General features: G+C 71.3%; 94 protein-coding genes, 2 rRNA genes, 1 other RNA gene, 1 pseudogene and 1 riboswitch (2 of these 99 cut by a window edge). Of the genes and pseudogenes, 30 read left to right on the top strand and 68 right to left on the bottom strand.

Annotation, left to right across the window (positions count from 1 at the left end):
* Positions 1–226, top strand: partial view of a type II toxin-antitoxin system PemK/MazF family toxin gene (locus FDM97_RS05340; protein ID WP_137989103.1) — the 3' portion only. It extends 248 nt beyond the left edge of the window; 226 of the gene's 474 nt are visible here — the last part of the coding sequence; its start codon lies beyond the left edge, outside the window; its stop codon occupies positions 224–226.
* Between the two features lie 43 nt (positions 227–269).
* On the opposite strand, the gene FDM97_RS05335 is transcribed toward FDM97_RS05340, so the two are convergent.
* The 10 genes from FDM97_RS05335 to clpS form a co-directional block, all read right to left on the bottom strand.
* Positions 270–1,220 (bottom strand): PLP-dependent cysteine synthase family protein, encoded by a 951-nt coding sequence (locus FDM97_RS05335; RefSeq protein ID WP_137989102.1) that lies wholly within the window; start codon positions 1,218–1,220, stop codon positions 270–272.
* 1 nt (position 1,221) lies between these two features.
* Positions 1,222–1,554 (bottom strand): MoaD/ThiS family protein, encoded by a 333-nt coding sequence (locus FDM97_RS05330; RefSeq protein WP_137989101.1) that lies wholly within the window; start codon positions 1,552–1,554, stop codon positions 1,222–1,224.
* Positions 1,555–1,647: 93 nt separating this feature from the next.
* Positions 1,648–1,746 (bottom strand): putative leader peptide, encoded by a 99-nt coding sequence (locus FDM97_RS36985; RefSeq protein ID WP_349775376.1) that lies wholly within the window; start codon positions 1,744–1,746, stop codon positions 1,648–1,650.
* Between the two features lie 60 nt (positions 1,747–1,806).
* The gene (locus FDM97_RS05320; protein ID WP_137994671.1) at positions 1,807–2,601 is read right to left on the bottom strand and encodes an ABC transporter ATP-binding protein; all 795 of its coding nucleotides are present in this window, start codon (positions 2,599–2,601) and stop codon (positions 1,807–1,809) included.
* Between the two features lie 41 nt (positions 2,602–2,642).
* Positions 2,643–3,698, bottom strand: a complete 1,056-nt coding sequence (locus FDM97_RS05315) for a FecCD family ABC transporter permease (protein ID WP_137989099.1) — start codon at positions 3,696–3,698, stop codon at positions 2,643–2,645.
* Positions 3,695–4,675 (bottom strand): ABC transporter substrate-binding protein, encoded by a 981-nt coding sequence (locus tag FDM97_RS05310; RefSeq protein ID WP_137994670.1) that lies wholly within the window; start codon positions 4,673–4,675, stop codon positions 3,695–3,697. Before FDM97_RS05310 ends, FDM97_RS05315 begins: the two co-directional genes overlap by 4 nt.
* Before the next feature lie 7 nt (positions 4,676–4,682).
* Positions 4,683–4,833: riboswitch (adenosylcobalamin (AdoCbl) riboswitch) on the bottom strand.
* Positions 4,834–4,842: 9 nt separating this feature from the next.
* Entirely contained in the window at positions 4,843–5,268 is a 426-nt protein-coding gene (locus tag FDM97_RS05305) for a M67 family metallopeptidase (protein ID WP_137989098.1), read from the bottom strand.
* Between the two features lie 77 nt (positions 5,269–5,345).
* On the bottom strand, positions 5,346–6,800 hold the full coding sequence (locus FDM97_RS05300) for an amino acid permease (RefSeq protein ID WP_137989097.1): 1,455 nt from the start codon (positions 6,798–6,800) through the stop codon (positions 5,346–5,348).
* 305 nt (positions 6,801–7,105) lie between these two features.
* Positions 7,106–7,690, bottom strand: coding sequence for a DUF2017 domain-containing protein (locus tag FDM97_RS05295; RefSeq protein ID WP_137989096.1), 585 nt, complete (start codon positions 7,688–7,690; stop codon positions 7,106–7,108).
* Entirely contained in the window at positions 7,690–7,995 is a 306-nt protein-coding gene (clpS, locus tag FDM97_RS05290; protein WP_137989095.1) for an ATP-dependent Clp protease adapter ClpS, read from the bottom strand. The genes FDM97_RS05295 and clpS overlap by 1 nt, the downstream gene beginning before the upstream one ends.
* 100 nt (positions 7,996–8,095) lie before the next feature.
* On the opposite strand from clpS, the gene FDM97_RS05285 reads away from it, so the two are divergent.
* Positions 8,096–9,475, top strand: coding sequence for a nicotinate phosphoribosyltransferase (locus FDM97_RS05285; protein ID WP_432816193.1), 1,380 nt, complete (start codon positions 8,096–8,098; stop codon positions 9,473–9,475).
* Between the two features lie 85 nt (positions 9,476–9,560).
* On the top strand, positions 9,561–10,157 hold the full coding sequence (locus tag FDM97_RS05280; RefSeq protein WP_137989094.1) for an isochorismatase family protein: 597 nt from the start codon (positions 9,561–9,563) through the stop codon (positions 10,155–10,157).
* A gap of 359 nt (positions 10,158–10,516) precedes the next feature.
* Here FDM97_RS05280 and FDM97_RS05275 read toward each other — a convergent pair.
* A pseudogene (locus FDM97_RS05275) lies at positions 10,517–10,810 on the bottom strand (hypothetical protein); the annotation flags it as partial.
* Positions 10,811–10,934: 124 nt separating this feature from the next.
* Positions 10,935–13,373, bottom strand: coding sequence for an immune inhibitor A domain-containing protein (locus FDM97_RS05270; protein ID WP_137989093.1), 2,439 nt, complete (start codon positions 13,371–13,373; stop codon positions 10,935–10,937).
* 343 nt (positions 13,374–13,716) lie between these two features.
* Here FDM97_RS05270 and FDM97_RS05265 point away from each other — a divergent pair, with 343 nt between their 5' ends.
* The gene (locus FDM97_RS05265; protein WP_137989092.1) at positions 13,717–13,992 is read left to right on the top strand and encodes a hypothetical protein; all 276 of its coding nucleotides are present in this window, start codon (positions 13,717–13,719) and stop codon (positions 13,990–13,992) included.
* A 28-nt stretch (positions 13,993–14,020) separates the two neighbouring features.
* Here the strand turns inward: FDM97_RS05265 and FDM97_RS05260 are convergent, their stop codons facing one another.
* Positions 14,021–14,806: an RDD family protein gene (locus tag FDM97_RS05260; RefSeq protein ID WP_137989091.1), complete on the bottom strand. Its 786-nt coding sequence runs from the start codon at positions 14,804–14,806 to the stop codon at positions 14,021–14,023.
* A gap of 75 nt (positions 14,807–14,881) precedes the next feature.
* A complete protein-coding gene (locus tag FDM97_RS05255; RefSeq protein ID WP_137989090.1) occupies positions 14,882–16,369 on the bottom strand; it encodes an RDD family protein in 1,488 nt (495 codons plus the stop codon).
* A 265-nt stretch (positions 16,370–16,634) separates the two neighbouring features.
* Between FDM97_RS05255 and FDM97_RS05250 the strand changes: the two genes are divergently transcribed.
* Positions 16,635–17,126, top strand: coding sequence for an SsgA family sporulation/cell division regulator (locus FDM97_RS05250; RefSeq protein ID WP_137989089.1), 492 nt, complete (start codon positions 16,635–16,637; stop codon positions 17,124–17,126).
* 17 nt (positions 17,127–17,143) lie between these two features.
* Here the strand turns inward: FDM97_RS05250 and FDM97_RS05245 are convergent, their stop codons facing one another.
* A complete protein-coding gene (locus FDM97_RS05245) occupies positions 17,144–18,523 on the bottom strand; it encodes an FAD-binding oxidoreductase (protein ID WP_137989088.1) in 1,380 nt (459 codons plus the stop codon).
* 88 nt (positions 18,524–18,611) lie between these two features.
* Between FDM97_RS05245 and FDM97_RS05240 the strand changes: the two genes are divergently transcribed.
* Positions 18,612–20,060 (top strand): tetratricopeptide repeat protein, encoded by a 1,449-nt coding sequence (locus FDM97_RS05240; protein ID WP_254705510.1) that lies wholly within the window; start codon positions 18,612–18,614, stop codon positions 20,058–20,060.
* Between the two features lie 285 nt (positions 20,061–20,345).
* Here FDM97_RS05240 and hppD read toward each other — a convergent pair whose 3' ends face one another.
* Entirely contained in the window at positions 20,346–21,485 is a 1,140-nt protein-coding gene (gene hppD / locus FDM97_RS05235; RefSeq protein WP_137989087.1) for a 4-hydroxyphenylpyruvate dioxygenase, read from the bottom strand.
* Between the two features lie 136 nt (positions 21,486–21,621).
* On the opposite strand from hppD, the gene FDM97_RS05230 reads away from it, so the two are divergent.
* The 4 genes from FDM97_RS05230 (at position 21,622) to FDM97_RS05215 (ending at position 24,324) form a co-directional block, all read left to right on the top strand.
* Positions 21,622–22,095, top strand: a complete 474-nt coding sequence (locus tag FDM97_RS05230) for an Lrp/AsnC family transcriptional regulator (RefSeq protein ID WP_137989086.1) — start codon at positions 21,622–21,624, stop codon at positions 22,093–22,095.
* Between the two features lie 129 nt (positions 22,096–22,224).
* Entirely contained in the window at positions 22,225–22,806 is a 582-nt protein-coding gene (locus FDM97_RS05225) for an ArsR/SmtB family transcription factor (protein WP_137989085.1), read from the top strand.
* Between the two features lie 19 nt (positions 22,807–22,825).
* The gene (locus FDM97_RS05220) at positions 22,826–23,011 is read left to right on the top strand and encodes a hypothetical protein (RefSeq protein ID WP_137989084.1); all 186 of its coding nucleotides are present in this window, start codon (positions 22,826–22,828) and stop codon (positions 23,009–23,011) included.
* On the top strand, positions 23,008–24,324 hold the full coding sequence (locus FDM97_RS05215; protein ID WP_137989083.1) for an MFS transporter: 1,317 nt from the start codon (positions 23,008–23,010) through the stop codon (positions 24,322–24,324). The genes FDM97_RS05220 and FDM97_RS05215 overlap by 4 nt, the downstream gene beginning before the upstream one ends.
* On the opposite strand, the gene FDM97_RS05210 is transcribed toward FDM97_RS05215, so the two are convergent.
* Together FDM97_RS05210 and FDM97_RS05205 are read right to left on the bottom strand one after the other, a co-directional pair.
* Positions 24,257–25,060 (bottom strand): S16 family serine protease, encoded by an 804-nt coding sequence (locus tag FDM97_RS05210; protein ID WP_137989082.1) that lies wholly within the window; start codon positions 25,058–25,060, stop codon positions 24,257–24,259. The two genes, FDM97_RS05215 and FDM97_RS05210, sit on opposite strands and share 68 nt — an antisense overlap.
* 9 nt (positions 25,061–25,069) lie before the next feature.
* Complete coding sequence (locus FDM97_RS05205; protein ID WP_254705509.1) at positions 25,070–26,218, bottom strand: alpha/beta hydrolase family protein; 1,149 nt, start codon at positions 26,216–26,218, stop codon at positions 25,070–25,072.
* Positions 26,219–26,307: 89 nt separating this feature from the next.
* Between FDM97_RS05205 and FDM97_RS05200 the strand changes: the two genes are divergently transcribed.
* On the top strand, positions 26,308–27,267 hold the full coding sequence (locus tag FDM97_RS05200) for an ArsR/SmtB family transcription factor (RefSeq protein ID WP_137989080.1): 960 nt from the start codon (positions 26,308–26,310) through the stop codon (positions 27,265–27,267).
* 90 nt (positions 27,268–27,357) lie between these two features.
* On the opposite strand, the gene FDM97_RS05195 is transcribed toward FDM97_RS05200, so the two are convergent.
* The 17 genes from FDM97_RS05195 to FDM97_RS05115 form a co-directional block, all read right to left on the bottom strand.
* Positions 27,358–27,999, bottom strand: coding sequence for an IclR family transcriptional regulator (locus FDM97_RS05195; protein WP_137989079.1), 642 nt, complete (start codon positions 27,997–27,999; stop codon positions 27,358–27,360).
* A 360-nt stretch (positions 28,000–28,359) separates the two neighbouring features.
* Positions 28,360–30,150, bottom strand: a complete 1,791-nt coding sequence (locus FDM97_RS05190; RefSeq protein ID WP_137989078.1) for a DEAD/DEAH box helicase — start codon at positions 30,148–30,150, stop codon at positions 28,360–28,362.
* A gap of 108 nt (positions 30,151–30,258) precedes the next feature.
* Entirely contained in the window at positions 30,259–30,654 is a 396-nt protein-coding gene (locus FDM97_RS05185) for a type II toxin-antitoxin system death-on-curing family toxin (protein ID WP_137989077.1), read from the bottom strand.
* Positions 30,651–30,845: a hypothetical protein gene (locus tag FDM97_RS05180; RefSeq protein WP_137989076.1), complete on the bottom strand. Its 195-nt coding sequence runs from the start codon at positions 30,843–30,845 to the stop codon at positions 30,651–30,653. Before FDM97_RS05180 ends, FDM97_RS05185 begins: the two co-directional genes overlap by 4 nt.
* Before the next feature lie 65 nt (positions 30,846–30,910).
* A complete protein-coding gene (locus FDM97_RS05175; RefSeq protein WP_137989075.1) occupies positions 30,911–32,356 on the bottom strand; it encodes an MFS transporter in 1,446 nt (481 codons plus the stop codon).
* A gap of 544 nt (positions 32,357–32,900) precedes the next feature.
* Positions 32,901–33,542, bottom strand: a complete 642-nt coding sequence (locus FDM97_RS05170; protein WP_137989074.1) for a hypothetical protein — start codon at positions 33,540–33,542, stop codon at positions 32,901–32,903.
* A gap of 35 nt (positions 33,543–33,577) precedes the next feature.
* Positions 33,578–35,920, bottom strand: a complete 2,343-nt coding sequence (locus tag FDM97_RS05165; RefSeq protein ID WP_137989073.1) for a DUF6571 family protein — start codon at positions 35,918–35,920, stop codon at positions 33,578–33,580.
* A gap of 14 nt (positions 35,921–35,934) precedes the next feature.
* Entirely contained in the window at positions 35,935–36,366 is a 432-nt protein-coding gene (locus FDM97_RS05160) for a hypothetical protein (RefSeq protein ID WP_137989072.1), read from the bottom strand.
* 106 nt (positions 36,367–36,472) lie between these two features.
* Entirely contained in the window at positions 36,473–38,797 is a 2,325-nt protein-coding gene (locus FDM97_RS05155; protein WP_137989071.1) for a xanthine dehydrogenase family protein molybdopterin-binding subunit, read from the bottom strand.
* On the bottom strand, positions 38,794–39,999 hold the full coding sequence (locus FDM97_RS05150) for a (2Fe-2S)-binding protein (protein WP_254705508.1): 1,206 nt from the start codon (positions 39,997–39,999) through the stop codon (positions 38,794–38,796). Before FDM97_RS05150 ends, FDM97_RS05155 begins: the two co-directional genes overlap by 4 nt.
* Positions 39,996–40,871, bottom strand: coding sequence for an FAD binding domain-containing protein (locus FDM97_RS05145; RefSeq protein WP_137989070.1), 876 nt, complete (start codon positions 40,869–40,871; stop codon positions 39,996–39,998). The genes FDM97_RS05150 and FDM97_RS05145 overlap by 4 nt, the downstream gene beginning before the upstream one ends.
* Before the next feature lie 224 nt (positions 40,872–41,095).
* Complete coding sequence (locus FDM97_RS05140) at positions 41,096–42,796, bottom strand: beta-N-acetylhexosaminidase (RefSeq protein ID WP_137989069.1); 1,701 nt, start codon at positions 42,794–42,796, stop codon at positions 41,096–41,098.
* A 4-nt stretch (positions 42,797–42,800) separates the two neighbouring features.
* Positions 42,801–43,649: a carbohydrate ABC transporter permease gene (locus tag FDM97_RS05135; protein ID WP_137989068.1), complete on the bottom strand. Its 849-nt coding sequence runs from the start codon at positions 43,647–43,649 to the stop codon at positions 42,801–42,803.
* A complete protein-coding gene (locus FDM97_RS05130) occupies positions 43,646–44,599 on the bottom strand; it encodes a carbohydrate ABC transporter permease (RefSeq protein WP_137989067.1) in 954 nt (317 codons plus the stop codon). The genes FDM97_RS05135 and FDM97_RS05130 overlap by 4 nt, the downstream gene beginning before the upstream one ends.
* A 5-nt stretch (positions 44,600–44,604) precedes the next feature.
* A complete protein-coding gene (locus FDM97_RS05125) occupies positions 44,605–45,954 on the bottom strand; it encodes an extracellular solute-binding protein (protein WP_137989066.1) in 1,350 nt (449 codons plus the stop codon).
* A 207-nt stretch (positions 45,955–46,161) separates the two neighbouring features.
* A complete protein-coding gene (locus tag FDM97_RS05120) occupies positions 46,162–46,449 on the bottom strand; it encodes a DUF3039 domain-containing protein (RefSeq protein WP_137989065.1) in 288 nt (95 codons plus the stop codon).
* 52 nt (positions 46,450–46,501) lie between these two features.
* Positions 46,502–47,062 (bottom strand): YqgE/AlgH family protein, encoded by a 561-nt coding sequence (locus FDM97_RS05115; RefSeq protein ID WP_175439040.1) that lies wholly within the window; start codon positions 47,060–47,062, stop codon positions 46,502–46,504.
* A gap of 265 nt (positions 47,063–47,327) precedes the next feature.
* Here FDM97_RS05115 and murA point away from each other — a divergent pair, with 265 nt between their 5' ends.
* Entirely contained in the window at positions 47,328–48,668 is a 1,341-nt protein-coding gene (gene murA, locus FDM97_RS05110; RefSeq protein WP_137989063.1) for a UDP-N-acetylglucosamine 1-carboxyvinyltransferase, read from the top strand.
* A gap of 502 nt (positions 48,669–49,170) precedes the next feature.
* Here murA and FDM97_RS05105 read toward each other — a convergent pair.
* The 10 genes from FDM97_RS05105 to FDM97_RS05055 form a co-directional block, all read right to left on the bottom strand.
* A complete protein-coding gene (locus tag FDM97_RS05105; RefSeq protein WP_017237029.1) occupies positions 49,171–49,452 on the bottom strand; it encodes an HU family DNA-binding protein in 282 nt (93 codons plus the stop codon).
* Between the two features lie 373 nt (positions 49,453–49,825).
* Positions 49,826–51,262: an NAD-dependent malic enzyme gene (locus tag FDM97_RS05100; protein WP_137989062.1), complete on the bottom strand. Its 1,437-nt coding sequence runs from the start codon at positions 51,260–51,262 to the stop codon at positions 49,826–49,828.
* Positions 51,263–51,628: 366 nt separating this feature from the next.
* The gene (locus FDM97_RS05095; protein ID WP_175439039.1) at positions 51,629–53,986 is read right to left on the bottom strand and encodes a HelD family protein; all 2,358 of its coding nucleotides are present in this window, start codon (positions 53,984–53,986) and stop codon (positions 51,629–51,631) included.
* Between the two features lie 62 nt (positions 53,987–54,048).
* A complete protein-coding gene (locus tag FDM97_RS05090; RefSeq protein ID WP_137989061.1) occupies positions 54,049–54,903 on the bottom strand; it encodes a zf-HC2 domain-containing protein in 855 nt (284 codons plus the stop codon).
* The gene (locus FDM97_RS05085; protein ID WP_137989060.1) at positions 54,900–55,487 is read right to left on the bottom strand and encodes a sigma-70 family RNA polymerase sigma factor; all 588 of its coding nucleotides are present in this window, start codon (positions 55,485–55,487) and stop codon (positions 54,900–54,902) included. The genes FDM97_RS05090 and FDM97_RS05085 overlap by 4 nt, the downstream gene beginning before the upstream one ends.
* An 82-nt stretch (positions 55,488–55,569) precedes the next feature.
* Complete coding sequence (locus FDM97_RS05080; RefSeq protein ID WP_137989059.1) at positions 55,570–56,121, bottom strand: CGNR zinc finger domain-containing protein; 552 nt, start codon at positions 56,119–56,121, stop codon at positions 55,570–55,572.
* A gap of 73 nt (positions 56,122–56,194) precedes the next feature.
* Complete coding sequence (locus FDM97_RS05075; RefSeq protein ID WP_137989058.1) at positions 56,195–56,704, bottom strand: GNAT family N-acetyltransferase; 510 nt, start codon at positions 56,702–56,704, stop codon at positions 56,195–56,197.
* 156 nt (positions 56,705–56,860) lie between these two features.
* Complete coding sequence (locus FDM97_RS05065) at positions 56,861–58,000, bottom strand: uroporphyrinogen-III synthase (RefSeq protein WP_137989057.1); 1,140 nt, start codon at positions 57,998–58,000, stop codon at positions 56,861–56,863.
* A gap of 75 nt (positions 58,001–58,075) precedes the next feature.
* Complete coding sequence (locus tag FDM97_RS05060; protein WP_137989056.1) at positions 58,076–59,431, bottom strand: nitrate/nitrite transporter; 1,356 nt, start codon at positions 59,429–59,431, stop codon at positions 58,076–58,078.
* A 436-nt stretch (positions 59,432–59,867) separates the two neighbouring features.
* Positions 59,868–60,833 (bottom strand): LysR family transcriptional regulator, encoded by a 966-nt coding sequence (locus FDM97_RS05055; protein WP_254705507.1) that lies wholly within the window; start codon positions 60,831–60,833, stop codon positions 59,868–59,870.
* 103 nt (positions 60,834–60,936) lie between these two features.
* Between FDM97_RS05055 and FDM97_RS05050 the strand changes: the two genes are divergently transcribed.
* Entirely contained in the window at positions 60,937–62,196 is a 1,260-nt protein-coding gene (locus FDM97_RS05050) for an MFS transporter (protein WP_432816276.1), read from the top strand.
* On the opposite strand, the gene FDM97_RS05045 is transcribed toward FDM97_RS05050, so the two are convergent.
* From FDM97_RS05045 to ftsE, 6 genes are all read right to left on the bottom strand, one after another.
* On the bottom strand, positions 62,193–63,269 hold the full coding sequence (locus FDM97_RS05045; RefSeq protein ID WP_217510224.1) for a glycoside hydrolase family 18 protein: 1,077 nt from the start codon (positions 63,267–63,269) through the stop codon (positions 62,193–62,195). The genes FDM97_RS05050 and FDM97_RS05045 overlap by 4 nt on opposite strands.
* A gap of 154 nt (positions 63,270–63,423) precedes the next feature.
* Positions 63,424–63,815, bottom strand: a transfer-messenger RNA (tmRNA) gene (ssrA, locus tag FDM97_RS05040).
* Between the two features lie 80 nt (positions 63,816–63,895).
* The gene (smpB, locus tag FDM97_RS05035; RefSeq protein ID WP_254705506.1) at positions 63,896–64,435 is read right to left on the bottom strand and encodes an SsrA-binding protein SmpB; all 540 of its coding nucleotides are present in this window, start codon (positions 64,433–64,435) and stop codon (positions 63,896–63,898) included.
* A gap of 18 nt (positions 64,436–64,453) precedes the next feature.
* Positions 64,454–65,647: a S41 family peptidase gene (locus tag FDM97_RS05030; RefSeq protein WP_137989053.1), complete on the bottom strand. Its 1,194-nt coding sequence runs from the start codon at positions 65,645–65,647 to the stop codon at positions 64,454–64,456.
* Between the two features lie 78 nt (positions 65,648–65,725).
* On the bottom strand, positions 65,726–66,643 hold the full coding sequence (ftsX, locus tag FDM97_RS05025; RefSeq protein ID WP_137989052.1) for a permease-like cell division protein FtsX: 918 nt from the start codon (positions 66,641–66,643) through the stop codon (positions 65,726–65,728).
* Positions 66,644–66,664: 21 nt separating this feature from the next.
* Positions 66,665–67,354, bottom strand: a complete 690-nt coding sequence (ftsE, locus tag FDM97_RS05020; protein WP_137989051.1) for a cell division ATP-binding protein FtsE — start codon at positions 67,352–67,354, stop codon at positions 66,665–66,667.
* A gap of 237 nt (positions 67,355–67,591) precedes the next feature.
* Between ftsE and FDM97_RS05015 the strand changes: the two genes are divergently transcribed.
* Entirely contained in the window at positions 67,592–67,777 is a 186-nt protein-coding gene (locus FDM97_RS05015; RefSeq protein ID WP_137989050.1) for a hypothetical protein, read from the top strand.
* A gap of 118 nt (positions 67,778–67,895) precedes the next feature.
* Here FDM97_RS05015 and FDM97_RS05010 read toward each other — a convergent pair whose 3' ends face one another.
* From FDM97_RS05010 to FDM97_RS04995, 4 genes are all read right to left on the bottom strand, one after another.
* Positions 67,896–68,819 (bottom strand): hypothetical protein, encoded by a 924-nt coding sequence (locus FDM97_RS05010; RefSeq protein ID WP_137989049.1) that lies wholly within the window; start codon positions 68,817–68,819, stop codon positions 67,896–67,898.
* A gap of 385 nt (positions 68,820–69,204) precedes the next feature.
* On the bottom strand, positions 69,205–70,311 hold the full coding sequence (gene prfB / locus FDM97_RS05005) for a peptide chain release factor 2 (RefSeq protein ID WP_137989048.1): 1,107 nt from the start codon (positions 70,309–70,311) through the stop codon (positions 69,205–69,207).
* A 93-nt stretch (positions 70,312–70,404) separates the two neighbouring features.
* Positions 70,405–71,658, bottom strand: a complete 1,254-nt coding sequence (locus tag FDM97_RS05000) for a serine/threonine-protein kinase (RefSeq protein ID WP_137989047.1) — start codon at positions 71,656–71,658, stop codon at positions 70,405–70,407.
* Between the two features lie 117 nt (positions 71,659–71,775).
* On the bottom strand, positions 71,776–73,458 hold the full coding sequence (locus tag FDM97_RS04995) for a serine/threonine-protein kinase (RefSeq protein ID WP_137989046.1): 1,683 nt from the start codon (positions 73,456–73,458) through the stop codon (positions 71,776–71,778).
* Between the two features lie 434 nt (positions 73,459–73,892).
* Between FDM97_RS04995 and FDM97_RS04990 the strand changes: the two genes are divergently transcribed.
* The 4 genes from FDM97_RS04990 to FDM97_RS04975 all read left to right on the top strand — a co-directional run bounded on the left by FDM97_RS04990 (position 73,893) and on the right by FDM97_RS04975 (position 81,428).
* The gene (locus FDM97_RS04990) at positions 73,893–77,699 is read left to right on the top strand and encodes an FHA domain-containing protein (protein WP_137989045.1); all 3,807 of its coding nucleotides are present in this window, start codon (positions 73,893–73,895) and stop codon (positions 77,697–77,699) included.
* 135 nt (positions 77,700–77,834) lie between these two features.
* On the top strand, positions 77,835–79,193 hold the full coding sequence (locus tag FDM97_RS04985; RefSeq protein WP_137989044.1) for an ABC transporter substrate-binding protein: 1,359 nt from the start codon (positions 77,835–77,837) through the stop codon (positions 79,191–79,193).
* Positions 79,194–79,197: 4 nt separating this feature from the next.
* Positions 79,198–80,502 carry a carbohydrate ABC transporter permease gene (locus tag FDM97_RS04980; protein WP_137989043.1) on the top strand — a complete coding sequence of 435 codons (1,305 nt, stop codon included), beginning with the start codon at positions 79,198–79,200 and terminating at the stop codon, positions 80,500–80,502.
* On the top strand, positions 80,499–81,428 hold the full coding sequence (locus FDM97_RS04975) for a carbohydrate ABC transporter permease (RefSeq protein ID WP_254705505.1): 930 nt from the start codon (positions 80,499–80,501) through the stop codon (positions 81,426–81,428). Before FDM97_RS04980 ends, FDM97_RS04975 begins: the two co-directional genes overlap by 4 nt.
* 135 nt (positions 81,429–81,563) lie before the next feature.
* On the opposite strand, the gene FDM97_RS04970 is transcribed toward FDM97_RS04975, so the two are convergent.
* Positions 81,564–82,169, bottom strand: a complete 606-nt coding sequence (locus FDM97_RS04970; RefSeq protein WP_137989042.1) for a TetR/AcrR family transcriptional regulator — start codon at positions 82,167–82,169, stop codon at positions 81,564–81,566.
* A gap of 116 nt (positions 82,170–82,285) precedes the next feature.
* On the opposite strand from FDM97_RS04970, the gene FDM97_RS04965 reads away from it, so the two are divergent.
* The 3 genes from FDM97_RS04965 (at position 82,286) to FDM97_RS04955 (ending at position 85,426) form a co-directional block, all read left to right on the top strand.
* Positions 82,286–83,224, top strand: a complete 939-nt coding sequence (locus FDM97_RS04965; protein WP_137989041.1) for an ABC transporter permease — start codon at positions 82,286–82,288, stop codon at positions 83,222–83,224.
* Positions 83,217–83,987: an ABC transporter ATP-binding protein gene (locus FDM97_RS04960; protein ID WP_137989040.1), complete on the top strand. Its 771-nt coding sequence runs from the start codon at positions 83,217–83,219 to the stop codon at positions 83,985–83,987. Before FDM97_RS04965 ends, FDM97_RS04960 begins: the two co-directional genes overlap by 8 nt.
* A 308-nt stretch (positions 83,988–84,295) precedes the next feature.
* Positions 84,296–85,426, top strand: a complete 1,131-nt coding sequence (locus FDM97_RS04955) for a glycosyltransferase family 87 protein (protein WP_137994663.1) — start codon at positions 84,296–84,298, stop codon at positions 85,424–85,426.
* A 67-nt stretch (positions 85,427–85,493) separates the two neighbouring features.
* Here FDM97_RS04955 and FDM97_RS04950 read toward each other — a convergent pair whose 3' ends face one another.
* Entirely contained in the window at positions 85,494–90,485 is a 4,992-nt protein-coding gene (locus tag FDM97_RS04950) for an NAD-glutamate dehydrogenase (protein ID WP_137989039.1), read from the bottom strand.
* Between the two features lie 408 nt (positions 90,486–90,893).
* Here FDM97_RS04950 and FDM97_RS04945 point away from each other — a divergent pair, with 408 nt between their 5' ends.
* On the top strand, positions 90,894–91,448 hold the full coding sequence (locus FDM97_RS04945) for a DJ-1/PfpI family protein (RefSeq protein WP_137989038.1): 555 nt from the start codon (positions 90,894–90,896) through the stop codon (positions 91,446–91,448).
* Between the two features lie 372 nt (positions 91,449–91,820).
* Here the strand turns inward: FDM97_RS04945 and FDM97_RS04940 are convergent, their stop codons facing one another.
* The gene (locus FDM97_RS04940; protein WP_137989037.1) at positions 91,821–92,525 is read right to left on the bottom strand and encodes an HAD family hydrolase; all 705 of its coding nucleotides are present in this window, start codon (positions 92,523–92,525) and stop codon (positions 91,821–91,823) included.
* Positions 92,526–92,561: 36 nt separating this feature from the next.
* On the bottom strand, positions 92,562–93,068 hold the full coding sequence (locus FDM97_RS04935) for a DUF6912 family protein (RefSeq protein ID WP_137989036.1): 507 nt from the start codon (positions 93,066–93,068) through the stop codon (positions 92,562–92,564).
* A 276-nt stretch (positions 93,069–93,344) separates the two neighbouring features.
* On the opposite strand from FDM97_RS04935, the gene FDM97_RS36980 reads away from it, so the two are divergent.
* Positions 93,345–93,911, top strand: coding sequence for an Rv3235 family protein (locus FDM97_RS36980; protein ID WP_349775375.1), 567 nt, complete (start codon positions 93,345–93,347; stop codon positions 93,909–93,911).
* Positions 93,912–93,966: 55 nt separating this feature from the next.
* On the opposite strand, the gene secA is transcribed toward FDM97_RS36980, so the two are convergent.
* The gene (gene secA / locus FDM97_RS04920; protein WP_137989034.1) at positions 93,967–96,777 is read right to left on the bottom strand and encodes a preprotein translocase subunit SecA; all 2,811 of its coding nucleotides are present in this window, start codon (positions 96,775–96,777) and stop codon (positions 93,967–93,969) included.
* A 237-nt stretch (positions 96,778–97,014) separates the two neighbouring features.
* Between secA and FDM97_RS04915 the strand changes: the two genes are divergently transcribed.
* Positions 97,015–97,608, top strand: a complete 594-nt coding sequence (locus FDM97_RS04915; protein WP_137989033.1) for a GNAT family N-acetyltransferase — start codon at positions 97,015–97,017, stop codon at positions 97,606–97,608.
* Between the two features lie 51 nt (positions 97,609–97,659).
* A complete protein-coding gene (locus tag FDM97_RS04910) occupies positions 97,660–98,835 on the top strand; it encodes a winged helix-turn-helix domain-containing protein (protein WP_175439038.1) in 1,176 nt (391 codons plus the stop codon).
* A gap of 80 nt (positions 98,836–98,915) precedes the next feature.
* On the opposite strand, the gene FDM97_RS04905 is transcribed toward FDM97_RS04910, so the two are convergent.
* The 6 genes from FDM97_RS04905 to mtrA all read right to left on the bottom strand — a co-directional run bounded on the left by FDM97_RS04905 (position 98,916) and on the right by mtrA (position 106,347).
* Positions 98,916–99,671, bottom strand: a complete 756-nt coding sequence (locus tag FDM97_RS04905; protein WP_137989031.1) for a response regulator — start codon at positions 99,669–99,671, stop codon at positions 98,916–98,918.
* A gap of 208 nt (positions 99,672–99,879) precedes the next feature.
* Complete coding sequence (hpf, locus tag FDM97_RS04900; protein ID WP_432816192.1) at positions 99,880–100,560, bottom strand: ribosome hibernation-promoting factor, HPF/YfiA family; 681 nt, start codon at positions 100,558–100,560, stop codon at positions 99,880–99,882.
* A 294-nt stretch (positions 100,561–100,854) separates the two neighbouring features.
* A complete protein-coding gene (locus FDM97_RS04895) occupies positions 100,855–101,670 on the bottom strand; it encodes a ComF family protein (RefSeq protein ID WP_137994662.1) in 816 nt (271 codons plus the stop codon).
* A 61-nt stretch (positions 101,671–101,731) separates the two neighbouring features.
* Positions 101,732–103,501 carry an LpqB family beta-propeller domain-containing protein gene (locus FDM97_RS04890; RefSeq protein ID WP_137994661.1) on the bottom strand — a complete coding sequence of 590 codons (1,770 nt, stop codon included), beginning with the start codon at positions 103,499–103,501 and terminating at the stop codon, positions 101,732–101,734.
* A 157-nt stretch (positions 103,502–103,658) separates the two neighbouring features.
* A complete protein-coding gene (mtrB, locus tag FDM97_RS04885; protein WP_137989029.1) occupies positions 103,659–105,668 on the bottom strand; it encodes an MtrAB system histidine kinase MtrB in 2,010 nt (669 codons plus the stop codon).
* A 1-nt stretch (position 105,669) separates the two neighbouring features.
* The gene (gene mtrA / locus FDM97_RS04880; RefSeq protein ID WP_010356958.1) at positions 105,670–106,347 is read right to left on the bottom strand and encodes a two-component system response regulator MtrA; all 678 of its coding nucleotides are present in this window, start codon (positions 106,345–106,347) and stop codon (positions 105,670–105,672) included.
* Between the two features lie 493 nt (positions 106,348–106,840).
* On the opposite strand from mtrA, the gene FDM97_RS04875 reads away from it, so the two are divergent.
* Genes FDM97_RS04875 through FDM97_RS04855 form a run of 5 tightly spaced genes read left to right on the top strand, consistent with a single transcriptional unit; the run spans position 106,841 to position 112,266 of the window.
* The gene (locus tag FDM97_RS04875) at positions 106,841–108,061 is read left to right on the top strand and encodes a DUF7544 domain-containing protein (protein WP_137989028.1); all 1,221 of its coding nucleotides are present in this window, start codon (positions 106,841–106,843) and stop codon (positions 108,059–108,061) included.
* A 4-nt stretch (positions 108,062–108,065) separates the two neighbouring features.
* Positions 108,066–108,755 (top strand): DUF4129 domain-containing protein, encoded by a 690-nt coding sequence (locus tag FDM97_RS04870; RefSeq protein WP_137989027.1) that lies wholly within the window; start codon positions 108,066–108,068, stop codon positions 108,753–108,755.
* On the top strand, positions 108,752–109,963 hold the full coding sequence (locus tag FDM97_RS04865; RefSeq protein WP_137989026.1) for a DUF4350 domain-containing protein: 1,212 nt from the start codon (positions 108,752–108,754) through the stop codon (positions 109,961–109,963). Before FDM97_RS04870 ends, FDM97_RS04865 begins: the two co-directional genes overlap by 4 nt.
* The gene (locus FDM97_RS04860; RefSeq protein WP_137989025.1) at positions 109,960–110,943 is read left to right on the top strand and encodes an AAA family ATPase; all 984 of its coding nucleotides are present in this window, start codon (positions 109,960–109,962) and stop codon (positions 110,941–110,943) included. The genes FDM97_RS04865 and FDM97_RS04860 overlap by 4 nt, the downstream gene beginning before the upstream one ends.
* A 12-nt stretch (positions 110,944–110,955) precedes the next feature.
* On the top strand, positions 110,956–112,266 hold the full coding sequence (locus tag FDM97_RS04855; RefSeq protein WP_137989024.1) for a DUF58 domain-containing protein: 1,311 nt from the start codon (positions 110,956–110,958) through the stop codon (positions 112,264–112,266).
* Between the two features lie 85 nt (positions 112,267–112,351).
* On the opposite strand, the gene rrf is transcribed toward FDM97_RS04855, so the two are convergent.
* A 5S ribosomal RNA gene (rrf, locus tag FDM97_RS04850) occupies positions 112,352–112,468 on the bottom strand.
* A gap of 79 nt (positions 112,469–112,547) precedes the next feature.
* Positions 112,548–114,806: ribosomal RNA gene (locus FDM97_RS04845) — 23S ribosomal RNA — on the bottom strand; it runs 862 nt beyond the window's last position.

Here is a 114,806-nt window from a genome sequence, read left to right as displayed (position 1 = left end):
GACGCTGCGGGGCGACAACGCGCTGGTCGCCAAGATCACCAGCAAGTACCACGACGAGCGGCCCGGTGTGATCGCGTTGCCGCCGGGCGCGGTCGGGGACGCGCGGGGGCGGCCGAGTTTTCTGGAGACGGACGAGTTGCGGGAGGTCCCGGTGTGGGAGTTCCGCCGCAGAGTGGGAACGGCGGACCCGGTCGTCTGGGACCAGGTCCGCCATCTGGCGCCCTAGGAGCGCCGGGGCCGTACGGGTGGCGCCGTGAGAGCTGCCGGGCCTACGCCCAGAGCTGGCCCTGCAGGGTCTCGATCGCCTCTTCCGTCGTCGCCGCCGTGTAGACGCCCGTCGACAGGTACTTCCAGCCGCCGTCCGCGACGACGAAGACGATGTCCGCGCTCTCGCCCGCCTTCACCGCCTTGTTGCCGACGCCGATCGCCGCGTGCAGCGCCGCGCCCGTCGAGACGCCGGCGAAGATGCCCTCCTGCTGGAGGAGTTCCCGGGTGCGGGTGACCGCGTCGGCCGAGCCGACCGAGAAGCGGGTGGTGAGGACGGAGGCGTCGTACAGCTCGGGCACGAAGCCCTCGTCCAGGTTCCGCAGCCCGTAGACCAGGTCGTCGTACCGCGGCTCGGCGGCGACGATCCGGACGTCCGGCTTGTTCTCGCGCAGATAGCGGCCGACGCCCATCAGGGTGCCGGTCGTGCCCAGGCCCGCGACGAAGTGGGTGATCGAGGGCAGGTCGGCGAGGATCTCGGGGCCGGTGGTGGCGTAGTGGGCGCCCGCGTTGTCCGGGTTTCCGTACTGGTAGAGCATCACCCAGGACGGGTTCTCGGCCGCGAGCTCCTTGGCGAGCCGTACCGCGGTGTTCGACCCGCCCGCCGCCGGGGACGGGATGATCTCCGCGCCCCACATCGCGAGCAGCTGGCGGCGCTCCTCGCTGGTGTTCTCCGGCATGACGCAGACGATGCGGTAGCCCTTGAGCCGGGCCGCCATCGCCAGCGAGATGCCGGTGTTGCCGCTGGTCGGCTCCAGGATGGTGCAGCCGGGGGTGAGCCGGCCGTCCTTCTCCGCCTGCTCGATCATGTGGAGCGCGGGGCGGTCCTTGACCGAGCCGGTGGGGTTGCGGTCCTCCAGCTTGGCCCAGATACGGACGTCGTCCGACGGGGAGAGCCGCGGCAGGCGCACGAGGGGCGTGTTGCCGACGGCCGCGAGCGGGGAGTCGTACCGCATGTCAGACCATTCCCGCCCGTCGCCCGGCCGCCACCCCGGTCGGACGCGGCTCCGCCGCGGCAGAACCTCCTGCGACAGCCGGAAGGATCGTGACGTTGTCGCCGTCGGCCAGCTTGGTGTCGATGCCGTCGAGGAAGCGGACGTCCTCGTCGTTGAGGTAGACGTTGACGAAGCGGCGCAGCTTGCCGTCGTCGACGATGCGGGCCTCGATCCCGGCGTGGCGGGTCTCCAGGTCGGCGAAGAGCTCGGCGAGCGTGTCACCGCTGCCCGAGACAGCCTTCTCGCCGTCGGTGTAGGTGCGGAGGATGGTCGGGATGCGGACCTCGATGGCCATGACGTGGGGCTCCTGTCGGGAGTGGCGTGAAAGGCGCGCGGCTCTGTGCCCCCGCGCGGGGTTGTGCTCCTGGGTGCGCTCGTGCGCCCCCGCTCACATCGCGCTGGCGAGGCGACACAGGTCGACGTGCAGCCGCGCGACGAGCAGCGCGCTGCCCGGCGTCGTCTTTTCGCTCACGTCGTGGGGAACCATGCGGTCATCGTATCGATTCCCGGTCCGGGTTCCGGAATGTGATCTCACATGACGGACAGTTCATGCTCGACTGGCGGACTCGGCGGTCTTCGGGAGGTACAGGACGGTCGGGGCGCCCGTCCTCGGATGCGGGATGACCTCGGCCTCCACCCCGTACACGGTCGCCAGCAGCCCCGGTGTGAGGACCTCGGCGGGCGGGCCCTCGGCCACGACCCGGCCCCCGGCCAGGACGTAGAGCCGGTCGCAGTAGAGGGCCGCGAGGTTGAGGTCGTGCAGGGCGAGGAGGTTGGTGGTGCCCAAGTCGCGGACGAGGCCCAGGATTTCGAGCTGGTAGCGGATGTCCAGGTGGTTGGTGGGCTCGTCCAGGACGAGCAGGGCCGGGTCCTGGACGAGGGCGCGGGCGACGAGGGCGCGCTGGCGTTCACCGCCGGAGAGGCTGGGGTACGGACGGTCGGCGAGCTCCGCGATGCCGACGCGGGCCAGGGCGCTCTCGGCCCGCGCGACGTCCTCGCCGGTGTCGCCCTCCCAGAAGCGCTTGTGCGGGGAGCGGCCGAGGGCGACCAGCTCGCGGACGGTCAGCTCGACGTCGCCTCCGCTGTCCTGCGGGACGGTGGCGATCCGCCGCGCCCGGGCCTTGGGCCCGAGGGCGTGCAGGTCCTCGCCGTCGAGGAGGGCCCGGCCGGAGGTGGGGGCGAGGGTCCCGTAGACACAGCGCAGGAGGGTGGTCTTGCCGCTGCCGTTGGGGCCGACGAGTCCGACGGTCTCGCCGGGGTGGGCGATCAGGTCGACGCCGTGCAGCCGTGTCCCGTACGAGAGGGCGTGGGTGCGCAGCTCGGTCGTACCGGTCTCGGTCATACCGGTCTCGGTCATACCGGTCTCGGTCATACCGGTCTCGGTCATACCGGGCTCCCTTCCGCGCGGCGGCGCATGAGCCAGAGGAAGAACGGGCCGCCGGTCAGGGCGGTGAGGACGCCGACGGGGATGTCCTGGGGCGCGGCCACGGTACGGGCGGCGAGGTCGGCGAGGACCAGGGCGAGCGCTCCGCCGAGCGCGGCGACCGGCAGGAGGCGGCGGTGCGGGGCGCCGACGGCCATGCGGGCGGCGTGCGGGACCATCAGGCCGACGAAGCCGACGGCTCCGGCGGCCGCGACCATGACGGCGGTGACGAGCGAGGCCAGGACGAAGACGGCGGCGCGGAAGCGGGCCGTGTCCAGGCCGAGGACGGCCGCGCCCTCCTCGCCCGCGAGGAGCAGGTCGAGGGGGCGGGCGAGGGTGAGCAGGGCGGCGACGCCGAGGACGAGGACGGCGGCCGGCAGGGCGAGGGTGTCCCAGCGGGCGCTGCCGAGGCCGCCGAGGGACCAGAACATCGCCTCCTGGAAGTGCTCGGGGCGTCCGGCGAGGACGAGGAGCAGGGTGGTGAGGGCGGACAGGATGTACGAGACGGCGACACCGGCGAGGACGAGCCGGGAGCCGGTCATGGTCCCGCCGCGCCGCGCGAGCCCGTACACGAGGACGAGGGCGAGCAGCGCGCCGGCGAAGGCGCCGGTGGGCATCGCGACGGTGGTCGTGAGCCCGCCTCCGATGCCGAGGACGAGCACGAGGACCGCGCCCGTGGAGGCCCCGGAGGAGATCCCGAGAAGGAAGGGGTCGGCGAGGCGGTTGCGGACCAGGGCCTGCAGGACGGTGCCGACGACGGCGAGCCCGGCGCCGACGACCGCGCCGAGCAGGACGCGGGGCAGCCGGACGTCGAGGACGATGGTGCGGTACGGGGAGGGGGCGGCGCGGCCGGTGAGGATCTCGGCGACGTCGCCCACGGGTATCCGTACGGACCCGAGCGCGACCCCGGCGACGACGGCGAGCGCGAGGGCGGCGAGGAGGCCGCCGACGACGAGGGTGTACGGGACGGGGCCGCTCGTGGTCTTCGGTGCCGTCCCCGGCGTGGCGGCCGTCACCGTGCCGGGTGGAGCTGGGCGGCCAGCTTCTGGACGGCTTCCGGGACTCGGACGCCGAGGACGGCGTCCGAGAGGGGCATGACGGCGAAGCGCCGGTTCCTGATCGCCGGGACGTCCTTGAGGGCCGGGTCCTCCAGGAGGCGCTTCTTCTTCTGCTCGACGGTCGTGGAGCCGTAGTCGTAGATGACGATGACGTCCGGCCTGCGGGCGACGACCTGTTCCCAGGTGGCGTCGCCGAAGGTCTTGTCGAGGTCGGCGAAGACGTTGCGTCCGCCGGCGCGGGTGATCAGCTCGTTGCCGATGCCCTTGCCTCCGGCGGTGAACGCCGTTTTGTCGCCGCTGTCGTAGACGAAGACCGACACCGGGGCGACCCCGCTCAGGTTCTTCTCGGTCGCCGCGACGGTCTTCCTCGCCCCGGCCGTCCACGCCGCGCCGCGCTCGGGGACGCCGAAGGTCCTGGCCACCTCGTCGACCTCGCGGTAGAGGTCGGCGAGGGAGGAGGCGCCCGAGGGGCAGTACTCCATGTTCAGGCGGCTGCTGATGCCCGCCGCCTTCAGGTCGTCGCGGCCGCGGCCGGCCTTGGCGTCGAAGGCGGAGGCGTACCCGCCGTAGACGAAGTCGGGGTTCGCGGCGAGCAGCGCCTCCTTGGAGGGGTACTCCTTGGCGAGCACCGGCACCGCGTCGTACGCCTTCTTGTACGCGGGCAGGATCCGGTCGTCCAGGTAGGCGGTGCCGACGAGGGACTTCTCCAGGCCGAGGGCGAGCATGACCTCGGTGACGTGCTGGTTCATGGTCACGGCCCGCTTCGGCGGGGCCTGGTAGGTGGTGGTCACCCCGCAGTTGGCGACGGTGTACGGGAATCCCGGTGCGGGCTTCGCCGAGGGGGCCTGGTCCGAGGGCGCCGAGCAGGCGGCGAGCAGCGGGACGAGGGCGGCGGCGGGCAGCAGGGTACGCGGGGTACGGCGGCGCCAGGTCATGACGGACATGCCTCCTCCGGGGATTTCCACGTCCCCAGTCGGTGGTGAGAGGCGGCAGGTCAGTTCCTGGCTTCCGCCCCCTGGGGAGGCGGTCACAGTGGCGGGACCGTGCCGGATTCGCACCGGCTTCCTGGGTCCTGCCGCCCTGATGTCCGGTCAGTCTCTCACTACTCGTAGGCCTCGACGATCTTCACGTCCTCCTCGGTCACGACGCTCTCGACGATGGTGAAGGAGCGGAACTGGAAGGGGCCCGCGCCGTCGGTGTCGGCAGTGGAGACCAGGACGTAGTGGGCGCCGGGCTCGTTCGCGTAGGAGATGTCGGTGCGGGAGGGGTAGGCCTCGGTCGCGGTGTGCGAGTGGTAGATGATCACGGGCTCTTCGTCCCGGTCGTCCAGCTCGCGGTAGAGCTTCAGCAGGTCGGCGGAGTCGAACTCGTAGAACGTGGGCGAGCGCGCGGCGTTCAGCATCGGGATGAACCGCTCGGGGCGGCCGCTGCCGACGGGACCCGCGACCACGCCGCAGGCCTCGTCGGGGTGGTCCTCGCGGGAGTGCGCCACGATCTGGTCGTACAGGGCCCGGGTGATGGTCAGCATGTCCAGCAGGATAAGCACACGAGCCGTCCTGTACCGAGGAGTGGTACGGGACGGCCCGAATACTGGACAGGCAGGCTCTACGAGCGCTTGGCGAAGGCCGCGCCCTGCGGGTCGCGGGCCTTCAGGACCAGGTACGCGACGGCCAGGAGCAGGCCCCACAGCGGAGCGCAGTACAGCGAGACCCGGGCGTCCTTGTCGATGCCCATCATCACGACGACCATGCCGATGAAGGCGAGGGCGAAGAGGCTGGCCCAGATGCCGCCCGGCGCCTTGAACGTCGACTGGGGCAGCTCGCCGCGGTCGGCCTTGAGGCGGTAGCGGATCTGGCAGATCAGGATGACGATCCAGGCCCACATGCCCGATATGGTCGCGAAGGAGACGACGTAGTCGAAGGCGTCGCCGGGCCACTGGTAGTTGATCCAGACGCCGACGAGCATCAGCGCGGCGGAGAAGGTGGTGCCGACCAGCGGGGTGCCGTTCTTCGTGAGCCGGGTGAAGAGCCGCGGCCCCTGGCCGTTGAGCGCGAGGTCGCGCAGCATGCGGCCGGTGGAGTACATGCCCGAGTTGCAGGACGAGAGCGCGGCCGTCAGGACGACGAAGTTGACGATGGCGGCGCCGATGCCCAGGCCCATCTTCTCGAAGGCGGCGACGAACGGGGAGACGCCCGGCTGGAACTCGGTCCACGGGACGACCGAGAGGATCATGATCAGCGCGCCGACGTAGAAGACGGCGATGCGCCACGGCACGGTGTTGATCGCCTTGGGCAGGACGGTCTCGGGGTCCTTGGACTCGCCGGCGGTGACGCCGACCAGCTCGACGGCGAGGAAGGCGAACATGACGAGCTGAAGGCTCATCAGGGTGCTGCCGATGCCGTGCTCCCCGGCGAAGAAGCCGCCGTCGCTCCACAGGTGGGTGACGGAGGCGGTGTCGCCGGCGTCGGAGAAGCCGAGCGTGAGGATGCCGGCGCAGATCAGGATCATGCCGACGATGGCGGTGACCTTGACCATGGAGAACCAGAACTCCAGCTCACCGAAGAGCTTCACGGAGATCAGGTTGGCCCCGTACAGGATGATCGTGAAGACCAGCGCGGAGAGCCACTGCGGTATGTCCCACCAGTACGTCATGTAGGTGGCCGCGGCCGTGACCTCGGTGATGCCGGTGACGACCCAGAAGAGCCAGTACGTCCAGCCGGTCGCGAAGCCCGCGAAGGGGCCGATGAACTCGCGCGCGTACTCCGAGAAGGAGCCGGACACGGGGCGGTACATGAGGAGTTCGCCCAGCGCCCGCATGATGAAGAAGATGACGAGGCCCGCGATCGCGTACGCGAGGATCAGGCTGGGTCCCGCCTTGGAGATGCCCTTGCCGGCGCCGAGGAAGAGGCCGGTGCCGATGGCGCCGCCGATCGCGATCATCTGGATCTGCCGGGCGCCGAGTGCCCGGTGGTAACCCTCCCCCGAGCCGGCTTCCCCGGCTGCCCCGGGGTCCGCGGCCTGATTGCCGTCGTGCTGCTGGTCGACCTGCGCTGAGGTCATGGATGGTGCGCCCTTTCTCCATGCTGATCCGCGCCGACGTCTGTCTGGCCGCGGATCAGGTCCTGATCCCCCCGGATGTGGATGGAGTGCTACCGGCGGTCAGCCGGCCCAAGCGCCCCCGGGCACAGGGATGGCGTCCCCGGGTGGTGGTCACGATTTAACAGGGACGAAACAGAGGCCGACCGCGGCCGTAGTGGCGCAGGCCACAAGAAAAAGGGGGCAAAGGCCACTCAAGAGGACCAGCCAGAACCCTTTGGTGACGTTTTCGTTATCCGGATTTGAGCGTCCGCTGAGCGAACGGCGTCTCAGTCGCCGGGCATCAGCGTCTCGACCAGTGATTCCTGGAGCGCGCCGAGCCAGAGGTACGCCATCACCATCGGCTTGCGCGGATCGGAGTCCGGCAGCCGGTACAGCTCCCCGCTCTCGTCCTCGTCGGTGACCTCCAGACGGGTCCCGATGGTCAGCCGCAGGTCGTTGAGCGCGCCGAGCCAGGAGCGCGACTCGTCGGCGGTGAGCTTGAGGACCGCCCCGCCCTCGCCGGTCGGGGAGAGCGCGTCGAGGCTGCGGATCACCGCGAGGGCGTCCTCGCGCTTACGGGCCCGCAGGTCGTTCTCGGTGTAGCGGCGGAAGTCGGCCGCCGCGGCCCGCAGCTCCTCGTCCTCGTCGCCGTACGCGTCGGGGAAGAGCCGCTTGAGGGCGGGATCGGCCGGAGGCTCGCTCGGGCCCTCGGCGAAGAGGGCGGCCAGCGGGTCCTCGCCCTCCACGGGCTCGTCGCCCGGCCCGATCAGCTCCAGGAGCTGTACGGCCAGGGAACGGAGGATGGAGATCTCGACCTCGTCGAGCGCGACGGCCGCGCCGCCGCCGGGCAGCGGCTCGAAACGGCCCGCCATCAGCCGCGGTCCTGGGTGAGGGTCGCCCACAGACCGTAGCCGTGCATCGCCTGCACGTCCCGTTCCATCTCCTCGCGCGTGCCGCTGGAGACCACCGCGCGGCCCTTGTGGTGCACGTCGAGCATCAGCTTGTGCGCCTTGTCCTTGGAGTAACCGAAGTACGCCTGGAAGACGTAGGTCACATAGCTCATCAGATTGACCGGATCGTTGTGGACGAGAGTCACCCACGGCACGTCCGGCTCGACGACCGCGTGGATCTCCTCGGCCGATTCCGTGCGTTCGATCTCAATAGGCGCGACGCTCACTTACCCCATGCTGCCACCTAGGGAGGGGGCTCGCATAAACGGGCCACCCCCCTGGCCGAGAAATCGTCAGAGTGACGATTTCTCGTGTAGCATCGCTGACATGAACGCTGCGGACCTTGGGCTCCAGGAAGAAGGGGCGCGCGAAGCGCTTCGAAACAAGGGTGGCGGCGGGCGACGGGTGGGCGTGCCGTCGACCGCGCTCTTCACCGACCAGTACGAGCTGACCATGCTCCAGGCGGCCCTCAGGGGCGGCACCGCCGACCGGCGCTCCGTCTTCGAGGTGTTCACCCGGCGGCTGCCCGAGGGGCGGCGCTACGGCGTCGTGGCCGGCATCGGCCGCGTCCTCGACGCGGTCGAGAACTTCCGCTTCGAGGCGGGCGTGCTCGGCTTCCTGCGCGAGCAGGGCATCGTCGACGAGCCGACGCTGGAGTGGCTGGCCGCCTACCGCTTCTCCGGGGACATCTGGGGCTACCCCGAGGGCGAGGTGTACTTCCCCGGCTCCCCGATCCTGCGGGTCGAGGGCTCCTTCGCCGAGTGCGTGCTCCTGGAGACCGTGATCCTGTCGATCCTCAACCACGACTCCGCCATCGCGGCGGCCGCCTCCCGGATGTCGGCCGCGGCCGGCGGGCGGCGGCTGATCGAGATGGGCGCCCGGCGCACCCACGAGCTGGCCGCCGTCGCCTGCGCGCGGGCCGCGTACGTCGGCGGCTTCGACTCCACCTCGGACCTCGCGGCCGGCTTCCGCTACGCCATCCCGACCGTCGGCACCTCCGCGCACGCCTTCACCCTGCTGCACGACAGCGAGCGGGACGCGTTCCGGGCCCAGGTGGAGACGCTCGGCCGCGGTACGACGCTGCTCGTCGACACCTACGACGTGGCCGAGGCCGTCCGTACCGCCGTCGAGGTGGCGGGACCGGAGCTCGGGGCCGTACGGATCGACTCCGGGGACCTGCTGCTCGTGGCGCACCGGGTGCGCGCGCAGCTCGACGAGCTGGGCGCGAAGGACACCAAGATCGTGGTCACCTCCGACCTGGACGAGTACGCCATCGCCTCGCTGGCGGCGGCGCCGGTCGACGCGTACGGGGTGGGCACGCAGCTGGTCACCGGCAGCGGGCACCCGACCTGCTCGATGGTCTACAAGCTGGTCGCCCGCGCCCAGTCGGCCGACCCGAAGGCGCCGCTGACGGCGGTCGCCAAGAAGTCGCTCGGCGGCAAGGCCTCGGTCGGCGGCCGCAAGTGGGCGGCACGGCGGACGGACGCGGACGGCGTCGCGGAGGCGGAGGTCGTCGGCACGGGCCCGGTCCCGGCCGAGCTCGCCGGCCGGCAGCTGCTCGTCGAGCTGGTCAAGGGCGGCGACGTGGTGGCCCGGGAGCCCCTGGAGGCGGCCAGGTCGCGGCACATCGCGGCGCGGGCCGGGCTGCCGATGTCGGCGATCCAGCTGTCGCGGGGCGAGCCGGTCCTGCCCACGGAGTACGTGTAACGCCCCGGAACGCCCCCTCCCGAAGGGAGGGGGAAGTCTCTAGGCTCGAAGCCATTCCCCTTCCGACCCGCTAAGGACACCCGCCATGCACCGCGCATTGATCGTCGTGGACGTTCAGAACGACTTCTGCGAGGGCGGCAGCCTCGCCGTGGCGGGGGGAGCGGACGTCGCCGCCGCCATCACCGACCTGGTCGGCGAGGCGGCGGGCGCCGCGTACCAGCACGTGGTGGCCACCCGTGACCACCACATCGCCCCGGGCGCCCACTTCGCGCCCGCGGGCGAGGAGCCGGACTACGTCACCTCCTGGCCGGTGCACTGCGTCGCCGGTACGGAGGGCGTCGGCTTCCACCCGAACTTCGCGCCGGCCGTCGCCTCGGGGGCGATCGACGCGGTCTTCGACAAGGGCTCCTACGAGGCGGCGTACAGCGGCTTCGAGGGGCGCAACGAGAACGGGGTGCCCCTCGCCGAGTGGCTGCGGGAGCGGGACGTGAGCGAGGTCGACGTGGTCGGCATCGCGACGGACCACTGCGTACGGGCGACGGCGCTGGACGCGGCGCGGGAGGGGTTCAAGGTCCATGTCCTGCTGGACCTCACCGCGGGTGTCGCCAAGGCGACGACCGAGAAGGCCCTCGAAGAGCTGAAGGCGGCCGGGGTGGAGCTGACGGGCAAGCCCGTGGTCTAGGGGGTGTCCGGTGGATCAGGGCCGGACAGGACGCGGCGTCTGGTGCATGGGGTCTCCCCAGGCCCCCAGGGCCTAGGGGACGCATCGCAAGGCGCCGGAATGGCCTAATAGCGGAGCTATTCGGGCTTTTCGGCATGGGGTCTCCCCAGGCCCCAGGGCCTAGGGGATGCGGCGAGGTGCCGTGCCAGGCGTCGCGGCCCCGGCCAAGATCCGCCGGACACCCCCTAGGGCCTGGCCAGGGCGCCGCTCGTCGTGGGCTGCGCCCACCCGTCCCTCCCCCTGCCTTCGGCGGGGGGACTCCCGGCGGGACGTATGCCCACAACAGGGATAGCCGGCACGACGGGCGCAACAGGTACGACCGGCTCCTTCGGTAGCGAGCGTATGGAGTGCCACAGCTCGTGGGGCGTCGAGCGCCACAGGAGGCCGTCCGGGTGGTGGAGCACCGCGGTGATCTCGTCGGGGGTCGGGGGTTCCGCGTTGCCGCGGAGGTAGACCGCCCGCAGGCCCAGGTTCCGCAGCCGGGTCAGGGCGCGGGCGCGGTTCGCGGCATGGACCAGGAAGCGGACCGTGGCGCCGTCCCCCGCCGGGCTCGGCAGCCCGATCGCGACGACCACACTGCCTCCGGGCAACTTGCAGAACCCTCCACCGGGCATGCCGAAACCACTCCCCCTGTGAGCTTGCTGTCAATAAGAACTGGTCAAGACGCACCTAAACACGATCGGCCGCCGCCCGCTAGAGGGCGACGGCCGATCATGCTTTGACCTGCGACGATGCGAATTACTTCGTCGACGGACCCACCTGGACGGTGATCGTCTGGCCGTTCCTCGGCTCCTTGACGACCACGATCTTGGTGTTGGTGTCAGTTACCTTGACACCGGCCCGCTTGGTCTCCTCGAACCAGTACGTGCCCTTGCGGTCGTCGAAGACCGGGTTGCCGGCCTGCTGCGGGACCCACGTCGCCTCGCCCGCCTTGTGCAGCTGGAAGCCGTCCGTGTGCGTGAGACCGAACGGCGAGTCGTACGCCTGGATGCGGTTGCGCAGCAGCGTACCGTCGCGCCACTTCAGCGGGCTCGGGTGCGCGTCGATCGGAAGGACGAGACCCTGGCCCGGGTGGACCGAGGTGTTGTTGTCCTTCTGCGAGGTGTCCCACAGCCAGATGAGCAGACCGTTCTGGTACGGGTAGTGCTCGACCCAGCTCGCCTTGTCGCCCGTGAAGCCGAAGTTGTACGGGCCGACCTTGAGGGTCGCGTCGTACGAGACGTACTGACGGTTCTCCGCGAGGTAGTACTGCTCGTACTCCTTGGTGAAGGAGGCGCCGACCCGCGAGAAGCCCTTCGCGACCCAGCCGTTGTCACCGTTCTCGGCGTTGTCCGAGAAGAGGGCGGCACCGTCGGCGGTCAGCGTGATGGCGTCGGCCGTGAAGCCCTTGCCGCCCGCGCCGCCGTCCGTCTGGTAGCGGAAGCGGAGGTCGAACTTCTTGCCCGCGTAGGCGTCCAGCGCGTAGACGAGCTTCTTGTGCGCGCCCGAGACGTCGGTCAGCGCCGGGGCGCCGCTCGCGTCGCGCGGGAGGGCCTTGCCGTCGGCGGTGCCGTCCAGGGCCGTCCAGTTGGCGCCGCCGTCCGTCGACACCTCGGTGTAGAGGTAGTCGTAGTCCAGCTCGATGTCGTACCAGCCCTGAAGCTCCAGGGAGGCGGTCGACTTGCCGGTGAGGTCCACCGAGCGGGTCAGGGTGTTCTTGAGGTCGTCACCCATGTCGCTCCACCACTGGGTGGCGCCCTCGGCGGGCTTCACGACCTCGGTGGTGACCTGCTTCTTCGGCAGCTCGACGACGAGCGCCTGCGGGTTCTTCGTGTTGTACGCCGCCACGCCCAGCTTGTGGGTGGTCTTGGTGGCGCGCTGCTCGTTGCTGACCTTGGCGTAGTTCAGCCAGCCGAGCTGGAGCTTGTCCCAGGCGTTCATGTCGCCGGGCAGATCGCCGATGGAGTCCTTGCCGCGGCCGAGCCACGAGCCGGAGGACATCAGCGACCAGAAGCCGGTCGAGTTCTCGGCGCCCGCGTTGCCCGAGGTGTCGTAGTGGTCGGGCAGACCGAGGTCGTGACCGTACTCGTGGGCGAAGACGCCGAGGCCGCCGTTCTCCGGCTGCATCGTGTAGTCGCCGACCCAGATGCCGGTGTCACCGATCTGCGTGCCGCCGGCCTTGTTGTTCTCGGGGCCGGTCTTGCCCGCGTTGGTGCCGTACGCGTACCAGCGGTGGGCCCACAGGGCGTCGCCGCCCTGGACGCCGCCGCCCGCCGACTCGTCCTCGCCCGCGTGGACGATCTGGAAGTGGTCGATGTAGCCGTCGGCCTCGTTGAAGTTGCCGTCGGCGTCGAAGTCGTAGCGGTCCCACTGGTCGTACTGCGCCATGTCGGCCTTGATCTGGGCGTCGGTGCGCCCCTTGGCCTTCTGGTCGGCGACCCACGCCGTGACACCGTCACGGACGGCGTCCCAGACGTTGGCGCAGTTGCTGTTGCCGCAGTAGTTCGAGCCGTAACGGGCCTCGTTGTACTCGACCTTGACCCAGTCCGAGACGCCACCCTCGACCGAGTACCGGCCCGAGGAGGTCTTCTCGTAGTACGTCTTCAGGGACTGCTTCGGCTGGCCCTTCTTGTCCTTGCCGGTGCCGAAGTACAGGTCCTGGAAATGCTGCTGGTTGTAGTCCTTCTGCCAGGCCGTCGAGTTGTCCTTCGAACGGTCGGGCTCGGCTATCTGGTTGTGCAGCGGGCCGGGCGTGCCGCCGAACTTCGGCTTCGGCTCGTCCGTCTCGTCGTCGGCGCGGTCGACAAGGGTGGTGTTGTCCACCTTGTCGCCGAACTCGACCAGGATCGTGAAGATCTTGTCGGTCTTCTCCCGGGCGAGCTCGACGTACTTCTTGCTGTCGAGCTTCACGACCTGGGAGCCCCCGCGGCGCTCGACCTTGGCGTCGCCGGAGAGCATCGCCTCCATCGCGGCCTTGCGCTGCTGCTCCTGCTGCTTACTGAAGGGACCGTCGAGGTCGTGGTCGACCGCGGTCTTGTCCACCTCGGCGCCCGGAGCCGGGTCCTGGCGCACGTCGGCCGCGGCCACGATGTCGTGATGGTCGGCCCAGGCGGTGGTGAAGGTCGAGGCGGTGGCGGCGGTCGCCGCGAGCGCCACGACGACTGCGGACGCTCTGATCGCCCGTCGTCTGTTGGTCACTTGATGTGTTCCTCCCCGGCGCCCTCGCCCACGGACCGAAGGTGGGGTGTCCGCTCGGCGGGGGTCGCACGTCACAAGTGACGACATTCGACCGGAGTTGGAGGAGAAAAGACAGATCTTGACTTGAACAGACCAACTGCACTATGCAGGAGCCGATTTCCGCTATCCGGACGGACACGGGCGCACCAAGAGGGCTGATGGGCGGAGTCGGTGAATCGATGCGCCCCCTGTGCATCCGCACCGTGGGTTAGGTCACGCTTACTACCCGTTTCGCCGGGGCATCCACCGTCGTAGAGTCGCTCGGGAGTGCGACCCGCCGATGCATCGAGGGACGGTACCCGTCATGCCGCGTCCGAACGCCGCACAGCTCGCCTATGGTTCGGCCACCGTCGTCTTCTCGACCGTCGCCCTGCTGCTGCTGTCCCGCACCACGACCCCGCTGGGGATCATGGTGATCAGCGCCGCCGGGCTGCTCCTCGGGCTGCTCGTCACGGTGACGATGCCCGTGCACCGCGCAGCGCCCGCACCCGTGCCGCCCCTACCCCGGAACGACGAGATCCGGGTACCGGCCGCGCGCGTGGGCGCGGGGGCCGATACCCGGATCGGGTCGAACTCGTAGCTCTCGTAGCTCGCGTCGCTCCCGTGGCTCAGTGCGGGACGGACACCACCACCGTCTTGCCGGCCTTGTCGTGCAGGCCCTGCTTGTAGGGCTTGTCGACCAGGATCAGGATCAGCAGGAGCAGCGGCCACAGGCAGGCGCAGCAGATCAGCGTGGGCAGCCAGAGCACGACGGCGCGGATCAGCGAGGCGTTCATCGGCGGCGTGGTGCCGTCGTTGAGCATCGCGACCCGCAGCTTCATCATCTTCTTGCCGAGCGTCTGGCCGTTCTTCGCCGTCATCACGGTGTCGTAGGCGACGTACGCGACGATGGTGATGAGCTGGAAGACGAGACCGGTGCCCGTGCTCGTCGCGCTGATGGTGTCACCGAAGTCGTCGCTGTCGGTCGCGCGGTCGTACACGTTGAACGGGATGCCGATGATCGCGAGCGGCACGGCGATGATCAGCCAGTCGACGATCCTCGCGAGGATGCGCTTGCCGGAGTCGGCGAGCGGCGGCATCCCGGCGAGCGGATCCGTACCGCCGTAGCCGCCTCCGCCGCCGTAGGGCTGGGAGCCGTACGGCGGGGGCGGCGGCGGAACGTTGTCGTACGGCGAACCGGACGGTGGCCCTCCCGGTGGCGGGCCCCCCGGCGGCGGACCTTCGGGCGGCGGACCTTCGGGCGGCGGGCCCTCGGGCGGCGGACCCTCGGGCGGCGGGGTGCCGCCGTAGGGAGACCCCGACCCCGACGGCGGCGGCGGCGAGGGTTCCTGCGGCTTCTTGAGGAACGGGTCGTCCTCGGGCGGCTGGCCGGACGTCGGCTGGTCGTTGCTCATGGGGGCAGTGCACCCCGCGGGGCAGGGCCCCGCAACGATTCGCGGCCCGTTCGGGGGACCGCCGAACGGGCCCCGCTAGCCGGCGACGAAGGTGCGGGCCGCCTTGTCGTGCCAGCACTGACGCCAGGGGCGGTCGAAGAGACACCACAGGACGTTGAGGACGCCCAGGACCAGGAGCCCGAGGACGCTGTAGACGAGCCAGCGGCGCAGGGCCGCGCCGAACGACGGCGGCTCGTGCCCCTCGATGTCCTGCACCTGGAGGCCGCAGAGCTTCTTTCCCAGCGTGCGGCCCCACTTGGCGGTGGGCAACGCCTCGTACAGCGCTCCGAGGACGAAGAAGGCGGCGAGCACGATCCCCAACTGGAGGGAGGTGGTGCCGTCCAGGAGCCAGACCTGGACGGTCTCGCCGGTCTGCTTGGCCGCCTCGATCTTGGCGTCGATGTGGTCGAGCGCCTGGGTGACGAAGGGGATGGACGCCCCGGTGGTGAGCGCGCCGAGGACGAGGGTGTCGACGATCCGGGCGAGGAGCCGCTTGCCGAGACCCGCAGGGCGGGCGGCGGCCTGGGCGCGCGCGGCCTGGAGGAACGGGTCCTCGACGGGCGGCTTCCAGGGGAGGACCGGCCGCTCGGCCTCGGCACCGGGGCCGGCCGCGGCGGCCGGGGCGGGCTGGGCGAGCTGGTGGACCTGCTGCGGCCAGGAGGGTGCACCGCCGCCCGGTCCGGTGGTGACGGGCGCGGGCTTGGCCTGGGCGGGCACGTGCGGGAACGACGCCTGGGGGGCCTGGGGCTGTGCGGCCTGTGCCTGGGGCTGTGCCTGTGCCTGTGAGGGCTGCGGGGTCTGCGGGGTCTGTCCGCCGGCTTGGGACTCCCTGAGCGCCTGCGGGCCCTGCGGGGTCTGGGCTCCTTGCGGGGCAGGCGCGCCGCCCTGCGGCGGGAGGGCGCGGATCGTCATGGTGCCCTCCGCCTGCGGCTTCGCCTGGCGTACGCCGGGCAGCGCGCCGCCCGTCGGGTCGGCGGCCGGGGCCGGGGCCGGGGCCGGGGTCACGGGCATCCCGCCGAGCCGGGCCGCCGCCGGGGACGGAGATGGGGAAGGAGAAGGGGACGGGCGGGCCACACGGGGGTCCTGCGCCGGCACCTGCGAGCCGCCGGGGGCCGCGGGCTCCGCCTCCGGCGGCGCGCCCCAGGAGACCTTCTGGTCCCGGTCGCCGCCGAAACCGGTCTGCCGCGAGACGTCCGCCTGCCACGCCGAGGCCGGCTCGGGCTCGGGACGCGCCTCGGGACGCGCCTGAGGGCGCTCCTCGGCGGCCGGCTCCTCGTCCAGGAAAACGGGGCCGGTCTCCTCCACGACCGGGACCACGGGCGCGGGGTTCGGGGCCGGCGCCGGTCCCGCGGGCATCACCCCGGCCGGGGCGGCCGGATGGGCCTCGCCCTCCTTGGGCGCGGGCCGACTCGTCCCGGGCACCCAGGCGCCCCCGTTCCAGTACCGGATGTATCCGGGAATGGACGGGTCCGGGTAGTACCCGGCCTGCGGTACCTCTCCGCCGCCTCCAGGAGGAGTAGCCACTGCCCCGACTCCGTTCCGTCACAACGCTTGTCTCAGGGAGGACAGTAACGAAGAACGACGCCCCGGGAAGAAAGAGGCCACGAGAAACCCGCCTTCGAGCGACATACCCACAGATCCCGCCACGCACCGTCACGCTCAGGCCGACGATCCTCCGGGAAAACTCCCCGAAAAAAACTTCCGCGAAGTCGCGTAATGGATGGCCGCCACCCCGCTCTCTTCCTGTGCGGGCCCACCCGGGGCCCCGTACCGGAGAGGACGGCACACCATGCAGAACACCGAGAACACCGTGGTCGAGCGCGAGCTGGAGCTGAAGCTGGTGCTCTCCCCCGAGCGCAGCATCCCCGTTCCCGCCAAGCTCGTCTACCGCGCCGACGACCCGTACGCCGTGCACATCACGTTCCACGTCGGTTCGGACCACCCCGTCAACTGGACCTTCGCCCGCGAACTGCTCGTCGAGGGCGTCTTCCGGCCGTGCGGCCACGGGGACGTCCGTATCTGGCCGACGAAGGTCGAGGGCCGCAACGTGGTGCTGATGGCCCTCTCCTCCCCCGACGGCGACGCGCTGCTCGAGGCGCCCTCCGCGCAGGTCTCCGCCTGGCTGGAGCGGACCCTGCGCGCCGTTCCGCCGGGCACCGAGTCCGAGCAGCTCGGCATCGACGACGGGCTCGCCGAGCTGCTCGCCACCACCGTCGTGGCCGACGACCTCTGGCTGCGCGACCCGTGGCCGTCGGACGAGTCCCAGGACGGTGAGGTGTGAACGGATGCGGAAAGGGTTCAGAACAGCTTTCCGGGGTTGAGGATCCCCAGCGGGTCGAAGGTCCGCTTGATGCCCCGCTGCAGCTCCACCCCCACCGGTCCCAACTCCCGCTCCAGCCACTCCTTCTTCAGCACGCCCACGCCGTGCTCGCCGGTGATCGTGCCGCCCAGGGCGAGACCGAGCGCCATGATCTCGTCGAAGGACTCCCGCGCCCGCCGCGACTCGTCCTCGTCGGCGTGGTCGAAGCAGACGACGGGGTGGGTGTTGCCGTCGCCCGCGTGCGCGCAGACGCCGATGGTCAGGCCGTACTTCTCGGCGATGGCCGAGGTGCCGTCGAGCATCGCGGCCAGCTTGGTCCGCGGTACGCACACGTCGTCGATCATCGTCGCGGACTTGACCGTCTCCAGGGCGGTCAGGGACAGCCGGCGGGCCTGGAGGAGGAGTTCGGACTCGGCGGCGTCCTCGGCCGGTACGACCTCGGTGGCCCCGGCCGCCGCGCACAGCTCCCCGACGGCGGCCAGATCGGCGGCCGGGTCCAGGGTGTCGAAGGCGCACAGGAGCAGCGCCTCGGTGGTGTCGGGAAGCCCCATGTTCGCGAGCTTGTTGACCGCGCGGACGGTGGTGCCGTCCATGAGCTCGAGCAGCGACGGCGTATGGCCTCGCTCCATGATCGCGCAGACGGCCTCGCAGGCGGCGACCGCGGAGGGGAACTCGGCGGCCAGCGCGAGCTGTACGGGAGGCCGCGGCCGCAGCGCGAGCGTGGCCCCGACGATGATGCCGAGGCTGCCTTCCGAACCGACGAAGAGCCGGGTCAGGTCGTATCCGGCGACGCCCTTGGCGGTGCGCCGGCCGGTGGAGAGCAGCCGCCCGTCGGCGAGGACGACGTCCAGGCCGAGGACGTACTCCGCCGTCACCCCGTACTTCACACAGCACAGGCCCCCGGACGCGGTGCCGATGTTCCCGCCGATGGTGCATGTCTCCCAGCTGGAGGGGTCCGGCGGGTAGTACAGGCCGTGGTCGTTCACCGCCCGGGACAGCACGGCGTTGACGACCCCCGGCTCCACCACGGCGATCCGGTCCACCGGGTTGATCTCCAGGATCCGGTCCATCCTGACCAGGGACAGCACGATGCAGCCGTCCGAGGCGTTCGCGGCGCCGGACAGACCCGTGCGCGCGCCCTGCGGGACGACCGGGACGCGCAGCGCGGTCGCGGTGCGCATGACGTGCTGGACCTGCTCGACGGTGCGCGGGAGCACGACGGCCGCGGGGCTGCCGGAGGGGCAGAAGCTCGCCATGTCGTTGGCGTAGGAGGCGGTGACGTCCGGATCGGTGAGCAGCGCCTCGGCGGGCAGGCCCGCGCGCAGGTCCGCGTGGAGCCGCGTCAGAAGATCGTCCATGCGTCCAGCGTGGCACCCGGGGCCATCGGTGTGAACCCGCCGGAGTGGGCGCTTCGTGTGCTCTTCGTACAGGCGCACAGTGAGCGCCATGAAGACCGAGAACGTGTCGAGGACGGTCCTGGCCTGCGGGGTGGGCGCGGTGATCGCGGCGACGGCGCTGCTGTACGCCCCCGATGTCGCACCCGGCCTGTTCGACGACGGGCCGCCGCCCGCCCCCGGTCCCGCCGCGCGGGCGGTGATCGCGGCGAACGCGGGAGCGCAGGCCTCGCTGCCCGACCTGGCCGCGCTGATCGACGACCGGGAGAAGTGGCTGAAGAAGCATCCGGGTGACGAGACGTCATGGGCGGTCCTGGGAGCGGCGTACACGGAGCGGGGTACGCGGCTCGGCGATGCCACGTACTACCCGAGGGCCGAACAGGCCCTCCAGCGGGCCCTGTCGACGGATCGGCGGAACCTCGACGCGCGGCTCGGCCTCGGCGCGCTGGCGGGGGCCCGTGGTGACTGGAAGTCGGCGCGGAGCTGGGCCGAGGGCGTACGCCAGGACAACCCCGCGCGCTGGTCGACGTACCCGCTGCTGATCGACGCGTACAACGGCCTCGGGGACTACAAGTCCGCCCAGAAGGCGCTGGAGCGGCTGGAGGAGCTGCACACGGGCGGGGCGGTGAGCGCGCGGGCGGCGCAGATGTACCGCAACCGTGGCTGGCGCGAGGACGCGTCGGCGGCGGCGCTCGACGCGGTGGCGCGGGCGGAGACGGGCGCGGAGAAGGCGGCGGCGCTCGCGCGGCTCGGGGATCTGGCGTGGGAGCGGGGCGAGCCGGAGGAGGCGGTGGCGCAGTACGGGACGGCGCTGGGTCTCGTACGGGACCACGGTCCGTCGCTGGCCGGGCGGGCGCGGGCGCTGGCGGCGCTCGGCCGCACGGACGAGGCGGTCCGCGACTACCAGGCGGCGCTGGCGCGGCTGCCGCTGCCGGAGTACGTCCTGGAGGCGGGCGAGCTGTACGAGTCGCTGGGCCTGGACGGGGACGCGCGGAGCCGGTACGAGCTGCTGCGGTCGAGGACGTGGGTCAACGGGGAGGTCGTCCTCGGTCTGTTCGAGGCGGACCACGGCGACGCGGGCGCGGCGGTGCGGCGGCTGAAGGCCGAGTGGGCGCGGGGGCACCGATCGGTGCAGGTCGCGGACGCGCTGGGGTGGGCGCTGCACCGGGCCGGGTCGTCGAAGGAGGCGCTGGAGTACGCGAAGAGGGCGACGGACGAGGGGCTGCGGAGCGCGCTGTTCTCGTACCACCGGGGCGAGATCGAGCGGGCGGTGGAGGAGTACGGTCCGGCCCGCCGTCATCTGGCGGAGGCGCTGCGGATCAACCCGTACTTCTCGCCGCTGCTGGCGCCGAGGGCGCGGGAGGCGGTGGCTGCGCTCGGCGACCCGCCGGACGAACTGCCGAAGGATCTGCGCCGGGAGCCGCCGGAGCCTCCGGCGGCGGCGCCGAAGACGGCGCAGGCGGCGCAGGTGCCGCAGGTGCCGCAGGAACAGAAGCCGTAGACAGCCGGGGCCCCCGCCCCCGAGGTTGTGGGCAGGCGTTCGGCTGGGGGTCCCCCCAGGACGAAGCCATAGGGGGAGGAACGGGTGGGCACAACCCGACGACGGCGCCGCACCCGTGGGCACCGCGGGCACAGGGAGCCTGGGCCCGGCAAGGGCGCCGTCCCGTGTGCCCACCCGTCCCGCCCTGCGGGACAGTTGCCCACACGGGCGGGGTGGCGGGAACGGTCGTGGCGACGGGCCCGGGGCGGTCGCCCCGGGCCCGTCGGCCTTGCCTCGGCGGACTGACTACAGGTTGCCGCGCTTGGCCTGCTCGCGCTCGATCGCCTCGAACAGGGCCTTGAAGTTGCCCTTGCCGAAGCCCATGGAGCCGTGGCGCTCGATCATCTCGAAGAAGACGGTCGGGCGGTCCTGGACCGGCTTGGTGAAGATCTGCAGCAGGTAGCCGTCCTCGTCGCGGTCGACGAGGATCTTCAGCTCGCGCAGGGTCTCGACGGGCACGCGGGTCTCGCCCGCCCACTCGCCGAGGGTGTCGTAGTACGAGTCGGGGGTGTCGAGGAACTGGACGCCCGCGGCCCGCATGGAGCGGACGGTCGCGACGATGTCGTTGGTGGCCAGCGCGATGTGCTGGACGCCGGCGCCGCCGTAGAACTCCAGGTACTCGTCGATCTGCGACTTCTTCTTCGCGATCGCCGGCTCGTTGATCGGGAACTTCACCTTCAGGGTGCCGTCGGCGACGACCTTCGACATCAGCGCCGAGTACTCGGTCGCGATGTCGTCGCCCACGAACTCCTTCATGTTCGTGAAGCCCATGACCTTGTTGTAGAAGGCCACCCACTCGTTCATCTTGCCGAGCTCGACGTTGCCGACGCAGTGGTCGATGGCCTGGAAGGTGCGCTTGGCCGGCGGCTCGACGATCGGGTCGGCGGAGACGAACCCGGGCAGGTACGGGCCGTCGTACTCCTTGCGCTCGACGAGGGTGTGCCGGGTCTGGCCGTACGTCGCGATGGCGGCAAGGACGACAACCCCGTGGTCGTCCTTGACCTCGTACGGCTCGGTGATGCCGGTGGCACCGTGCTCGACGGCGTAGGCGTACGCGGCGCGCGCGTCCGGCACCTCGATCGCCAGGTCGACGACACCGTCGCCGTGCTCGGCGACGTGCTCGGCCAGGAAGCGGCCCCAGTCGGTGGAGGCCTTGATGACGGAGGTGAACACGAAGCGGGCGGCGCCGTTCGTCAGGACGTAACTGGCGGTCTCGCGGCTGCCGTTCTCCGGTCCGGAGTACGCGACGAGCTTCATGCCGAAGGCCGTGGAGTAGTAGTGCGCGGCCTGCTTGGCATTGCCGACCGCGAAGACGACCGCGTCCATTCCCTTCACGGGGAAGGGGTCGGCCTGCCGCGCGGTGGAGGGCGTGGGATCGATAGTCATCGAGTTATCTGCCATAGCGGCAGAGTCCCGCCGATCGGCAGGCTGCGCAATAGTTGGCCGTAGGGCTGGGCAATCTGCACAGCGACCGGCCAGTATGGTCGGGCGACTTGTACATGATGACCATCAGGAGGACGCTGTGGCGATCGATCATCTGGACGGCCGGCTGATCGTGCTGCTCGCCCAGGAGCCGCGGATCGGGGTCCTGGAGGCCTCCCGCCGGCTCGGCGTGGCGCGCGGCACGGTCCAGGCCCGCCTGGACCGCCTCCAGGCGAACGGGGTCATCCGCGGTTTCGGCCCGCAGGTCGACCCGGCGGCGCTCGGCTACCCCGTGACCGCCTTCGCGACCCTGGAGATCAAGCAGGGCCAGGGCGCGGACGTACGGGGGCACCTGGCGACCGTGCCCGAGGTTCTCGAACTGCACACGACCACCGGCCACGGGGACATGCTCTGCCGTCTGGTCGCCCGCTCCAACGCGGACCTCCAGCGGGTGATCGACCGGGTCGTCGGTTTCGAGGGGATCGTGCGGGCCTCGACGGCGATCGTGATGGAGAACCCCGTACCGCTGCGGATCATCCCGCTGGTGGAGCAGGCGGCGGAGGACGTCGACTGAGTTCCCGGAGAACCAGCTCCGCAGGGCCAGCTCCGGAGGGCCAGCTCCGAAGGACCGCCGAAGGGCCGCCGAAGGGCCAGTTGCAAAGAATCCGTTGCAAGGACTTCTTTGCAAGTCTAGGCTCGGCCCATGCCCGCACCCGAGGAACGCGTCAGCCGCACACTCGACCCGCGCTCGCTGCGCGGGCTCGCACACCCGCTCCGTATCCAGCTGCTGCGCGCCCTGCGCCACCACGGACCCGCCACCGCCTCCCAACTGGCCGAGCGGCTCGGCGAGTCCAGCGGCGCGACCAGCTACCACCTGCGCCAGCTCGCCGCGCACGGCTTCGTCGAGGACGACCCGACCCGGGGCAAGGGCCGGGAACGGTGGTGGAAGGCGGCCCAGCAGGGCACGGCCGTCGACGAGTCGCTGCACCGGAACGCGGACCCCGAGGTCCGGGGCGCCATGGAGGTGTACCTGCACGAGATCGCGACCATCCACACCCAGGAGCTGAACACCTGGCTCGGCACCCGCCACGACTGGGACGCGGTCTGGGCCGGCGCCACCGACATGAGCGACTTCACGCTGCGCCTGCCGCCCGAGCGGCTGCGCGAGCTCAACGCCGAGATCCACGAGCTGATCAACAGCTACCACGAGAGCGCCGACCCCGACGCGCCGGGCGCCGCCCGCGTACGGATGCACCTGCACGCGTTCCCCCAGCACGAGGACTGACGGAAGGGATCACGAATCCATGCACCCCGACATCCACCTTCATCTCCACCACCTCGACGCGGCCGAACTCCACCGGTCGGCGGCGGAGTCCCTGCCGCGCACCCCGCTCCGTACCCAGGTCGGCTGGGCGCTGGTCACGTTAGGACTGCGCCTGGCCGTCCCCGCCTCGCCCGGCTCGCCCGGTCCGATCGCACGCGTCGCGTGAGCGCGCCGGGGGGACGCGCTCCACTGGCCAGCGTCCTGGCCGCCAACGCCATCTCCGTCACCGGCAATTCGCTCACCCTCATCGGCGTCCCGTGGTTCGCGCTCGACACCACGGGCAGCCCCGGCAAGGCGGGCCTGGTCGCCTTCTGCGCGGCCGCCCCCGTCGTCGTCTCCGCGATCGCCGGTGGCCCGGTCATCGACCGGATCGGGCGCCGCCGCGTCAGCGTCGTCTCCGATGTCGTCTGCGCCCTCGCGCTGGCCGCGATCCCGCTCCTGCACCGCGCGGGAGTGCTCGAGTTCTGGATGCTGTGCGCGCTGATGGCGGTGACCGGCCTCTTCCACGCCCCCGGCGAGACCGCCCGCCATGTGCTCGTCCCCGACCTGGCCCGCCGTGCGGGAACCCCGCTCCCCCGGGCGGCGAGCCTGTACGACGCCGTCTCGCGCGGCGCCCGGATGGCGGGCGCCGCCCTCGCCGGCGTGCTCGTGGCCCTCGTCGGCGCCGACACCGTGCTGTACGTGGACGCGGTCACCTTCGGGCTCTCCGCGCTGCTCGTCCTGGCGGGCCTGCGCCGGCTGCACGCCGCCGATCCGGTGCGGGGCGCCGAGCCCCTCTCCCTGGCCGGCTACCGGGCCGATCTGCGCGAGGGGTACGCGTTCGTGTTCCGTACCCGTCTGCTGCTGGCCACCATGGTCATGGTGATGATCACCAACGGGCTGAGCCAGAGCTGGAGCGCGGTCCTCCTTCCGGTCCACGCGCGGGAGGAGCTGGGCGGTCCGGCCGCCCAGGGTCTGCTCCACGCGGTCTTCGGCGGCTGCGCGCTCGCGGGTGCGCTGCTGTACGGGGCGGTCGGTCACCGCTTCCCGCGGCGGGCGGTCTTCACGGCAGGGTTTCTGCTCTGCGGCGCGCCGCCGTACGTGGTGGCCGCGTTGACGGGGACGGTGGCGCCGCTGCTCGTGACGATGGCGGCGGCCGGCTTCGGGGCCGGGGTGCTCAACCCGATCCTCACCACGGTCTTCTACGAGACCGTCCCCGAGAAGCTGCGCAGCCGCGTGGGCGGCGCGAGCACGGCCGGGGTGCTCCTGGCCACCCCGATCGGCGGGCTCGCGGCCGGATTCCTGGTCGAGCGGGCGGGGCTGACGGCCACGCTGCTCACGCTCGGCGGGGTCTACTTCCTGGCCACGCTCGCGCCGGTGGTCTTCCCCTCCTGGCGCGGGATGGACGCGGCCGCTCCGAAGGCCGAGCAGATCAGCAGCTCGGAACCTTCGCCTCCTGCCCCCGTTCCAGCGCCCGGAGCGACGACACCGCGTCGCTGAGCGTGGAGACCGGGATCAGCCGCATCCCCTTCGGCAGCTCCGCCTGCGCGTCGGAGCACTCCGCCCTCGGTACGAGGAAGACGCTCGCCCCGTCACGCCCGGCGGCCTGGGTCTTCAGGGAGACCCCGCCGACGGCGCCGACCGTGCCGTCGGCCTCGATCGTTCCCGTACCGGCGACGGTCCGGCCGCCGGTGAGGTCGCCGCCCGAGCCGTCGCCGTCGAGCTTGTCGACGATCCCGAGGGAGAACAGGAACCCGGCGCTCGGCCCGCCGATGTCGGCGAGGTGGAGCGTGACGTCGACGTCCTTCGGGTCCAGCTTCAGATAGCCGAGCGCGGCCAGGGTGGCGGCGTCCTGCGACTCCTTCATCTGGCCGAGGTTGTACTTCTCCACCTCGGCGTCCGACTTCCCCGGGGGGTAGACGGAGTCGCGCGGCAGGACGGCCTGGTCGGTACGGAACCAGGCGTCGGCGACGTCCGCGAAGTCGTTGTCCACGCTGGGGCCGGTGGCCACGATGGTGGTCATCAGCAGCTTCCCCTCCGTCTCACGGACGGGAGCGCCGCTGATCGTGATCACCGGGCGCCCCTTGACCACACCGAGCACATCGGCGGTCGTGCCGGGCGATGCGATGGCGTACGGCAGCGGCGCGAGCCCGACGACGGCGAAGAGCGCGGCGACGGGCAGGGCGCAGAGCGCGAGCGCACGGTTGCGCGTGAGACGCGTGAGACTGGAGAGCACGCCCCCAATCTACTGGGCGGCCGCCGGCAGCCGACGGCGGAAGAACGACCGGACCTGGTGGCGCACCGCACGCACGGCCGTCTCCGGTTCGATCGCGCCGACCAGGCCGACCCGGTCGGCGGTGGTCATCAGGCCGGCGGCGTGGAGCTGCGGCCCCAGGGCGGCGTAGTCCGTGAACACCCAGTGGTCCGCGTCGTCGAGCTGCCGTCGGCGGACACGGCCCCCGGGGTGGGCGAGCAGCGCGCCCCAGGAGCGGTCGAGGCGGGCGTCGCGGAAGCCGTCGGTGCCGAGCAGGAGCAGCGGCCGGTCGACGCCGTCCCGGGCCACCGGGAAGAGTTCGCCGTCCACCTGGTCGAGGTAGCCCTCCAGGTTCACGGCGGCGGCGATGCGCCGGTCGTCGTACAGGGTCTGCGCGGCGGTGGCGCCGCCGGCCGAGTGCCCGTAGATCCCGACCCGCGTCAGGTCCAGGGCGCGGCCGAGGGGGCCTGGCAGCGCTTCGAGCCGGTCGAGGACGAACCGTACGTCGGCGAGGCGGGTGTCGATCATGGTGCGGAACTGCTCGGCGTCGGGCGGCAGGGTGAAGACGGTGTGGCGCACCTTGTCGCGCCCCGGCCGCGCGGCGGGGAAGTCCACCTCGCTCGCGTCCCCCGGGTGGTCGACGGTGACGACGACCCAGCCGTGGCTCGCCAGCTCCTCGGCGAGCGAGGTGCCCATGGTGCGGGCGTCGCCGCCGCCGGGGCTGTAGAGCAGCACGGGCCAGGGGCCGGGTGCGACGGGGGCGCCCGGGTGGGTGTGGGTGAGGGTGGCCGCCCAGTCGACGCCGGCCCGGGGCAGCCCTCGGCGGATCTCGGGGCCGAGGAAGGTGAAGAGTTCCGCGGCGTCCGGGGTCAGCTGCGGGGCGCGCGGATATCCGCGGACGGTCCGGGCCGGGTGGAGGACGGTGACCATGACCTCCCGTACACCGATCGCGGGCTCCCAGGGGTCGTTGCGGGAGGGGTCGACCAGGTGGAGGGTCGTGCCGCCGATCTTGTACGGGCCGGTGGGCGCGGGCAGCCGGAGGACGAGGTCGCCCGGTGTGGCGGCCCGGGCCGCGGCCGGGGCGAGGGCGAGGGAGGCGGCGGCGAGGAGGCCGGCCTTGGTGACGGTCCGTCGGTTCATGGGAGAAGGTGTCATGCGGACAGGCTGACGCCGGGCAGGGGCCCGCGGCGAAGGTTGAGGCTGTGATCGAAAGGCTTGCGAGGAGTGCGGTGATACGGATCCGTTTCGCGGCGGAGGACTTCGCCCGGGTGCGGTTCGCCGCCAGGCCGGCGCCGGTGCAGGAGCTGAACGCGGCCTTCATGATGATGTTCCGCGGCGGCGACGAACCGCTCTTCGGCCGCTGGCGACGGCGGGTCACGCGCTCCCTGCCGGACGCCGTGGAGCCGCTCGGGGATCTCGTACCGGCGGGCGATCCCCCGCTCTTCCTCGACGTGCTCGGCGAGACGCTGACGGAGGGCCTCGACCTGATGGCCGCGGCCCCGCCGGAGCTGGTCCGGACGGAGCTGGAGCGGGTGTACGCGGGCCGTCCGTCGCCCGCGTGGATCCGCGGCCTCCACCGGGGCGGGACGGACGCGTGGCGGATCCTGCACCGGGCCCAGCGGACGGCGTTCGAGACGGTCCTGGCCCCGGTGTGGCCGCTGGTCCAGGACCTGCACCGGGCGGAGTTCACCCGGCACGCCCTGACGGTCGCCGAGCACGGCGTCGGCGCGGCCCTGCCCGCCCTGGTCCCCGGCACCCGGCTGCACGAGGGCGTCTGGGAGTGGGCGGCGCCGGTCGAGCGGGAGATCACGCTCGCCGGGCGGGGCCTCGTCCTGCTGCCCACCTTCCACTGGACGGGCCACCCGCTCGTCCAGGACCTGCCGGACCGCCCGGTGGCCGTGACCTATGCGGCGGGCCCGGGCCTGCCGCTCGTCCCGGACGTGACGACCGGCACGGACGCGTCGCTGGCGACGGTCCTGGGCCGCACGCGCCTCGAACTCCTCCGCACCCTCGCCGACGCCCACACGACGACGGCCCTGGCCCGCCGCCTGGGCGTCAGCAACGCGACGGCCTCGGCGCACGCGTCGGCGCTGCGGGGCGCGGGCCTGATCACGACGGCGCGTGCGGGCCGCGCGGTCCTGCACCGCAGAACGGCGCTGGGCGCGCTGCTGGTGGGCGAGCGGGGCTGACGCCGCGTCACCGTTGTGGGCGACTGTTCCTCCCCCTGGGACTTCGTCCTGGGGGACCCCCAGCGGACGATTGCCCACAACAGGGGCGGGCTACCGCAACGCGTCGGCGACTTCCCGTGCCGCGTCGACGACCCTGGGCCCCACCCTCTCCGGCACCGCGTCCGCGAGCATCACCACACCGACGCTGCCCTCCAGCCCCGTGATGCCGACCAGCGGCGCCGCGGCGCCGCTCGCGCCCGCCTCCAGCTCGCCGTGGGTGAGCATGAAGCCGGGGTCGATCAGGCTGCCCTGCCGGGCCGCGAGGATGGCGCGGCCCGCGGCGCCCCGGTCCAGCGGGTGCCGGAAACCGGCGCGGTAGGCCACGTGGTAGTCGGTCCAGGTCGGTTCGACGACCGCGACCGCCAGCGCCTCCGCCCCGTCGACGAGGGTCAGATGGGCGGTCGCCCCTATGTCCTCGGCGAGCGAGCGCAGCGCGGGCAGCGCCGCCTCCCGTACCAGCGGATGGACCTGGCGGCCCAGCCGCAGCACGCCGAGCCCGACCCGGGCGCGGCCGCCCAGGTCACGCCGTACGAGCGCGTGCTGTTCGAGTGTCGCGAGCAGACGGTAGACGACGGTCCTGTTGACCCCGAGTTTGTTGGACAACTCGGTGACGGTCAGGCCGTGGTCCGTGTCGGCGAGCAGTTTGAGGACTCTGAGTCCCCTGTCGAGCGTCTGGGAGGTTTCCGCGGTCACGACGCCCTCTCCTTCGGAGTGAGTGACGGCGGTCCTTCAAACGAGAGCTGCGACACCGGTCCCGTCGGCGACGCACGTCAGAGGCCGCCGGCAGGCCATGCGCACCGGCTGCGCTCCGCGGCGGCGCTGCCACGGGGCGTTTGCATTGCGGGGGACAGTAGCGATCCACTCCGCTCAGCGGAAGACCTCGTCCAGAATCCGGGCGCGAGCGACCTGATACGGCCGGTTCGCGACGAAAGTCGGACGGGCGGTGGACTTTGACGGACAAGATCGGCTTTGTCGACCCGGGTTGGGGACACGCGCAAGGCCCGTACGCGAAGGAACGCGTACGGGCCTCTCACCCAGGACCGGCCAGCGGACTCACCGCATCCGGGTGGCCCACTCCTGCACCTTCTTGATCCGCTCGCGGATCTGCCCGGCCGTCGCCTCCGCGCTCGGCGGTCCGCCGCACACCCGCCGCAGCTCGGTGTGGATGACGCCGTGCGGCTTGCCGCTCTGGTGGACGTACGCGCCGACCATGGTGTTGAGCTGCTTCCGCAGCTCGAGCAGCTCCTTGTGCGAAACGACAGGCCGCCGCTCGGCCGGAAGCTCCAGCAGATCCGCCTCGCTGTCGGGCTTCTTGCGGCTGTGCGCGATCTGGCGGGCCTGCCGCTTCTGGAGGAGCAGCTGCACCTGGTCGGGTTCGAGGAGCCCGGGGATCCCGAGGTAGTCCTGCTCCTCCTCGCTGCCCGGGTGGGCCTGCATCCCGAACTCGGCGCTGTTGTACAGCACGCGGTCGAAGACGGCGTCGGACTCCAGGGCCTCGAAGGGCAGCATGTCCTGCTCGCCGGTGTCCTCGTCCTGCTGCCGCTCGGCCTCCGCCATCTCCTTCTCGGACTCGGCGTACGGGTCCTCCTCGCCGTCCTTCTTCGGCTTGTCGAGGACGTGGTCGCGCTCGACCTCCATCTCGTTGGCGAAGCCGAGGAGGCTGGGGATCGTGGGAAGGAACACGGAGGCGGTCTCGCCGCGCCTGCGCGAACGTACGAAACGGCCGACGGCCTGCGCGAAGAAGAGGGGGGTGGAGATCGTGGTCGCGTAGACGCCGACGGAGAGGCGGGGAACGTCGACGCCCTCGGACACCATGCGGACGGCGACCATCCAGCGGTCGTTGTTCTCGCTGAACTCGTCGATGCGGTTCGAGGCGCCGGCGTCGTCGGAGAGGACGACGGTGGCCTTGGTGCCGGTGATCTCGCGGATCAGCTTGGCGTACGCGCGGGCCGAGTCCTGGTCGGAGGCGATGACGAGGCCGCCCGCGTCGGGGATGGACTTGCGGACCTCGGTCAGCCGCTGGTCGGCGGCGCGCAGGACGTTCGGCATCCAGTCGCCGCGGGGGTCGAGGGCGGTGCGCCAGGCCTGGGAGATCGCGTCCTTGGTCATGGGCTCGCCGAGACGGGCGGCGATCTCGTCACCGGCCTTGGTCCGCCAGCGCATGTTGCCGCTGTAGGAGAGGAAGATGACGGGCCGGACGACACCGTCGCCGAGGGCGTTTCCGTAGCCGTACGTATAGTCCGCCGACGACCGCCGGATGCCGTCGTTCCCCTCCTCGTACGTGACGAACGGAATGGGGTTCGTGTCGGAGCGGAAGGGCGTACCGGTCAGGGCGAGCCGGCGCGTCGCCGGGTCGAAGGCCTCCAGGCAGGCCTCGCCCCAGGACTTGGAGTCACCGGCGTGGTGGATCTCGTCGAGGATGACCAGGGTCTTGCGCTGCTCGCAGCGGTTGCGGTGAAGCATGGGCCGTACGCCGACACCGGCGTAGGTGATGGCGACGCCCTGGTACTCCTTGCTGAGCGGCCCGGCGCTGTAATCGGGGTCGAGCTTGATCCCTATCCGGGCCGCCGCGGCGGCCCACTGCTTCTTCAGGTGCTCGGTGGGGGCGACGACCGTGACCTGCTGCACGACGTGGTGGTGCAGCAGCCAGGACGCGAGGGTCAGCGCGAAGGTGGTCTTTCCGGCGCCGGGGGTCGCGACCGCGAGGAAGTCGCGGGGCTGCTCCTGGAGGTACTTCTCCATGGCGCCCTGCTGCCAGGCTCGCAGCTTGTTGGCGGTGCCCCAGGGGGCCCGGCCGGGGAAGGCGGGAGAGAGGTGATGGGAGGAGGTGGCGGTGGTAGTCACGGTCTCCGGTTCGACGCTCGGCCAGATATGACAACCGGGCCACCTTACCGGTGCGGTCGCCGCGACCCGGCCCGGACGAGGCCGTGGCGGGGTCGCGTGAGACCGTCCTCACAGCCCCCTGAGCTGCTCCGCGATGCCCGGAATGTCCCCCAACTCTCCACTGGCCACGTCGATGACCAGGTCGTATGCGGAGTCGTGGTCCACGTCGGCGAGATCGACGCCGTTGACCGCGAGGAAGGTGGCTGCCGAGAGCCAGGCCGCGCGCTTGTTCCCGTCGACGAAGGGGTGGTTCGTGGCGACGGCGTGGAGCAGCGCGGCGGCCTGCTCGTGCAGGTCCGCGTACGCGCTCTGCCCGAACATCCGGGCGCGCGGCCGGTGCACGGCGGACTCCAGGAGCCCAGGCGCTCTCAGCTCCGGAACACCCTCGCCGGCGAAGGCGATCCGGGCGATCCCGGTGACGTCGGCAACGGTGAGGAAACGCGTCCGGCGGTCGGTCGTGGTCATTCGCCGAGCCTCCTCAGCAGGGAGCCGTGCCGCAGCGCCAGGCGCATCGCCTCGTGCCGAACGAGGGTGGCTTCCGTTGACAGAAACCGGGCGATCGCCTCCTGGGCCAACTCCTCCACGGTGACGTTCCGGGCATCGGCAAGGTCGGCGAAGTCGTCGCCGACGGAGACGGTGAGGGTCCTGTGGTTCATGCGTTGACCCTAGGGCCGCGGGCCCACGCGGCCGACAGGTTTTGAGGTCCGACGTTCCGGGCCGCTCAACGCACCCGAAGCCGCGTCGCCACCCACGCCCCCACCGCCGCCACCCCCGCCATCGGCAGGAACACGGCCGCGAACGCCAAGGGGTGCGCGCCGCCCTCGGCGGAGGCGGTCGCGTGGCCCACCGCGCCCCCTCCGAGCGCGGCGAACGCGGCGCCGCCGGCCGCGAGCAGCAGTACGTTCGACAGGCCGTCCGAGATCTGCAGGGCCGCCGAGTTCGCGCCCGCCTCCTCCGGGGCCGAGAGCTTCAGCAGCAGCACGCTCGTCGAGGCGATCACCATGCCCATGCCCAGGCACCCGAACCCCCAGGCCACCGCGACCACCCACACCGGCACGCTCGGCAGCAGCACGCTCGGCGCGGCCGCGATCGACGCCGCGACGAGCACCATGCCGACCACGACGAGCCGTTCCCGGTACGGCTCCGTCCACGGCCGGGACTGGAGGTAGGAGCCGAACGCCCAGGTCGCGCCGCCGACGGCGAGCGAGAGGCCGGCGAGCGTGGGGCTGAGCCCCCGCTGGGTGACGAGCATGAGCGGCACGAACGACTCCGCGGCGATGAAGGACCCCGCCGCGATCCCGCGGAGCAGCACGACGGACGGCAGGCCCCGCGCGGCCCGGTACGTACCGCGCGGCAGCAGCCCGCGTACGGCGGGCACCAGCAGCGCCGCGCCCGCCACCGCCGGAAGCAGGGAGAGCCAGCGCAGCTCCTGCCCCGCGTACTGCAGCAGCCCCGCCCCGGCCGAGATCCCGAGCGCGAGCCGGATCCGCCGCCGGTCGTACGACGGGAGCGGCGCGTCCGGATCGGCGGGCCCGGACGCGGTGCGGCGTATCGCGGGGAGGGCGAGGGCGAGCGGGAAGACGACGAGGACGGGTATCCCGACGAAGACCCAGCGCCACCCCAGGTGCTCGGTGACGGTCCCGGAGGCGAGCGGCCCGATCACCGAGGGCACGACCCAGCTCGCCGCGAACGCGGCCATGATCGCGGGCCGCAGCGCTTCCCTGTACGCCCGGCCGACCACGACGTACAGCGCCACGATCACCAGCCCCCCGCCGAGCCCCTGCACGGCCCGGCCGAGGATGAACAGCCACATGGCACCGGCGGTCCCGGAGAGCAGCAGCCCGGCGGCGAAGGCGGTGATACCGGCGGTGAGCGGGGCGAGGGGCCCGCTGCGGTCGGACCACTGCCCGGACAGGACCATGGCGAAGAGGCTGGTGGTGAAGTACGCGGAGAACGCGAAGGCGTACAGCGGAATCCCGTCCAGCTCCCGCGCCGCGACGGGCATGGCGGTCCCGACGGCGGTCGCCTCGAAGGCGATGAGCAGAACGACGGAGACGATCCCGACACTGAGCGCCCGATGCTCCCGATCGAGCACGGAACCGCCGCCGGTGGGGGCGGCGACGGCGGTGGGCGCGACGTCGGCGTCGCGCGGCTCAAGGGCGCTCATGCCCTTCAGAGTAAGGGGCACGGCTGGAAATGGCCCCTGTCGCAGGAACGGCCCGGGCTCGTTCCTTGGTCGTACGACCGCGGCGCCCGTATGCACTATGAACGCCGTATGGCAGTCGTATTGCACCCCACGCGAAATCCTTGAACCCCGCCGACCGCCCGGCCTACGGTCGTCTCACTGCTCCACACGACCGTGTGCCCGAGTGGCCCCAGGGACTCGCCCGCGCACCGACCTGGCGCCGAGAGCCGGGGGCCACCCCCGGCCGCTCGCATCGTGGAATCGGTCAACTGCGGCACGCCGCCGAGGTGTTACCGATCTTCCCTCGGCGGGCGACCTTCGCAGTAGTCACCGGCTGCATCGTGAGAACCGATCACTCGGCTTGGCCGGTCACCCGCCCCTGCTCTCGGTTCCAGAGGCACGTCTTCAGCGCAGCGACGCGCCCCGAGCTCTTGCCGTCGCCGAAAGCCCGTGCTGCACGCTACGCCGCCGACAGCGCGACGGCGAGAGCCCCCTTGCTGGGCCCCGGCTCAAACATCGGCATCGCTCACTTGGCTTTCAGCACTGGCTCTTCGGGGAGCCCCGCGTTGTTCTCGCAGCCCAGCTCCTTGACAATGGCTCGGGCCACGGAATGAAGCACGGTGAGGTTGGCCTCGCGCGTGGCGACGGTGTCCGGCGGCCAGGGCTTGTCGAGATCGACTCTCCCTCGGATACGGACAGGTACTTCCTCGGAGCCCTTGAGTCGCGGACTCACGCATTCCAGGAACAGATACGCCCTCTTGAACCCCGCGTGCGCCTCACGCCCCATCCCCTCGTAGGGGTACATGTTGATCACGCGCCCCTCGCCGATCAGGTCACTGGGGTCGTAGAGACCGAAGTCGATGTCGAGCGCGGCACGCCCGCTCTCCGCCCGCACCCTGCACATATAGGAATGCGTCGACCAACGCTTGCCGTTCGCGTAGTCCGAGGTCAACTCCTCCACGGCACGCCCGACTCCGCCCGTCGCCATGTTCCTGAATCTCTCGGTCCGCAGAACGGTGGGCAGCGCCTTGGCTGCCTCGGGCGAGAGAATGCCGTCGCACTGCTGGATGGCGGTGACGCGCTCCTCCTCCTTCTGCTGCTCCTCGCCGCCACCGCAGGCGGTGAGGAGAGAACAGGAGACCAGCCCCGCGGTGATGGGCTTGAGCATTCGTCCCATGACGCTCTTTGCGCCCTGTCCATTGATCATTCTGTCACCGGGGCGTTGCCTGTCTGCCTCGCGTGGTCGTTACCCAACCCGTAGCCGCCGTCCACGGACTCGATGAGGTTCTGCCTGAAGTTGCCGCTCACCTGGGAGCGGTGCTCCATGACGAAGCGCTCCATGGGCGACTCGGCACTGCACCTGCCCGCCTCGTACAGAGCCTTGTTGTCCTCGTGGATCTTCTCCTCGGTGGCACCCTTGTGGTCGTCCACGGACTTCTCGGTCCAGTCGCCGATCACCTGACCCGCCAGCTGCTCCATGACGCCGGCGCCCGTGTCGACCGCGAGCGGCACGAGGACGGCACCGACACCGGCGGCGGGCGCGGCGATGGGAAGAAAGGCGACACCGGCCGCGACGGCGGTCCCGGCGCCCAGCTCCACCCATGCCGCCTTCTCCGCCTGCGCCTTCTCGTAGTCCTCGTGCGCCTTGATGCCCTCGGCCTCGACCTGACGGGCCCGTGATTCGTCCAGCAGTCCTTGGAGGGTGGCGCCTGTGCGCACGGCTTCTCGGGCGCTATCTTCGCGGATCCGCCCGTCGGATCCCACCTGCGCCTCCAGCACGCTGGTGGTGTAGAGGCGCTCGGCCGTGGAGACGGTGGCGTACGCGTCCGGGTGCTGGCCCAGGGTGCTCAGGAAGTCGACCGCCTGCTCTCGTCCGAACTCCGGGTGCGCCTCCCTGTTGCCGGAGGGCGTGTAGACGTTCTCCGGATTGTTCTTGGTCAGGGCCCAGTTGAGGTCGTCGATGTAGCCGGCGGCCATGTTGCCGAGGCTGTCCGCCATGGTGGACTGGTGTTTCTTGAGTAGCTCGGCATCGCCTCCGTACGTCTCGACGACCTGAGACATGATCCCGGCCGTTGTCGCGTCGCGGTTGAGCTGGGGCCTGGGGTCGTCCCAAGCGTGGCCGAGCGTGGCGGCCTCCAGCGCGTGGCCGAGCGCGTCGGGCATGAAACCCTTCGACCTCTCGCCGTCACGGTCCCACCCGTTGATGTCGTGGAAGGACTCGTACTTGTCGTTGGCGAAGAAATCGAGATAGTTGTCGATCTCCTCACCGTTCTTGTCCTTACCGAGGTCGAGCGTGCCGCCGGCGCTTCCGTCCTTGTCGTACGACGTCGGCTCATCGGAGAAGAACTGCTTAGCGGCCTCCGGGCTGTGACCGAGCGCCTCCAGCATCGGGATCACCGGGTCGAAGCCGTAGCCGTTGACACCGGACGGGTTGTACTGGCTCTGCACCCAGGCACCGATCACGGGCCGGTCAGGCTTGAAAAGGTGCGGCTCCTTGGCGTGCAGCTGGGTCACATGCTCGGCAATGGGCACCAGGAACTTGGGATCGTAGTTTCCGTACCGCATGATGCCGCCGAGCAGCTGATAGCCGAACGCCGAGCTGCTGTCGTTCCTGACGAGCGGAACGCGCTCGGTGCCCAACTTCCGCATCTCAGTCGACCAGTGCTCGGTCCACTGGTCGCCGCCCTGCGTGGCGGTGGCGAGGTTGAGGCCCAGGTTCCTCTGCAGCGCCTGGACGTCTTCCAGACGCTGCTTATCCAGCGTCAGGGTGTTTTCGACGTAGGTGTCGGTGGAGAGCTGGCCGAAGAACTCCAACGCGCCCTTCGGGCCGAGGCCGTTGTAGAACGTCCTGGAGAAGTCCTTCGACGAGCTGTTGTCCTTGAGGAGCTCGTTCAGCCTCTCCAGCTCCTCGTGGGAGATGTCCCGGCCCTTCTTGGCCAAGTCGAGTGCGCGCTGCGCCTCTTCGGCGTCGAGGCTTGCGTACCTCGGGGCGCTGAAGTCGTGCTCGGCGCCCGTGATGTTGGCCTTGAGCGCGTTGGAGCAGGCCACATCGGCGTCGTCGCAGGTCTCCACGACGGCATCGATCCGCTGTTGCAGCGCGGCGATCGCCTCGCGTTCCCTGCGCACCAGATCGGGGTAGTCGGGATCGTGCCGGAGCCCAGGGTCCTTGATCGACGTGACCGGGTTCCGAGCCTCGACCCTGCCGGTCACCATCACGACCAGGCCCTGTGCGGGAGCTTCGGTCTCGACGAGCTTCCTGAGGTCGTCCTGTGCCTTCTTGAAGGCGTTGTACGCGTCCTCGAGGATCTTGTGGATGCCGCCGGCCGCCTTGGCCGCGTCATCGAACTCCTTCGCGGTCCTGTCCACGAACGGCTTCGTGACCTCGGCGTTCACGCCCCGCCAATAGTCGTCCTTGGCCTTGGCCGCCATGGTCGTACGGGCGTCCTCGGCCAGCTTGTCCAGCTTTCCCTTCATCTGCGACCAGTCGTCGGCCGCGGCCTTCATCCTGGCGAGCGGGGCCCGATAGACGTTGTCGAAAGTCAGCACGGCTGCGCCCCGTCCTACGTGAAGTACCGGCTGATCGCGGAGGTGGTGAGAGCGGTCCTGATCTCTTGATCATCCCTGGCGTGCTGCGCCGCGCTGTAGTCCAGGTGGTTGGAGACGTGCGCGCAGGCGTCCAGCAGTGTGCCCAGCTGGGAGCTCCATGTCTCCTGCACCGTCTTCATCGCCGCCCCCGTACGAAAGCCGGTGCTGGACATGGCGGTGGCGGCTTCCTCCGTGGTCGTCCGAGCGTGGTTTCCGTCCTTCACGAGCCGGCCGTGGAGGGAGTAAGCCGCATTGCCGATCGCGCCGAGCTTGTCCTGATTGACGCTGAGATCCGCATTCCCGCTGCCGCCACCGCCCTCGGCGGGAAGCTGGTTGAGCGTCATGGAGGACGGCTCGCGTTCCATCGCGGTCCTCTTGAGTTCGCCCCACTCGTTCTCGAACGACATTGGTCCCCCTCAACACGCGGCGCCCCTCCCGTCACTCTAACGGTCGGGGCCGCTGCTCTTCGTGTGCAGAGGTACGTCTCAGCCACACAGTGCCGAAAGGAGTCGCCTACGCGTTGACGGAAGCCACCGCCGCCTGCGGCCTGATCGGCAGGCGGTTCACCGGGCGGCCCGTCGCCGCGCGGACCGCCGAGGCCACCGCCGCCGGGGAGGTGACCACCGGGACCGCGCTCGCCGCCTTCGCGCCGAAGGGGGCCACCACGTCGCGCTCCTCGACGAGTTTCACGATGCGAATGTCCGGGGCGTCCAGGGCCGTCGGGAGGGCGTAGCCCGTGAAGTCCGGGTGGCGGATCAGGCCGCGGGCCGTGCGGAGGTTCTCCGTGAGGGCCGCGCCGACGCCCTGGGTGATGCCGGCCTCGATGCGGGCGGTCAGCTGGGCCGGGTTGAGGACGCGGCCGACGTCCTGGGCGACCGCCATCTCCACCACGCGGACCGAGCCCAGTTCGATGTCGACGTCCACGACCGCGCGGATCGCGCAGAAGGCGAGGCCCACGAAGGCGTCGCCCTGGCCCGAGTCGTCCAGGGGCTCGGTGGGGTGGGGGCGGCACTGGGCCGTGGCCCAGAGTTCCTTGCCGTCCATGGCCTCCGTGACCGTGGTCGACAGGACGCCGTCGTACGACGTGATCTTGCCGTCCGTGATCTGCAGCAGCTCCGTCGACATCCCGAACTTGTGCGCCAGGGGCTGGAGGAGTTGAGTCCGGACCATTTTGGCCGCACGCTCCACCGCACCGCCCGACACCCACGTGTGGCGGCCGTGCGTCGCCGGGCCCGCCGGGGGCTGGTCCGTGTCGACCGAGGCGACGTGGACCTCCTCAAGGCCCAGGATCTCCTGGACGATCTGGCGCGCCAGGGTCGAGAAGCCCGAACCCGTGTCGACGGCCGAGCAGATGACCGTGGCCACGCCGTCCTGGACCCGTACCGTCGCCGTCGAGACCTCGTCCGCGCCCTCCGCGCCGAGCATGTGGACCATGCCGAGCGCGTAGCCGACGCCCCGCCGTACCGCGCCAGGCTCGCCCGCGCCCTCCGGGCCGCCCGGGAGCAGCCAGTCCGCCTCAGGGGTGTCCATCGGCAAGGAAGGAAGCGGGAAGTCCCGGACAGCGGAGAGGAGTTCGGCCACCGGGGCCGGGCAGGTCACCGTCTGGCCCGTCGGGAGGATGTCGCCCGTCGCCAGGACGTTGCGCATGCGCAGCTCGGCCGGGTCCACGCCCAGCTTCGCCGCCAGCTTGTCCATCTGCGCCTCGTACGCCGCGCACACCTGCATCGCGCCCTCGCCCCGCACATGGCCGGACGGCGGGTTGTTCGTACGGACCGCCCAGCCCTCGATGAAGGCGTGCGGGACGACGTACGGACCGCAGGCGAAGGAGACGGCCGCGGCGAGGGACTCGGAGGACGCGTCGGCGTAGGCGCCGGCGTCGAGCAGGATCTGGGCCTCGACCTTCACCAGCCGGCCCTCAGCGTCCGCGTGGTGGCGGTAGCGCAGCAGCGTCGGGTGGCGGTGGGCGTGGCCGAGGAAGGACTCCTCGCGCGTAGCGGTGAGCTTGACCGGGCAGCCGGTACGCAGCGCCAGCAGGCCCAGCGGGATCTGGAAGCCCGGGTCCTCACGGTCGCCGGTCGCCCCCGGCACGCCGGTGACGACGACCTTGACCTGGTCCGGCGAGAGGCCGAAGCAGGCCGCCGCCAGGTCCCGGTCCGTGTGCGGGTCGGTGGAGGCCGTGTAGATCTCCACGCCGCCGTCCGGGCGCGGGACGGCGAGGCCCGCCTCCGCCCCGATCGGGGCCGGGTCCTGCCGGCCGATCCGGTACAGCCCCTCGACGACGACCTCGCCCGTCGCCTCCGCGTCGCCGAAGCGCAGCGGGATGTGGCGGATCAGGTTCCCGTCCGGGTGCAGCGCCTCGGCCGCGAAGGCCTTCTCCGGGTCCGTGACCGGCTCGAGGATCTCGTACTCGACGGCGATCGCCGCCGCCGCGAGCCGCGCCGTGTCCGGGTGGTCGGCGGCCACGGCCGCGATCGCCTCGCCGTGGTGGCGGACCAGGTCGGCCGCGAAGACCGGACGATCGGCCACGGTCCTGCCGTACGTCGCCTCCCCCGGCACGTCGGCGTGCGTGACCACGGCCCGTACGCCGGGCATGTCGGCCGCCGCCGCCGTGTCGATCGAGACGATCCGGGCGTGCGGGTGCGGCGAGCGCAGGATGGCGGCCCACAGCAGGCCCTCGGCCCACAGATCGGAGGCGTACGGGAACGTGCCCTCGGTCTTGGCCCGCGCGTCGGCCGGCGGGAGCGAGGCGCCCAGACCGTGCGGGGGCAGCTCCTGACGGGGACCGGAGCCGAGGCTTTCGAGCGCCGTGGTGGTGGCGGTGGTCGCGTCGCTGCTCACGCCATGCCTCCGTCGTGCGGGTGGGGGATCTGGTGCGGGATGCGCGCTTCGTCCGCCTGCTCGGCGGACGCGGCCGCGTGCGCCTCGCGTTCGGCGACGACCTCGCGGACGGCGTCGAGCACGCCCCGGTAGCCGGAGCAGCGGCACAGGTTGCCGCAGAGCGCCTGGCGGGTCTCCAGCTCGGTCGGGGCGTGGTTGCCCTCGAGCAGGTCGTGCACGGTCATGGCCATGCCGGGGACGCAGAAGCCGCACTGGACGGCTCCGCAGCGGGCGAGGGCGCGCTGGACGTCCGAGGGTTCGCCGTCGGCCGCGAGGCCCTCGATCGTCCGCACCTCACTGCCGGCGGCCGTCGCCGCGGGCACCAGGCAGGAGGCGACGAGCCGGCCGTCGACCTGAACGTTGCACGCGCCGCACTCGCCCTGGGAGCAGCCGTCCTTGGCTCCGGCCAGACCGAGCCGCTCGCGCAGGACGTAGAGCAGCGACTCGCCGATCCACGAGTCCGTGACGGGGCGGTCGGCGCCGTTCACCCGCAGGACGTACGAGGTGTGCGGGTGCTCGTCGCTGTCCGCGCTGTTGCCCGTGGACAACGGCGGGGGCAGGGGGGCCTGGGAAGGCGGTTCTTCCGGTACGGGCTCCGGTTGCGGTGCCTCGTCCGCCACGGGCTCGGGCTCGGGCTCGGGTTCAAGCTCGGGCTCAGGCTCGGGCTCCGGCTCAGGCGCCGACTCGGCCTCCGGCTCCGCCCATGGCGCCGGTGCGCCCCCGGGCAGCGTCGCCGGTGCGCTGCTCGCGTACTGCGCCAGCATCGAGGTCGTGAACTCGCCCGACTCGTCCGAAGAGTCCTGAGCGACCGGAATGCTCCACTGGCCGGTCTCCGACGACTCCGCGAAGTTCCACTGACCCGTCGCGTGCGGATCCGGCTCGACGGCCTCGACCGGCTGCTCGACGGGCTGCTCGACCGGCTCGGCCTCCGTCGGCAGCTGCACCGTCCACGCCCCCGTCGCCGCCGGGTCCGTCGCCGCCGCGGGCGTCAGTGGCGTCAGCGGCGTGATCATCGGCGGTACGTAGCCGTGGCCCGGCGCCTCCAGCGGGACGCCGTCCAGCATGAACTCCGGCGGCAGCTGCACGAAGGCGGTGGCATCGCCGTCGTAGCCCTCGTTCTGCGGGATCGGCTCCCAGCCGCCCGCCTGGTGCTCGTCGCTCACGACAGCGCCCTCCCCAGTCCCCTACGGGCCAGCGCGGCGACCGTGCGCCGCAGGTGCAGTACGGCCGGCGGCAGCTGCTCGTCGCCCGGAGGATCCGGGATACAGGCGGCGGCCACGTACTCGCCGAACGCCGTCAGCGCCTCCGGGGCAAGGCCCCGGTCCCCGTCCCAGTCCACCAGCGAGGCGATCCAGTGCTCCGCCTCCAGGGGGCGCAACGGCATCGGAGCGATCGCGCCGACCGCGCAGCGCACCCCGCGCCTGGCCGGGTCGAGGACGACCGCGACGGAGGCGGTGGCGCGGGCCGGGCCGGTGCGGCCGGTGGCCTTGAGGAAGACCTGCGGGGCGTGCAGGAGCGGTACGCGGACGAACGCGACCAGCTCGCCCGGCGCCAGCAGGTCGCGCCCCGCCAGCAGGTGGGAGATGGGGATCTCGCGCGTACCGACCGGGCCCATGACGACCAGGTCCGCCTCCAGGGCGGCCAGGACGGGCAGTGAGTCGCCCGTGGGGGCCGCGGTGACGATGTTGCCGCCGAGGGTGCCCGCGTTGCGGATCTGGGGCGGTCCCGCGGCACGGGCGGCCGCGGCGAGGGCGGGGATGAGGGCCGCGAAGTCGGGGCGGCCCATCCGGGCGTGCGTGAGGCCGGCACCGAGGAGGGCGTGGCCGTCCTGGTACTGCCAGCCGCGGATCTCGTTGATCCGGCCCAGGCCGACGAGTCCGGCGGGCCTGAGCTGGCCCTTGTTGACGGCGGCCATCAGGTCGGTGCCGCCCGCGACGGGCACGGCGGCCGGCATGGCGGTGAGCGCCGCCACGGCCTCGTCGAGCGAGGCGGGCAGCGTCACGGACTGCGCCGTCTGTGGTGCGTGCGTGGTCAACCCGCTGCCCCTTCCCGGTGTCCCCGGCGGTCCCCGACTGTCCCCGGCTGTCACGCCTGTGTGGCCGTACCGTACGTGCTCACAGCCCGGACGTGGCAACTCTGGCACATCTTCCGAGCCGTCCGACGCGAGGGTCCGCGAAGGACGGTTCCGTCCAGGACGCCCCACCGGAGACAGTAACTTCCGTTTTGCCGCTCTTGGGTGACACGGGCACGCGAGGTGTCTCACACGTTCGGGGGCGCCCCCTCGATCGGGCGGCCGAGACTGCATTCGATTCCTTCTGGGGCGGGGCGCTGCTGCCAGGGCAGCGGTCCGGCGGGCGGCCGGTAGTCGACGCCGAGGGCGTCGAGGCGGCGGTAGTGGGCGGTCATGCGGCGCTCGAAGGCGGCGAAGTCGCGCTCCCCGGGTGCGGGGAGGTCCGACCAGGCGACCTCGGCGAAGGCGGCCAGGCGCGGGAAGACCTGGTAGTCGACGCGGGCGCGGTTCTCCATGACCTCGGTCCACACGTTGGCCTGGGTGCCCAGGATGTGGGCGGCGGCCTCGGGGCTCAGGCCCGGCGGTACGGGCTCGAAGCGGTAGACGTCCTCCAGGGTCCGTACGTATCCGATGGGCATCGGCTCGTCCTCGCCGGGCGCCTGACGGTGGTCCAGGTAGACCTGCTGCTCGGGGCACATGACGACGTCGTGGCCGGCCTCGGCGGCGCTGATCCCGCCCCCGTAGCCCCGCCAGGAGGAGACGGCGGCCCCGTCCGCGAGTCCGCCCTCCAGGATCTCGTCCCAGCCGATCAGACGGCGTCCGCGGGCGGCGAGCCAGCGGTCGAAGTGCCGGATGAACCAGGACTGCAGCTCGTTCTCGTCGGCGAGACCCAGCTCCTTGATGCGGGCCTGGGCCGTCGCGGACTCCTTCCACTGGTCCTTGAGGCACTCGTCGCCGCCGACGTGCACGAAGGTGGACGGGAAGAGGTCCAGGACCTCCTCGAAGACGCCCTCGTAGAAGCGGAGGACGGCGTCGGTGGGGGCGAGGACGTTGGGGTTGATGCCCCAGGTGTCCCAGACGGTGAGCGAGGCCGTGTCGACGACGTCGGTGTTGCCGAGCTCGGGGTACGCGGCGATGGCGGCCTGGGAGTGGCCCGGGATGTCGATCTCGGGGACCACGGTGATGTGCCGCTCGGCGGCGTACGCGACGATCTCGCGGATGTCGTCCTGCGTGTAGTACCCGCCGTGCGGGCTCTCGTTCCACAGCGGCGACGCCCGGTGCCCCCACTTGGTGCGCGCCCGCCACGCGCCGACCTCGGTGAGCCGGGGGTGGCGTTCGATCTCGATGCGCCAGCCCTGGTCGTCGGTGAGGTGGAAGTGGAAGACGTTGAGCTTGTGGGCGGCCAGGAGGTCGAGCTGGCGCAGCACGTCGTCCTTGGGCATGAAGTGCCGTGCGACGTCGAGCATGAGGCCGCGCCACCGGAAGCGGGGCGCGTCGGTGACGGTGACCGGGGGCAGGTCCCAGGCGCGCTCGCCGCGCGCCACGGGCGCCTTGCGGTACGCGTCGGGCCCGAGGAGCTGGCGGAGCGTCTGGGCGCCCCAGAAGACTCCGGCGGGGCTCCCGCCCTCGATGACGACGGCCGCGTCCGCATCCGCATCCGCATCCGCGACGGAACCGTCCGTGGACAGGCGGTAGCCCTCCGGCCCCCGCTCGCGCGCCACTTCGTCGCCGACCCGCAGCAGGATGCGGTGCGGGCCGGAGCCGTCCGCCAGCGGCAGGCCGGTGGCGGCGCCGAGCACCGTACGCAGCCAGCGGGCGGTGCCCTGCGTCCCCGGGCCGGCGTCGATGGTCGTCCGCTCGTCGAGCGAGACGTGACCGGGGGCTGGACCGGAGGCGGTGCCCCGGCGCTCCGTCAGGAGAGGGGCGGGGACGAGGTCGTTGTCGGTCATCGCGTCAGTCCTTCACCGCCCCGCCCAGTCCCGAGACCAGACGGCGCTGTACGAGTACGAAGAAGACGAGCACCGGGATCGTCATCACGGTCGACCCCGCCATGATGCCTCCCCAGTCGTTCTCGTCCGGCTTGAAGAAGACCAGCAGCGCCATCGGGAGCGTGGACTGCGAGGTGTCACTGATGAGGAACGACTTCGCGAAGAGAAAGTCGTTCCAGGTCGAGATGAACGAGAAGACGCTGGTCGCCACGAGCCCCGGGAAGACCAGCGGGAAGAGGATCTGCCACAGGAACCGGCTGCGGCTCGCGCCGTCGATCGCCGCCTGTTCCTCCAGCGCCTCCGGGACCGCCTTCACGAACCCGCGCAGCATCCAGATCGCGAACGGGAGGGAGAAGGCGATGTGCGGCAGGATCAGCGAGCCCAGGGTGTTGAGCTGGCCGAAGTCCCGCATCAGGAAGAAGAGCGGGATCGTCAGCGCCTCGATCGGCACCATCTGGGCGACCAGGAACATGACCAGCAGCGTCGTCCGGAACCGGAAGCGGAACCGGGTCACCGCCGTCGCCGCGAGGAACGCGATCAGCGCGGAGGCGAGGACGACCGTACCGGCGACGATCAGCGAGTTGAGGAAGTACCGGCCGAACTCCTGCTGTTCGAAGACGCGCCGGAAGGAGTCGAGGGACGGGGACAGGGTCCAGGGGCGGGGGTGCGTGGACTGGATCTCGCCGGCCGGCTTGAAGGCCGAGAGGACCATCCAGTACAGCGGGAAGGCGACGACGGCCGCGACGAGGAGGACGGCGGCCTCCGCCGCGAGGCGGCCGGGACGGCGGGGACGGCGTATCCGTACGGAGGTCACAGGTCCTCTCCCTGGCGTCGGAGCAGGCGCAGATGGACCAGGGTCACCGCCAGCAGGATCAGCAGCATGACGACGCCGATCGCCGCGCCCAGGCTGTACTGGGAGGAGGCGAAGGCCTTCTGGTAGGCGTACACGTTGAGGACGAGGTTCTGGCCGGCGATACCGCCGCCGTTCGTCATCACGTAGATCTGGGTGAAGACCTTGAAGTCCCAGATGATCGACTGGATCGTGACGACGACCAGGATCGGCCTGAGCATCGGCGCCATGACCGAGCGCCAGATCCGCCACTGCGAGGCGCCGTCGAGGGCCGCCGCCTCCAGGACCTCGGACGGGATGGCCTTGATGCCCGCGTAGACGGTGACCATCACGAACGGGAACGAGCACCAGACGACCTCGAAGAGGACCAGGGCGAAGGCGCTGTACCGCCCGTACGTCCAGGAGAAGTCGCCGAGGCCGAGCAGCCGGTTGACGGGGCCGAAGTCGGGGTCGAAGAGCAGGACCCAGACGGTGGAGCCGGTGACGGCGGGGGTGGCCCAGGCGCCGAGCGCGGCGAGCATGAGCGCGAGGCGGGGCACGGCCCGTACGCGGGTCAGCAGGACCGCGAGCGCGCAGCCGACCGCGAGGGTGGTCACCACGCACGCGGCGGCGAACAGGACCGTGGCGAGGAGGACCTGCCAGAACTGCGGGTCGGAGAAGAGGGCGGTGTAGTTGCCGAAGCCCTGGAAGGAGGTGGGTTCACCGCCGCTGACCTGGGCCTGGGTGTACTCCAGGAAGGAGATGAGCCCGAGCTGGTAGATCGGGTAGACCAGCAGGCCGCCGAGGACGACGAGCGCGGGCAGGAGGTAGAGCCAGGAGGTCCGGCCGGCGCTTGGGCGGCGGGGTCGGCGGCGGGGGCGGGGGCGGACAGGGGCCGGAGCCTTCTTCGTACGTTCCGCGGTGACGAGAGCCATGACGCTCAGCCCGCGGCCGCGAACGCCGCGTCCATCTTCTTCGCGGCGTCGTCCGCGGCGGTCTTCACGTCCTTACGGCCGCTGACGATCTCCTGGAACATCGTCGGCAGCACCAGCGAGGCGTCGATCTGCCCCCAGCCCGGGGACGCGGGGACGAACGTGGCGCCGGCGCCGAGCGTGTCGATGAAGGGCTTCACGAAGGGCTCCTTCCGCGCCGCCTCGGCCCGTACGTCGGTGTAGGTCGGCAGAAAGCCCATCGCGTCGAAGAACGCGCTCTGCGTCTCCTTGCCCGCGAGGGACTTCATCAGGTCGACGGTGAGCGTGCGGTGCGAACTGCTCTTCATCACGCCGAGGTTGTTGCCTCCCGCGAAGGCCGGGGCGATCGAGCCGGCCTTCAGGCCGGGCAGCGGCACGACCGCGTACTTCCCCTTCACCGCGCCCGCCTCGACCGCCGCGTGGCTGAAGTCGCCCCCGATCGCCATGGCGGCCTTGCCGGAGGCGAAGGCGGTCACGGTCGCGTTGCCGCCCATCTGCGCGCACTTGGCGGCCGGGCAGTTGTCGTCGCCGAAGAGCGAGGTGTAGGCGGCGATCCCCTTGCGCGCGGCCTCGCTGTTGACGGCGGCCTTGTACGAACTCCCTTCCCGCGTCGCGAGTTCGCCGCCGTGGGCCCAGATGAACGGCATCGCGCCGTAGGTGTACGCGCCGCCGACGGCGATCCCGTAGAGCTCGGGCCTGGCCTTGTGGACCTTCTTCGCGGTGGCGATCAGCTCCGCCTGGGACGTGGGGGCGGTCAGGCCGAGCGCGTCGAAGACGTCGGTGCGGTAGTACAACGCGCGGACGCCGACGAAGAGCGGGGCGCCGTAGATCTTGCCGTCCACGGTGACGGAGGCCCTGGCGGCGGGGTCGGTGTCCTCGGCTTCGGCCCAGGCCCCGAACTCGGCGCTGATGTCGGCCAGTCCGCCGTCCTTCACGTAGCCGGCGGTGTCGGTGTTGCCGTACTCGATGAGGTCGGGCGCGGAGGCGGGGTCGTTGAAGGCGGCCTTGACGCGCTGGGCGCGGGTGTCGACGGGGATGTACTCGACCTCGACGTCGGTCCCCTCGTGCCGCTGCTCGAAGGCGGCGACGACCGCGTCGACCACCCGCTTCTTGGGGGCGTTGTCGACCTCCTGGAAGAGCCAGACGCGGAGGGTGCCGCTCTTCTCGTCGGCCGGCGCCCCGCCCTGGGAGGTCTGGGGGGCGCAGGCGGTGGCGGTGAGGCCGGCGAGCACAAGCGCGGCGAGCGGGGCGGCGGTTCGGGCAGCGGCTCCGGCGGCGGTTCGGGCAGCAGCTCTGGTGATACGGGCAGAAAGCTTCATTCAGGGCTCCCACCAATCGGCGTTGCAGCATACGCAACAGTCGTTTCGTACTGCACAACACGCGAGAGGTTAGGGGCGGACCCACGCCCCGACAAGTGGTCTCAACCACTCTGTGACCGCCCGAAGCACCCCGTGCAACGCGAAACGGCCCCCGGCACGCGCACCGAAGTGCACGCGCCGGGGGCCGTCCCCGACGATCAGGAAGCGTTACTTGTCCTTGCCGCCCTTGTCCTTGTCTCCGCCTCCGGAGCCCATGGAGTCGTAGATCTCCTTGCACATCGGACAGACCGGGTACTTCTTGGGGTCACGCCCCGGTACCCAGACCTTGCCGCACAGTGCCACCACAGGAGTGCCGTCGAGGGCACTCGCCATGATCTTGTCCTTCTGGACGTAGTGGGCGTAGCGCTCGTGGTCGCCGTCACCGTGGGACACCTGCGGCGTCGGCTCCACGAGGGTTCCCGTACCTGCCCCGCGCTCGGGCTCGAGAGTGCTCATAACAGCCAAGGGTAACGAAGCCCGGCCGCTGCCCGCGCCCGCCCGGTCGGACTCAGTTCAGCGAGGGATCGTCCGGGTACGTCGCCACCATCGCGAGGTCGCTGCGCTGACGCCGCAGCACCTCCCGCCACAGGGTCTCCGGCCGTGGCGAGGACACGTCGCCCGGCTCGGACTCGACCACGTACCAGGCGCCGTCGCCGAGCTCCGCCTCCAGCTGACCGGGGCCCCAGCCCGCGTAGCCGGCGAAGATCCGCAGGGAACCCAGGGCCGGACCCAGGAGCTCCGGCGGGGTCTCCAGGTCCACCAGGCCGATCGCGCCGTACACCCGTCGCCAGCCCAGCGGGCCCTCGTCGCCGGGGATGACCGCGACACCGAGCGCCGCGTCCAGGGAGACCGGGCCGCCCTGGAAGACCACGCCCGGCTCGCCGGCGAGATCGGCCCAGGGCGCGAGGATGTCACCGACCGTCACAGGGGTCGGGCGGTTGAGGACCACGCCGAGCGAGCCCTCGTCGTCGTGGTCGAGGAGGAGCACCACCGCGCGGTCGAAATTCGGGTCGGCCAGGGCGGGGGTGGCGACAAGCAGCCGTCCTGTGAGCGAGGACACCTCGGTCATGCGACACATGATCCCGCATCTTCGGCGTTCGCGGAGCCCCTCCGGCGGAGCGGCCGTACGCGATGCCCCGCCGCAGTTCAGGACGGACGCGCGGGACACGCGAGAAGCACAAACGGACGGTGACGCTCCGCAAGATCACGTGAACAGAGGGTGTTGTGCCGAATTCATTACATCTGACGGGCCCCCTCGGACTGACGTCAAGGGGGCTCTCCCCCCTTACCCTTTTCCCTGGCCCCCTGCCCGACCTCTCCGGAACGCGAGATTCATGACCGGCACAGACGATGTACTGCTTGTCCACGGCGGAACCCCGCTTGAGGGCGAGATCCGCGTCCGCGGCGCGAAGAACCTCGTGCCCAAGGCGATGGTCGCCGCCCTGCTCGGCAGCGGGCCGAGCCGGTTGCGCAATGTGCCCGACATCCGTGACGTCCGCGTGGTCCGCGGACTCCTCCAGTTGCACGGAGTGACCGTCCGCCCCGGCGAGGAGCCGGGCGAGCTGGTCCTCGACCCGACGCACGTCGAGTCCGCCAATGTGGCCGACATCGATGCCCACGCCGGTTCGTCGCGCATCCCGATCCTCTTCTGCGGCCCGCTGCTGCACCGCCTCGGCCACGCCTTCATCCCGGGCCTGGGCGGCTGCGACATCGGCGGCCGGCCGATCGACTTCCACTTCGACGTGCTGCGTCAGTTCGGCGCGACGATCGAGAAGCGGGCGGACGGCCAGTACCTGGAGGCCCCGCAGCGGCTGCGCGGCACCAAGATCCGGCTCCCGTACCCCTCGGTCGGCTCGACCGAGCAGGTGCTGCTCACGGCCGTGCTCGCGGAGGGCGTCACCGAGCTCTCCAACGCCGCCGTGGAACCGGAGATCGAGGACCTGATCTGCGTCCTGCAGAAAATGGGCGCGATCATCTCGATGGACACCGACCGGACGATCCGGATCACCGGTGTGGACCGTCTCGACGGCTACACGCACCGCGCGCTCCCGGACCGCCTGGAGGCGGCGTCCTGGGCGTCGGCGGCGCTGGCGACCGAGGGCAACATCTACGTCCGCGGCGCCCAGCAGCGCTCGATGATGACCTTCCTCAACACCTACCGGAAGGTGGGTGGCGCGTTCGAGATCGACGACGAGGGCATCCGCTTCTGGCACCCGGGCGGCTCGCTCAACGCGATCCACCTGGAGACGGACGTGCACCCCGGTTTCCAGACCGACTGGCAGCAGCCGCTGGTGGTGGCCCTGACGCAGGCCGCGGGCCTCTCCATCGTCCACGAGACGGTGTACGAGTCGCGGCTCGGCTTCACCTCGGCGCTGAACCAGATGGGCGCGCACATCCAGCTGTACCGCGAGTGCCTGGGCGGCTCGGACTGCCGCTTCGGCCAGCGCAACTTCCTCCACTCGGCGGTCGTGTCCGGCCCCACGAAGCTCCAGGGCGCCGATCTGGTGATCCCGGACCTCCGCGGCGGCTTCTCGTACCTGATCGCGGCCCTGGCGGCGCAGGGGACCTCCCGGGTCCACGGCATCGACCTGATCAACCGCGGCTACGAGAACTTCATGGAGAAGCTGGTCGAGCTGGGCGCGAAGGTCGAGCTTCCGGGCAGCGCGCTGGTGTAACCGGTCGCCATGACCCCCGCGGCCCCCTGCTGGGGGTCCGGGGGTCATCCCCCGGGAAGACACAGCATGGAGAAGCTGGTCGAGCCGGGCGCGAAGGCCGAGCTTCCGGGCAGCGCGCTGGTGTAACCGGTCGCCATGACCCCCGCGGCCCCCTGCTGGGGGTCCGGGGGTCATCCCCCGGGAAGACACAGCATGGAGAAGCTGGTCGAGCCGGGCGCCAAGGTCGAGCTTCCGGGCAGCGCGCTGGTGTAACCGGTCGCCATGACCCCCGCGGCCCCCTGCTGGGGGTCCGGGGGTCATCCCCCGGGAAGACACAGCATGGAGAAGCTGGTCGAGCCGGGCGCGAAGGCCGAGCTTCCGGGCAGCGCGCTGGTCCGGTCGTACCGCCCCCGTGTGCGGCCGCTGTAGCGGCCGCACACGGGCAAACAAGAGGGCGGCCACCCCCTGACAGGGTGGCCGCCCTTTCTGCTGCTCTCAGGCCCCTCTACGGGCCCTCGGCCGCTTACTTGCCCTTGGCGGCTTCCTTGAGCTTCGAGCCCGCGGAGACCTTCACGCTGTAGCCGGCCGGGATGTTGATCGGGTCGCCGGTCTGCGGGTTACGAGCGGTGCGAGCGGCACGGTGGGTGCGCTCGAAGGTCAGGAAGCCGGGGATGGTGACCTTCTCGTCGCCCTTGGCGACGACCTCGCCGACGGTCTCGGCGAGAGCGGCCAGCACGGCGTCGGCGTCCTTGCGGGTCACCTCGGCGCGGTCGGCCAGGGCGGCCACCAGCTCACTGCGGTTCATGTTGTTACTCCCGTGTTCTTCTTGCCTGTGAGGCGTGAGATCGAAGCCGATGCTGCCAGGGCCCTCGGACAGTCCCCGGACCCGGGTCTACTGACAGACCCTCGCGCCCGAATAGGCATCCTGCCCCCACCAGCGGCGGGAACGCCAATCCGGCACCCTCTGGGGTCACACGAAAAGCGCCACGGCTTCTCCGTGGTGACGTTCCGTCGACTCCGCCGAAACTCTTCGGAGCCGAACTGCCACCCTAAAGGCGGGTTTACGGCGCCGCGACCCGCGACGCGCCGTTTCGACGGCGTACGTGGGGCCTGTCACAGCCCCACGCCGGCCCTTCAGAAGTCCGTCAGAAGCCCGTCAGAAGTCCGCCAGAGACCCGTCAGAGGCCGTTCGAGCCGTTGCCGGCCCCGGCGCCCGCCGCCTTGGCGGCGGTGCGCACGGCGCCCGCCACGGCGCCCGCGACCTTGTCGTTGAAGACCGACGGGATGATGTAGTTCGGGTTGAGCTCGTCCTCGGTGACGACGTCGGCGAGCGCCGTGGCGGCGGCCAGCATCATCTCCGTGTTGACGGTGCGGGACTGGGCGTCCAGCAGGCCGCGGAACACGCCCGGGAAGACCAGCACGTTGTTGATCTGGTTGGGGAAGTCCGAGCGGCCGGTGGCCACAACGGCGGCCGTCTGGCGGGCGATTGCCGGGTCGACCTCGGGGTCCGGGTTCGCGAGCGCGAACACGATCGCGCCGTCCGCCATGGCGGCGACGTCGTCCGCGCCGAGCAGGTTCGGGGCCGAGACGCCGATGAACACGTCCGCGCCGACGACGGCCTGCTTGAGGGTTCCGGTGACGCCCTCGGGGTTCGTGTTGTCGGCGATCCAGCGCAGCGGAGTCCCGGGCGCGGCCTCGACCAGGTCCTCGCGGCCCGCGTGCACGACACCCTGGATGTCGGCGACGACGGCGTGCTTGACGCCCGCCGCGATGAGCAGCTTCAGGATGGCCGTACCGGCCGCGCCTGCGCCGGACATGACGACCCGTACGTCCCCGATTCCCTTGCCCACCACCCGCAGCGCGTTGGTGAGGGCGGCGAGCACGACGATCGCGGTGCCGTGCTGGTCGTCGTGGAAGACGGGGATGTCGAGGGCCTCGCGCAGGCGTGCCTCGATCTCGAAGCAGCGGGGGGCGGAGATGTCCTCGAGGTTGATGCCCGCGAAGCCGGGGGCGATGGCCTTGACGATGGCGACGATCTCGTCGGAATCCTGGGTGTCCAGGCAGATCGGCCAGGCGTCGATGTCGGCGAAGCGCTTGAAGAGGGCCGCCTTGCCCTCCATGACCGGCATGGCGGCCATCGGGCCGATGTTGCCGAGACCGAGGACGGCGGAGCCGTCCGTCACGACTGCGACGGTGTTGCGCTTGATGGTGAGGCGGCGGGCGTCCTCGGGGTTCTCGGCGATCGCCATGCACACGCGGGCCACGCCCGGGGTGTAGATCATGGAGAGGTCGTCACGGTTGCGGATGGGGTGCTTGGACGCCATCTCGATCTTGCCGCCGAGGTGCATCAGGAACGTACGGTCGGAGACCTTGCCCAGCGTGACGCCCTCGATGCCGCGCAGCTGCTCGACGATCTCGTCCGCGTGGGCGGTGGAGGTGGCGGCGATGGTGACGTCGATCCGCAGCTTCTCGTGGCCGGAGGCGGTCACGTCGAGGCCGGTGACGGAACCGCCGTGGGACTCCACCGCCGTGGTGAGCTGGGAGACCGCGGTTCCGCTTGCGGGAACCTCCAGCCTGACCGTCATCGAGTACGAGACGCTGGGCGCCGTTGCCATGGCCGAGTTCCTCTGCTTTCCCTGAGCTTCGTTGCCACGCCGCCCCGGCTGGTTGCCCGGCGGCGCCCTCCGATCGTCGCACCTACCAGCCGGTAGCAGGTAATGCGGTCATTTTGTTTTCGGAAAGTAGTTTCCACCATACGAGAAACACAGAGGAAACAGAAGAGGCCCGTGATCACCCGGGGGTGACACGGACCTCTTCTGTATGTACGTACAAGATGGCACCGACCCGCCATGCTCGCCTCGCGGCAAGTGGTCCCTCTAAGGGACGAAGGTTGGGCCCGGGGGCTTGGATCGAGCCGGTGCCATAGACAGGCTAACAAACCACTCTGGTAAGTGATTCCTGCGACGCAGGTTGACCGGAAATCAGTCCCTGAGCAGGTCGGGGACCCCGTCCGCGTCCGGCACGTCCCGAGCCCCGGAGACCACCGTCAGCTGCTGGGTGGCCCGGGTCAGCGCCACGTACAGCACCCGCAGCCCGGCCGGGGACTCGTCCGCGATCTCCGCGGGCGAGACGACCACCGTGGCGTCGTACTCCAGGCCCTTGGCCTCCAGGGAGCCCAGCGCCACCACCCGGTCACCGAGACCCGCCAGCCAGCCGACCGCCTGTTCCCGCCGGTTCATGGCGACCACGACGCCGACCGTTCCGTCCACCCGTTCGAGCAGACGGCGCGCCTCCGACCGTACGGTTCCGGCCAGATCGCTCCCGTCCTCCATCGCCACGAAACGCGGCTCCACGCCCGTGGAGCGGACGGCGCGCGGCGACTCCTTGCCGGGCATCGCGAGGGCGAGCACCTTGGCGGCGAGCTCGGCGATCTCGGCGGGGTTGCGGTAGTTCACGGTCAGCTCGAAGCGGCGGCGCGGGCGGCTGCCGAGCGCCTCGTCGCGGGCCTCGGCGGCCTCGTCCGGGGTGGACCAGGAGGACTGCGCCGGGTCGCCGACGACCGTCCAGGTCGCGTGCCGGCCGCGCCGCCCGACCATCCGCCACTGCATGGGGGTGAGGTCCTGCGCCTCGTCGACGATGACGTGGGCGTACTCGGTCCGCTCGGCCGCGAGCCGCTCGGCCCGCTCGCGCTGCGTCTCCTCCCGTACGGGCATCAGCTCCTCGAGACCCGTCAGCTGGTCCAGCGGGTCGTACTCCCGCCTCTTGCGGGGCTTGGCGGGGGCGCCGAGGAGGGTGTGCAGCTCGTCGAGGAGCGCCACGTCGTGCACGGAGAGGCCGTCTCGGCGCAGGGAGCGGGCCAGGCGCCGCACCTCGCCCGGGTTGAGGACGCGCCGTGCCCAGCGGCCCAGGCGCTTCTCGTCGGCCATCGCGTCGAGGACCTGCCGCGGGGTGAGCTCGGGCCACCAGGCGTCGAGGAAGGCGAGGAAGGAGTCCTCGGTGGAGACGTCCTCGTCGAAGGAGGAACGCAGCTCGGCGGCGAGCTCGGGGTCGCTGTGCCGGCCGGCGGCGCCGGACTTCGCGTACAGCGCGTCGAGCAGCAGCCGGCGGGCGCGCGGGCGCAGCAGGTTGACGGGCGCGGAGCCGCCGAGGACGTTGTGGCGGATGCGCTGGAGCTCGTCGGCCTCCAGCTCCAGGCGGCGGCCGAAGGCGACGACACGGAGCCGGGACGGGGTGCCGGCGGGGGCCCGGCCGTCGGGGGCCTCCTCCTCGCCGAAGGCGAGCTGCGCCTTCGGCGCGGGGGTCTCCAGGGCGCCGCGGGCCGCCTTGCGCAGGACGGCGAGCATGCGGGAGGAGCCCTTGACGCGCGCCACGGCCGGCTCGTCGTACGCGGTGGCCTCCACCCCGTCCACCAGCGAGCCGAGGGCACGGATGGCGACCTGGCCCTCCTCGCCGAGCGAGGGCAGCACGCCCTCGGTGTAGGAGACGAGCAGCGGGGTCGGGGAGACGATCAGGATGCCGCCCGCGTACCGCCGCCGGTCCTGGTAGAGCAGGTAGGCCGCCCGGTGCAGGGCGACCGCCGTCTTCCCGGTGCCCGGGCCGCCCTCGACGTACGTGACGGAGGCGGCGGGCGCGCGGATGACCAGGTCCTGCTCGGCCTGGATGGAGGAGACGATGTCGCGCATGGTGTGGCTGCGGGCCTGGCCGAGCGCGGCCATCAGGGCGCCGTCGCCGATCACCGGCAGCTCGCGCCCGTCGAGCCTCGCCTTCAGCTCGGGGCGCATCAGGTCGTCCTCGACGCCGAGGACCTTGCGGCCCTTGGAGCGGATGACGCGGCGGCGCACCACCCGGCCGGGGTCGACCGGCGTGGAGCGGTAGAAGGGCGCGGCGGCGGGCGCGCGCCAGTCGATGACGAGCGGCGCGTAGTCGGAGTCGAGGACGCCGATCCGGCCGATGTGGAGCGTCTCGCCGATGTCGGCCGTGTTGTCGGGCCGTACGGCGTTCTCGGCGGGCTCGACGGAGGTGTACGCACCGTCGGGGCCCTTCTTGCCGTCCTTGCCGTAGAGCAGGTCGATCCGGCCGAAGAGGAAGTCCTCGAACTCGTTGTTGAGCCTGTTGAGGTGGACACCGGCCCGGAACACCTGGGCGTCCCGCTCGGCGAGCGCGCCGGGGGTGCCGACCTGGCCGCGCTTGGCGGCGTCGTTCATCAGGAACTCCGCCTCGTGGATCTTCTCCTCGAGACGGCGGTAGACACGGTCCAGATGTTCCTGCTCGACACCGATCTCACGGTCCCGGACCGTGTCGGTGGCGTCGATGGCCTCCACGGCTTCCTGCGCGGCCACTAAGGCCCCCTTCTGACGTGCACTGGGCAGCCGTCGAGCGTACGCCACAGGGGGCCGAAATGTCAGGCCTCGACCTCCACCAGTCGTTCACCGTCGAAGGTGCGGACCTCGAAGTGGTCGATGTCGTTGCGGTCCATGGCCGCGCCGCCGTGCACGTACAGCGGGCTCTTCGCGGCCTCGGTGGTGGCGCCGGGGATGCCGTACCCCCACGTCGGCACCGCCCAGGAGGTGACGGTCTCCTCCTCGCCGGTCTTGGAGACGGCGACGAGCCGGCACTTCAGCGGGCCCTTGACGTTCTTGAGCTCCAGGACCGTGTGGGTGCCCCAGGCCTTCTCCTCCATGCCGACGGTGGCGCTGACCTGCGTGGTCGGGTCGGTGGCCTGGATCTTCTCGCCCATGTGGTGGAAGAAGGCGTCCTCGGCGGGGCTGGTGGGGTGGGGTTCGATCGCCCGGTTCTCCTTCTCTCCCCCGGAGGTGGCGACCACGGCGACGGCCGGGCCGCCGACGACGAGGACGGCGGCGGCCGCGACGAGCCAGCGGGCGCGGCGGCGCGAGCGGGCCCGCTTGGCGCCCACCTCGTCGATGAGGCGGTCGAGGAGCTCGGGGGCGGGGGCGGTGGGGACGGAGGTCAGGCGCGGCGGTCCGGGAGGCGCGGGCGGGCGGGGAGCGAAGGCGTCGAAGGCCTCGTCGGCGTACGGATCGGTGGCGGTCGTGGGCGCGTACGGGTCGGGGGCCGCGGTGGGTGCCTCCGCCAGCATGGCCAGCATCGGCTCCATCCCGGCGAACTCCTCCACGTGCGCGGCGCAGAGCTCGCAGCCCGTCAGGTGCGCCTCGAAGGCGGCGGCGTCGGCGTCGTCCAGGATGCCGAGTACGTACGCACCCGCGGCGTCGTGCGGCGGTGTCATGCCGTACGTCATGCCGATACCCCCCTCTCCTCCAGCGCGAGCTTCATCGAACGCAGTGCGTAGAACACCCGGGAACGCACGGTCCCGGCAGGTATGCCGAGTGTCTCGGCCGCCTCGTTGACCGTACGCCCCTTGAAGTAGGTCTCGACCAACACTTCCCGGTGGGCGGGGGTCAAATCGTCGAGTGCGTCAGAGAGCGTCATCAGCCACAGCGCCTTGTCGATCTCGTCCTCCGCGGGCAGGACCTCGAGCGGTGACGGATCGACCTCCTGCGGCCGGGCCTGCCGGCTGCGGTGGCCGTCGATGACGATGCGCCGGGCGACCGTCACCAGCCAGGGTCTGACAGAGCCGGTCGCCCGGTTGAGCTGACCGGCGTTCTTCCAGGCACGGATGAGCGTCTCCTGTACGACGTCCTCGGCCCGCTGGCGATCGCCGGCGACGAGGCGCAGTACGTAGGCGAGCAGGGGTCCGGCATGCTCGCGGTAGAGGGCGCGCATCAACTCCTCGTCAGGGACGTCGGGTCGAAGGCGTGACACCTCGCTGCGATGCCGGGCCCGATGCGGACGGTCATCGGCCACGGCCGCATCCTTGCGCACCTGAACCTCCCGGTCGAGCCCCTGTTGTCGTCGAGAGATACGGAAGGGGGCCGGGTTCGACTCAACGGCGCGCGAGGTTTTTTCACACGGCCACGTGGGCGCGTCGCGCTGCCCGATGCCGGGCAACGCGCTCGCGGTTGCCGCACGTCTCGCTGGAGCACCAGCGGCGGCGGCGCCCTCGGGACGTATCGAGGTAGCAGCGGCGGCAGTTGTCGCCCTCGCACCGCCGGAGCAGGGCGCGGGCGGCGGGGTCGGTGAGCAGGTCGACGGCGTCCCGGGCGACGGCGGCGAGCAGCGCGCGGCAGTCGGGCTCGTCGCTCAACGCCCGTACGAGTCCGCCGGTTTCCGTGCGTACGGCGCGGGGCGCGGGCGGGGCGGAGGCGGCGGCGAGCTCGTTGAGCCGCTCCAGGGCCCGGTCGGCGCACTCGCCGTCGAGCTGGGCGTTCACCAATGCGCCGACGCAGTCGCGCAGTTCGCGGAAGTGGGCGACCCAGTGGGCGTCGAGAGCGCGCAGGGTCGTGGTGACCGGGACGAGTCCGGCCGCGTGCAGGAACTGGTCGAGCGCCTCGGTGCGGTCGAGCGGTTGGGCGGCCAGGTCCAGGCAGATCCGCCCCGAGTCGAACCGTACGGCCATCACCCTGTCACCACCTCGCGGTCGAATGCCGGTCGGGCGCCCGACCAGAGTGCCCACCGGGGGCGGGTCCCGGCTAGACCCCCGGCGGCGGGTTGTCGTGAAGGATGCGCTGGAAGAGGTGGTGGTCGCGCCAGGCTCCGTCGATGTGGAGGTAGCGGGGCGCGGTGCCGATCTTCTCGAACCCGCTCTTGGCGAGGACGCGTTGGGAGGCGTGGTTGGCGAGGACGGTGCCGGCCTCGATCCGGTGCAGGCCGTGCTCGTCGCGGGCGGCCCGGCAGACCTCCTCGACGAGCCGGGTGGCCAGGCCGCGGCCGGTGTACCGGGCGTCGACCCAGTAGCCGAGGGAGGCGCTGCGGAAGGGGCCGAGGGCGATCCCGGAGAGCGTGGCGGAGGCGACGATCTCCTCCCCGTCGACGGCGAACCACCTCTTCCCTCCGTCCGCGAGCCGGGCGGCCTGCCCCTCGGCGGTGTAGTACGCCTCGGTCCGGTGCGGCTCCCAGGGGCGCATGTGGTCCCTGTTGCGCAGGAGGGCCGCGGCGAGGGCGGGGGCGTCGGTGGGCTCGGCGGGGCGGGTGTGGATCATCCCCGTACCTCTCGGTCGTCGACTGGCTCATCTGCGCCACCGCTGCCCACCACGGCCTGATCGTGCTCCACGATGACAAGGACTTCCGCGCCGCGGCGAGTCTCCTGTCGGACGTCGTGGAGCACAACGTCCACCAAGTGGCCCGCTGAGGGTCCCCTACGCGTCCGCGTACTTGGTGTCCGCCATCGGGTCCAGCGCCAGCCGGTACCCGCGCTTGACCACCGTCTGGATCAGCTTCGGCGTGCCGAGTGCCGTCCGCAGCCGGGCCATCGCCGTCTCCACGGCGTGCTCGTCGCGGCCCGCGCCCGGCAGGGCCCGCAGCAGCTCGGCCCGGGAGACCACCCAGCCGGGGCGCCGGGCGAGGGTGGCCAGCAGCGCCATCCCGGCCGGCGGGACCGGGTGGAGACAGCCGTCGACGAGGACCGCGTGGCCGCGGATCTCGACGCGGTGGCCCGCCACGGGCAGGGTGCGGGACCGGGCGGGCAGTTCCTGGCAGAGCAGCTGCACCAGCGGCCCGAGCCGGAAGCGCTCGGGCTGGAGCGTGTCGATGCCGTGCGCCTGGAGCGGCAGCGCCGTCACCGGCCCCACGCACACCGCGAGCACGTCGTGCCGCAGCGCCGTGAGAAGCTCCTCCAGGACTCCCCGGTCCTCCGCCCGGGTCAGCAGGGACGCGGCGGCCGGAGCGCTGGTGAACGTCACCGCGTCCAGCGTCCGGGCGAGGACGCCGTCCAGGAGCCGGTCCAGCGGGCCGATGTCCTCCGGCGGCATCCACCGGTAGACCGGTACGCCGACGACCTCCGCGCCGCCCGCCTTCAGCGCCTCCACGAACCCCGGCAGCGGCTCCCCGTGCAGCTGGAGCGCGACCCGGCGCCCGGTCACCCCCTCGGCGAGCAGCCGGTCGAGGACCTCGGCCATGGACTCGGACGACGGCGACCACGACTCGGTCAGACCCGCCGCCCGTACCGCGCCCTTGACCTTGGGGCCGCGGGCGAGCAGCTCCACGCCGCGCAGGCAGTCGAGGAGCTCCTCGCCGTACCCCCAGCCGTCCGCCGCCTCGACCCAGCCCCGGAAACCGATCGCCGTGGTGGCGACGACGACGTCCGGGGCGTGGTCGATGAGTTCCTTCGTCGCGGCGAGGAGTTCGGTGTCGTCCGCGAGCGGCACGATACGCAGGGCGGGGCCGTGGACCACGGCCGCGCCCCGGCGGCGGAGGAGCGCGCTCAGCTCGTCCGCGCGCCGCGCCGCCGTGACTCCGACGGTGAACCCCGCGAGGGGACCCTGCTCTTGCTCGTACATGACGACCGAGCCTGACGGCGATGCGTGACAGACTCGGTTCGCCGGTATTTCCTGGCCGTTACGGACCACTCCCGATCACACCTCGGCGTAACCGAGCTGCGGGTTCTTCTCCTCCGCGCCCTCCGCCGTGTCCGGCACCACAGCCGGCCGGCGAAGGTATACCGCCCAGGTCACGACGATGCACGCCGCGTAGAAGACGAGGAAGGCGACGAAGGCCGAGGTGCCGGTGCCTGCGGTCTGGAACGACTGCCGGAAGGCGAGGTTGATCCCGAGGCCGCCGAGCGCGCCCACCGCGCCGATCAGGCCCATGGAGGCCCCGGAGAGCCTGCGGCCGTACGACTCCGCCGCCTCGCCCGACAGCCCCTTGCGGTGCCCCTGCGAGAGGAAGATCGCGGGGATCATCTTGTACGTGGAGCCGTTGCCGAGGCCGGTGAGGACGAAGAGCCCGATGAAGCCGACCAGGAAGACGGGGAGCGACTCGGCGACGGAGGCGTAGATGACCACGCCGGTCGCCACGGCCATGCCGACGAAGTTCCACAGGGTGATGCGCGCGCCGCCGAACCTGTCGGCGAGCGAGCCGCCGACGGGCCTGATCAGCGAGCCGAGGAGCGGGCCGATGAAGGTGAGCGAGGCCGCCTGGAGCGGGGTGCGGCCGAACTGCGTCTGGAGCACCAGGCCGAAGGCGAAGCTGTAGCCGATGAAGGAGCCGAAGGTGCCGATGTAGAGGAAGGCCATGATCCAGGTGTGTCCGGCCTTCACGGCCTCCTTGGCGGCGCCGGTGTCGTTCTTGACGGGGGTGAGGTTGTCCATGAAGAACGCGGCGCACAGGGCGGCGACGACGATGAACGGGATGTAGACGCCGAGGACGATCCGCGGGTGCGCGGCCCCGGCGGTGCCGATGACGAGCAGGCCGACGAGCTGGACGACGGGGACGCCGATGTTGCCGCCGCCGGCGTTGAGGCCGAGGGCCCAGCCCTTCTTCCGCAGCGGGAAGAAGGCGTTGATGTTGGTCATGGAGGAGGCGAAGTTGCCGCCGCCGACTCCGGTGAGCGCGGCCACCAGCAGGAACGTGCCGTACGAGGTGCCCGGCTCCATGACGGCGTAGGCGAAGCCCGTCGGCAGGAGGAGCAGCAGCGCGCTGACGATGGTCCAGTTCCGGCCGCCGAACCGGGCGACGGCGAAGGTGTACGGGACCCGGATGACCGAGCCCACGAGGGTGGCGGTCGCGATCAGGAAGAACTTGCCGGCCGGGTCGACGCCGTACTGCGGTCCCATGAACAGGACCATGACCGACCACAGGCTCCAGATGGAGAAGCCGATGTGCTCGGAGAGCACGGAGAAGAGCAGATTGCGCCGGGCGATCCGCTCCCCTGTCTCACGCCAGAAGGTCTCGTCCTCCGGCTCCCACCGTTCGATCCATCGGCCGCCCATCACGTACCTCCACGGTGTCGGGTCCTGAGCGTCCAGATGCTCTGGACCTCTTGCCGGAGACGCTAGGGGGGCGGCGTTTCAGGCCGGTGGCGGGAAGTGACGGGTACGGAACCTTGCTCTCACCCGGCGCGGAGACCTGGTGTGAGCGCCGGGGCGCGGGAGCCGGGCTGAGCCGAGCCGCCGGGAGCCGTGCCCAGCCCGGCTCGGTCCCGCGCCGGGGCCGGAGACTCGGCCACGCCAGGATCCGGAACTCAGCCCCCGCCGGGGCCGGAGCTCAGCCCACGCCAGAGCCCGAGGCTCGGCCACGCCAGGGTCCGGAACTCAGCCCACGCCAGAGCCGGAACTCAGCCCACGCCAGAGCCCGAGGCTCGGCCACGCCAGGGCCGGAACTCAGCCCCCGCCGGGGCCGGAGCTCAGCCCGCGCCAGGGCCGGAACTCAGCCGGCCGGGATCCCCGGCTCGCCCTCCGGGAGCCAGGCTCCCTCGGGGCGCCGCAGCCAGCCCTCCCGCTCACCGATCTCGGTCGCCGCCGCGCGCAGCGCGTCCAGGCCGGGGTGACGGAGCCCCTTGCGCCACACCATGCTCACCGGGGAGATCGGCACGGGGTCGACAAGGGGCCGCAGCACGCTGCCCGGTATCGGCGGGAAGTCGACGACCGCGAGGGCCGGGGTGCGGAGCTTGGCCATGATCCGGCGGAACTCCTCCTTCCCCACCACCATCGGCGCCGGCGGTGCGACCGCGATGCCCCGCCCCGCGAACAGGCGGGCGGCCAGACCGGTCCACTCGAGGGTGCGGTCGTTGCCCGCGCCCGCGTACACGCTCTCGCCGGCGAGCGCGGCCAGCGGGACGGTGTCCAGATCGGCCAGCGGGTGGTCCTCGGGCAGTAGCACCGCCATCGGCTCGTACCGTACGAACTGCGAGGCGAGCCGCGCCCGCGTGGCCGGTTCCAGTCCCCCGTACCGCCCGAAGGAGACATCGAGCCGGCCGGCGAGGATCTGCGCCGCGGCCCCGGTGAGTCCGCTCTCGTAGCGGGCCATCAGCTCCTGCTCCGGGGCGAGTTCGCGCGCCCGCTCCAGGACCCGGCCGTGGGCGAAGCCGGCGCCGTTGAGGTCGACGAGCAGCGGCCGGCCGGCCGCGCGGAAGGCGTCGGCGAGTTCGTCGCAGGCGGCCAGCACGCGGCGCGCGTACGGCAGGAGCCGCTCGCCGTCCGCCGTGAGGGAGACCTGCCGGGTGGTCCGTACGAACAGCTCCGTGCCCAGCTCGCGCTCCAGGCGCCGGATGTCGCGGCTGAGCGCCTGCTGAGCGACATAGAGCCGGGCGGCGGCCCGGGTGAAGTGCAGCTCGTCGGCGACGGCGGCGAAGGCCCGCAGGAGCCGAGGTTCGATGTCGTACGAAGTGACCACCCCGCATTCAACAACACAGGCGCGTGAATGGCCACGGAGCAGGTGTTGGACCGCCTGCCACCGCTCCCACGAGGCTTCTTCCATGCCGCGACACGACCTCGTGATGACCCCGGCGGGCCCGACGCTCGCCCCCCGCTACCGCGAACGGCGCACCACCGCCCCCGCCCCCACCTCCGCCCCCTCCAACCCCTACGTCCGCCTCTTCGCCACCCCCGGCGCCCGCGCCTTCACCCTCGGGAACCTCGTCGCGCGCCTGCCGATGGGCATGTTCAGCGTCAGCGCGGTGATCATGATCGCGGGATCGTACGGCTCGTACGCCCTGGCGGGCGCGGTCACCGCCACCGGGCTCGCGGCCACGGCCCTCGTCGCGCCCTGGACGGCGCGGCTCGTCGACCGGTACGGGCAGGCCCGGATCGCGGTCCCCGCGACCGCGGCGGCCGTGCTCGGCTCGCTCGCCCTGCTGCTGTGCGTGCACCACGAGGCGCCGGCCTGGACCCTCTTCGTGGCGTACGCGGCGACGGCCACGACGCCCAACACCGGAGGCATGTCCCGCGCCCGCTGGGCCCACCTCCACCGGGGCGACCCGGCGGCGCTGCACACCGCCAACGCCTTCGAGCAGGCCGTCGACGAGCTCTGCTTCATGATCGGCCCGGTGCTCGCCGCCGTCCTCTGCTCGGCGCTGTTCCCGGAGGCCGGCACCCTGGCCGGCGCGGCCCTGCTGCTCGGCGGGGTCCTGATCTTCGCGGCCCAGCGCTCCACCGAACCCCCGGTGGCGCCCCGCTCCACCTCCGCGCCCGGCTCCCTGCTGCGCGCCCCCGGCATGGCGCCCCTGCTCGGGGTCTTCCTTGCCACGGGCGCCGTCTTCGGCGCGATGGAGGTCGTCACCCTCGCCCATGTCGACGGCCCGCTCGCCGGTCCGGTCCTCGCTCTGCAGGCCGCCGGCTCCTGCGCCGCCGGCCTCCTCTACGGCCGCGCGGGGCGCAGAGCCCGGCTGAGCACCTGCCTCGCGGCGATGACCGTACTGATGACGCTGCCGCTCCTCGGGGCGTCGACCGGCTCCCTGCTCGCCCTCGCGGGCGGCCTGCTCGTGGCGGGCATGGCGACCGCCCCGACGATGGTCACCGGCATGAGCCTGGTCCAGCGCATGACCCCGGCGGGGCGGCTCAACGAGGGCATGACGCTCGCGGTGACCGCCCTCCTCGGCGGCATCGCGGCCGGTTCGGCGGGCGGCGGCTGGGCTGCCGAGCACGCCCCGGCGACGACGTACGCCTTCCTGGTCCCGACAGCCGCGGCCGCCCTGGCGTTCGGCCTGTGCGCGGCGCCCCGGGTGGGCCGCCGCGCCGGCTGGACGAGGCCCTGCTAGCTCTGCCGCAGGGGCCCCATCGGCACCTGGACCCCGTACGAGGTCGCGCCCGCGCCGACCCCGCCCTCGCAGCCGTTCGGCGGCTGCGTCCCGAGGCCGCGCGTCGAGGGCTTCTCGGCGGCCCAGAACATGTAGCCGAGCAGCCCCGGCGTCGAACCGGCCCCGTTCGGCGCGGCGTTGCGGACCCAGTCGCCGGTCGCCTTCTGCAGCGAGTTCGCGAAGTCGGTGCACTCGGGAAGCGGGCTGCGTCCGTACGCGATGTACAGCCCCGCGGTGAACTTGGCGGGTGCGAGCGGGAGGACCGGCGGCGAGTACTGCGACTTGCCGTCGATGTGTTCCTGCCAGTTGGCGATGTGGGAGCTCGCCGAGGTGGGGCGGGCGGTCACCATCGCGTTGGCGTAGTCGAGCACGGGGTTGTCCGTGCGCAGCCAGTCGGCGGTGGCCTTGCGGTTGATGCCGATCAGCCAGCGGTCGCCGGCCGCGGTGTCGATGGTCAGGCGCGCGGCCGGTTTCGTACCGGAGGCGTCGTAGGGGTGCACGGAGCGGTAGGCGTCGATGAAGGCCTGCAGCCCGGCCAGGTTCGGGTCGGTGTTCTGCTCGTAGTCGATCTCGATGCCGACGCCGAGCTCGGTGGCGACCGCGGCGGCGTTGAGGCCGAGCTGGGTGGCGTTCTCGGCGAGGGCCGCGTCCCACTCGTCGGTGTACGTGATGCCGCCGATGGAGAGCATCACGCGGATCCCGCGGGAGGTGAAGTACTGGACGATGTCGCGGTTCATGCCGACGGGCACGCCGCCCGCGGTCGTCGCGTCGGTGGTGCGGCGGAGCAGTTTCTGCGGCTCGACGAAGCTGAGGACGACCAGGTTGACGGAGGGCCGGCCGTCGCCGCGGTCGATCAGCCAGTGGTTCTTGGAGTCGAATTCGGCGACGCTGCGGACGGTGCCCCAGGTGCAGTAGTCGTCGCCGCAGTGCCAGGCCCCGTAGACCTGGACGGGGGCGGCCGCGACGGCGGGCGTGGTGGTGGGGACGAGGAGGGCGAAGAGCATGAGGAGGACCGCGAGCGGTCTGTGGCGCATAGGTACCTCCGTGGATGCCGTGAGATCAGGGGGGGCGGCCCCGGCAGCGTGGCAGGTCCAGACCAAGTCGACAAGAGCGCGCACACCCCGCGTCCGGCATGACAAAGGCCCGGCGGTCGTCGTGACGACTGCCGGGCCTGTGCCCACATGGGATGAGTGGAGATGGCGGGAATCGAACCCGCGTCCAACGGTGCAGAATCAGGGCTTCTCCGTGTGCAGTCCGCTACGAGTTTCTCAGCCCCGGAGATCACGCGGACAAGTCTCCGACGGGCTCAGTCACTGTTTGATTTCCCTCAGGCCCCCGTGACCGGGGCTAGAGGTTTAGATCCCTGAATGACGCCAGGATCCGGGTCGGGACCATCCCCGGGCTGACGCTCCTCACAGAGGCTTCTGCTCGATACCTAAATTAGGCAGCGAGGGCGAAGCGGGAGTTATCGCTCTTGGAGTTGGCGATTATTGGTTGCGACATATGGTTTACGAGATCATTGCCGCTTCCTCGACACGCTTCCCCTGCTTCGACATCCGCTGTCGAAACCGATCATCCCCATGTTGTTTTTTCAAAGGTCGCACCCGCTGTGAGGTGCAGGACCCATGGTACGTGACGACCGCGTACGGTTGCCAGCGTATTAGAGGGCCGCGGCCCGCTGGCGCCGCTTCGCCGCCGCGATCGCCCGGTTCGTCTCCCGCGTGTCCTGCTTCTCGCGCAGCGTCTGCCGCTTGTCGTACTCCTTCTTGCCCTTGGCGAGCGCGATCTCGACCTTGACGCGGCCCTTCAGGAAGTAGAGCGCGAGGGGCACGATCGTGTGACCCGTCTCCTGGGACTTCGCCTCCAGCTTGTCGATCTCGGCGCGGTGCAGGAGCAGCTTGCGCTTCCGCTTCGCGTGGTGGTTGGTCCAGCTGCCCTGGAGGTACTCCGGGATGTGGACGTTGTGCAGCCACGCCTCGTGCCCGTCGATCTGGACGAAGCCGTCGACCAGCGACGCCCGGCCCATCCGGAGCGACTTCACCTCGGTGCCCATGAGCACCACACCGCACTCGTAGGTGTCGATGATGTGGTAGTCGTGGCGCGCCTTCTTGTTCTGCGCGATGATCTTGCGCTCAGGGCCCTTCTCCGGGTCCTTCTTCTTCGCAGGCTTGCCCTGCACGTTCACGAGTCCCTTTGCCATAGTGCGGCCATTTTCGCACTACGAGCCCCCTCCGAGGCCACTCAATACCGTTCTCGCCCGTTCCTCGGCCCGCGCGCCCGTGGCGTCGCCGACGTCCAGGTCGGGGGTGATGCCCTGGCCGTCGACGCCGTGACCGGCGGGGGTGCGGTAGTGACCGACGGTGAGCTCGGCCACGGAGCCGTCCGGGAGGGTGCTCGGCATCTGCACCGAGCCCTTGCCGAAGGTGCGTGAGCCGACGGTGACCGCCCGGCCGCGGTCCTGCAGGGCGCCGGTCAGAAGCTCGGCGGCGCTCATCGTGCCCCCGTCGACCAGCGCCACCACGGGCCGGACGGTGTCCCCGCCGCTCTGGGCGTACAGGGCCCGCTGCTCGCCGTCGACGTCGTACGTGGCGACCAGACCGCCGTCGAGGAAGGCCGAGGCGGTGACGGCGGCCTCGGTGACCAGGCCGCCCGCGTTGCCCCGCAGGTCCAGGAGGACTCCGGCGCCGGCCGGGGCGGACCGTACCGCCTCCCGTACCCGCTCCCCCACGCCCTTGGTGAAGGCGGCCACCCTGATCAGCACCGTCCGGTCGTCCAGGCGCCGCACGGTGACGTCCTCGGTGGCGAGCCGGGCCCGGCTCAGGGTCTCGGTCCAGGCGGAGCGGCCGCGCTCGACGCCGAGGGTGACGGTGGAGCCGGGGACGCCGTCGCCGCGCAGCAGGGAGACGGCCTCGGAGACGGAGAGCGCGCCGACGGGGCGGCCGTCGACGGTGACGAGGCGGTCGCCGGCCCGCAGCCCGGCCCGTGCGGCGGGTCCGCCGGCCTGGACGCGGCTGATCTCGATGCGCCCCTTCCCCGCCTTGCGGGCGGAGATGCCGACCCCGGTGTACGAGCCGTCGAGGGCCCGCTCGAACTCCTCGTACTCCGCCGCGCCGTAGACCGCGCCCCAGCGGTCGCCGCTGCGGCTGACGAACTCCTCGGCGGCCTTCTTGCCCGACTTGCCGTCGGCCATCGCCTCGGACGCGGCGCGGGCGAGTGCGGACGGGTCGACGGTGCCCTGGTCGGCGTCCGCCCGCGAGGGAACGGCCCGTACGGTCCTCGACGTCTCCGGCTCCTGCCGGGGCAGGGCGCCGGTGGCCGCGGCCGTGGCGAGCACCCCGGCGAAGACCATCGTCAAAGCGGCCCCACGGAGGACTCCGCGGGGCCGGAGACAGAACTCGGAGCCGACCGGCATGGCATGCACTCTAGGACAAGCGAAGGGCGCCGTACGGAGGTTGTCCGTACGACGCCATCCACTGTCAGAGGTCTCTTCTCACACCTTCAGGTACTTGCGCAGCGCCACGAAGGCGGCAAGAGCCGGCATCAGCAGGCCGATGGCGAGGACGAGCGGCAGCTTGGCGAGGACGGCGTCCCAGCCGATGAAGTTCACGAGCTGCATCTTGTCGGCGAGGGCGATGCCGTGGTCGATCAGGAAGTACCGGCCGACCAGAAGCATGATGCAGGCGACGGCTCCGCCCAGGAGACCGGCGAAGGCGGCCTCCATGATGAACGGCATCTGGATGTAGAAGCTGGAGGCGCCGACCAGGCGCATGATGCCGGTCTCGCGCCGCCGGCTGAAGGCGGAGACGCGCACGGTGTTGACGATCAGCATCAGCGCGATGATCAGCATCAGCCCCATGACGCCGAGGGCGGCGACGTTCATGCCGTTCATCAGGTCGAAGAGGTTCTGCAGGATGCCTCGCTGGTCCTGGACTGACTCCACCCCGTCCCGCCCGGCGAAGGCGGTGGCGACGACCTTGTACTTCTCCGGGTCCTTGAGCTTGACCCGGAACGACTCCTGCATCTGGTCGGGCGTGACGACCGAGGCGATGGCGGTGTCGCCGTACTGCTCCTTGTAGTGCTTGTAGGCCTCGTCGGTGGACTCGTGGAGGACGTTCTCCACGATGTCCATCTTCTTCAGATCGGCCTGGATCTGTTCCTTCTGCTGCGCGGTCACCGCGCCCTTGGCGCACTTGGCCGAGGTGGCCGCGTCGTTCTTGTTGCAGAGGAAGATGGAGACGTTGACCTTGTCGTACCAGTAGTCCTTCATCGTGCTGACCTGCTCGCGCATGAGCAGCGCGCCGCCGAAGAGGGCGAGCGAGAGGGCCACGGAGACGATGACGGCGAAGGTCATCGTGAGATTGCGCCGGAGGCCGACGCCGATCTCGGAGAGCACGAACTGAGCGCGCATGGTGTTCTATCCCCTACCTGCTCAGTGCTGGTATCCGTAGACGCCGCGCGCCTGGTCGCGGACGAGGCGGCCCTTTTCGAGCTCGATGACGCGCTTGCGCATCTGGTCGACGATGTTCTGGTCGTGGGTCGCCATGACGACGGTGGTCCCTGTCCTGTTGATGCGGTCGAGCAGCTTCATGATGCCGACGGAGGTCTGCGGGTCGAGGTTGCCGGTGGGCTCGTCGGCGATCAGCAGCATGGGCCGGTTGACGAAGGCCCGGGCGATGGCGACGCGCTGCTGCTCACCACCGGAGAGCTCGCCCGGCATGCGGTCCTCCTTGCCGCCGAGGCCGACGAGGTCGAGGACCTGCGGAACGGCCTTGCGGATCTCGCCGCGCGGCTTGCCGATGACCTCCTGGGCGAAGGCCACGTTCTCGGCGACGGTCTTGTTGGGCAGGAGGCGGAAGTCCTGGAAGACGGTGCCGAGCTGGCGCCGCATGTGGGGGACCTTCCAGTTGGACAGCCGGGCGAGGTCCTTGCCGAGGACGTGCACCTGGCCTTGGCTGCAGCGCTCCTCGCGCAGGATCAGCCGGAGGAAGGTCGACTTTCCGGAGCCGGAGGAACCGACGAGGAAGACGAACTCCCCCTTCTCGATCTCCAGGGACACATCCCGGAGCGCGGGGCGGTTCTGCTTCGGATAGGACTTGGAGACGTTGTCGAATCGGATCACGGATGCACCACGGTCGGCCGGGAGTAGGTGTGCGCGACCTTACGCGACCTCGGAGCGACCGCGCAGTCGCGGTCCGCGCTTGCGTGCTTTATCCTTTTCGTCCTTCCGGGCGGAACGGGTGTAATCCGACGGGGCGCGCCGAAACGCGCGGGAGCTGGCACAGTGGTAGGGGGAACGCCCGGGTGTCGCCGAGCGTTGTCCTTGGTGTGGACCCCCTGTGCGGGAGGAGGAGAGCGCATGACCTATGACCGACTGGTGTGCGCCAACTGCGCGGCCCCTGTCGCAGAGGGCCGCTGCCCCGTCTGCCGCGCGAACCGGGAACGTCTGGACCCGTCCACGGGCCTGACCCCGACGATGCTGCTGGCCCTGGTGGTCGCCCTGGTGGCGGCGCTGGCGCTGCTCGCGGCGCTGCAGGCCGCGTAGCGGTACGTATACGAGCCGGACAGGAGAGAGGGCCGGGGGGTGCTCCCCCGGCCCTCTCCTTATGCGTGGTGCGCGTGATGCGCGTGATGCGCCTTACGCGATGCCGCGGTTACGCGCCTCAGACGGCCGCGCGGCCACCGCCGACCAGACGCGGCAGCATCCGGAAGCCAATACCACCGGCGATCATCGTGGCGGCACCGATGAGCAGGAACGACGTCTCCATCGCACCGGTCTCGGCGAGCTCTTCCTTGGCCTTGCCCTGCTCGACGGGCTGCGAGCCGGCGTTGTTGGTGCCGGGGTCGTTGCCCACACACTCGGCGCCGTTCACGTCGACGGTGCAGTCGCCGGTGCCACCGTCGGTGGAGGAACCACCGGTGGTGGTGGAGCCGCCGCCCGTGGTGGTGGAGCCACCGTTGGTCGAGGAACCACCGTTGTTGCCACCGTTGGTGGTCGTGCCACCGTTGTTGCCGGTGCCACCGTTGTTGCCGTTACCGCCGTTGTTGCCGTTACCGCCGTCGGTGGTGCCACCGTCCGTCGTACCACCATCGGTGGTCCCGCCGTCCGTCGTACCACCATCGGTCGTGCCACCGTCGGTGGTCCCGCCGTCGGTCGTACCGCCGTCCGTGGTGCCACCATCGGTGGTCCCGCCGTCCGTGGTCCCGCCGTCGGTCGTGCCACCGTCGGTGGTCCCGCCGTCGGTCGTGCCACCGTCCGTGGTGCCACCATCGGTGGTCCCGCCGTCCGTGGTCCCGCCGTCGGTCGTGCCACCGTCCGTCGTACCACCGTCGGTGGTCCCGCCGTCCGTCGTACCACCGTCGGTCGTGCCGCCGTCCTGGCCGCCGTCGATGCCGCCGATGACGGTGCCACCGTCGTCGCCACCGCTGTTGACTCCGGCCTCGACCTCAATGGTGCCGTCGTTCACTTCAGCCCCGAAGGACACGCCCACGGCCTGGGCGGCACCCGCCGCGGTGAGCGACGCACCGGCGGCGATCACCGCGCCGGCCGCTATGCGCGCTACGCGGACCCGCGTCTTCTTGGTCATCTGGCTGCTACCCCCAGTAGCTCATCTCGTCATTGGAGCAGCGCCCGGGGCCTCGGCAACACCGGGTGCGGTCGCGTGAGATGGACCTGCCCCCGTTCACACGCGCCCCAGAGATACGCATGCCGCATGCCACCCTTCCGAGTTTCCGCATACGCGTCAAGGTCGTTGCGCGTGCGATGCCGGAAAGATCACCAGTTGACCGTCATGCGGGGATGCAACTGTGACGTAAACGTGGAACTACCGCCTCCCCCAAGCCAGTTCCCTTGTCGACAAAGCGGCCCGCCAACCCCGATTCCGCTTGCGCCCGCGAATCGACATACGACGAAAACGCCGGGCCCCTCGCACCGTCGGTGCGAGGGGCCCGGCGTCGCAGACCTCAATACCGTTACTTCTCCTGCTGCTTGCGCCAGCGGATGCCCGCCTCGAGGAAGCCGTCGATCTCGCCGTCCAGGACGGCCTGCGGGTTGCCGACCTCGAACTCCGTACGCAGGTCCTTGACCATCTGGTACGGGTGCAGGACGTACGAGCGCATCTGGTTGCCCCAGGAGCTGCCGCCGTCGCCCTTGAGGGCGTCCATCTTGGCGCGCTCCTCCTGACGCTGACGCTCGAGCAGCTTCGCCTGGAGGACGTTCATGGCGCTCGCCTTGTTCTGGATCTGGGAGCGCTCGTTCTGGCAGGAGACCACGATGCCGGTCGGGATGTGCGTGATGCGCACCGCCGAGTCGGTCGTGTTGACGCCCTGTCCGCCCGGGCCCGACGCGCGGTAGACGTCCACGCGCAGCTCGGACTCGTCGATCTCGACGTGGTCGGAGGACTCGACGACCGGGAGGATCTCGACGCCCGCGAACGACGTCTGGCGGCGGCCCTGGTTGTCGAACGGGGAGATACGGACCAGGCGGTGCGTGCCCTGCTCGACCGAGAGCGTGCCGTAGGCGTACGGGGCCTTGACCACGAAGGTGGTCGACTTGATGCCGGCCTCTTCCGCGTACGAGGTCTCGTAGACCTCGGTGCCGTAGCCGTGCCGCTCGGCCCAGCGCAGGTACATGCGCTGGAGCTGCTCGGCGAAGTCGGCGGCGTCGACGCCGCCCGCCTCGGCGCGGATGTTGACCAGCGCCTCGCGCTCGTCGTACTCGCCGGAGAGGAGCGTACGGACTTCCATCTCGTCCAGCGCCTTGCGGACGGAGGTGAGCTCCGTCTCCGCCTCGGCACGGGTGTCCGGGTCGTCCATCTCCTCGGCGAGCTCGAAGAGCACCCCGAGGTCGTCGATCCGGCTCCGCAGGGCCTCGGCCTTGCGGACCTCGGCCTGGAGGTGCGAAAGCTTGCTGGTGATCTTCTGCGCCGCCTCCGGGTCGTCCCAGAGGGACGGGGCCGCGGCCTGCTCTTCGAGCACGGCGATGTCGGCCCTCAGCTTTTCGAGGTCCAGGACGGCCTCGATCGACCCCATGGTCGAGGAGAGGGACTTCAGCTCTTCGGATACATCGACGACTGCCACGCGTCCAGCGTAACGGCTCGCCGAGAATCCCCGGTCCTCCAGCCCCAGGGGGTGTCTTGTGGATCAGGTCCGGCAAGATCCACAAGACACCCCCTAGGGCTCGGTGGACGTCTTCGAGTCCTGGGCCGGTGCGTCGGTGTCGTCGGCGGCCGCCAGATAGCCGCCCACCCCCAGCGCGCCCGCGACGACGACCGCCGCGATCGAGAGCGTGATGCGGCGCTTGCGGACCGCCTCCGCCTTGTGGCGGGCCGAGCCGGGCCGCCGGGCGCCGGCCGGGCGCGGGGCGCGGGCGGTGCCCAGGGGGCCGCCGGCGAGCTCGTCGGGGGCGGGGACGCGCATGGAGGTGTGGGTGTCCCGGTTGGAGTCGGGCGAGGCGCCCGGGACCAGGGGGACGGCGGCCCGGCGCGGCGCGCCCTCGGCGGAGCCCGCACCGGATCCGGAGCGGGTCGAGTACGGCTCCTCCTCGTACGCCTCCGTCTGCTGTTCCGCGTCGTCCGGCTCGTCCACGTCCAGCGGGGGCATCCCGGCCAGCAGGGGCAGGCACTCGCGCAGGCGGCTGGCGAGCTCCGAGGCGCGCAGCCGAGAGGCGGGGGCCTTGGCCAGGCACTGGACGATCAGCTGCCACAGCTCCTCGGGGATGCCCGGCAGCGGGACGACCGTCTCGGTGACGTGGCGGCGCAGCACGGCGCCCGGGTGACCGCCGCCGAAGGGCGTGAAGCCGGCCAGGAGCTCGTACAGGACGGTCGCGAGGGCGTAGATGTCGACGGACGCGCGCGGGGGCAGGCCCTCGACGATCTCCGGGGCCAGATAGTCGGGGGTCCCGATGATGCGGGTCGCCTTGGTGCGGCCCGGGGTGTCGATGAGCTTGGCGACCCCGAAGTCGGTGAGGAGCGCCGGGTGGGCGCCGCCGGGGCCGAGCGGGCCCTCCATGTCGAGCAGGATGTTCTCCGGCTTGACGTCCCGGTGGACGACCCCGGCCGCGTGCGCCGCGGCGAGACCGTCGGCGACGTCGGCGATGATCGCGACGGCCGCCTCGGGGGCGAGCCTGCGCTCGCGGTCGAGGCGGGTGCGCAGATCGGTGCCGCGGACCAGGTCCATGACGAGCGCGAGGTCGTTGCCGTCGACGACGAGGTCGCGGACGGCGACGACGTGGGGGTGGTCGAGACCGAGCAGGGCCGTGCGCTCCTGGACGAAGCGTCCGACGAGCTCCTGGTCCGAGGCCAGGTCCTCGCGCAGCAGCTTGATCGCGACGGGGCCCTCGGGGCCCTCGCCGAGCCACACCGTGCCGGCGCTGCCCCGGCCGAGGATCTGGTGGGCCGTGTAGCGGCTGCCGATATTCCGTGCCAAGACTGCTCCCTCAGCGGCTGGCGGTCGCGTCAAAGTTACGCGTCCGCAGCCGCCGGTCGTCACTTCCGAGGGGAAAACACCCCTCGGAAGTCGATAAATCGGCAGTACTGCCGTCTCTTACTGCCCTGTACCGCCGGTAGTCGTACCACTCTCCGTCGCGCTGCCGAGTTCGGAGATCCAGCCGGAGACGGACGAGATCATGTCGCCGATGGCCTCCCAGTAGCTCTTGCCCTCGGCGATCCAGCTCTGCAGCGGGGTCAGCTCCCAGATGAGCCAGCCGGCGATCACGAACAGCACGATCGTGAACAGACAGCCCTTCAGGCAGCCCAGACCCGGGATCCGCATCGGGTTGGCGCTGCGCTGGCGCGGCGGCCGCGGCTCGCGCGGGGCGGGCGCCTGGGGCGGCGGCTGCGGGGGCGCGTACTGCTGTTGCTGCGGGGCGTACTGCTGCTGAGGCGGCGGGGGCTGCTGGGGCGCGTACTGCTGCCGCTGCGGCGGCCGCTGGGGCTGCTGGTACTGCTGCGGCTGCTGCGGCTGCTGCTGGTACGGCTGGGGCTGCCCCTGGGGCGGCTGCTGGCGCTGCGGGCGCCGGCGCAGGGGGTCCTGGCTCGGGTCCAGGTACTGCACCTGCGTCTGCTCGTTGCGGTCGCGGGCCGCGGCCAGCTGGCTCTGCCAGGGGTGCGGTTCCTCGGGCTGGGACTGCGGCGGACCGTCCGGGCGCGGTGGTACGGGGGGCATGACCGCGGTCGGGTCGGCGGCGCCGGCCGGGCCGCTGGTCGGCATGACGCTGGTCGCGGCGGCGGGGTCGTACTGGGCGCCGGCGCCGCTGGGCAGCACCTGGGTCGCGCCGGCCGGATCCACGCCGGGGGTCCCGGGGACCGGCGCGGGCGCCGGGTCGGGGGCGAGCAGCGCGCCGACGCCGTCGGCCGCCTCGATCTGCGCGGGCGTGGCGTGCACGCCGATGCCGGCGGCCACCGCGCGCAGCCCGCGGGCCAGGTTCTCGGCGCTGGGCCGCTGGTCGGGGTTCTTGCTGAGGCAGCGCTCTATGACCGTCCACAGCGGGCCGGGCACGGTCGAGGGGCGGCGCGGCTCCTCGCTGAGGTGGCGGTGCAGGACCTCCAGGGCCGTACCGCCGGCGAACGGGGGCCGGCCGGTGACCAGCTCGTAGAGCAGGATGCCCGCGCCGTAGATGTCGACGGCGGAGGTCTGCGGGCGGCCCTCGGCTGACTCCGGCGCGACGTAGGCGGGCGTGCCGACGAACTCGTGCGTCCGGGTCAGACCCGGGGAGTCGGCGAGGCGCGCGATGCCGAAGTCCGTGAGCATCGGGTGCATCTGGCCGCCCTGCTCGGCGAGCAGGACGTTGGCCGGCTTGAGGTCGCGGTGGACGACGCCGTCGGCGTGGCTGGCGGCGAGCGCGTCGGCGATCTGCGCGGTGAGGAGCGCGGCGGCGACCGGGGTGAGCGGGCCGCTCTCGCGGATGTACCGGTGCAGGTCCGGGCCCTCGACCAGGTCCATGACGAGGGCGAGGACATCGCCCTCGACGACCAGGTCGCGGGTGCGCACGATGTTGGGGTGGGTGAGCCGGAGCAGCACGGACCGTTCGCGCAGGAAGCGCATCACGATGTCCGCGTCGTTGGCCAGCTCCTCCTTCAGGACCTTGATCGCGACGGTCTCTCCGGGCTGGCCCGGCACGGCCGCCTCGGCGCCCGCCGCCTCCCGCTGGCGGGCTCGCCAGACGGTGCCCGTGGCGCCGCGGCCGAGCGGCTCCTCGAGCAGGTACTTGCTGCCGATTGGCCGCACGTCACGCGCTCCCTGCTGATCGTGGTCCTGGGATTCCCGGAGTTCCTGTGGTGTGTTGTGACCCCGTCCGGGTGTCCGACCCACTTTAGTGCCGCCGAACGGGTCATCGGTCGTCACGAGACGGCTGATTTCCGGCGCAGGACTTGTCCGAAAACAAGACGCGTCTGTCGTACCGGTGGTTGCCACGGACGTCGTAAGACGTACCCAACCAGGCACTTTTACGTCCACAGCCGACCATTCAAGATCACTTGAGGCCGACCCGCGGGCGGGTTGTCAGTGGCAGGTGCGAGGATGCCTACAGCACGTCGTGTCGAGGGGTCGGGAGCCCCCGCGCCGTGCCGACCTGTACCGGACGACGCGTCCGTGCCGGGTGGGGGGAGAGACAGGGCGGTTCCCCTGCCGGGCATCACGCGCAGAAGGGACCGCTGACGGCGATGCAGATCCGGCTGACCGTCCTCGCGCCGCACGCCGGCCATGGCGCCGGGCGCGCCTGCGACGTGCTTGTCACCGCTCCGGCGGGGACGGCGCTGGCCGCCGTGGCCTCCGGTCTGGCCGCGGCCGTCTCCGGCCCCGACACCCCCACCTCGGGGGCGCCCGTGCTCTACGCGGGCCGTGAGCGGCTCGACTCCCAGCGCTGCGCGCTCGGCGAGCCCCCGCTCGTCGACGGAGCGGTGCTCACACTCCAGGTCCCCGGCGAGGACGACCGGCCCGGCGAGGACGCCTCGGCCCTGCTCCACGTGGTCGCGGGGCCCGACGCGGGCGGGGTGCATCTGCTGCACGGCGGGGCGATCCGTGTGGGGCGGTCCCTGGACGCGGACGTCCCGCTCGACGACCCGGACGTCTCCCGGGTGCACTGCACGGTGACCGTCGGGGACGACGGGCGGGTCACGGTCGCGGACCTCGGTTCCACGAACGGCACGACGCTGGACGGCGTGGCGGTCGGCGCCCGCCCGGTCCGCCTGCTGCCCGGAGCGCTGCTGCGCCTGGGCGAGTCCGCCCTCCGCCTGGCGGGACCGGGCGGCTGCGACAAGGACTCCCTGCCGACGGCCCCGGACGGCGAGGGCCATCTGCGGGTCGGCCCGGGGGCGTCGGGCGCTCCCGCCCCCGTCCCCGCAGCCTCCGGCTCCGGCTCCGGCTCCGGTTCCGGTTCCGGCGACGAGAGCAGGACGTACGGCCACGCGCACGGGCGCGGCGCGTGGCAGGAGACGGACGGTCTCCAGGGCGACGGTTCCGCTCATGGAACGCACCACATGCGCATCCCCCCGGACCCGGCCCACGGCGGCTCCCCCGCGCACGCGCGCGCCGAGGAGCCCCTGGACGGCGAGGGCGAGGCGCACAGCAGGACCCGGCAGACCGCGCGCCAGGCGCCGCCCGCGCGCGGCAAGCGCGGGATCGGAGCCTGGGCCCGGCGGCTCACCGGCGCCAGGGAGGACCTGCCGGTCCCCGGGTCCGAGACCGGCGTGGGCGCCGGTGCCGGTCCCGGCGCCGCGTCCGGTACGGACCGGGCCGCCGGTCGTCCGCCGGTCGCCGAGACCTGGCCCGATCCGGCCGCCGTGCTGCTCACCGCGCTCGGCCCCGGCCCGCGGCTCTGGGAGCGGGGCCCCGACCACCCCGAGTCGCTCGTGGTCCGGCTCGGAACGACCGACCGGGCGGAGCTGTCCGGGGTCCCGGTCACCGTCGGGCTGCGCGAGGCGGGATCGCTCGGGCTCGCGGGCCCCGGGAACCGGCTGGCCGGGCTCGCACGCTCCGTCGTCGCCCAGCTCGCCGCCCTGCACTCCCCCTCCGACCTGGAGATCGTGCTGATCAGCGCGGACCGGAACCGCCCCCTGGAGGAGCGGCGCCGGGCCTGGGGCTGGCTCGGCTGGCTCCCGCACCTGCGCCCGGCCCACGGCCAGGACTGCCGGCTCCTCCTCGCGTACGACCGCGATCAGGCCCATGCCCGTACCGCCGAGCTGACCCGGCGCCTCGACGACGGGCCGCTCGGCCCCGGCTGGCCGAGCGCCGACCGTGCGACCGTCGCCGAGGCCGCGGCCCGCTACGAAGGGCCGGCGACGGTCGTGATCGTGGACGGCGACCCCGGTTCGGCGGCGCTGCGCGAGACGACCGCGCGGCTCGCCGGGGCGGGGGCGGCCGCGGGCATCCATCTGCTCTGTCTGGCCGAGGCTCCGGCCGCCTCCCCGGTCTCCCCGGTCGCCGCGACGTACGAGAGCGCGTGCGCGGCCTCGCTGGCCTTCCGCGAGTGCGGGGCGGTCGCCCTGCTGAGCGGCGACGTGGCGACGGCGCTGCGGCTGCTGCGCACGGCGGGAGGCCGGGCCGCGGGCCACGGGACCATCGGCGTGGTGGACGCCGTCTCCGTCGCCTGGGCGGAGCGTTTCGGGCGGGCGGTCGCCCCGCTGCGCACGGACGCCCCCGCCGCGACGCACGGGCGGACGGCCGCGACGGCGCTGCCCCGGTCAGCCCGGCTGCTCGACGAGCTCGGCCTCGCCCGGGCCACGCCGGCCTCGCTGATGGCCCGCTGGGCCGCCGCCGGGGGCGGGACGGCCGTCCTGGGCGCCGGTCCGCGCGGGCCGGTGTCGGTCGACCTGACCGAGGAAGGCCCCCACCTGCTGATCGAGGGGCCCGCGGGCAGCGGGCGCACGGAACTGCTGCGCTCGATCGCCGCCTCCCTGGCGGCCGGCGGCCGCCCCGACCGGCTGGGCCTGCTCCTGGTCGACGGCGCGGGCGGTGAGCGCGGCGAGGGCCTGGCCGCGTGTACGGAGCTGCCGCACGTCACCGAGCACCTCGTCGCCTCCGACCCGGTGCGGATGCGCGCGTTCGCGCAGGCGCTGGGCGCGGAGCTGAAGCGCCGCGCGGAGATCCTGGGCGACGGGCACTTCGCCGACGGCCGGGCGGCGGGCCGCCTGATCGGCCAGCGCCCGCCGAGCGCGGCGGAAACCGTGCCCCCGGGCGCCCGGACGACCGCCCGCGTCCCCGACGCCCGCTCGGCCCCCGCCGACACCCCCCTCACCGACCGCCCGAGCGGCCGAACCCTCCGCACGGGCGAGGGCACGGTCGGCGACCGCCCCGGCACCCGCGACCCGAGGGCGGGCGCGGACGACCTGACGTACCGCCCGAGCGCCCGGACGCCGCGCACCGGCGACGGCGACCTCACCGACCGCCCGAGCAGCCGCACGGCGCGCACGGGCGCCGACGACCTCCAAGGCCACGCGAGCGGCCGGACCGTACGTACCGGCGCGGAGGACCTGACGTACCGCCCGAGCGCCCGGACGCCGCGCACCGGCGACGGCGACCTCACCGACCGCCCGAGCAGCCGCACGGCGCGCACGGGCGCCGACGACCTCCAGGGCCACGCGAGCGGCCGGACGTCACGCACCGGCGCGGAGGACCTGACGAGCCGTCCGAGCGGCCGCACGGCGCGCACGGGCGCCGACGACCTCACGTACCGCCCCAGCGCCCGGACGCCGCGCACCGGCGACGGCGACCTCACCGACCGCCCGAGCAGCCGCACCCCACGCACGGGCGCCGACGACCTCCAAGGCCACGCGAGCGGCCGGACCGTACGTATCGGCGATGGCCCCGGTGCCGAGGATCTCGGGGATCGCCCGTCCGGGCGGGTGCCGCGTCCCGGTGGGGAGGTGGACCCGTACGCCGGCGCGACGCTGCGCATGCGGGCCGAGGCCGTGGGGGGCGGGGACGACGAGGCCGCCGCCCTGCCCCGGCTCGTGGTGCTGGTCGACGACTACGACGCGCTCGTGGCGCCCGCGCTCGGATCCCCCGGGCGGCCGGCCGCCGGGTCCGTCGTACGGGCCCTCGAAGCCGTCGCGCGGGTCGGTGAGCGGCTCGGGGTGCACCTGGTCGCGACCTCGGCGCGCCCGGACCGTACGGCGGACACGGAGCTGGCCCATGGCGCCCGCCTCCGGGTCGTGCTCGACGCGCCCCCCGTCGCGGCCGGTCCCGACGAGCCCGCGCCGGGCCGGGGACGGCTCGGGCACCCGGACGGCCGGGTGACCCCGTTCCAGGCCGGCCGGGTCACCGGCCGCATCCCGCGCACGGCGACGCTGCGGCCGACCGTCGTCCCGCTGGAGTGGGAGCGGATGGGCGACCCGCCCACCCGCAGACCCGTCCGCGAGCTGGGCAACGGCCCGACCGACCTCGCACTCCTCGCGTCCGCGCTCGACCGTGCGGCCCGCTCCGTCGACGCGACGCCGGTCCCCCCGCTCACGCCCGCGACGCACGCCTGACAGGACGTCACGAGCCCATCACGATCCCCCGTTCGCCGCGGAAGGCGGTATTGCGGCGCCCCATCACCCGGCGTAGACCTGTCGACACTGGCACGAGCACGGGACGCGCACGCGCACAGGAGAGACGGGGCAGTAATGCGTACAACTCTTCGTACACGCAGGGCCGCAGCGGCGATCGCCGCCCTCACCGCACTCACCCTCGCCGGCTGCGGCGGGGAGAACTCCAAGGACCCGGACCCCGGGCCGGGCGGCACCGGCAAGGAGAAGAAGTCGGTCTCCTTACCCTCCCTCAAGGGCGAGAAGATCGAGGTCGCCGCCGTCTGGACCGGCCCGGAGCAGGAGAACTTCACCAAGGTCCTGAAGGAGTTCGAGAAGCGCACCGGCGCCACCGTCACCTTCGTGCCCGCCCAGGACCCGATCGTGAACTTCCTCGGCACGAAGATCGCCGGCGGCTCCCCGCCCGACGTGGCGATGCTCCCCCAGGTCGGCGCGATCCAGCAGGCCGCCGCCCAGAAGTGGCTCAAGCCGATCGGCCCCGAGGCCGAGGCCGAGCTGCTCAAGAACTACTCCCCGGGCTGGCGGAACCTCGGCGCCGTCGACGGCACGCAGTACGGCGTGTACTTCAAGGCCGCCAACAAGTCCCTGATCTGGTACAACAACGCCGCCTTCGAAAACGCGGGCGCCTCCGAGCCCAAGACCTGGAAGGACTTCCTCGCCACCGCCGAGACCCTCTCGGCCTCCGGCGTCACCCCGGTCTCCGTCGGCGGCGCCGACGGCTGGACCCTGACCGACTGGTTCGAGAACATCTACCTCTCCCAGGCGGGCCCGGCGAAGTACGACCAGCTCGCCAAGCACGAGATCAAGTGGACGGACGCCTCCGTCACCCAGGCGCTCACCACTCTCGCCGAGCTGTTCGGCAAGCCGGATCTGATCGCGGGCGGCGCGGACGGCGCGCTGCAGACGGAGTTCCCCGTCTCGGTCACCCAGACCTTCACCGGCGGCGACCAGCCCAAGGGCGCGATGGTCTTCGAAGGCGACTTCGCCGCCGTCAACATCGCGCAGACCAGCGCCAAGATCGGTACGGACGCGAAGGTGTTCCCCTTCCCGTCCGTCGGCGCGGCGTCCCCGGTCGTCACCGGCGGCGACGCGGCGGTGGCCCTGAAGGACACCAAGGGCGCCCGGGCGCTGCTGACCTTCCTCGCCTCGCCGGACGCCGCCGCCGTCTGGGCGGGCGCCGGCGGCTTTCTCTCCCCCAACAAGAACCTGAACCTGACCGCGTACCCGAACGACGTCCAGCGCGAGATCGCCCAGGCCCTGATCGAGGCCGGGGACGACTTCCGCTTCGACATGTCGGACCAGATGCCGCAGTCCTTCGGCGGAACGCCCGGCAAGGGCGAATGGAAGGCGCTCCAGGACTTCCTGAAGAACCCGCGGGACATCGCCGGGACCCAGGCGCGGCTGGAGGCCGACGCGGCCAAGGCCTACAAGAGCTGACGCCGTGGCCTCCCGGCACAGTGTCACCGGCACGCGCAGGGCGGTGGCGGCGGGGTTCCTGCTCCCCGCTCTGCTGCTGCTCGGCGCGCTCGTCGTCTACCCCATCGGGTACTCCGTCCAGCGCTCCTTCTTCGACAAGTCCGGGGACTCCTTCGCGGGCCTGGACAACTACATCGAGCTCTTCACCGACGACACCATCCTCACCGCCGTCAAGAACAACGCGATCTGGGCGGTCCTCGCCCCGACCGTCGCCACCGCCCTCGGCCTGATCTTCGCGGTGCTGACCGAACGGGTGCGCTGGGGCACGGCGTTCAAGCTGATCGTCTTCATGCCCATGGCCATCTCGATGCTGGCCGCCGGGATCATCTTCCGGCTCGTGTACGAGCAGGATCCGGACCGGGGCGTCGCCAACGCCGTCTGGGTCGGCGTCCACGACACGTTCGCCGAGTCGTCCGTCTTCCCACGGGCGCGCCCGCTTCCGGTCCACCCCCTGGAGGCGGCGGGCGGTGGTGCGTACGTCACCAAGAGCCCGGTCCGTACGGGAGAGACGGCGCGGCTTCCGCTGATCGGCGTCGCTCCGGCGCAGATGCCGAAGGACGCCCGCCCGGCGCACGAACCGCCGCTCCAGGAAGGCCGGATCACCGGCGTCGCCTGGCTCGACTTCACCAAGGGCGGCGGCGGGAAGGCGAACGCGGTCGACCCGAAGGAGCTGGGTCTCAAGGGGCTGCGCGTCGAGGCGGTGAAGGACGGGACGGTGGTCGCGTCCACAACGGTGGCGGCCGACGGCTCGTTCGTTCTCCCGGCCGCCGAGGCCGACGGGGCCCTGCTGCGGCTGCCCGCGAGCAACTTCCGCGAGCAGTACAACGGCGTGGAATGGCTGGGCCCTTCGCTCGTCACGCCCGCGGTCATCGGGAGTTACGTGTGGATGTGGGCCGGGTTCGCGATGGTCCTGATCGCGGCAGGTCTCGCGAGCGTGCCCCGTGAACTGCTGGAGGCCGCCCGCGTCGACGGGGCGAACGAGTGGCAGGTCTTCCGCCGGATCACGGTCCCGCTCCTCGCGCCGGTCCTCGCCGTCGTCCTGGTCACCCTCGTGATCAACGTGCTGAAGGTCTTCGACCTCGTCTTCATCATCGCGCCGGGGTCGGCCCAGGACGACGCGAACGTCCTCGCCCTGCAGCTGTACCGCTCGTCGTTCGGTACGGACGCAGATCTCGGGGTCGGCTCCGCCATCGCCGTCGTGCTGCTCCTGCTCGTGCTGCCGGTGATGGTCTTCAACATCCGCCGGATGCGAAGGGAGGCCCGGCGATGACGGCATCGAACGCTTCGAATGCTCCGAGCGCCCCGAACGCTTCGAACGGATCGAACGCTTCGAACGGATCGAGCGGAGGCGGCCTGGGCTCTCGGCTGGCCGCCCGCGCCGCGGGCGGCGCCGCGCGGGTCTTCCTCGTCCTCGTCGGCCTGTTCTGGCTGATGCCGACGGTCGGTCTGCTGCTCTCCTCGCTGCGCGGCCCGGCCGACATCAGCGAGAGCGGCTGGTGGCAGGTCTTCACCTCCCCCGCCCAGCTGACCACCGAGAACTACTCCGCGATCCTCTCCAACGAGACGATCACCGGTTCGCTCGTCTCCACCGTCCTGATCACCGTCCCGGCCACGGTCCTGGTCGTCGTCATCGGCTCGCTCGCCGGGTACGCCTTCGCGTGGCTGGACTTCCCCGGCCGCGACTGGTGGTTCCTGCTGGTCGTCGGTCTCCTGGTGGTCCCGGTGCAGGTCGCGCTCGTGCCCGTCTCGAAGCTCTTCGGCACGGTCGGCATCTTCGAGACGACGCTCGGGGTCGTGCTCTTCCACACCGCCTTCGGGCTGCCCTTCGCGATCTTCCTGCTGCGGAACTTCTTCGCGGAGATTCCGCGCGAACTGCTGGAGGCGGCGCGGCTGGACGGGGCGGGCGAGATCCGGCTCTTCACCCGGGTCGTGATGCCGCTGGGCGGGCCGGCGATCGCCTCGCTCGGCATCTTCCAGTTCCTGTGGGTCTGGAACGACATGCTGGTCGCACTGATCTTCGCGGACTCCGAGTCCCCTCCGATCACGGTGGCGCTGCAGCAGCAGGTCCGGCAGTTCGGGAACAACATCGACGTGCTCGCGCCGGGTGCGTTCGTGTCGATGGTGATTCCGCTGGCGGTCTTCTTCGCCTTCCAGCGGCAGTTCGTCTCGGGGGTGATGGCGGGCGCGGTGAAGTAGCCCCGCCGGACGGCGTTACGGGTACGGCGGTACGGGTACGGGGCGGCGTACCCGTACCCGTACCCGTACCCGTACCCGCACCCGCACCCGCACCCGCACCCGCACCCGCACCCGCACGCGTACTCGTGCTCGCGTCTACGCCGTGAGCGCCGCGACCGCCGAGCGCGCGAGGTCGTCCAGGTACCCCTTCGGCAGCTCCCCGCGCACCACCACCAGCCGCCAGTAGAGCGGCCCCACGACCAGGTCGAGGGCGCGGGCCGGGTCCGCGCCCTCGGGCAGTTCGCCGCGGTCCACGGCCTCGCGCACGACCTGGGCGACCACGCCCTGCTGGCCGTCGAGCAGGGCCGCCCTGATCGCCTCGGCGATCTCGGGCTGCCGGGCGGCCTCCACCAGCAGGTCCGGGATGACCTGCGAGGCCACGGGGTGGCGCAGGGCGTGCGAGGCGACCTCGAGGAGCGCGCGCACGTCCCCGTACAGCGAGCCGGTCGACGGCGCCGGCAGTCCCTGCGTGGCGAAGGCGCCGACGAGGTCGAGGACGAGCGAGAGCTTGGACTTCCAGCGGCGGTAGACGGCGGTCTTGCCGACGCCCGCGCGGCGCGCGATGCCCTCGATGGACATGCGGGCGAACCCGACGGCGGCCAGCTCCTCGAAGACGGCGGCGCGAATGGCCTCGGTCACGTCCTCCCGGAGCACGGCGGCTCCCGCGGGGGCGCGGCGGGGGGACCCGGGGGGTGTCGTCATGACCGGGATCCTAGCCAACCGCGCGCCGGCGACGTCACGACGATACGGTTGCGTTGCGACGCACGCTCGCCCTACTCTCCCCGTAGCGACGATACGGACCCGTTCCATCGTCAGCGATGCCCTGCACCCTCGCCGAAAGCGACCTCGTGACCACCGAGACGCTCACGAAACCCGACTCCGGGCCCCAAGAGGACCTGCGCGCGCTCGCCCTGCGCCACGGCCTCTCCGTCAGCGGCGCGCGCCCCAGCCTCCCGGCCTACGTCGGACAGCTCTGGTCGCGCCGTGGCTTCATCGCCGCGTTCGCGACCGCCCGGCTCACCGCCCAGTACAGCCACGCGAAGCTCGGCCAGGTCTGGCAGGTGATGACCCCGCTCCTCAACGCGGCGGTCTACTACCTGATCTTCGGCGTCCTGATGAACGTCCAGCAGGACATCCCGGACTACGTGCCGTTCCTGATCACCGGCATCTTCGTCTGGACCTTCACCTCGCAGTCGATCATGACCGGCACGCGCGCGATCAGCGGGAACCTCGGCCTCGTCCGCGCCCTGCACTTCCCCCGCGCGAGCCTTCCCCTCGCCCTCGCGCTGCAACAGCTCCAGCAGCTCGCCCTCTCGCTCTGCGCGCTGGTGGCGATCCTGTTCTGCTTCGGCGAGTTCCCCCGCTGGAGCTGGCTCCTCGCCGCCCCCGCTCTGCTCCTCCAGGCGCTGTTCAACGCCGGGGTCGCGCTCGTCATGGCTCGGCTCGCCGCCCGTACGCCGGACATCGCGCAGCTCATGCCGTTCCTGCTGCGCACCTGGATGTACGTCTCCGGCGCCATGTGGTCGATCCAGCACCTGGCGCGGAGCGGCCGGCTCCCGGACACGGTGATCACCCTTCTCCAGGGCAATCCGGCGGCCGTCTACATCGACCTGATGCGCTTCGCGCTCATCGAGAGCTACACCGCCGAGCTGCTGCCGCCGCACGTCTGGGCGCTCGCCGCCGGCTGGGCGCTGGTGGCCTTCGTGGGCGGATTCATCTACTTCTGGAAGGCAGAGGAGACCTACGGCCGTGGCTGAGCAGACCCCCACCGTCGTCGCCGACGGCGTCCACATCACGTACACCGTCAACGGCCCCCGCACCGGCAAGGGGAGCGCCACCGCCGCGCTCAGCCGGATCTTCTCCCGGCGCGCCACCACCCCCGGCGCCCGCAAGGTCCACGCGGTCAAGGGCGTCAGCTTCGCCGCGTACCGAGGTGAGGCGATTGGCCTGATCGGTTCGAACGGATCAGGGAAATCCACCCTCCTGAAGGCGGTGGCCGGTCTGCTGCCCGTCAACGAGGGCAGGATCTACACTCGCGGCCAGCCCTCCCTCCTCGGGGTGAACGCGGCCCTGATGAACGATCTGACCGGCGAGCGCAACGTGATCCTGGGCGGGCTCGCGATGGGTATGACCCGCGCGGAGGTCGACGCCCGCTACGACGACATCGTGGACTTCTCCGGGATCAACGAGAAGGGCGACTTCATCTCGCTGCCCATGCGGACCTACTCCTCCGGCATGGGCGCCAGGCTGCGCTTCTCCATCGCCGCGGCGAAGAGCCATGACGTGCTGCTGATCGACGAGGCGCTCTCCACGGGCGACGCGAGGTTCCGCCGCCGCAGCCAGGAACGCATCGACGAGCTGCGGGCCGAGGCGGGCACCGTCTTCCTCGTCTCCCACTCCAACTCGACCATCACCGAGACCTGCGACCGGGCCCTGTGGCTGGAGGCGGGCACCCTGCGGATGGACGGACCGGCGAAGGAGGTGGTGGCGGCGTACGAGGCGTTCACCAAGAAGGGCTGACAAAGCGCTCATAACCACCCAAACCGCAATAGAGTGCGGTTTCGATGACGACGCATCGCAACCGCACCCCGCCGCCCCAGCCCGAACCCGAACCCGACCGTGAACCCGACCGTGAACCCGACGGTGAACGCGGCCCCGAACCGGGACCCGAACCGGGACCCGAGCCGGGACCGCCCTGCGCTCCCGCGCCCACCCGCCTCACCGGCTCCCCCTTCGAGTCGGACACGTTCACCTCGGCCACGTTCGTCTGGGTCGGCCGCGGCCCCGCCCTCGCCCTCGCCGTCGTCTGGGCCGTCACCCGGGCCGGCATGCTCCTGCTCCTCCTGCGCGACAGCCTGGGCGTGGGCGGCGTGGGACGTGAGGTGTACGTCCTCTACCAGTTCTGGTACCGGCAGTTCGCCCACGGCACCTTCCCCGTGAACGACGTCACCTGGCAGTACCCGCCCGGCGCCGGACTGGTCATCATGTCCCCCGGCGTGCTGCCCTGGCTCACCTACTTCCAGGCCTTCGTCGCCCTCACCCTCCTCGCCGACGCCGCCGTCACCCTCGCGCTCGCCCGCGCCGACAGTGACCGCGTCACGCACGGCGCCTGGGTATGGGTCTGCGGACTCCCGCTGCTCCTGCACATCCCCCTCGCCCGGTACGACGTCCAGGTCACCGCCCTCGCCGTGCTCGCCCTGCTCGCTCTGACGACCCGCTCGGCCGCCGGGCACCGTCTCGGCGGGGTGCTCGCCGGGCTCGGCGCGCTGGTGAAGGTGTGGCCGGTGCTCACCCTGATCGGCACCCCCCGGGGCCGTACCACCCGCGATGCCTGGATCTCCGCCGCCGCCACCGCCGCGGCCCTCCTCGCCACGCTCGCGCTCTGCTTCTCGCACTCGCTCGGCTTCCTGCGCCAGCAGGGCGGCCGCGGCGTCCAGATCGAGTCGCTGGGCGGCACCGCGCTGGCGCTGGCCAGGGCGACGGGCAGCTGGCCGGGCAGGGTCCAGTACCGCTACGGCGCCTTCGAGTACGTCGGCCCGTACGTCTCCAGCGTGGGCCGGGTCGCGCTGCTCCTGACAGTCCTCGCCTTCGTCTGGCTGCTGCTGTGGCGGGTGCGGGCGCGCACCTGGAACGAGGCGACCCCGCTGGACGCCGCCCTCGCCGCCGTACTGCTGTTCACCGTCACCAGCCGGGTGATCAGCCCCCAGTACATGATCTGGCTCCTCGGCCTCGCCGCCGTCTGTCTGACCTCCCGGCGGACCGTGATGCGTCCCGTGGCGCTGCTGCTCCTGCCGACGGCCGGGCTGAGCTCGCTCGCGTACCCGGTCCTCTACGACGAGGTGGTGGCCGGCTCCTGGCCGGGTGTGGCCGTGATGGTGGTCCGCAACGGGCTGCTGCTCGCGGCGGCGCTGCTGGCCGCGCGGCGCCTGTGGACCTCGGCGGTCGCCGTCCCCGCCTGAAACAGAAGACCACGGCGAAGGGGCCCCGCCGGAAGACCGGCGGGGCCCCTTCACACCTCAGTACCGGCTAGCTGTGCGCACGCAGCAGCTGACGCATCGTCCGCATCGCCACCGACAGGTTCGCCAGGTCGAAGGTCTCCGAGCCCTGGATCTCCTCCAGCGTGGTGCGCGCCCGGCCGAGGATCGCCACGTTCTTCTGCTCCCAGGACTTGAACCGCTCCTCCGGCGTCGCGCTCCCGTTGCCCGCCGAGAGCACGTCCGCCGTGAGGGCGGCGTGCGCGGCGAACAGGTCCTCGCGGATGGAGGCGCGGGCCATCGACTGCCACCGGTCGGCGCGCGGCAGCTCGATGATCCGGTCCATGAGCTGGGTGATCCGCAGCCGGTCGGCCAGGTCGTAGTAGACCTCGGCGACCGCCATCGGGGCCTTGGCGGTCCGGTCCGCGATCGCGACGATGTCGAGCGTCGGGAAGGCGGAGGAGAAGCCGGCGACCCGCAGGGCGAGCTCCTCCGGAACGCCCACGCCCGTCAGCTCGTCCAGGATCGACTGGTACCACTCCAGGTCCGCGCCGCGCAGCAGCTGCGGCAGCTCGGCCCAGACCTCCTCCACGCGCTCCCCGAAGAAGTCGATCGTCTCGGCGAGCTGGAGCGGCTGCGGCCGGTTGCCGAGCAGCCAGCGCGTACCGCGCTCGACCAGACGGCGGGAGTGCAGCCGCATCCGGGTCTGGACATCGGCCGGGACCCGGTTGTCGAGCGCCTCGACGGCGTCCCAGACCGCGCCGAGCCGGAAGATGGCGCGGGCGGCGGTCTGCGCGCGGACGATCTCCTCGATCGACGCGCCGGTCTCCTCGCGGAGGCGGTGCAGGAAGGTCGAGCCACCGGTGTTGACGGTGTCGTTGACCAGGATCGTGGTGATGATCTCGCGGCGCAGGGCGTGCGCGTCGATCGCGTCGGGGAACTTCTCGCGCAGCTGCGTCGGGAAGTAGGCGTGCAGCAGCCCGCGCAGGTACGGGTCGTCCGGCAGCTCGGTGCCGATCAGCTCGTCGGCCACCGTGATCTTGGTGTACGCGAGCAGGACGGCGAGCTCCGGCTGGCTCAGGCCCCTGGCGTTGTTGAGCAGCTCGCGGATCTGCCGGTCGTTGGGCAGGAACTCCAGCGAACGGTCCAGGGCACCGTCACGGCCCAGGCGGCGCATGAAGCGCTGGTGGGCGTGGAGCAGGGACGGCGACTGGGCGATGGCATTGGCCAGGGCGGTGTTCTGCGCGTAGTTGTTGCGCAGCACGAGCGCGCCGACCTCGTCCGTCATCTCGGCGAGGATCTTGTTGCGCTGCTTCACGGTCATGTCGCCCTCGGAGACGAGCCCGTTGAGCAGGATCTTGATGTTCACCTCGTGGTCGGAGGTGTCCACGCCGGCGCTGTTGTCGATGGCGTCGGTGTTGACCTTGCCGCCCGCGCCGTCGGGGCCGCCCTTGCGGGCGAACTCGATACGGCCGAGCTGGGTCAGACCCAGGTTGCCGCCCTCGCCGACGACCTTGACCCGCAGGTCCTCGCCGTTGACGCGGATGGAGTCGTTCGCCTTGTCGCCGACGTCCGTGTGCGACTCGGCGGACGACTTGACGTACGTACCGATGCCGCCGTTCCACAGCAGGTCGACCGGCGAGTGGAGGATCGCCTGCATCAGCTCGGCCGGGGTCATCTTGGTGATGCCGGCCTCGATGCCGAGGGCCGCGCGCATCTGCGCGTTGACCGGGATCGACTTGGCGGTACGGGGGTGGATGCCGCCGCCCGCGGAGAGCAGCTCGGTCTTGTAGTCGGCCCAGGAGCTGCGGGGCAGCTCGAAGAGGCGGCGCCGCTCGGCGTACGAGACGGCCGCGTCCGGGGTCGGGTCGATGAAGATGTGGCGGTGGTCGAAGGCCGCGACCAGGCGGATGTGCTCGGAGAGCAGCATGCCGTTGCCGAAGACGTCACCGGACATGTCGCCGACGCCGACGACGGTGAAGTCCTGGGTCTGGGTGTCGTGGCCGAGCTCGCGGAAGTGCCGCTTGACGGACTCCCAGGCGCCGCGGGCGGTGATGCCCATGCCCTTGTGGTCGTAGCCGGCCGAGCCGCCCGAGGCGAAGGCGTCGCCGAGCCAGAAGCCGTAGCTGACGGCGACGTCGTTGGCGATGTCGGAGAAGGTCGCGGTGCCCTTGTCGGCGGCGACGACGAGGTAGGTGTCGTCCTCGTCGTGGCGGACCACGTCGACCGGCGGGACGACCTCGCCCGCGACCAGGTTGTCGGTGATGTCGAGCAGCGCCGAGATGAACGTCTTGTACGAGGCGATGCCCTCGGCCAGCCAGGCGTCGCGGTCCAGGGACGGGTCCGGGAGCTGCTTGGCGACGAAGCCGCCCTTGGCGCCGACGGGCACGATGACGGTGTTCTTCACCATCTGCGCCTTGACCAGGCCGAGGATCTCGGTACGGAAGTCCTCACGGCGGTCGGACCAGCGCAAGCCCCCTCGGGCGACCTTGCCGAAGCGCAGGTGGACGCCCTCGACGCGCGGCGAGTACACCCAGATCTCGTACGCCGGGCGGGGCGCCGGGAGGTCGGGGATGGCCTGCGGGTCGAACTTCATCGACACGTACGGGTGCGGCTGCTCGCCGTCCGTCGTCTGGCCCCTGTTGTCGCTTCCCTCGCTGGCGCTCTGGAAGAAATTCGTCCGCAGCGTCGCCTTGATGACGGTGAGGAAGGAGCGGAGGATCCGGTCCTCGTCCAGGCTCGCGACCTGGTCGAGGGCGCCGTCCAGCTCCTCCAGGAGCCCGTCGATCAGCTCGCTGCCGGCGCGCTGGCGCTCCGGGGACATCCGGGCCTCGAAGAGGGAGACGAGCAGCCGGGTGGTGTGGACGTTGTTACGGAGGGTGTCCTCCATGTAGTCCTGGCTGAACGTCGAACCGGCCTGCCGCAGGTACTTCGCGTAGGCGCGCAGCATCATCGCCTCGCGCCAGTTCAGCCCGGCGCTGAGCACCAGCGAGTTGAAGCCGTCGTTCTCGGCCTCGCCGGTCCAGGTCGCGGCGAAGGCCTCCTGGAACCGCTCACGGGCGTCCTCGGAGAAGGACTGGCCGTTGGCGGTCGGGGAGGGCATCCGCAGACCGAAGTCGTAGACCCACGCGTGCGTGCGGTCGGCGCAGCGCAGCTCGTACGGACGCTCGTCGATGACCTCGACGCCGAGCCGGTTGAGCACCGGCAGCACGGCGGAGAGGGAGATCTGGTCGCCGGACTTGTAGATCTTGAAGCGGCGCTCCCCGGGGCCGGCGCCGACCGGCTCGTACAGCGAGAGCGCGAACTCCTTGCCGCTGCGGCTCAGCTGCTCCAGGTGGACCAGGTCGGCCACGGCGGCGCGCGGCGAGTGGTCGGCCTTGTAGCCCTCGGGGAAGGCGTTGCCGTACTTGCGCAGCAGCTCGGCGGCGCGCTCCTCGCCGGTCTCCGCGTTGAGGGCCTCGGCGAAGCCGTCGGCCCAGGAGCGGGCGGCCTCGACGAGCCGGGCCTCGATGCGCTCCTTGTCGGCGTCGGTGAGGTGGGTCAGCTCGGTGCCGGGCGCGACGCGCACGACGAAGTGCAGCCGGGTGAGCACCGACTCGGTGCTCATGAGCGTGAAGTCGACACTGGTGCCGCCGAGCTCCTCCTTGAGGATGTCGGTCAGGCGCTCGCGGACGGTGGTGTTGAAGCGGTCGCGCGGCAGGTAGACCAGGGCCGAGTAGAAGCGGCCGTACTCCTCCTGGCGCAGGTAGAGCCGCAGCCGGCGGCGTTCCTGCAGGTACAGGACGCTGGTGACGATCTCGCGCAGCTCGTCGGGCGGGGTCTGGAAGAGCTCGTCGCGCGGGTACGTCTCCAGGATCTGGAGCAGGTCGCGGCCGTCGTGGCTGTTGGGCGAGAAGCCGGCGCCGTCCAGGACCTCCTGGACCTTGCGGCTGACGACCGGCACGCGGCGGACGGACTCGGTGTACGCGGCGGAGGAGAACAGGCCCAGGAAGCGGCGCTCCCCGATGACGTTGCCCTCGGCGTCGAACTTCTTCACGCCCACGTAGTCGAGGTACGAGGGGCGGTGCACGGTGGCGCGGCTGTTGGCCTTGGTGAGGACCAGCAGCTTGTGCTCGCGCGCCTTGGCGCGGGCGTCGGCGGGCAGCCGGCTGAAGGACGGCGAGACGGGGTGGGCGTGGTGGTCGTCCGCGCCGCTGTGCTGCGGGTCGGAGCGCAGGATGCCGAGGCCGGTGCCGGGGACGGCGGCCAGCGCGTCTCCGTTGACCAGCTCGTACTCGCGGTAGCCGAGGAAGGTGAAGTGGTCGGCGGAGAGCCAGCGCAGCAGCTCCCGGGCCTCCTCGACCTCGGTGGGACGCAGATCGTCGGCGGTGGGCTCGTCGGGCAGGTTCTCGGCGATGCGCAGCGCGGCGTCGCGCATCTTCTCCCAGTCCTCGACGGTCTCGCGGACGTCGGACAGCACGCGCAGCAGGTCGGTGGTGATCTGCTTCAGGTCGGCGCGGTCGGTCTCGCGGTCGATCTCGACGTGGATCCAGGACTCGGTGAGCACGTCGTGGGGCAGCTCGCCCCTGAGCTCGGTGGTCAGGACCTCGATGAGCTTGCCGGTCAGGTCGCGGCGGACGAGGACCTGCGGGTGGATCACGACGTGGATGCCGCGGCCCTGGCGGGAGAGCTCGTTGGTGACCGAGTCGACGAGGAACGGCATGTCGTCGGTGACGACCTCGACGACGGAGTGGCTGCAGGTCCAGCCGTTCTCCTCGACCGTCGGGGTGTGGACGCGGACGTTCGCGGTGCCCTGGGGGCGGTTCTCCGCGAGCCGGTAGTGCGAGAGAGCGGCGCCGAAGACGTCCACCGGGTCACGGTCGGCGATGTCCTCGGGGGCGGTGTGCAGGTAGTAGCGCTGGAGGTAGTCGATCAGGGTGTCCCTGTCCGGGCGCTCCCCGTTCTCGGGCCCCGTCGGAAGTTGCCCCCCGACCGGACCGGTCTCAGCTACCCGGGCGGCCCGTGCGAGCAGCTCGGCCTTGGCTTCGTCCAGCTTGGTCTGCATGTCCTCTGGCTCCTGTCGCGCGCCGTTGCGTGACGTCGGTGGAAGAAAGGACACAACGCCACGACGCGGTACTACCGGTCGGAGTCGACGTTATGCCGCGATGAGAGATGTCCGAGCCGTTATCGGCCATTTCTGGCGTCGCGCTCGTGACGGGAGAGTCGGCGAACGCCCTGTCGGCCCGGCCGCTGTCGCGGACCGAGCGGAGGCCGGGGGCTTCGCTGCCCCCACGGCGTATCGCGCTGATCACGGGAAAAGCCTATCGCTCTCCACCCCCGGGCCGTCATGGTCCGTATGTGTACAAAAGAGGGGGTGGAAGTTTGACGTTATGGACAGCGACACATGTCCTCTTGGCAAAGCAGCCCGCGGCGGGCAGCGTGGTGGGTACACCACTGGGATCCGGGAGTCGCCATGGCGAAGATCTTGATCGTGACAGGGGATGCGGCGGAATCGCTGGAGGTCATGTACCCCTACCAGCGGCTTCTCGAGGAGGGGTACGAGGTCCACATCGCGGCGCCGGCGCGCAAACAGCTGCGGTTCGTGGTGCACGACTTCGAGCCGGGCTACGACACGTACACCGAGAAGCCGGGGTACACCTGGCCCGCCGACCTGGCGTTCTCGGAGGTGGATCCGGGCGACTACGTGGCGGTGGTGATCCCGGGCGGCCGGGCGCCGGAGTACCTCCGCAACGACCCGGAGCTCCGCAAGATCCTCAAGTCGTTCTTCGACGCGGACAAGCCGGTGGCCCAGATCTGCCACGGCCCGCTCCTGACGGCGGCGATCGGCGGCCTGGAGGGCCGCAGGGTCACGGCGTACCCGGCCCTGGAACTGGACATGCAGGCGGCGGGCGCGAGCTTCCAGGACACCGCAGCGGTCGTCGACGGCCTCCTGGTCTCCTCCCGCGCCTGGCCGGACCACCCGACCTGGATGCGCGAATTCCTGAAGCTCCTCCGCGCGAAGGCCTGACGGGGCCCCGGGGCGACCACCAACGGCGCCGCGCCCCCACCGCGGGCCGGCAGCCGCCGACGGCGCTGCGGGCCCACGGGGAGGCCTGCAGACACATCTGAGCCGCACGGGCGTGCGGGTGGGAACCCCAGCCCGGCCGACGGCCAGGCGCACCCCCACGGCTTGCAGCCGCCGTCCGAGCCGTCGCCGGAGAGCGCCTCTCCCTGCCCACCGCCCCGCGGCCGCCGACGGCGCTGCGCTCCCACAGGGAGGCCCGCAGACAACATCTGAGCCGCACGGGCGTGCGGGTGGGAACCCCAGCCCGGCCGAAGGCCGGGCGCACCCCCCACCGGCCCGCACCCGAACGCGCCCGGCACCGCCCGGCACCGCCCCCTACCCCAGCTCCTCCGCCACCGCGACCGCCTCCGCGAGCGAGTCCACGACCGGCACCCCCGCCGCCTCCAGCGACGCCCGGCTGTGCGACCCCCCGGTGTACAGCACCGCCCGCGCCCCCACGTGCGCCGCCGCCCGCGCGTCGTCCGCCGCGTCACCGATCACGACCACCCGGTCGACCTGGACCGTCTGAACCGCCGCCAGCGCCTCCAGGTGCCGGACCATGTGCGCCGACTTCCCCTCCGTCGAGGACCCGACCCGCCCGTCCACCCGCACGAACCGCTCCTCGATCCCGTGCCGCCGCACCAGCGGTATCAGATCCGCGTGCGGCGCCAGCGAGAGCAGCGACTGCGTGAGCCCGGACTCCTGCCGCGCCGCCAGCAGCTCCGCCGCCCCGGCCGTCAGCCCGCAGTCCTCGGCCCGCTGCCAGTAGTGCCGGTGGAAGATCCCGTCCATGAGCGACCACTCGGCCTCGGTGGGCAGCCGCCCCATCAGCCGCTCGTAGAACTTCGGCACCGGCACCGTGTACAGCTCCCGGTAGCGCGCGAGCGTGATCGGCTCGAGCCCCAGCTCGGCGAAGGCCGCGTTCGTCGCCCCGATGACCGCTTCGATGTCATCGAGGAGCGTGCCGTTCCAGTCCCAGACCAGGTGCTTCCCGCGCCGACGGCGCTTCCCGTGCTGCCCGTGCTTCCCGTGCTTCCCCATGCGAAGACGGTACCGGCACCCGCTGACAGGACGGGGTCAGGCCAGCAGCCCCGGGATCTCCTGCACCCCGAACCACAGCAGCTCGTGGTCCTCCGCCCCGTCCACCGTGAACTGCGCGTCGTCGTCGCCCAGGTCCGCCGCCCCCAGCGCGTCCGCCGCCGCCGAGACGTCCGCCTCGGCGTCGTCCGCGTCGGCGTGCACGGCAGCGGCCTTGGCCAGCGGTACGGCTCCGGCGATCCGGACCTCCCCCACCGAGCCGGCGTCCAGGCCCCGGTCGGGGTCGACGATCGCTTCCTTGTCCGGTACGTCGACGGCGACGACGATCCGGCGCCGCGCGGCCGAGGGGTCCCCGGCGAGCAGGCGCAGGGAGGCGGACGCGGCCCGGCTGAGCGCCGCGTACTCGAGCTCCTCGATGTCGTCGGAGACGTACCACTCGCGCAGGGCGGGGGTGACGGCGTACGCGGTCAGCGGGCCGGGGCCGATCTCGCCCGTCTTGTGCGCCTGTGCGAGACCGGGGAGGGTCAGGGGGACGTACACGCGCATGGCTGGCCGCTTTCGTAGTCGGAAACGCCCTCAGGATACGTGCGGGAGTCCCCCTTCGGGGTCCTCGGGCCGCGCTCTCTCCGGTCCACCTGACGCATCCCCGCGCCCCGCGCCGACAGACCCGGAAGACCGGCCCCTCACTCTGATAGGTGAACCTTCCGGACGGCCGCCCGGGCCCTGACGGCTTCTTGCGGGAGCGCCGAGCACGCCCGTACAAGATCCCCAACAGAAGTTACCGCTCGGTAGACCACCGGGCGCAAGGGAACGGGGACCCCCATGAACACCACCGCCACGACGAACCGCACCCCGGGCGCCACGCCCACACCCACGCCCACCCCCACGCCCACCCCCACATCCGCCCCCGCGCCCACGGCCGCCACCCGCCCCCGCACCCCCCGCCCCCGTTCCGCGCCTCGCGGCCCGGCCGGCACCGGCCCCCGCGGCTCCGCGGGCGCCCGCCCCGGCACCGCGTCACGCGTCCGTACGGCGCCGCAGGTGCTCCCCACGCACGCGCACTTCGCCGAGCGCCTCCTGCTCGTCCTGAGCGGCCGGCGCCCCGTTCACTGGATGCTGGGCCAGACCGTGGGCGAGGCGTACGAGCAGCTGGTCCAGCTCGCCCCCGTGACCCCCTTCGGGGGTCACGGCACCCGCCCCGTCCTCCGCAGCTGCCGCGTCCAGTCCGGCCCGGGTGCCATGGAGGCGTTCGCCAGCATCGCCACCGGCCAGGGCGTACGCGCCATGGCCTTCCGGCTCGAGCTCGGCGCCGACCGCCGCTGGCGCTGCGCCGCCGTCGAGCTGGACGGCCTCCACGCGCGCGTGCCCGCGCAGAAAGCCCGCGCATGACGAAGGGGCCGGCCACCCCGACAGGTGTCCGACCCCTCCAGCCCCTCAGCGGGGGTTACTTCTTGCGGCGACGCCCGCCGGTGCTCTTCTGCGCCTTGCGGCGCTCCGCGCGCGTCATGCCGTCACCACCGGCGGAGGCGTCCTCACTGACGAAGTCGCCCTCGACGATGCTGCCCTCGCCGTCCACCTTCGGCGCGGTGAAGTGCAGCCGGTCCGGCCGCTGCGGGGCGTCGAGCCCCTTGGCGCGGATCTCCGGACGCCCGGCGCCCGCCGGGACGGCGCCCTTGTCCAGCGAGGTCTTCTCGGCCGCCTGCACCGGGACCTCCTCGACCTGCTGCTCGACCTGGACCTCCAGGTTGAACAGGTAGCCGACGGACTCCTCCTTGATGCCCTCCATCATCGCGGTGAACATGTCGAAGCCCTCGCGCTGGTACTCGACCAGCGGGTCCTTCTGGGCCATCGCGCGCAGGCCGATGCCCTCCTGGAGGTAGTCCATCTCGTAGAGGTGCTCGCGCCACTTGCGGTCGAGCACGGAGAGGACCACGCGGCGCTCCAGCTCACGCATGATCTCCGAGCCGAGCGACTTCTCACGGGCGTCGTACTGCTCGTGGATGTCGTCCTTGACGGACTCGGCGATGAACTCGGCGGTGATACCCGCACGGTCGCCGGCCGCCTCCTCCAGCTCCTCCACGGTGACCTTCACCGGGTAGAGCTGCTTGAACGCGGTCCAGAGCCGGTCGAGGTCCCACTCCTCCGCGAAGCCCTCGGCGGTCTCCTGGCGGATGTAGTCGTCGATCGTGTCGTCCATGAAGTGCTGGATCTGCTCGTGCAGGTCCTCGCCCTCCAGGACACGGCGGCGCTCGCCGTAGATGACCTCACGCTGCCGGTTGAGGACCTCGTCGTACTTCAGGACGTTCTTACGCGTCTCGAAGTTCTGGGTCTCGACCTGGGACTGGGCGGAGGCGATGGCCCGCGTGACCATCTTGTTCTCGATCGGCACATCGTCCGGCACGTTGGCCATGGCCATGACGCGCTCGACCATCTGGGCCTTGAACAGGCGCATCAGGTCGTCGCCGAGGGAGAGGTAGAAGCGGGACTCGCCCGGGTCGCCCTGACGGCCGGAACGGCCGCGCAGCTGGTTGTCGATCCGGCGCGACTCGTGGCGCTCGGTGCCGAGGACGTACAGACCGCCGAGCTCCTTGACCTCCTCGAACTCCGCCTTCACGGCCTTCTCGGCACGCTCCAGGGCGGCGGGGAGGGCCGCGGCCCACTCCTCGACGTGCTCGACCGGGTCCAGGCCCGCCTGGCGCAGCTCCGCCTCGGCCAGGTCGTCCGGGTTGCCGCCGAGCTTGATGTCGGTGCCTCGGCCGGCCATGTTCGTGGCGACGGTGACGGCGCCCTTGCGGCCGGCCTGGGCGACGATCGTCGCCTCACGGTCGTGCTGCTTGGCGTTGAGCACCTCGTGCTGGATGCCGCGCTTGGAGAGCTGCTGGGAGAGGTACTCGGACTTCTCGACCGACGTCGTACCGACGAGGATCGGCTGGCCCTTCTCGTGCTTCTCCGCGATGTCGTCGACGACGGCGGCGAACTTGGCGACCTCGGTCCGGTAGATCAGGTCCGACTGGTCCTTACGGACCATGGGCTTGTTCGTCGGGATCGGGACGACGCCGAGCTTGTAGATCTGGTGGAACTCGGCGGCCTCGGTCATGGCCGTACCGGTCATGCCGGAGAGCTTGTCGTAGAGGCGGAAGAAGTTCTGCAGGGTGATCGTGGCGAGGGTCTGGTTCTCGTCCTTGATGTCCACCCCTTCCTTCGCCTCGATCGCCTGGTGCATGCCCTCGTTGTAGCGGCGGCCCGCGAGGATACGGCCGGTGTGCTCGTCGACGATCATGACTTCGCCGTCGATGACGACGTAGTCCTTGTCCTTCTTGAACAGTTCCTTGGCCTTGATGGCGTTGTTCAGGTACCCGACGAGCGGGGTGTTCACCGACTCGTAGAGGTTGTCGATGCCCAGCCAGTCCTCGACCTTGGCGACGCCGGACTCGTGGATGCCGACGGTGCGCTTCTTCTCGTCGACCTCGTAGTCGCCGGTCTCCTCGATGCCCTTGAGGGTGTTTCCGGCCTCACCCTTGGTGAGGCGGGTGACCAGCTTGGCGAAGTCGCCGTACCACTTGGTGGCCTGGTCGGCCGGGCCGGAGATGATCAGCGGCGTACGGGCCTCGTCGACCAGGATGGAGTCGACCTCGTCGACACAGGCGAAGTTGTGGCCGCGCTGGACGAGCTCGTCCTTGGACCACGCCATGTTGTCGCGCAGGTAGTCGAAGCCGAACTCGTTGTTCGTGCCGTACGTGATGTCGCAGGCGTACTGCTCGCGGCGCTGGGCCGGCGTCATGTTGGCGAGGATGCAGCCGACGGTCAGGCCCAGGAACTTGTGGACGCGGCCCATCATCTCGGAGTCGCGCTCGGCCAGGTAGTCGTTCACCGTGATCAGGTGGACGCCCTTGCCGGACAGCGCGTTCAGGTACGCCGGGAGCGTGCCGACGAGGGTCTTGCCCTCACCGGTCTTCATCTCGGCGACGTAGCCGAGGTGCAGGGCGGCGCCGCCCATCAGCTGGACGTCGTAGTGACGCTGGCCGAGGACGCGCTTGGCGGCCTCGCGGACGGTCGCGAAAGCCTCGGGGAGCAGGTCGTCGAGGCTCTCACCGTCGGCGTACCGCTGCTTGTACTCCTCCGTGAGCCCCCGCAACTCGGCGTCGGAGAGGTTGACGAAATCCTCTTCGATGGAGTTGACCTGGTCCGCGATGCGGTGCAGTTTGCGCAGGATCTTGCCTTCGCCTGCACGCATGAGCTTGTTGAAGACGGACACTGAGGCTGGTCTCCTTGCCGGTCGGGCCTGCACTGGGTCTTGTCATGACTCGGGCGCGGGCACGGCAGGTGGTCCCCACCGCAACGGCCATCGTAAGCGAGACCGCCGCCGCGCCGGGAGGCCCGAAGGGCCGGAGCGTCACCGCTGCCCGGAATGAGAACGCTCGAGACGCGCCGAAGGTGCCGCCAGGCCCGAAAAGTGTTCGCATCCCTTCGGCGTTCTCACCAGAATTCCGTCATGGAGCCGACGACACTGAGCACGGAACGCCTGACCCTGGCCACGTTCACCCCCGGGGACGCCGACGAGGTCCACGCGATCTGCCAGGACCCCGAGATCCAGCGCTGGACGGCGGTCCCCTCGCCCTACGGGCCACAGGACGCCGCGTTCTTCCTGAACCGGGTCGTTCCGGACGGCTGGCGCGACGACACGGAGTACAGCTTCGCCGTACGGCTCCGGGAGGGCGGCCCGATCCTCGCCGCGGTGGCGCTCCACCACCCGCGCTCGGGCGCGTGGGAGATCGGCTTCTGGACGGCCAAGGAGCACCGAGGCCGCGGCTACATGACCGAGGCCGCCCTCGCCCTGGCCCGCTGGGCCTTCACGGAGATCGGCTGTACCCGCCTGGAGTGGCGCGCCGAGGTGGGCAACGAGGGCTCGCGCGCCGTCGCGCAGAAGGCCGGTTTCACGATGGAGGGCGTGCTGCGGGCCGGGCTGCCCAACAACGGCACCCTGCGGGACACCTGGGTCGCCTCGCTGCTCCCCTCCGACCTCGGCCTGCCGAGTCCGCTGCCGTATCTCCCGTCCCCGGAGCTGATCCGGACTGATGTGGACTGATGTGGACTGATCCCGGACCGGCTGTCAGTGGCGGCCTCTAGGGTACGGATCATGACGACTGTGCCGCCGCCCGCCACCGAACTGTCCGCGGACGAAGCCCGCCGGATCGCCCTGCGCGCCCAGGGGTTCCTGGGCGCGCCCGACCGCCGCGCGGGGGTGCGGGGCGTGCTGCGCCACCTCGGTCAGGTGCAGCTCGACACGATCTCCGTCCTGGCCCGCTCGCACGAGCTGATCCCGTACGCCCGCCTGGGCGCGGTGGGCCGTACGGCGGTCGAGGAGGCGTACTGGACCGAGGGCCACGCCTTCGAGTACTGGTCGCACGCGGCCTGCATCCTGCCCGTGGAGGAGTGGCCGCTCTTCGCCTTCCGGCGCCGCGCCTACCGCGGCCGCCCGCACTGGTACCACGACCTGCCGGACGGCGCGTACGACGCGGTGATCAAGCAGCTGCTGACCGAGGGGCCTCAGACGGCGACCGAGCTCGGCGGCGCGAAGAACAAGGGCGAGTGGTGGGACTGGTCCGAGTCGAAGATCGCCGTGGAGCGGGCGCTGATGTACGGCGAGGTGGTGTGCACCGAGCGCCGCGGCTGGAAGCGGGTCTACGACCTGGCCGAGCGGGCGATCCCGGACGCCGTGCTCCATGACGATCTGGACGACACCGAGTGCCTGCGGCGGCTGGTGCGGCAGGCGGGCGAGGCGCTGGGCGTGGGCACGCGCGCGGACATCGCCGACTACCACCGGATCAAGGGCGAGCACTTCGACGCCGTGGTCGAGTCCTCCGGGCTCGTGCCGGTCACCGTGGCGGGCTGGTCCAAGCCGGCCTGGGCCGACCCGGCGGCGCTGGCAACCGAGCCGCGCGGCCGGCACCGTACGACGCTGCTCTCGCCGTTCGACTCGCTGATCTGGGAGCGGGCGCGCACGGAGCGGATCTTCGGCTTCACGCACCGCCTGGAGGCGTACGTGCCGAAGCAGAAGCGCGTGCACGGCTACTTCGCGATGCCGCTGCTCGCGGGCGGGAAGCTGGTGGGCCGGGTCGACCCGGCGCGCGAGGGCAGGACGCTGGTGGCACGGCAGGTGTCGCTGGACTCCCCGAAGTCGGCCCCGGCGATGGCGCGCGCGCTGCGCGAGGCGGCCGAGTGGGTGGGCTGCGACACGGTACGCATCGAACGGGCGGACCGCCCGGAGACGGCGACGGCGCTGACGGCGGAGCTGGCCGCGGAGGGCACCTGATCTCGAGGATCTTCTCCCGCATCGCGCTGCATCTCCCGGGGCGTAGGACCCCCAGCAGGGGGCGCTCCAGCGCTGGTCCCTCACCTGATCTCGAGGATCTTCTCCCGCATCGCGTAGACGACCGCTTCCATCCTGGAGTGCAGCTGGAGCTTCTCCAGGATGTTGCGGACGTGGTTCTTCACCGTGTTCTCGGAGATGAACAGTTCCTTGGCGATGTCCCGGTTGTTCATCCCGGTCGCGACGAGCTTGAGGACTTCCAGCTCGCGGTCGGTCAGCCGGGGCGCGGGGACGAGCCGGCGCTCGTCCGTCCGCTGGATCATCGACTTGAACTCGGTGAGGAGTTTGGACGCCATCGACGGGCTGATCTGCGACTGGCCGTCGGCCACCGCGCGAATCGCGGTGGCGACCTCGTCGGTGGAGATCTCCTTCAGGAGATAGCCGGTCGCGCCCGCCTTGATCGCGTCGTAGAGATCGGCCTCCTCGTCGCTGATCGTCAGCATGATGATCTTCGCGCTGGGGGCCACCTCCTTGATGGAGGTGCAGGCCTCGATGCCGCCGCGTTTGGGCATCCGGACATCCATCAGCACGATGTCGGGCAGCAGGTCGGCCGCCTTGTCGACCGCCTCGGCCCCGTCACCGGCCTCGCCGACGACCTGAATGTCCTCCTCCTGGGCAAGGACGATCTCCAGACCGCGACGGAAAAGGGCGTGGTCGTCCACCACGAGAACCCGGATCGGCTCCTTGCGGGACTCCCCGCTGTCCGAATCCGATCCCTCCGCGGTGGCCGCGCCATCGGGCTCTCGCCCGCTGTGCACCGGCCCGAAGCTGTCCGCCATCGTTCCTCCCCCTGAAGGCCGTGGCCTGAATTCGTGTTCGGTCCTCCAACCCGTGCTCTCGGAGCACCGGTTGGCGTGCACGCCATGATTTCATGCCCGGGCCTCGGCGCGGTGATCCCGTGGTCGCACGGGGGTGCCCCTGGGGGGCGCAAGGGGCGCTCCAGGGGCACCGTGACGGACAAGTTGAGTGTGGTGCTGCGGCTGCGGGTCAGCCGCCGAGGGCACCACCGGCGCCGCCGCCTTCGGCGAGCGGGTCGCTCTCCAGGTGGATGACGCCGTAGTCGTATGCGTGCCGCCGGTAGACGACACTCGGCTGCTTCGTGTCGGAGTCGACGAACAGATAGAAGTCGTGACCGACGAGCTCCATCTCGTAGAGCGCCTGGTCGAGGGTCATCGGAGCGGCCTTGTGGGTCTTCTCGCGGACGACCAGCGGGCCTTCGCCCTGTACTTCGATCGAGCCCATCATCGTGGTGGGCACCCCGCCGGTCTCCGCGCCCACCAGCTCGCCGCTTCCGTTGAGCTGTGCGACGCCCGGCACCACATCGGCGACCTCGGCCGCCGAGAGCCTGCCGTTGCCACGGCGGGTGTACCGCTTGTCGTGCTGCTTGCGCAGTCGCGCCTCGAGCTTGCCGTGGGCGAGGTCGAGCGCTGCGTACGGGTCGCCTGCTGCCGCTTCTGCCCGGATCACCGGGCCTCGGGAATGGACGGTGATCTCCACACGGTCGGACCGGTCGGCCTGCCGCGGGTTGTGCTCCTTGGACACCTCGACGTCGAGGCTGATCACCTTGCCGTCGAGCTTCTGGATCTTCTCCAGCTTCAGCTTCTCGGCCACGTGCTTGCGGAACCGCTCGGGCACCTCGGTCTTGCGGCCCTTGACGACGATGTCCACGCAGAACTCCGTTCCCGGATCGCTCAGTACGGCTCCTCGGCCGCTGAGCATCTCCCTTTGCACCAGACTCCGGTGAATGCCGGAGCCTCGGACTTGGCGACTTTCACCTCCTCCTCCCCAGTCGGCAAGATCCCCACCCCACCAACCCGAGGTTAATTCGCCCTGAACTCCTGTCCTGACGGCGCACCCGTGCATTCGGTGAGGCGTAGCCTTCGCCATTCCTCACAACCGAACATAGCTCTTTCGGACGGGTGTCGGCACCCGCTGCAGCCACATACCTCCGTTCGGGTGTTTTCACCTCTCACCACCTGCAACGATGCAAGTTCTCCGCCAGTTCCGGTTTATCTCGAACGACGCCGGAGAACATGCGACTACCGCCGCTGCGGGCTGTACGAATCCGCTTTCCGGCGTGCCGCCGGCGGCGCCGTCGGCCGTGCCTTCCGCCGCCCCGGGAATGAACGGCCGGTGTACGGCACGCAGTGCCCTCGCCGCCTCCACCAACGAGGCACCCGTGGTCATCAGATCGTCCACAAGGACCACCTGCCCGCGCTCCATGAGCCGCGCGCCGCCCGCGAGCACCTCCAGCGCCCCGGCCAGGTTGGCGAACCGCCCGCGGGCGCCGAGCCCCGACTGGTCCGCCACGGCGCGCCGCTGGCGCAGCACCGGAATCACCCGAGCGGCCCGCCCCTGACGGCGTAGCCGCCCCGCGGCGGCCAGTGCGATCCGCCGGGTGGGATCGTGGCCACGCGCCCGCACCGAGCGTCGTGACGAGGGGACCGGTACAAGAAGAAGGGGAACGGCCCCCGAGGCGCCAGAGCGCTCGGCAGCAGCCTCCACGGCGCCCGCGAGCGCGGAGCCCAGGGGCCCGGCGAGGGACAGCGCGCCGCGCTCCTTGTGGGCGAGGAGCACCGACCGTACGGCACCGGCGTACGGCGCCGAGGCATGGACGACCGGCAGTCCGGCCGGCTCGGGCAGGGGCCTCACCCGGCGCGGTCCCGGGCCCGCCAGGTCCGCCCGGCAGGCCGGGCACAACTCCGTACGGGGCCTGCCGCAGCCTCCACAGGCGACCGGCAGCACCAGTCCGGCGATCTCGCGCCACCACCCCCGCATGGCTCCACTGTCCTCCTGCCGGATCGGTCCGGCCAGCCCTGTGGACAACGGGAGCAGAAAGCTATCCCGGGTAGACCGGAGCGGAGCCCTCGACCTTGACCAGGCGCTGCCAGTTCGCGCCCGGCACCAGCCGCACGATGCCGTCGTTGCCCGAGTCGGCGACCACCGGCGACCTGTCGTCGTTCGGCGCCGCGACCGCCGTCACCCCGTTGAGGCCCGGCAGCACCGAGGTCGCCGACGTCGCGCCGTCCGTCTGGACGTACCGGACCTGCTGGACGCCGCCGGCCTCCTTGCCGACGACGACGAGCCGGCTCGGACCCGCCCAGGACACGGCGGTGACCGTCTCCATCCCCGGCACCACGGGCTGCAGGTCCACGACCGACACGGTCTGCTGCGTCCCGCGGTCATCCCGCTCCACGCGCCCGATCTTGAGCGTCGTGCGGCCGTCCTGGTCCTTGAGCAGCAGAGCGATGCGCACCCCGTCCGCGGAGACCCGCAGCGACTCGACCCGAGCGCCGTCCGACAGCCAGGGCGCCCGGACCTCCAGGGGCTCCCCCTCGCCGTCCGGAATCACCCACAGGCGCGGCTTCGCGGGGTTGCGGTCGGCCACCCACAGGTCGCCGCGGCCGTCCCAGCTGGGCGCGGACAGCCGGTCCTCGGGCCGGGCCGCGGTGCTCGTGAGCAGCGCGGGTTTCAGCTCGTGGTCGGAGAGGATCGACGCCACGCGCAGCTCTCTGCCGTCCTTGCCGACCCCGGCCGCGCGGCTCTCGGCGCGGTCGATCGCGACGGACCGCAGCTCCGTGGCGCCCTTGCCGAACGGCCCGGGCGTCACCTGCGCCTCCGTGTCCTCCGTGCCGCCGACCGGCAGCGTCTTCAGCGTGCCGTGCTCGTCGACGAAAAACGGGTTCTCCCCCCGGCCCCCGTCATGCACCGGCGCGAACTCCTCCGCCTGCGCCTTGGCCACCGCGCACAGCGACGTGCCGTCGGCCCGCTGCAGCTCCACCTTCTCCACCCGTACGGACGTCAGATCGCCGAGCGTGAACAACAACTGAGCCGCCATCCGCCGGCACACCTCCCCTCCCACACGGTCGGCCTTGGCGTTGAGCGGCACCTTCAGCGTGGACTGATCGTCCGTCGCGAGCGTGGTGACGCCCTCCTTCAGCTCCGTTCCGGAGGGGAAGCGCGAATCGACCGCCGGCTTGAGCCAGTTCGTCGGCCCTTCAAGAAGCGCCTTGACGGTCTGGGTCACCGGATCCATCCGGGTCACCGGGTCCTGCCGCTGCCGGATGTAGACCGGGTCGGCGACGACCCAGTCCTCTCCGGACGCGAAGTAGTACTTGTTGACGGAGCGGTAGTTGCGCTGGAAGTCGGCCTGACTGAGCACCAGACCCGGCGGCAGGTGGTCGATGCGCCACTCCATGCCCTTGCCGTCCGCGGAGGGCTGCTGCACCACATGGATGAAGTCCCGGTACTCGGCCGGGCTCATCGGCTGGTAGGCGTGCCGGGCGTCCACGGTCGCGATCTGCCGGCCGCGGATCGGGTAGGACCGCCCCTGGCTCTCCGGGTCGGCGAGACGGTCGGCCTGCTCGCGGTCCGGCGCGGTGGTGAGCACGGTGATGCTCTGCTCCGGCTTCCACGCGCGCGCGGCCTGCTTCGTCAGATACTTCCGGGCCGTGGCGAAGCCCGGGTCGTCGCTGGTCATGGCCTCGAGGAAGCCGTCGACGATCTCGTCCGGCTCCGCGTTCTCCCGCGGCTGCACGGCGTACACCCGGACCTGCGAGTCGCCCGGGTTGGACGCCTTCACGTTCCGTACGTCCCCGCTGTCGGGCATCGTCGCGCACCCGGCCACCAGCAGCCCGCCGCACGCGAGCAGCACGCTCGTCCGCGCGGTACGCGTACGGGAGCGCCCCCCGGCCGCTTCACGGCGCCCCGGGGCCGCCCCCTGGCCCTCACGCTCGCCGCCGACCCGCTTCCGCTGCTCTCGGGAGTCAGCGCCCACGTGTTCCGTCCTCCCCCTCGGCGTTCGACGACGCCATCGCTTCACCGATGTCGGCCTCGGCCGTCGTCCGCGCGACCACCCGGGCACCGCTGCCCGGCAGGGCCGTCGGGTCCGCCGTGGCCCGCGGCACCGTCGGCAGCCGCGGTGGTACGGGCAGGGTGGGACGGTCTCCGGCGGGCTGCACCGGCAGCGACACCTGCCGCGCCCCGTTCTCCCGCGCCTGCCCCGCCGCCGCCTGCTCGCGATTGCGCCGCGAGTCCTCCGGCTCCAGGGGGATCGGGGAACCGCGCAGCGGCTCGTCCGCGGTGCGCGGCAGGGTGAGCCGGAACTGCGAGCCGCCTCCGGGCTCGCCCCAGGCCTGCAGCCAGCCGCCGTGCAGCCGCGCGTCCTCCACCGCGATCGACAGGCCCAGGCCCGTGCCGCCGGTGGTACGCGCGCGTGCCGGGTCCGCCCGCCAGAACCGGTTGAAGACCCGGGTCGCCTCGCCGGGCTTGAGCCCGACCCCGTAGTCCCGTACGGCCACGGCGACGGCCCCGCCGGCGGCGGCCAGCTTGACGACCACGTCCTTGCCCTCGCCGTGCTCGACGGCGTTGACGACGAGGTTGCGCAGCACCCGCTCGACCCGGCGGGCGTCCGCCTCGGCCACGACCGGCTGCTCGTCGCCGACGACCACGATCCGGCCGCCCTTGCGCTCGGCGAGCGGCTCGGCCCCGCCGATCACCCGACGTACGACCTGACGCAGATCTATCGGCTCGGCCTCCAGCGCCGCCGCTCCCGCGTCGAAGCGGCTGATCTCCAGGAGATCGGCGAGCAGCGACTCGAAGCGGTCGAGCTGGTCGCCGAGCAGCTCGGCGGAGCGCGCGGTGACCGGGTCGAAGTCGACGCGGGCCTCGTGGATGACGTCGGCCGCCATCCGTACCGTCGTCAGCGGCGTGCGCAGCTCGTGCGACACGTCCGAGACGAACCGCCGCTGCATCCGCGAGAGCTCCTCCAGCTGCTGGATCTTGAGCTGGAGGCTCTGCGCCATCTTGTTGAAGGCCTCACCCAGGCGGGCGATGTCGTCCTCGCCGGTGACCTTCATCCGCTCCTGCAGACGGCCCGCCGACAGCCGCTCGGCGATCCCGGCCGCCATCCGCACGGGGGTGACGACCTGGCGCACCACCAGCCAGGCGATGGCACCGAGCAGGACGACCACGAACAGCCCGGCGGTCGCCAGCGTGCCCTTCACCAGGGTGAGGGAGTCCTCCTCCTGCGTCAGCGGGAAGAGGTAGTAGAGCTCGTACTGGGTGCCCTCGGCGTCGTTGAGCCGCTTGCCGAGCACGAGTCCCGGCTCGGAGTGCTTGCCGTTGGTGTAGTGGATCCGGGCGTACGTCTGGAAGGTGCCCGCGCCCTGGGCCACGGAATGCCGCAGCTCGCCGGGGATGCTCGTGGCCGGGTCGACCTCGCCCGAGGCCCGGGCGCCCCGGCTCGCGGGTCCGTCCGAGTCCTCCAGGGACAGCGCGACCACGTTGAACGCACTCTGGCCACCACTGGCGAGCTGTTCGACCAGCGTGGAGCGCCAGGTCAGCGAGGAACCGGCACGGCCGCCGTCCTGCCCGCCCGGCACGGGCGGCGTGGTCGCCGCCTTGTCCTGGGCGGCCGAGAAGCCGCCGGCGGCCTGGCTCTGGGCGGCCTTCTCCTTGGCGTCGAGCAGCCCGTTGCGGACCTGGCCGATGACGACGAGGCCGAGCAGCAGCACCACGCCGAGCGACATCAGCAGGGTGCCCGCGACCACCCGCAGCTGGATGTTCCGCCGCCACAGCCGTACGGCGGGCAGCAGCGGACGGCGCACCCAGCGCGCGAGGAGCCGGAGCACCGGTCCACCCGGCGCCCCGTCCTGGAGCAGCCGTCCACCGTGGAGCAGACGGCCGAATCGCGAGCCCCCCCGCCCCGGTCCGGCAGTCCGCCCCGACCGGACTCCCGGGTCCCCGGGCTTCGGAGCAGTACTGCCTGCGCTCATGTCAGCTCGGTCCCGCCTTGTACCCGACGCCACGGACGGTCACCACGATCTCCGGGCGCTCCGGGTCCTTCTCGACCTTCGAGCGCAGCCGCTGGACGTGCACGTTCACCAGCCGGGTGTCGGCCGCGTGCCGGTAGCCCCAGACCTGCTCGAGCAGGACCTCACGGGTGAACACCTGCCACGGCTTGCGGGCCAGCGCGACGAGCAGGTCGAACTCGAGCGGCGTCAGGGCGATGGACTGCCCGTCCCGCTTCACCGAGTGACCGGCCACGTCGATGACCAGATCACCGATGGTGAGCTGCTCCGGCGCGGGCTCCTCCGACCTCCGCAGCCGCGCCCGGATACGGGCGACGAGCTCCTTCGGCTTGAACGGCTTGACGATGTAGTCGTCGGCCCCGGACTCCAGCCCCACGACCACGTCGACGGTGTCGCTCTTGGCCGTCAGCATGACGATGGGCACACCGGACTCGGCCCTGATGAGCCGGCACACCTCGATGCCGTCCCTTCCGGGCAGCATGAGGTCCAGCAGCACCAGGTCCGGCTTGGCCTCACGGAATGCGGCGAGTGCCTTGTCACCGTCCGCTACGAACGACGGCTCGAACCCTTCACCCCGCAGCACGATCCCGAGCATCTCGGCCAGTGCGGTGTCGTCATCGACGACAAGAACGCGTCCCTTCATATCGACATCATCCCATTTCCGTATCAGTCTCAAGGCGGCTGGTGAGATAGCTCACTGACCAGTGTCGACGTCCGTGATCGTCCACCGATGGTTGCCCCCGTCCGTGGGTCGTGATGTCAGACATGGATGTCACCCCCCGTGGCCGCCCTGAACCGTACCCCGATCAGCCTCGCCTGGCCCATGGAGCGGCCGGGCGTCCTTCCCGGCCTCGGACCCGCCGGCTCGCTCGGCCTTCTCCCGGTGTGCGGCAGCGCGTGGTATCGCCGTCTCGTACGGCGCCGCAGCTGCGGTTTGTGCGTACTGATCAGGCATCGGCCCAGTCTGCCCCCTTGAGCTCGCACAATGAAGGTGAGAAGGACCTACCGGCCCCGCCCACCGGCGGGCCCCTCGTGGCACGATGGCTCCGGCCCGCCGCTCCGACAGGCGGTCGGCCCCCTGTGACCGTGCCGGCTCGCCGAACCGGCCCCGCGACCATTCCTCGAGGTGGACGACCGTGAACGACACTCCGGGCTGGACTTCGCCCGGGTCTGCTCCCTCCGACGGCCAGGACGGCTCCGGGGTTCCCCGGCCCGCGACGCCCGGTGACGCGAACGGCTCCGCCCCTCAGTGGTCCAAGGACCAGCCGCCCGCCGGGCAGTGGTCCCCGCCGACCGCATCGGTACCCGGCCAGGCCCCCGCGCCTCGGCCCGCGCCCGGCTGGGGCGGCCCGGGCCCCGGCGGCTGGGGCAAGCCGCCGGCCGCCAAGCCCGGCGTGATCCCGCTGCGCCCCCTGGGCATGGGCGAGATCCTCGACGGAGCCGTGTCGACCCTCCGTACCTACTGGCGCACGGTCCTGACCATCTCGGTCACGGTCGCGGTGATCTCCCAGGTCGCCGACATCCTCGCCCAGCGCTACCTCGTCCCGGCCCCGCCCGAGCTCAACCCGGACGCGACCCCCGAGGAGGCCTTGGCGCAGTTCGGCGACTCCATGCAGGCAGCCCTGGTCGGCTCGATCCCGGCGATCCTCATCGTGCTCATGGCCAGCCTGGTCAGTGCCGCTCTGCTCACCGTCGTCATCAGCCGTGCGGTCCTGGGCCGCCCGGTCTCGGTCGGAGCGGCCTGGCAGGAGGCTCGCCCGCGCCTGCTCCAGCTGCTCGGGCTGACCCTGGTGCTGCCGCTGATGGCCGCGGCCATCATGTTCGTCGGCCTGCTGCCCGGTCTGCTGATCGGCGGAGACGGTGGCGCCGGCCTCGCGGCCCTCGGCGGCCTGGGCGCCTTCGTCGTCATCATCTGGCTGATGGTCCGCTTCAGCCTGGCGTCTCCCGCCCTGATGCTGGAGCGGCAGGGCGTCATCCCCTCCATGAAGCGCTCGGCCAAGCTGGTCCAGGGCTCCTGGTGGCGTATCTTCGGCATCACGCTGCTGACGCAGCTGCTGCTCTTCCTCGTCGCGATGATCATCGTGGTGCCGTTCGCCTTCCTCGCGATCGCCGTCGACGGCGACGGATTCAGCGGCCTCCTCTCCGGCTCCACCCCCGAGTTCGGCTGGTCGTTCCTGATCATCAACGGCATCGGCGGAGTGATCGTCAGCGCGATCACCTACCCGATCGCCGCCGGTGTGACCGTCCTGCTCTACGTGGACCAGCGCATCCGCCGTGAGGCTCTGGACCTCGAACTCGCCCGTGCCGCGGGCATCCCCGGCTACGGCCCCGCACCGGGCGACCACACCGGGAGCTGACGGGGTGACGTTCACGGGGGGCACGATCACCACACCGACGGCGTTCCAGCGCGCCGACGACATACCACTGGACATCCCCCGCGTCCCCGCCCGTGAGGCGGCGGAGCGGGAACTGTCCAAGCCGATGTACCACGAGAACGACCCCAGCCTGCTCGAACGCGGCCTCGACCGCTTCTGGGAGTGGGTCGGCGACCTCTTCGACGCGGCCTCCGGGGCGACGCCCGGCGGCCTGCTCGGCCTTCTCGTGATCATCCTGGTCGTGCTCGCCCTGGTGGGTGGGCTGTGGTGGCGCCTCGGCACACCGCAGCGCACCCCCACCACGGCGGACTCCCTCTTCGACGACGGCCCCCGCACGGCCGACGAACACCGGGCGACGGCCGCCCGGCACGCCTCGGCCGGCCGCTGGAACCAGGCCGTCCAGGAACGGATGCGGGCCATCGTCCGCTCCCTGGAGGAGCGCACCCTCCTCGACCCGCGCCCGGGCCGTACGGCCGACGAGGCCGCCGCAGAGGCGGGCCGCACCCTGCCCTCCCACGCGGACGAACTCCGCGCCGCCGCCCGCTCCTTCGACGACGTCACATACGGCGGCCGCACCGCCGACGAGTCCGCGTACCGCCGCATCGAGGAGCTGGACGTGTCCCTGGAGCGGACCAGGCCCACGCTCGACACCACGTCCGCCGGGACGCCCACATGAGCCGCCCGCGCACCAGCGCCACTTCGGCCTCTCTGACGCCCCGCCAGCTCTGGACCCGGGCCCGCGGCGTGCTCCTCGTCCTCGCGCTGGTCCTGATCGGCGGAATCGTCCTGGCGACCATGCGCTCCGCCGACCACCACGGCCATCTCGACCCCCGCTCCGCCGACCCCAACGGCAGCCGCGCCGTCGCCGAACTCCTCAAGGCCCAGGGCATCACCGTCCAGGTGGCCACCACCCTCGCCGACGTCACCGCCGCGGCCGGAGCCGACAGCACCCTGCTGGTCACCACGCCGGACCTGCTGACGGTCCATCAGCAGGCCACGCTGCACAGGGCCATGACCACCTCCGGCGGCCGCACCGTCCTCGTCGGCGCCGGCCACGCCTCGGTCGCCACCCTGGCGCCCGGCGTCACCGCCGCCACCAGCACGTCGGTGACGGCCCGTGAGCCCAGCTGCTCCCTGCCCGCCGCCGTCCGCGCCGGAAGCGTCGACATCGGTGGCGAGCGCTACACGACCGCCAACGACGGTGCCCACAGCTGCTACCTCGGCGACGGACTGCCGACCCTGCTCACGGTCCCGGCCTCCGCCGGCGGCGACACCGTCCTCCTCGGCTCCCCCGACGTCCTCTACAACGAACGTCTCGACAAGCAGGGCAACGCCTCGCTCGCCCTGCAACTCCTCGGCTCCCGCCCTCATCTCGTCTGGTACCTCCCCTCCCTCTCCGATGCTTCCGTCACCGAGGGCGACCCCGAGGGAGAGTCCCCCGACAGCACCGCCGACGGCTTCCTCTCACTCGTGCCCTCGGGCTGGCTGTGGGGCACGCTCCAACTCGCCGTCGCCGCCGTCCTCGCCGCGATCTGGCGAGGCCGTCGCCTCGGCCCGCTGGTGACCGAACGACTTCCGGTCGCCATCCGCGCCTCCGAGGCCACCGAAGGCCGTGCCCGCCTGTACCGCAAGGCCAACGCCCGCGACCGCGCGGCCGCCGTCCTGCGCACCGCGACCCGCACCCGGATCGCGCCCCTCCTCGGCGTCGCCACCCAGGACGCCCACTCCCCCGAGACCCTGCTCCCCGCGCTCTCCGCCCGTCTCCCCGAGACCACCGCAGACCCCAGGGACCTCCTCTTCGGCCCGGCACCCGCCGACGACGCCACTCTCATCCGCCTGGCAGACCAACTCGACGCCCTCGAAAGAGAGGTACGCACCTCATGAGTGCCCCGACCCCCGAGACCCCTACGAGCTCGGACAGCGCCCGCGCCTCCTTGGAGGCCCTGCGCACCGAGATCGCAAAGGCCGTGGTCGGCCAGGACCCCGCCGTCACCGGACTCGTCGTCGCCCTCCTCTGCCGGGGCCATGTCCTCCTCGAAGGAGTCCCCGGCGTCGCCAAGACGCTGCTCGTCCGTGCGCTCGCGGCCACGCTCGAACTCGACACCAAGCGCGTCCAGTTCACCCCCGACCTGATGCCGAGCGACGTCACCGGCTCACTGGTCTACGACGCCCGTACCGCGGAGTTCTCCTTCCAGCCCGGCCCGGTCTTCACCAATCTGCTGCTCGCGGACGAGATCAACCGCACCCCTCCCAAGACGCAGTCCTCTCTCCTCGAAGCGATGGAGGAGCGCCAGGTCACTGTCGACGGCACTCCCCGCCCGCTGCCCGACCCGTTCCTGGTCGCCGCGACCCAGAACCCCGTCGAGTACGAGGGCACGTACCCCCTCCCCGAGGCCCAGCTCGACCGCTTCCTTCTCAAGCTGACGGTCCCGCTGCCCTCCCGCGAGGACGAGATCAACGTCCTGACCCGGCACGCGAACGGCTTCAACCCCCGCGACCTCCAGGCCGCCGGTGTCCGTCCGGTCGCCGGCCCCGCCGAACTCGAGGCCGCTCGCGCCGCCGTCGCCAAGACCTCGGTCTCCCCCGAGATCGCCGGCTATGTCGTCGATATCTGCCGTGCCACGCGTGAATCCCCCTCGCTCACCCTCGGTGTCTCCCCCCGAGGTGCCACCGCCCTGCTCTCCACCGCCCGCGCCTGGGCCTGGCTCACCGGCCGGGACTATGTCACCCCGGACGATGTGAAGGCCCTGGCACTGCCCACTCTGCGCCACCGCATCCAGCTGCGGCCCGAGGCCGAGATGGAAGGAGTCACCGCCGACTCCGTCATCAACTCGATCCTCGCCCACGTCCCCGTACCCCGCTGAGAACGGCGCCCCATGGCCCTCACCGGACGAACCGCACTGCTCGCCGCCCTCGGATCGCTTCCCGTGGGCATCCTCGCCCCCAGTTGGACGGGGATGCTCGCGGTGAACGCGCCCCTCTCACTCGCAATTCTGTGCGACTACGCGATGGCCGCGCCAGTGCGAACGCTGCAGTTCACCCGAAGCGGTGACACAACAGTTCGACTGGGTGACGGAGCGGAGGTCCAGCTCACCGTCACCAACACGTCCCGCCGCCGCCTCCGCGCCCAGCTCCGCGACGCCTGGCCGCCCAGCAGCTGGGTCCCGGGCACCGAACAGGCCGCCTCACGCCAGAAGCTCACCGTGCCCGCAGGCGAGCGTCGCCGGATCACCACAGCACTGCGCCCGACCCGCCGCGGCGACCGCCACGCGGAACGCGTCACGGTCCGCTCCTACGGTCCCCTCGGCCTGGCCGCCCGGCAGGGCAGTCACACGGTGCCGTGGACGGTCCGCGTCCTGCCCCCGTTCACGAGCCGCAAGCACCTGCCGTCCCGGCTGGCACGCCTCCGCGAGCTCGACGGCCGCACCAGCGTCCTCACCCGCGGCGAGGGCACCGAGTTCGACAGCCTCCGCGAGTACGTCCCCGGCGACGACACCCGTTCCATCGACTGGCGGGCCACCGCACGGCAGACGACTGTCGCCGTCCGCACCTGGCGCCCGGAGCGCGACCGTCACATCCTGATCGTCCTCGACACCGGCCGCACATCGGCCGGCCGGGTCGGCGACGTCCCGCGTCTCGACGCCTCGATGGACGCCGCCCTGCTCCTCACCGCCCTCGCCTCCCGCGCCGGCGACCGCGTCGACCTCCTGGCCTACGACCGCCGGCTCCGCGCCCAGGTGCAGGGCCGTTCAGCCGGCGACGTCCTGCCCGCGGTGGTCAACGCCCTGGCCCCGCTCGAGCCCGAGCTCGTGGAGACGGACGCCCGCGCCCTCGCCGCCACCGCACTGGCCCGAGCCCCGCGCCGTTCTCTCATCGTCCTGCTGACGAGCCTCGACGCGGCTCCGATCGAGGAGGGCCTCCTCCCGGTCCTCCCACAGCTCACCCAGCGCCACACCGTCCTGGTGGCCTCGGTCGCCGACCCGCACACGGCCCGCATGGCAACCGGCCGCGGCACGATCGACGGTGTCTACGAGGCCGCTGCCGCCACCCAGGCCCAGGCCCAGCGCCGCCGTACGGCGGATCAGCTCCACCGGCACGGCGTAACCGTCGTCGACGCCACCCCCGAGAACCTCGCGCCCGCACTGGCGGACGCCTACCTGGCTCTCAAGGCCGCCGGCCGCCTCTGACGGAAACGGCTACGGGCTCCCGAAAGGGAGCCCCAAACGCAGAAAAGCCCCGCACCAGAAGGTGCGGGGCTTTCCCACAATGATTGTTCGGCGGCGTCCTACTCTCCCACAGGGTCCCCCCTGCAGTACCATCGGCGCTGAAAGGCTTAGCTTCCGGGTTCGGAATGTAACCGGGCGTTTCCCTAACGCTATGACCACCGAAACTCTATGAAGTTGAACCGCCGCACCCCGCAGGGGGCGTGTTCGTTACTTCAGAACTAACACAGTGGACGCGAGCAACTGAGGACAAGCCCTCGGCCTATTAGTACCGGTCAGCTCCACCCATTACTGGGCTTCCACATCCGGCCTATCAACCCAGTCGTCTACTGGGAGCCTTACCCTCTCAAGGAGGTGGGAATACTCATCTCGAAGCAGGCTTCCCGCTTAGATGCTTTCAGCGGTTATCCCTCCCGAACGTAGCCAACCAGCCATGCCCTTGGCAGGACAACTGGCACACCAGAGGTTCGTCCGTCCCGGTCCTCTCGTACTAGGGACAGCCCTTCTCAATATTCCTACGCGCACAGCGGATAGGGACCGAACTGTCTCACGACGTTCTAAACCCAGCTCGCGTACCGCTTTAATGGGCGAACAGCCCAACCCTTGGGACCGACTCCAGCCCCAGGATGCGACGAGCCGACATCGAGGTGCCAAACCATCCCGTCGATATGGACTCTTGGGGAAGATCAGCCTGTTATCCCCGGGGTACCTTTTATCCGTTGAGCGACGGCGCTTCCACAAGCCACCGCCGGATCACTAGTCCCGACTTTCGTCCCTGCTCGACCCGTCGGTCTCACAGTCAAGCTCCCTTGTGCACTTACACTCAACACCTGATTGCCAACCAGGCTGAGGGAACCTTTGGGCGCCTCCGTTACCCTTTGGGAGGCAACCGCCCCAGTTAAACTACCCATCAGACACTGTCCCTGATCCGGATCACGGACCGAGGTTAGACATCCAGCACGACCAGAGTGGTATTTCAACGGCGACTCCACCATGACTGGCGTCACGGCTTCAAAGTCTCCCACCTATCCTACACAAGCCGAACCGAACACCAATATCAAACTGTAGTAAAGGTCCCGGGGTCTTTCCGTCCTGCTGCGCGAAACGAGCATCTTTACTCGTAGTGCAATTTCACCGGGCCTATGGTTGAGACAGTCGAGAAGTCGTTACGCCATTCGTGCAGGTCGGAACTTACCCGACAAGGAATTTCGCTACCTTAGGATGGTTATAGTTACCACCGCCGTTTACTGGCGCTTAAGTTCTCAGCTTCGCCCTGTCGAAACAGAGCTAACCGGTCCCCTTAACGTTCCAGCACCGGGCAGGCGTCAGTCCGTATACATCGCCTTACGGCTTCGCACGGACCTGTGTTTTTAGTAAACAGTCGCTTCTCGCTGGTCTCTGCGGCCACCCCCAGCTCACGGAGTAAATCCGATCACCAGTGATGGCCCCCCTTCTCCCGAAGTTACGGGGGCATTTTGCCGAGTTCCTTAACCATAGTTCACCCGAACGCCTCGGTATTCTCTACCTGACCACCTGAGTCGGTTTAGGGTACGGGCCGCCATGAAACTCGCTAGAGGCTTTTCTCGACAGCATAGGATCATCCACTTCACCACAATCGGCTCGGCATCAGGTCTCAGCCTTAACGTGTGACGGATTTGCCTATCACACGGCCTACACCCTTACCCCGGGACAACCACCGCCCGGGCTGGACTACCTTCCTGCGTCACCCCATCGCTTACCTACTACCACCTTGGGTCAGCGGCTCCACCACTCCCCTTTGCCCGAAGGCTCCGGGGCGGCTTCACGGCCTTAGCATTAATGGGCTCGATATTGGGCGTTTCAAAGCGGGTACCGGAATATCAACCGGTTGTCCATCGACTACGCCTGTCGGCCTCGCCTTAGGTCCCGACTTACCCTGGGCAGATCAGCTTGACCCAGGAACCCTTAGTCAATCGGCGCACACGTTTCTCACGTGTGTATCGCTACTCATGCCTGCATTCTCACTCGTGAACCGTCCACAACTCGCTTCCGCGGCTGCTTCACCCGGCACACGACGCTCCCCTACCCATCACAGCGGGCGTTGGCCCTATTGCTGCAATGACACGACTTCGGCGGTACGCTTGAGCCCCGCTACATTGTCGGCGCGGAATCACTTGACCAGTGAGCTATTACGCACTCTTTCAAGGGTGGCTGCTTCTAAGCCAACCTCCTGGTTGTCTCTGCGACTCCACATCCTTTCCCACTTAGCGTACGCTTAGGGGCCTTAGTCGATGCTCTGGGCTGTTTCCCTCTCGACCATGGAGCTTATCCCCCACAGTCTCACTGCCGCGCTCTCACTTACCGGCATTCGGAGTTTGGCTAAGGTCAGTAACCCGGTAGGGCCCATCGCCTATCCAGTGCTCTACCTCCGGCAAGAAACACACGACGCTGCACCTAAATGCATTTCGGGGAGAACCAGCTATCACGGAGTTTGATTGGCCTTTCACCCCTAACCACAGGTCATC

The sequence above is a fragment of the Streptomyces vilmorinianum genome (assembly GCF_005517195.1).
GTDB classification, from domain to species: domain Bacteria; phylum Actinomycetota; class Actinomycetes; order Streptomycetales; family Streptomycetaceae; genus Streptomyces; species Streptomyces vilmorinianum.
Note: the sequence above shows the minus strand (reverse complement) of the source record. Positions and strands in the feature narration are given on the sequence as shown.

Bases quoted from the DNA above. Each gene is read 5' to 3' on its own strand.
- FDM97_RS05335 (WP_137989102.1), bottom strand. From the start codon at position 1,220: ATGCGGTACGACTCCCCGCTCGCGGCCGTCGGCAACACGCCCCTCGTG.
- FDM97_RS05330 (WP_137989101.1), bottom strand. From the start codon at position 1,554: ATGGCCATCGAGGTCCGCATCCCGACCATCCTCCGCACCTACACCGAC.
- FDM97_RS36985 (WP_349775376.1), bottom strand. From the start codon at position 1,746: ATGGTTCCCCACGACGTGAGCGAAAAGACGACGCCGGGCAGCGCGCTG.
- FDM97_RS05320 (WP_137994671.1), bottom strand. From the start codon at position 2,601: ATGACCGAGACCGGTACGACCGAGCTGCGCACCCACGCCCTCTCGTAC.
- FDM97_RS05310 (WP_137994670.1), bottom strand. From the start codon at position 4,675: ATGACCTGGCGCCGCCGTACCCCGCGTACCCTGCTGCCCGCCGCCGCC.
- FDM97_RS05305 (WP_137989098.1), bottom strand. From the start codon at position 5,268: ATGCTGACCATCACCCGGGCCCTGTACGACCAGATCGTGGCGCACTCC.
- FDM97_RS05300 (WP_137989097.1), bottom strand. From the start codon at position 6,800: ATGACCTCAGCGCAGGTCGACCAGCAGCACGACGGCAATCAGGCCGCG.
- FDM97_RS05295 (WP_137989096.1), bottom strand. From the start codon at position 7,690: ATGGCGGGCCGTTTCGAGCCGCTGCCCGGCGGCGGCGCGGCCGTCGCG.
- FDM97_RS05285 (WP_432816193.1), top strand. From the start codon at position 8,096: ATGAACGCTGCGGACCTTGGGCTCCAGGAAGAAGGGGCGCGCGAAGCG.
- FDM97_RS05280 (WP_137989094.1), top strand. From the start codon at position 9,561: ATGCACCGCGCATTGATCGTCGTGGACGTTCAGAACGACTTCTGCGAG.
- FDM97_RS05265 (WP_137989092.1), top strand. From the start codon at position 13,717: ATGCCGCGTCCGAACGCCGCACAGCTCGCCTATGGTTCGGCCACCGTC.
- FDM97_RS05260 (WP_137989091.1), bottom strand. From the start codon at position 14,806: ATGAGCAACGACCAGCCGACGTCCGGCCAGCCGCCCGAGGACGACCCG.
- FDM97_RS05250 (WP_137989089.1), top strand. From the start codon at position 16,635: ATGCAGAACACCGAGAACACCGTGGTCGAGCGCGAGCTGGAGCTGAAG.
- FDM97_RS05245 (WP_137989088.1), bottom strand. From the start codon at position 18,523: ATGGACGATCTTCTGACGCGGCTCCACGCGGACCTGCGCGCGGGCCTG.
- FDM97_RS05240 (WP_254705510.1), top strand. From the start codon at position 18,612: ATGAAGACCGAGAACGTGTCGAGGACGGTCCTGGCCTGCGGGGTGGGC.
- hppD (WP_137989087.1), bottom strand. From the start codon at position 21,485: ATGACTATCGATCCCACGCCCTCCACCGCGCGGCAGGCCGACCCCTTC.
- FDM97_RS05225 (WP_137989085.1), top strand. From the start codon at position 22,225: ATGCCCGCACCCGAGGAACGCGTCAGCCGCACACTCGACCCGCGCTCG.
- FDM97_RS05220 (WP_137989084.1), top strand. From the start codon at position 22,826: ATGCACCCCGACATCCACCTTCATCTCCACCACCTCGACGCGGCCGAA.
- FDM97_RS05205 (WP_254705509.1), bottom strand. From the start codon at position 26,218: ATGAACCGACGGACCGTCACCAAGGCCGGCCTCCTCGCCGCCGCCTCC.
- FDM97_RS05185 (WP_137989077.1), bottom strand. From the start codon at position 30,654: ATGACCACGACCGACCGCCGGACGCGTTTCCTCACCGTTGCCGACGTC.
- FDM97_RS05180 (WP_137989076.1), bottom strand. From the start codon at position 30,845: ATGAACCACAGGACCCTCACCGTCTCCGTCGGCGACGACTTCGCCGAC.
- FDM97_RS05175 (WP_137989075.1), bottom strand. From the start codon at position 32,356: ATGAGCGCCCTTGAGCCGCGCGACGCCGACGTCGCGCCCACCGCCGTC.
- FDM97_RS05170 (WP_137989074.1), bottom strand. From the start codon at position 33,542: ATGCTCAAGCCCATCACCGCGGGGCTGGTCTCCTGTTCTCTCCTCACC.
- FDM97_RS05160 (WP_137989072.1), bottom strand. From the start codon at position 36,366: ATGTCGTTCGAGAACGAGTGGGGCGAACTCAAGAGGACCGCGATGGAA.
- FDM97_RS05140 (WP_137989069.1), bottom strand. From the start codon at position 42,796: ATGACCGACAACGACCTCGTCCCCGCCCCTCTCCTGACGGAGCGCCGG.
- FDM97_RS05130 (WP_137989067.1), bottom strand. From the start codon at position 44,599: ATGGCTCTCGTCACCGCGGAACGTACGAAGAAGGCTCCGGCCCCTGTC.
- FDM97_RS05125 (WP_137989066.1), bottom strand. From the start codon at position 45,954: ATGAAGCTTTCTGCCCGTATCACCAGAGCTGCTGCCCGAACCGCCGCC.
- FDM97_RS05120 (WP_137989065.1), bottom strand. From the start codon at position 46,449: ATGAGCACTCTCGAGCCCGAGCGCGGGGCAGGTACGGGAACCCTCGTG.
- FDM97_RS05115 (WP_175439040.1), bottom strand. From the start codon at position 47,062: ATGACCGAGGTGTCCTCGCTCACAGGACGGCTGCTTGTCGCCACCCCC.
- murA (WP_137989063.1), top strand. From the start codon at position 47,328: ATGACCGGCACAGACGATGTACTGCTTGTCCACGGCGGAACCCCGCTT.
- FDM97_RS05105 (WP_017237029.1), bottom strand. From the start codon at position 49,452: ATGAACCGCAGTGAGCTGGTGGCCGCCCTGGCCGACCGCGCCGAGGTG.
- FDM97_RS05100 (WP_137989062.1), bottom strand. From the start codon at position 51,262: ATGGCAACGGCGCCCAGCGTCTCGTACTCGATGACGGTCAGGCTGGAG.
- FDM97_RS05090 (WP_137989061.1), bottom strand. From the start codon at position 54,903: ATGACGTACGGCATGACACCGCCGCACGACGCCGCGGGTGCGTACGTA.
- FDM97_RS05080 (WP_137989059.1), bottom strand. From the start codon at position 56,121: ATGGCCGTACGGTTCGACTCGGGGCGGATCTGCCTGGACCTGGCCGCC.
- FDM97_RS05075 (WP_137989058.1), bottom strand. From the start codon at position 56,704: ATGATCCACACCCGCCCCGCCGAGCCCACCGACGCCCCCGCCCTCGCC.
- FDM97_RS05065 (WP_137989057.1), bottom strand. From the start codon at position 58,000: ATGTACGAGCAAGAGCAGGGTCCCCTCGCGGGGTTCACCGTCGGAGTC.
- FDM97_RS05060 (WP_137989056.1), bottom strand. From the start codon at position 59,431: ATGGGCGGCCGATGGATCGAACGGTGGGAGCCGGAGGACGAGACCTTC.
- FDM97_RS05050 (WP_432816276.1), top strand. From the start codon at position 60,937: ATGACCCCGGCGGGCCCGACGCTCGCCCCCCGCTACCGCGAACGGCGC.
- FDM97_RS05045 (WP_217510224.1), bottom strand. From the start codon at position 63,269: ATGCGCCACAGACCGCTCGCGGTCCTCCTCATGCTCTTCGCCCTCCTC.
- smpB (WP_254705506.1), bottom strand. From the start codon at position 64,435: ATGGCAAAGGGACTCGTGAACGTGCAGGGCAAGCCTGCGAAGAAGAAG.
- FDM97_RS05030 (WP_137989053.1), bottom strand. From the start codon at position 65,647: ATGCCGGTCGGCTCCGAGTTCTGTCTCCGGCCCCGCGGAGTCCTCCGT.
- ftsX (WP_137989052.1), bottom strand. From the start codon at position 66,643: ATGCGCGCTCAGTTCGTGCTCTCCGAGATCGGCGTCGGCCTCCGGCGC.
- FDM97_RS05015 (WP_137989050.1), top strand. From the start codon at position 67,592: ATGACCTATGACCGACTGGTGTGCGCCAACTGCGCGGCCCCTGTCGCA.
- FDM97_RS05010 (WP_137989049.1), bottom strand. From the start codon at position 68,819: ATGACCAAGAAGACGCGGGTCCGCGTAGCGCGCATAGCGGCCGGCGCG.
- FDM97_RS04990 (WP_137989045.1), top strand. From the start codon at position 73,893: ATGCAGATCCGGCTGACCGTCCTCGCGCCGCACGCCGGCCATGGCGCC.
- FDM97_RS04985 (WP_137989044.1), top strand. From the start codon at position 77,835: ATGCGTACAACTCTTCGTACACGCAGGGCCGCAGCGGCGATCGCCGCC.
- FDM97_RS04975 (WP_254705505.1), top strand. From the start codon at position 80,499: ATGACGGCATCGAACGCTTCGAATGCTCCGAGCGCCCCGAACGCTTCG.
- FDM97_RS04970 (WP_137989042.1), bottom strand. From the start codon at position 82,169: ATGACGACACCCCCCGGGTCCCCCCGCCGCGCCCCCGCGGGAGCCGCC.
- FDM97_RS04965 (WP_137989041.1), top strand. From the start codon at position 82,286: ATGCCCTGCACCCTCGCCGAAAGCGACCTCGTGACCACCGAGACGCTC.
- FDM97_RS04955 (WP_137994663.1), top strand. From the start codon at position 84,296: ATGCTCCTGCTCCTCCTGCGCGACAGCCTGGGCGTGGGCGGCGTGGGA.
- FDM97_RS04950 (WP_137989039.1), bottom strand. From the start codon at position 90,485: ATGCAGACCAAGCTGGACGAAGCCAAGGCCGAGCTGCTCGCACGGGCC.
- FDM97_RS04945 (WP_137989038.1), top strand. From the start codon at position 90,894: ATGGCGAAGATCTTGATCGTGACAGGGGATGCGGCGGAATCGCTGGAG.
- FDM97_RS04940 (WP_137989037.1), bottom strand. From the start codon at position 92,525: ATGGGGAAGCACGGGAAGCACGGGCAGCACGGGAAGCGCCGTCGGCGC.
- FDM97_RS04935 (WP_137989036.1), bottom strand. From the start codon at position 93,068: ATGCGCGTGTACGTCCCCCTGACCCTCCCCGGTCTCGCACAGGCGCAC.
- FDM97_RS36980 (WP_349775375.1), top strand. From the start codon at position 93,345: ATGAACACCACCGCCACGACGAACCGCACCCCGGGCGCCACGCCCACA.
- FDM97_RS04915 (WP_137989033.1), top strand. From the start codon at position 97,015: ATGGAGCCGACGACACTGAGCACGGAACGCCTGACCCTGGCCACGTTC.
- FDM97_RS04910 (WP_175439038.1), top strand. From the start codon at position 97,660: ATGACGACTGTGCCGCCGCCCGCCACCGAACTGTCCGCGGACGAAGCC.
- FDM97_RS04905 (WP_137989031.1), bottom strand. From the start codon at position 99,671: ATGGCGGACAGCTTCGGGCCGGTGCACAGCGGGCGAGAGCCCGATGGC.
- FDM97_RS04895 (WP_137994662.1), bottom strand. From the start codon at position 101,670: ATGCGGGGGTGGTGGCGCGAGATCGCCGGACTGGTGCTGCCGGTCGCC.
- FDM97_RS04890 (WP_137994661.1), bottom strand. From the start codon at position 103,501: ATGCCCGACAGCGGGGACGTACGGAACGTGAAGGCGTCCAACCCGGGC.
- mtrB (WP_137989029.1), bottom strand. From the start codon at position 105,668: ATGAGCGCAGGCAGTACTGCTCCGAAGCCCGGGGACCCGGGAGTCCGG.
- mtrA (WP_010356958.1), bottom strand. From the start codon at position 106,347: ATGAAGGGACGCGTTCTTGTCGTCGATGACGACACCGCACTGGCCGAG.
- FDM97_RS04865 (WP_137989026.1), top strand. From the start codon at position 108,752: ATGAGCCGCCCGCGCACCAGCGCCACTTCGGCCTCTCTGACGCCCCGC.
- FDM97_RS04860 (WP_137989025.1), top strand. From the start codon at position 109,960: ATGAGTGCCCCGACCCCCGAGACCCCTACGAGCTCGGACAGCGCCCGC.
- FDM97_RS04855 (WP_137989024.1), top strand. From the start codon at position 110,956: ATGGCCCTCACCGGACGAACCGCACTGCTCGCCGCCCTCGGATCGCTT.